Raw genomic sequence first — 102777 nt, 5'->3', positions numbered from 1 at the left:
TGCCAGTTGCCAGTTGCCAGTTGCCAGTTGCCAGTTGCCAGTTGCCAGTTGCCAGTTGCCAGTTGCCAGTTGCCAGTCCGTTCAACTCAGTACCCTTTTGTCTACCGGCTTCACATGCAGGGCCACACATCGGCCTGAACTCATGATGCACCCATCCCTCGTTACTGATTACAGTGAATCTTTTGCTGACTATAGTGAATCTTTCAGTTTAGCGATCTTACCGCTGCCAACCGGCATGAATCTGTGATCCAGATATGCGGTGAAATCAGCATATTGGCCTGGCCCTCCTGCTTACGGTTAACACGTATTGGAACTGAATTGACCTCCATCAGGTCTGCAAAAATTCGAATGCATTCATTCACTGATTACAGTGAACGTTCGACACTGTTATTGATGCCTTTTCTTACCAGCTTTTACAGGAGATAGAATTTGTCAGCCTTATCGTGTGCTGGATCAAGCGTCAAGGTTAAGGCTGTGAAGATGAATGGGCGGTATTTCATGTGCGCGAGCTCGAGATGTGTCCCGCTCATCACAGTGAATTGCGCGAACAAAGTCACAGAAATCAGGAGTCCTACATTTAACACAGTATTGCGTTGATATGATAACTTGTTGCCTTGTGTGCAGGATTTAGGTATAAATTCATAAATCCTACATATTTGGAGTAAGTATGGCTAACGATGATAGTCAGGTCATGAAAGTTGCTCAGCGTTCCGAACGCATGTTATTGAGCCTTACTGAACAAATTCAGGCACAAAAGCTTGAGTTGCAGGAAAACAGCTACTACCAAATTTATGCCAAGGCGGCTCTGGCTAAACTGCCAAAACTGACCCGCGCCAGCGTTGATTATGCCGTAAACGAAATGGAAGAGAGTGGTTATCAGTTCGATAAGCGCGCTGCCGGTAGCTCGGTGAAGTACGCCATGTCCATTCAGAACATTATTGATATCTATCATCATCGCGGCGTGCCGAAATATCGCGATCGTCACACTGAAGCCTTTACTTTATTTGTGGGGAATCTTAAAGGCGGCGTTTCCAAGACGGTTTCTACTGTTTCTCTGGCTCACGCTCTTCGGGCTCACCCTCACCTTTTATATGAAGACCTGCGCATCCTTGTGATTGATCTCGACCCACAGTCTTCTGCCACGATGTTTTTGAATCACGAGCGTTCTGTCGGGCTCGTGGAGGCGACTGCCGCTCAGGCGATGCTACAAAACGTCACACGGGATGAGCTGGTAAGTGAATTTATCGTTTCATCCATTATTCCCGGTGTGGACGTATTACCTGCATCAATAGATGACGCATTTATTGCATCAAGTTGGGATCAGCTGTGTGCCACTCATTTGCCAGGGCAAAACATTCATTCGGTGTTATACGATAATGTCGTGTCTAAACTTAAAAAAGATTACGACTTCATCTTCATCGACAGTGGCCCACATCTGGATGCATTTTTAAAGAATGCGATCGCTGCATCCGATCTCCTGATGACTCCAGTCCCACCGGCACAGGTAGATTTCCACTCTACCCTCAAATACCTGACTCGTTTACCAGAGCTGATTGGCATTATTGAAGAGTCGGGAGCCGTATGCCGTCTCCAGGGCAATATCGGGTTTATGTCAAAGCTCTCTAACAAAGCAGACCATAAACTTTGCCACAGCCTTGCTAAAGAAATTTTCGGCGGCGACATGCTGGACGCAACCCTGCCCCGTCTGGATGGTTTTGAGCGTTGCGGTGAGTCGTTTGACACGGTTATATCGGCTAACCCGTCAACCTATGTAGGTAGCAGTGAGGCGCTGAAAAACGCTCGTTCTGCCGCCGAAGACTTCGCTAAAGCGGTTTTTGACCGCATTGAATTTATCCGCCTGAACTGAGGTTTTTATGAGTGCGAAAAGAATAACGATCGGCAGAACCTTCAGCCAGACACCGTTAAACACAGAAAAACTCTCTGATAACCCTTCGCAGACGTTTGTTCTTGCCACAGGAAAACGTGCCGTATTCCGTTTTGAACACATTCCTGCGAATGAGATAGAAAGCAAAACCTTTGTGACCATGGAAACGAATGGTCGCGATCAGTCTGGTCTTACGCCTGACTCACTGCGGGATATTATCCGCACGATTAAGCTTCAGCAGTTCTTCCCTGCCATTGGTGTGATGCAAGGCGAACGTATAGAGATACTGGACGGCTCACGACGTCGCGCGGCAGCACTTTATTGTAAAACCGGTCTGGATATTCTTGTGACCGATGCGGTCATCACTCCGGATGAGGCACGCAGGCTTGCGCAGGATATTCAGACGGCTCGTGAGCATAATTTGCGTGAAGTCGGGATGCGATTACTGGCGCTCAAAGACGGCGGCTTATCCCAAAAAGAGATTGCTGAAAATCAGGGCCTTTCGCAAGCCAAGGTCACCCGTGCTTTACAAGCTGCCAGCGTTCCCGCTGATTTGATCTCTCTTTTTCCTAATCAGTCAGAGCTGACTTATCCTGATTATAAAGCTTTGCTTCAGGCTGCGGATAAACTGAGTGAGACCGGGCAAACCGTCGAGGCATTGATAAACGCTATCTCGGCTGAAATCGATGTTGTCAGGGCTCGTGATGGTTTGGCTGAGGACGAGTTAAAAAACACAATTCTGAGATTGATTCGTCAGGGCAGCCAGACGCTCGTTAAAGAACCTGAGAAAGATAAAACCACAGCGGTGGCTCTCTGGTCCTTTGCTGATAAGGATCGATTTGCGCGCAAAAAAACGCGAGGAAGAATGTTTAGCTATGAGTTTAACCGCCAGTCCAAAGAACTCCAGGACGAACTAGATAAGGTCATTGCTGAGACATTGAAGAAGTATATGACCCGATGAAACACATCAAACCAGGCAAATCGATTGTCTGGTTTTTTATTTCCTCATATTTCCTTTATCCCTGTAATATTCGATATCGCTATAGCGAATTTCAGGCTGAAATCGCCAAATAAATAGCCTGAAATTTATCTCTAAGATACTGTTTTTAAAATGTTTTAATTTACTTTCCCAAAATGAAATTCGCTATATTTCCCGCCTGCCGCCTGCCGCCTGCCGCCTGCCGCCTGTGGTTTTAATGTGGTTGTCTGCCTCGGTGCTAAAAGATTTTTGATTCGACTGATCTGCTCCCCGTTGCTGGCCACAACATGATGTTATAGCAACGCAAGGACATCCCAATGAAGACAGTTTTCGTACGAACAGATCATCAGTATCGCTTGCATAGCCGAGGCTGGCATTTCCTCCCGTAAGCATATTATTTCTGACGCAAACTTTTGCGCCTGGCGTAAGACATTTAATGGCTTTGCACTCCCTGAAGTAAAACGTCTGAAGAAGAGAGAGCCCGTCTCAGGAAGTGACTTGCAGAAGTGATGCCTGAGTGAAGATGCATTACAGGTGGTTGAGCCGATAATACTGACGACAGATCGCAAGCGGGAAGCGGTTGCAGTGAGGTGTAAAGTGATGAGTCTGTCACGACCTCGTGCGTGCACGTATGCTGATTTGTTCCTGTCGACTTGCTGCCATGAGAAGCAGCCTCCGGTGGCTGATGCGCATTTTTCAGGGCGCTCGATTGCGCTGCCACCTGAGCGACGGCGTTTCGGTTAGCGCCGTATAGCGGGAAACTACGGCAACGAGAAGGCCTGCATGTTAATCACAAGTACTTGTGATGCCTTTACCATCTCAGCGGCTCGGGTGTTAATTGCAGGCGAGGTCGTAGAGTACGGGTTACAGAACGCCTTCCTCTGCTCCGTCTTGCTGCTCCTGGTCTGTCGTGGTCACCGTATTTCGTCATGGACGCCACAGGCATCCTGACGCAGAATAAAGTGTTATATCTGCGTTGATGATTTTACCAATGAATACCTGTCAGTTTCTCTTACCTCAGGTATATCTGGCATGCAGGTCACACGTATTCTGGACAGTATTGTGCTATTTCATGGCTATCCGGTAACGTTAAGACCAGACCAGACTCTGCACCAGCGTTTACCTGGCGGGCACTGAACCAGTGGACCTTTGCGCATGGCGTTAAGCTTCGGCTTATTCAGCCGGGCGATCAAATACCTATGGGGTTATCGAAAGCTTAAATGGTAGTTTTCTAAAGGCGTGTCAGATTAAGCCCGGGTTAAGCGAAAGTGTTCACCCAAAAAAAACATTAACGACTGGCGGAAGGACTATAAGCGTTTCAGCCTCATTCCTGAGTGATTTATCTGACGTCAGCGAGGTTAGCAGTGGGCTGGCAAAATGCTAACAGAGAAGGTAACCCAATCGACGTGGCTAACGGTCTATTGTGCTCAATGCTGTGGGGGCAAATCACGTCGATGATTTTTATTGGATGCAGTCTGCGCGATATTTACACAAACAGAGACGGATACAGCAATTTTTCGACGGCATCTCAATTAGCGGTGTTGCTGTGATTGCAATAAGAGATTTAGCAGTGTGTGGATTATCGGTGTCAGGGCGAAAGCGACGCTTTTTTCAACCCTATCTTCATGAAAAATATTGTTTTTATGATGGCGATTTCAGCCTGAAATTCAGTCAGAGATAAAAAGTAATCCCTCGGTTTCTGAGAGAAGTCAATGCGTCAGGGTTTTGCTTTGTTATTTTTTTGAAGACGAACGTCCCGGTCAAACTCTGGTTAAATTGATATACAGAAAATATCCCTTAGTTATCCACAGAAAAAGTGGATAAGTTGAGAAAGCCTTAATGACAGAGACATGCGCCAATCTTTCGCCTTACTGATAGGCGTTTCAGGAGTAAGTAAGTTAAGCACATGGAGTTGGTTTCATGCCCCGATGCTAAAAAACATGTCGCAGTTTGCATCGTGACTCTGGCCTTTCGCTTAAGCGGAACAGATTCACGCCTGGCAATCGGCCTCACGTTGATAACATAACGATTTAGTGAAAACGAGCGCTGACGCGACGACAGAATGCACAGCGACAAGCTGAAATCGGTGCAGTCATCATCCAAAACCCGTTTCAGCCCAGGTATTATTCGAATCAGTAAGAGACAAGGCTGGAGAGCGAAAGCGTTCTGTTAGGCGCTAATGAAAGTAAAAGCCTGATGCTGTACAGCATTTTATCAAATTCGCATCAGTGCCTGCAGGAGGAGAAAAACGCTATTCCTTACAGAACCGTGATGCCCGGGCGAAAGCTAACGGCTTATGGCTTTGGCATGATGTTTTTACTAAATACTATAAGCTGCATTCAGGCCAACCCGACGTTCACTGTAATCTGTAAACGTAGGTCATAGGCTTGATTCTACTATGTGTGGCACTGTCACATTCCCATCCATGATGAAAAACTGATTACAGTGAATCGGCAACGAGATCCTTTTGAGATTAACTGTTCTGGTCTTCACTCATAACATGCTCATGTTGGCTGAGTTTTGTTTATTTCATCCTGCTGAGGCTACATCCCGCGTCAATCACGGGAACGACTTTCGATACTGATTACAGCGAATTACAACCACTGTAATCAGCAATCGCAGATGACCTGTTTGGCGATTTCAGGCTGAAATTCATACTTATCAATGGGTTTGCTGCATGAAATTGTTGAATGCAGTCATTATCAAAACAGGCAAGCCTCGCTGGCGAGTGGCCGTTTAGACAGGGTTTTTTGATCGCATCATCCAGGCTTAACTTAGGTACCTGGGTTGCAGTGTACAGTGAACGGTTAAGATGCATTGCTCACTCTGGTTAAAAGTAATGTTCACATGATGGTGGGTTGGGGACAACTGTCTTTAACAGGCTTAAAATCGCTTTAACGCAGATAAATGACGACTCGCCACGAAGGGAAATCCACGTGGCGGTATTAACGTGTTTTAGCCAAATCAAAGTAAAAATACGTCGCTGTCTTCTCAGGACGTCAAAGATTCCAGGCGCGTAAATCTGCGACAGTGCCTGCTTATTTAACATAATATACAGGTTTGTCTGTGTTTTTGACGTTAAAAAAAATCATTTATCCTCTGGCTGGTTATTATTTCCTCTTTTACTGATTACAGTGAATGCCACTTAAACGTTCACTGTAATCAGTAACACCTAAATGTTGGCGATTTCAGGCTGAAATTTTCCTTATGCACCTAATGGCAATTTGCGCCACGTATATCAGCCTTGTGTAAATGGGAGTCTTACACGATTTCTATTTATGAGCAGATAGCCACTGGTTCAGCATTCAAGCCGAAAAGCGCGCAGCCTTCCTAGTTAACTGAAACTGCTCAGCCCGGCGTGGAGTGCGACTGGCGTAAGCGTTCACGAAGACAAGGCACAAGCGGCGATTCGACAACATACGTATCTCTCAAGACGAAAATGTCTTTGCCAGCGTGACCGCAGAGTGAAAGCGGTAATGGGTGAAGATGGAGAGATGAGAGTTCAGTGACAATTCATGTGTCATGCGCGTTTCAAGGCAATAATGGTCAGTGGCTATTAGCCAGCACTGAGCTTCAGGTAAGTAAAGGGTAGGGCAGGGGGCTTTGTTACTCAACGATTCCAGAACTTCCACCAGATTACTCAGCATCACTAACGTCAGGGGCATTTATAGCCTTTCAGCACTGTGCCACTTACGCATAAACCTGTTCGTTCAATGCCATCTGACGGTGCGGCAACTGAAGTATAAAACGTTGGGTCAAGGATGAGAGAAGGGAAAGACGATCATAATCAGATGTTAATCATGCCCTATGATCAGAATTTGTTGTGTCTTTTTTGCCGGAATAGATGCCAGGCCTGAAAACATCTGTCGTCATCTGATATATCTGTCGATAACAGCCAGCGAAGGTTCAGGTCGCTCTGCGTGGTTTGAACGGCTTTGCGCGAAATGAAACTTTGCTCCCATTGCCAGTGAGTTGCACTGGATTAAGTACTTTCTCGAACATCATTGCGTTACCTCAATTTCTGGCCTTTTCATAACCCAGAAAATGAGGTTTATAAATGTTCAAAGACCCAGGATTGCGTCGATCTCAATCAGCAAGTCAGGTGAGAACAGAGCACTAACCTGTACCAATGCGCTCGCAGGTAAATAATCACCATAACGTTTAAACAGCACGTTGCGGAGTGCATCAATATCTTTAAAAGAGGTTACAAAGAGGGTGACCTTAATGAGTTGCTGCAGAGAGGTGTTTTCAGCCGCCGCTATGCTTTCCAGCTGATCAAAAATCACTTCAGCCTGCGCCGCGATATCCCCCTGGTTTGCAGGCGTGCCAAACGCCGTTAAGCCTGAGACATAGAGTGTTTGATTGTGGCTGACGGCATGGACATAGGGGGCAGTGACTTCCCCAAGCGAAGCATAGTTTTTCCGTACAGGCATCATAGTGCTTAACTCCCAATATATTACTTGTTGGTCATTAGCAGCTGCGAGCACGCATGATTGCTAAGTGCTGCCTGCTGCTGCTGTTCTTGAGTCAGACTTTTCCAGTTGTCGATCACCCGAGCGGCCAGGCCAGGAACAAAATGTATTTTTTGCAACGCATAGTCTGAATTACTGCCTTCTATAACGTTTTTCATGTCTTTCTGCAGCTGTTGCTCATTTTGCTGAGGTACGGCGCAGAGCACAGAAATGTAGTAGTTTTCATCTTCAGCGTCATAATGAGGTGTCAGCCACCACCCCAGGAACCCAACGACAAGGGCGGCAGGGATAAGAAAAGCGGGTTTTAGTACTGTCATCTATCCATCCAGAGTCATTCTTCTCACTGGCCAACAGGGGCATCAGTCCGGTCGCATATCCTGCCATAAATAGCGCTATTAGTTAAATCCTCTGCCTGGATTAGGCTATCGGGTTACACCAGGCACCAGCCCTGGCCATAAGCAGCATAAAAAATATGACCGGCATTGACGTTTTATGAAATCAGTCAATGAAACTATAAAAATCAATACAATTAACAGGTTACAGACCCAGACTTATCTGTATTCACCGCTGAGTTTTTAAAAGCATACTACTATTAGTTGTCTGGAGCCTCAGGATCCAGACTGATATTTATGCACATTTATAGGGGAACCGCGTGCTGATAAAGAAGAAGAAAATACGGTCACATACCGAGGATAGATATCTGGCACTGGCACTGGCAACGACTGCCGGGATACTCAACGCAATGGCTTTAGGCGCGTTTGGTTTTTTTCCGTCACACATGAGCGGTAATACTTCTCAGATTTCTAACGAAGTTTTCACTTCTGACTTTGATAGTCTGGTTTTCCTTGCGGGTCTGATTTCTGCGTTTGTGATCGGTTGTACCACCGCGAGATTGTTCATTATTGCCGGCGAAAGACGGAAAATCAGAACCATCTTCTGCCTGATCATTCTGGCTGAAGGGTTTGCACTGACGGCAGCGTCACTCTTCGAAAAATGGTTTTATTCACCCAGCTACAACGGTGAGGTATTGTTGATGCTGGGCTTCCTGATGGGCTTACATAATGCGACTTCTACGCAACTGTCGAACGGCCGTGTCAGATCAACCCATATTACCGGTACGCTAACTGACGCAGGCATCGCCTTAGGTTCCTATTTATCATCTTTTATATCCCGAGCAGAACCTTGCGACAGACGATTTGCCCAGAAGCAGCTCTATACACATTTAACCACGGTATTATCTTTTTTAACGGGGTGCATTGTCGGGCTATTACTTTTTAAAACCTATGCATTTAACGCTATGATTGGACTGGGGATTTTCCTCATCGCCCTTGCAGCTGGCGCGATTGTTATTACATTGTATAATGCAAAAAAGCTTTACTAGTTGATTTTTATAAATGGCGGTTTCGTGAGATTTTATTTCAGGTGCCGCCATTATTAGCAGGAATAATTAATTTAAGACTGTATTTTAAAAGTGGTATAGCAAATTAAATAGAGGGATTAACTTCCAGAATATGACCGGTGAACAAGTCCATAAAACTGACAAAAAGTAATAGAAATTTACGTTTTATCCGATTTAGAAAAGAATTACCATTTCACTAGATTGGTCGTGGAAAAATAAAATTATTGTATAACTAAATCAATAATATAAGTAGATTCTACCGCTTCGCTTAAGGTTTATTTCCTCTGCTGGCTTTGTTTTCCTGACCACAAAAGTGTTAGTCTGTATATACATACACCGGTTGGAGGTTATGTGAATAACCATGAAGACAACGACATTCGTGCGCTGATTGGGGCGGTGGTGAGTGAACTTCTGAAGGTAGGTGAGCCCGTGCAGTTTCACCAGATCACAGATGCATTGTTTCGTTTAAGTCAGGACAGCCGAGACAAAAGATTTAAAGTACTTTGCCAGCGCGCAATCCATTTTTTCTCACGCAAAATGCATTAAGAGTGGCCTGCAATCTGGCTGCGTTGCAGGTCAACAAACTCACGCTGACTTAGGATAAACGCCCTCACCACAGATGTCAGATGCGAAACTACACACCTGCATCGTCTGGCGTACGTCCTACCACGATTTCAAGAGTTCTGCGTAACAGTTCGATGTGGAACTCATCATCCGTCGATTCGAGTTCTGCAATGAGGTACAGGATGATCGCTTTATTGGTTACGCGTTTTTCGTCACTGACAATATTTCTGATAACTCTGCCAAGCAGCTCAGTCTCCTGAGCAAGATGCTCTCCCTCACTGCGAAAAAACTCGATGATGGCTAAATCTGATGTGCTCTGTTGCATAGTTATCATTCTCTAAGAATCGTCAGTTGCGTCTTAAGGAGTCAGCCGACAAGGTCATTAAGTAGTAAGGGTTACCAGGCATAACACACTTTGATGCCCATCTTTTCTCTCGCTGGCACAGCTTAAATCTTAGACGCCAGCGTCAGTGTTTTTTAGAGCCTTCTGGTGGGCCGTCGTTGTTCAAACGGTGTTTATCGCGCTCGGGAAGATCCACCCGGCGGCGACTGTTCGCTGTGGCCATGCCTTTTTGTACTTCAACAATCGCAACTTTGATGGCTTTCAGCCTGGTTGCGTCCTCGGTTTCACTTGCCATTGCTTCAAGTTGAGCAATAAGTGCATTGCTGGATATCGGACTTTCTGATTTCAGTAAGATCAGAACGGCCTCACCAATCATGACATCCGTTATTTTTTCTTCTTCACTTCTGTACATACTGGCTTCTCTGATTACGAATTTGTAGCCACGCTCCGGCTACGATGACGGGGGACAGCTAACCTTCCCGCGTCAGCTGTGGGCAGTACTATCCCTGTGAGTAAACATGGTACTGCCCGATCAGAAATTACTTCAGGTAACGAATTAATTTTAAAGCATTAAATTTATATTAGCTTTCGCGACTAAACAGTAATCCAATTAGCTCCTGGTAATGACGTTGCTGCTCTGTGGCATCACAACCGTCAAGACGATGGAGCAATTTACTGCAAATTGCTTTGCGTGAAAGTGTTTGGCCTGCGCGCAGTAGCTCAACAACAATCTCACCCAGCGTTTCCTGCTGAGAGGGCAAATTTGCCTGGCTGAAGTAACGGGCGATGTCGCTGGTATTATCCGGTGCATGTCCGTTCTGACGCATACGATTATCCTCAGGTGGTTAAAATGTACTTTGCCATAGAGCGAAAGTTATACATCTTTCAAAAACTTGTACAGAATTTTGATGGTCTTAACGGGAGTTTTTTGTGCAAAAAATGCTAATTGATTAAAAACAGAGAGTTACAGAGGTGTGAAGTAGGGCGGATGTTATCAAGCATTGTGCCAAAATTAAGCTTAAAAGTTAACACAATGCGTAAAATATGAGCATAGAACTATTTTATGACAATGTCATCGCCGTCGTTGTCTGAAGATCCTGAAAACGCTGATTTGCGTGCAGACCAGCCTCTGCCTGAAGTCAGGCGCGAACCAATTTGCCTGAAACCCATCAGCCATTTGGTTGCATCATCGAGCTGTGACAGCCTGGCTTCATCCACTTCAGACCGGGTCATTACTTTAAGCTCATCGACAAGAGACTCCACACTGACGTCCTGATTGATGGCGATCAGGTTCAGAGCGGCTTCTCCGATGATCGTGTTTGTCAGGTGCTGCTGGGAAAGTAACAAAATGACCTCCTTTGCCTTTCATACGACAAGTTTATTTTAGCAAAGCATAGCGTTCCTGTTTTACCCTGCGCGCGCTCAGCGTTGATCCATCCACTTTATGGACCTGCATCAGGACGGTTTCTTCATTATTCGATGGCGCTACACTGCTGGACTTTTACTTTCAGAATAACTAGTTAGCCACTCTGCATTACAAAACTTAAAACTTCCATTCATTTCATTAAAAAACTTCACAAAGTGTTTCTGTGTGAATTTTATAGCCTGTGCTATAAAATTTAGCACGGGCTAAATTATTGGCGCTTTCTTCATTAATCTCAGGATGACGAACATGGTGAGTAAATTATCGGTTTCAACACTTGGCATGATGTTGAGTGTTTTTATTAGCCTCAACAGCTATGCGGCTGATAAATTTAAGGTTGTCACGACCTTCACCGTTATTGCTGACATGGCAAAAAATGTGGCGGGGGAGGCGGCTGAGGTGACGTCAATCACCAAACCTGGTGCCGAAATTCATGAGTATCAACCGACCCCTGGCGATATTAAACGTGCACAGGGTGCACAGTTGGTGATGGCTAATGGTTTGAATCTGGAATTGTGGTTTCAACGTTTTTATCAACATCTCAAAGGCGTTCCTGAAGTTGTTGTTTCAACGGGCGTCTCTCCAATAGGAATAGGGGAAGGACCTTATAATGGCAAACCCAATCCTCACGCATGGATGTCTCCGGATAACGCACTGATCTATGTGGATAATATTCGTGATGCGCTTGTAAAGCACGATCCGGCCAATGCCAGCACCTATCAGCAGAACGCAGCCGCCTATAAGCAAAAGATCGTTGCAGCACTCGAACCTGTTCGTAAGCAACTCGCCGCCATACCAGAAAACAAACGCTGGATAGTGACCAGCGAAGGCGCTTTTTCCTATCTGGCACGTGATTTAGGGCTTAAAGAACTTTATCTCTGGCCAATCAATGCCGATCAGCAGGGAACGCCACAGCAGGTTCGGAACGTCATCGATCAGATGAAAAAGAATGCCATTCCCGTCATCTTCAGTGAAAGCACCGTCTCCGATAAACCTGCACGCCAGGTCGCGCGCGAAACGCACGCACATTATGGCGGTGTGTTATACGTTGACTCATTAAGCGCGGCCAACGGGCCTGTGCCAACGTATCTTGACCTGTTGAAAGTTACCACCCAGACGCTGGTAAACGGCATTCAGGACGGGATGAAAACACCATGAACCCCACAATTGTCGTTTCGGACCTCTCGGTAACCTACCGTAACGGGCATACAGCGTTGCACAACGCCAGCTTTAGCGTGCCAGCCGGGTCAATTGCTGCACTCGTCGGGGTAAATGGTTCGGGTAAATCTACGCTTTTCAAAGCGCTTATGGGATTTGTGCCTGCGCGATCGGGCCATATCAGCGTACTGGGATTGCCAACGCGTAAGGCGCTTCGCCGTAGCCTGGTCGCCTATGTGCCGCAGGCCGAGGAGGTTGACTGGTCTTTTCCGGTTCTGGTGGATGATGTGGTTATGATGGGGCGCTATGGACATATGGGCCTGATGCGTATCCCTAAACGGCAGGATCGCGATCGGGTGACTGACGCGCTGGCACGCGTTGACATGCTGGATTTTCGCCATCGCCAAATCGGTGAGCTTTCCGGCGGCCAGAAAAAACGCGTTTTCCTTGCGCGGGCCATTGCGCAACAGGGCGAGGTGATTTTACTGGATGAACCCTTCACCGGCGTTGATGTTCATACCGAGGCCAAAATCATCAGCTTGTTGCGTGAGCTAAAGGAGGAAGGAAAAACTATGCTGGTTTCGACCCATAACCTTGGCTCCGTGACCGAGTTTTGTGATTACACCGTCATGGTTAAAGGCACGGTTCTTGCCAGCGGCCCCACGGCGACGACGTTTACGCAGCAGAATCTGGAGCGCACATTCAGTGGCGTACTGCGCCATGTCATGACTGAGGGCGGTATCACGCAGGTTATCGCCGATCATGAACGGCCGGTTATTGCATCCACGGACACGCATTCATCATGGGGTAAACGATGACCGCGCTCCTTGAACCTTTTGGTTATCAATATATGTTGAACGCCATGTGGATTTCAGCCATGGTCGGCGGGCTGTGCGCCTTTCTGTCCTGTTATCTGATGTTAAAGGGCTGGTCGCTTATTGGTGATGCGCTGTCACACTCTATTGTTCCCGGTGTCGCGGGCGCTTACATGCTCGGATTGCCGTTTGCGTTGGGCGCTTTTTTATCAGGGGGCTTAGCGGCAGGGAGCATGCTGTTGCTCAACCAGCGCACGCGGCTGAAAGAAGATACCATCATCGGCCTGATTTTTTCTTCGTTCTTCGGCCTTGGGCTGTTTATGGTTTCCCTCAATCCCACTTCGGTAAATATTCAGACTATCGTGCTGGGCAATATTCTGGCTATTGCGCCTTCCGATATCATTCAGCTGCTTATTATCGGACTGACTTCTGTCGCCATTTTGTTTTTCAAATGGAAAGATTTAATGGTCACCTTTTTCGATGAAAACCATGCTCGCGCCGTTGGTTTAAATCCGGTGCGTCTTAAGATCTTATTTTTCACTTTGTTGGCCGTTTCGACCGTGGCTGCGTTACAAACTGTGGGCGCGTTTCTGGTTATCTGTCTGGTTGTCACGCCAGGCGCAACGGCCTGGTTGCTGACCGATCGCTTTCCCCGGCTACTTGCCATCGCGGTTGCCATTGGCAGCATCACGAGCTTTATGGGCGCGTGGGCAAGTTATTATCTCGATGGCGCAACGGGCGGCATTATTGTCGTTGCGCAAACGTTACTGTTTTTACTGGCCTTCATCTTTGCGCCTAAGCACGGTGTGCTGGCGAATCGTCGTCGTGCCCAGGCGCATGCTGTGCGGGAGACAAGATGATGTGGCTGGAACCTTTTCAGTTTGGTTTTATGAATCATGCTTTACTCATCGCGGCGGTGGTTGCCGTGCCTTGTGCGCTGCTGTCAGTCTTTTTGGTCCTGAAGGGCTGGGCGTTGATGGGTGATGCGATGAGTCATGCTGTCTTTCCAGGCATAGTGCTGGCGTGGATGATGGCATTACCTCTGGCAGTGGGCGCATTCAGTGCCGGTTTGTTTTGTGCTGTCGCCAGTGGCTACCTTAAAGAGAACAGCAGAATCAAGCAGGACACGGTTCTGGGTATTGTTTTTTCCGGGATGTTTGCGGTTGGCCTGATTTTGTACATCGCCCTGAAACCGGAGATCCACCTCGACCATATTTTATTCGGCGATATGCTGGGGATCAGCCAAAGCGATATTTTTCAGACGTTAGGCATTGCCGCTGTGATTGTCGCTGTCGTCGGTCTGAAATGGCGCGATTTCATGCTGTTCAGCTTTGATCCTCAACAGGCTCAGGTGTGCGGGCTTTCGGTGCGCTGGCTGCATTATAGCCTGTTGTGTATGGTCTCTCTGACCATTGTGGCAACGCTTAAGGCAGTAGGGATTATTTTATCGATTTCATTGCTTATTGCACCCGGAGCGATTGCCGTTTTGCTGACGGATCGGTTTTCCCATGCGTTGATACTGGCGACGTTTGTTTCGCTGGTTGTCTCACTCTGCGGCGTTTATCTCTCATTTTTTATTGACAGTGCTCCCGCACCAACTATTGTGGTGCTTTTCGCTCTGGTCTTTATCGTCAGCTTTATCACCACTCACTATAAACTTTCTCGCCTGTCTAAATCCTCCTGCTGATTACTGTGCTGGTCGCCTGAATGAACAGGGCGACCAGCCGTGTTAATTAACGCAATCGTCGTCTTTTTACCTCTTACCCTGAAAATAAGTGCTAAACCTAATGACGTACATACGCATGTAAACATCAGGGTTATCCGGCTTTCCCCGTTCTTATCTCGCCCGTTATGTATAAGTAACCGATCACCTAACCGGCCCTGCAACCATGGGAAAAAGACAATGTCAGAAACAATACCGTTAACGATGCAGGTCAATGGTCAGACCCAACAGATCAGCATCGATCCTCGCGTAACCTTATTAGATGCGCTGCGCGATCATCTTAACCTGACCGGTACCAAGAAAGGGTGCGATCAGGGGCAGTGCGGTGCCTGTACCGTACTGGTAAACGAGCAGCGGGTACTGAGTTGTCTGACACTGGCCGTGCAGACGCAAGGTAAAGCCGTGACCACAATTGAAGGTCTGGAACAGTCCTCGGGTGAACTGCACCCGGTGCAACGCTGTTTTATTGAGCATGATGGTTTCCAGTGCGGCTACTGTACGCCAGGTCAGATTATGTCTGCGGTGGCCTGTATCAAAGAAGGCCATACCGGTTCTGACGACGAAATTCGGGAATATATGAGTGGCAACCTCTGCCGCTGTGGTGCTTATCCTTTCATTCTTGATGCCATTAAACAGGCCGCGGCGGAAATGGCGGAGGAGGCACGATGAATGAATTTCACTGGCAGGTTGCGCAGTCCGTTGAGGATGCTGCTGGCGCCAAACAACATCCCCAAAATCATCTTATCGCGGGTGGGACGACACAACTCGATTTAATGAAATGTGGTGTCTTTACGCCGTCCCGGCTCACTGATATCGCTGGATTACCCAACTTGTCTGCGATTGATTTTGGTCAGGATAACATCACCATTGGCGCTCTGGTCACTATGAGTGAGCTGGCGAATCATCCGGCCTGTGAACGCGAGGCGCCGGCTTTGTACGGCAGCTTATGGCAGGCGGCGTCGCCTCAGATTCGCAACATGGCTACCATCGGCGGCAATTTATGCCAGCGCACACGCTGCGCGTATTATCGCGATCCGGCCACCTTCTCTGCGTGCAATAAACGCGTGCCTGGCTCCGGCTGCGCTGCGCGGCATGGTGTGAATACCAACCACGCTATTCTGGGAAACAGCGACCACTGTGTGGCGGTTTATCCCGGCGACCTGGCGGTCGCTCTGACGGCATTCGATGCAACGGTTGTGGTGCAAAACAGCCAGCAGCAGAGCCGACGCATTCAGATTGAAGATTTCTTTCTTCTGCCAGGTGATACACCCCATCATGAACATGCGTTGCTGGCGGATGAAATCATCGTAGCCATTGAGATCCCATGCTCCCCGGCGCTTAAGCAGTCTCACTATTTAAAAGTCCGCGATCGCACCTCCTACGAATTCGCCAGCGCCAGTGCAGCCGTTGGACTCACGCTTAATCAGGGAATGATCGAAACGGTCCATATTGCTTTAGGTGGTGTGGCAACAAAACCCTGGCGCGCGCGCCGCATTGAACAGGCACTGACAGGACAGCCTTTTGAGCACCAAACGCTGTATGAGGCTGCAGAGCTGATTAACCAGGAAACACAGGCGCTCTCCGGGAATGCGCATAAAATACAGCTTACACCGCGGGTAATCGCACGCGCCTTGATGGCGGCAGGAGAAATCGTATGACCCATGACCAAAACGACCTGCTTCACAGTGGGAACGCCGTGGATTCCACAGGCGATCACAACGAACGCTATCGCCGCGCACCCGCAAGCCTGTCAGGACTGGGAACGCCGCGCACCCGGGGTGATGGTGAGGTTAAAGTGACAGGAAAAGCGCGTTACGCGATCGAACATACACCCGAGAATGCTGTGCACGGCGTGGTCATCCAGTCCACCGTCGCCAGCGGTCGCATCAGACACATGGATACCACTAAAGCAGAAAGCGCAGCGGGTGTTATTGCCGTTTATACGCATCTCAATTCACTGAAAATTCATCAGCCGACGGCAATCGCTGACGGGGGCGCCGCGCAGACAACCTACACGCCGATCCAGGATGACGTGATTATTCACAACGGTCAGAACATTGGCCTGGTGGTGGCCGAAACCTTCGAACAGGCAACTTACGCAGCTTCGCTGGTAGAGATTGACTATGACACCACGCCTGCGCTGATATCACCGACAGATGAAGGGGTGGAACCCAAGCCGCTCCCACCTCAGGATATTGAGATGGGTGATGCGCAGAGCGCCATGAACCAGTCTGAAGTCCGCATCAATCAGCGCTACACGACCCCGCGTGAATACAATATGCCCATGGAACCCCATGGCTGTATTGCACAATGGGAGAACGATCATATGACCGTCTGGGAACCCAGCCAGTGGGTGATGGGCGCCCAGGTCGAAATTGCGGAATGGATGGGCATCTCACCCAAACAGGTGCGTATCATTTCGCCCTATGTGGGGGGCGGCTTCGGTTCTAAGCCCGTGCCTTACACACATGTTGCGCTGGCCTGTGTGGCCTCGCGCGCGCTCAATCGTCCGGTTCGTGTGTCACTGACGCGACCGCAAACCTTCACGGGTTTGGGCGGACGTCCGGCAACCTCACAACAGCTGGAAATGGGGGCGACGCGGGAAGGAAAGATTCAGTCCGTTATCCTGCGCAGTTTTAGTGAGACATCACTTATTGACGTGTTCGCCGAAAACTGCAGCAAGGTCACTGGCCGCATGTATGCCATCGAAAACCTCTCTGCCCAACATCAGGTCAGACCTATTAATACGGTGACGCCTGGCTGGATGCGCGCACCGGGTGAAAACCCCAGCGCGTTCGGTCTTGAAGTGGCGATGGATGAGATGGCTTACGCACTGGATCTTGATCCCCTGGCTTTTCGGCTACTTAACTGGGCCGATCGTGATTACCAAAAAGATCTTCCCTGGAGTTCACGTCGGCTTAAAGAGGCCTACCAAAAAGGGGCTGAGGCGTTTGGTTGGGATAAACGCGTCATGGCGCCCCGATCGATGCGTGAAGGACGCGAACTGATTGGCTGGGGAATGGCCTCGGGGACCTATCCGGTCAACACCATGCCTGCGGAAGCTAAAATCCTGCTTTCTCCGCAAGGTCAGTTCGTTGTGCAGTGCGCAGGAGCGGATATTGGTACCGGTACTTACACCATACTTGCGCAAACCGCCGCAGACATTCTGGGCGTTGATTCACAGCACATTGATGTTGAATTAGGCGATACGCAACTGCCCCGGGCTGGCGTTGCGGGCGGCTCCCAGCTGGCAGGGAATCTGACCGCTGCCGTAGACGTTACCGCGAAAAAGCTGCGCGCCCGTTTACTGGCGTTGGCCAGTCAGACCTCAGGTTCCCCTCTTGCCGGCATTTCGCATGACCAACTCACTCTGGCCCTGGGTGGCATCCATCTCACGGCTAAACCGTCTCAGGCCATTGATTTGGGGGCGCTGCTTAAGCTGGCTAACCTTAATGGGCTCAGCGTTGAAGGCGGCACGTTTTCACCGGACATGTCTGCGCAGGAACGGGACAGCGTTACCGGTAGCCTGAATGAAATGAGCCGACCGGATACGGTCTCGGCCCACAGCTGGAGCGCACAGTTTGTTGAGGTGCGGGTGGACGAAGACTTTGGCACCATACGGTTGAAACGTATGGTCGCGGCCTTCGACAGTGGCCGACTTTATAATCCTAAACTCGCCCGAAGTCAGTGGGTGGGCGGCATGATCATGGGGGTAGGTCAGGCATTACTCGAAGGCGGCATTATCGATCCGCGTAATGGTCGGGTGATTAACAATAATCTTGCCGATTATCTGATTCCAGTGAATGCGGATATTCCCGAGATCACCACCATTGATGTCGGCGAGCCTGATTATCAGGCCACCAGCATGGGCGGAAAAACGGTCGGTGAACTGGGCATCGTGGGCGTGGCTGCGGCTATCAGCAATGCGGTTTATCACGCGACCGGTAAGCGCGTCAGGGATTTACCCATCACGCTGGATAAAATCCTTTAAATATGGGCAGCGAGGTTGCCGGGAAGGCGGATGTGAAGACGGCGATTGTGCTCACGGCGGCGGGGATGAGCCGCCGGTTTCGACAGGCAAGCGGCCAGCATAAACTGCTGGCGGTACTGCAAGGAAAAGCCGTCCTCCGGCATTCGCTGGAACAGGCAAGGGCAAGCGGTATGGATATCATTGTTGTGACGCGCCCGGAAGATAAGGCTATTCATGTGCTGCTGGACAACGTGCGTGCTGTTTTCTGTGTCAGTCAGGGGCTGGGAGATTCCATAGCAGCAGGCGTCAGCGCCTGCCTGGACTATGATGCCGTCATTATCGCGCTCGGCGATATGCCTTTTGTCACGACTGACAGCTATCAGGCGGTGGAGCAGGCGTTGCATGCTTCACCGCTTGTACGCCCGTGGGTCAAAGGACAGCCAGGCCATCCGGTTGGCTTCCAGCGAGCATTTTTTCCCGCGCTGCAACAGCTTTCAGGCGATACGGGGGCACAACATTTGCTGTTAAACCAGCAAATCCGCTATGTGCCGCTCAGCGATCGGGGATGCCTGGAGGATATTGATTACCCGGAAGACCTACTGCGAGTAAGGAGCAGCTCATGATTACGCTGGATCAGCGGGTTATCGAAACGGCCTTGAACTGGCATCAGGCGGGACAGGCGATTTGGCTGTGCACCGTGCTTCGCACCTGGGGTTCGTCCCCACGCGCGCCGGGGACAATGATGGCGATTAACGCCTGCGGTGATTGCTGTGGCTCGCTTTCTGGCGGCTGCATCGAAGAAGATTTCCTGGCACGTCTGGCGGAAGGGCATTACCGGATAAGCAGCCAGGTTGTCCGATATGGTGATGGCGGACGGCAAACCCGGGTGCAGTTGCCTTGTGGCGGCCGTCTGGACGTGCTGGTGGAACATCTGCTTCCTGACATGCTCAGCGGCGCGTTGTTAAGTGCGATGCATCAGGCGCTTATCGGCCAAACCCGGATGATCAAAAAGTTGTCCGTGGGCGAGCGCGCATCGTGGGAGAGGGTTGCAACGTCGGCCGCCTTACCCGTGCTTAGCTATCAGGACCCCGACATCGTGTTGCCAGTCGGCGCGATTCCTGAACTGTTGGTGGCAGGGTATTCCACGGTTGCGTTTGAATGCATTCGTCTTGGGCAACTTCTGGGTTTTCATGTGCGCGTCTGTGAGCACCGTTCGGCAATGTTAAGTGAACTGGAGCGTCATTTTTCGGGTGAAGACAACGTGACGATTGTGCCGCAGCATCCTGCGCGCTGGCTGGAGTTAAACGGTGCCCATGCTGCTGTTGCCATTGTGTCGTTAACACACGATCCCCGTATTGATGAGTTAACCATGATGGAAGCGGTCAATACGCACGCTTTTTATATCGGCATCATGGGATCGGTAAAAAACAGCGCTAAGCGTAAGGCACGCTTAACGACGTTAGCCGGATTGGCTGAGGATGAGCTGGCCAGGATTCAGGCACCGATAGGTTTGGCCATTGGCAGTAAAACGCCTGCGGAGATAGCGTTATCAGTGATGGCCGATATCGTAAGGGTCAAAAACCAACACTGATATTATACCAGCCGGTTCTGGCGGCGCGATGTTCAGTCTGCCGCCAGACCGCGCTTTAAGGCGATGCTTTCTCCAGCGAATAAAAGTAGGTTCCTGAATAGGGAACAGGCAGGAACGTGGTGAATATCTGCTGCAGGGTGTGTTCCGGATCAACGTCTTTAAACCGATCCGGATAAAGGGTTTTAGCAAAAAATTCCGCTGCCGCAACGTGCCACGGGCTGAGATAAAAGTTGTGCCACAGCGCGGCAGCATGACCGTTATGAAGGGCCCGAAGCTGCTTAAGGCCATTTTGTTGCGCAGTCAGCTGGATCAGGGACGCGCGTGTTTCAGCCGAACTGATGGCGGGACCGATCTTCAGATCCGATGAATCGCCGCTGTCTCCGCTACCTGTCGCAAAATAAAAATCCGGATGCGCGACAATCACGGCTTCTTCATTCAGTCGGCCAAAAACGCCAGCCAGGGTTTTACCGGCAATGTTATCTCCCCCTGCCAGCGACAACACCTCGCCGAGACTGCCATTCACAGCGGTGACGCAACATTCATTGCGGCGGCCCAGGTGGAGCTGTAACAGCACGGTAGGTTTAGAGCCTTGATAACGGGCAAGGCGCTGCTGAATAACCTGCATATGTTGCTGATAAAACTGGTTGAACGCCGATGCACGCTGTGGCTGATCCAGTACATCCCCAAGGATGGCAACACTCCGCATGGTGTTTTGCAGTAAATGGACCCGCAAATCGATTTTAACCACGGGAATGTTTGCCGCTTTCAACGCCTTTTCCAGCCGTTGCCCGGCATCACTGCTGCGGGCGAGCTCGGGCAGGATCACCACGTCTGGTTTTAACGCAATCACCTGTTCAGGATTAATATCATTTATTCCATCAAAACCTAACGACGGTATGCTGAGCATCTCTGGAAATTTGTGCGCAAAAATATTCCATGTTTGCCGGTCATACTTCTTCAGATCCTGTGGCCAGCCGACCAGCCTTTTGAACGGATTGCCGGGTTCCAGCATGGCGAAGGTGTACAACATTCTGCTTTCGCCGAGAACAATACGCTGAGGACGATCGGGAATATCAACCCGATCGCCATTAATATCAGTAATCGTCTTGCCCCAGGCGACGCTGCTGACTGTCATGGAGAGCAGCAGGAGCAGGAGCCGCCAGATTGTTTTGCAGGGATTAGAATTCAACACGGGCTTGCACCATCAGGTTACGGGTTTCACCTTCACGTACGCGCAGGTTACCGCCGCTCGACGTGTAGTAGTGTTTGTTAAACAGGTTATTAAGATTCAGTCTTAACTGCGTTTTTTTACCCAGTAGCTGATTGTTCCAGGCAATAAAGCCGTCAGCGACAACGTAATCCGGCAAAGAGAAGCTGTTATCCGGATCGCCGGCGCGACTGCCAACATAGCGTGCGCCACCACCTACACGAAAATCACCGGGTAAACTGCGTATCACCAGGTTGTGACTCAGGTAAAGCGCCCCGGCATGTTCAGGTGCATTCTGAAGGCGATGGCCGTTGTTGGCCGGATTAATTCTGTCATCGACGATTTCGGCATTGTCATAACTGTAATTGGCACTGATGTCCCAGTCGGGCGCCACTTCACCATTAACCTCAAGCTCAACCCCTTGAGACCGCGCCTTGTTAATAGGGCGGGTGGTGCCGTTAATGCTCAACGACATCTGCCTTTCATCAATGTTGTAGAAGGCGACCGAGGCGAAAAGGCGAGGGGTGATTTGCCATTTGCTCCCTGCTTCCCATGTCGTTCCCTGTTCGGGTTGACTGACATTGCCCGCATCATCAACATCGGTTGACGGGGTAAAGGATTTACTTATGCTGGTGTAGAGCGAAATATCTGGCGTGATTTTATAAATCAGCCCGGCCTGTGGCAGGAATTTATTCCCTTCATCATCCAGTGTCTGAACGACCGGGTTAAAACCTTTTGAAGCTCGTTGCTCATAATGTTGGTAACGCCCGCCCACGACGGCGATCCAGTCGGACGTCAGCGAAATACTGTCTTTGACATAAACCGAGCGGCTGTGGATACGGTTTAAGTTGTTGGCATTCGCCGTATTCTCTGTCGTGCTGTCGGTGACGGGAGAAAACATGTCATAAACCGGATTGAAATAGTTGAAGCGCCTGTCATTCTTGCCCTGATACTGATGCGCCCGATAGGTTTGGTTCATTTCATAATCGGTGCCAAACACCAGCGCATGCGTCATGCCAAAAAGTTCCGGATTGCCCAGAACATCCCAGGAGACGTATTTGGTTTTTTGATTAAAGCCGCGATTGGCATCCGCGCGCCGGGTGACAACGCCGCTGGCAGGATCAATGGCCGTTACCCGCACCTCATTATTGTCATAACGGCGCTGATTCCAGCCAAGCGTCAGGCGCGTGCTCCAGCTGTCGTTGAACTGCCAGTCATAATGGGCGTTCAGCGCCTGATTGCGTCCCCAGGCATGATTGGCTTTATCGTCCAGCCGCTGTTTGTAGGGCAGTGAGAGGGGTGAGCCGTTGATAAACGCTGTGCCGCGATCGTAGGGAATATCATAACGATAATCGCTGTAACTGATTAACAGGCTGGCCTTCTCCCCATACCACTGAAGAGAGGGAGCCAGCAGCGAGTGTTCATCACTGCCAAAGTTACGCCAGTAATCCTGGCGTTGTTTTTCCGCGATGAGCCTGAAGGCAACGCCGTTGCCCAGTGGGCCCGTAACATCCAGCGTACCTGCACCGCCGCCTTCGCTTGCGTAGCGGCCACTGACCGCTGAGTGCCAGGAATATTGCGGCTTTTTGCTGATCACGTTGATGATCCCACCGGGATTCTGAATACCGTAGAGTAACGAAGCCGAACCCTTTAGCACCTCGACGCGTTCCGTGGTGGCATCCAGATTGAGTCCCTGGCTGCTGCGGATGCCGTCGCGATAAACAGACCCATCAGAATTACTCCCAAAACCGCGCCGCACAAAGCCATCTTCCGTGCCTGCCAGGGTGTTTGCTTCAGATACGCCACTGACAAAACGCATTGCATCACTCAGGCTGCTGGCCTGGTAGTCATCAAGCTGTTGTTGTGTCACGGTACTGACAGACTGTGCCTCATCCAGACGCGCCACCGGGGCTTTGCTGGCCACGCTGGTGGTGGGGATGGTGTAGCCATCGTGACGATCTGCGTCACTGGTTACCGTCACCGTATTATCACTGACCGCCGCCAGGCCTTTACCCGAGGCAAGCAACGCGCCAGAACACATCGCCAGCATGACTGCCTGCTGGATCCCCAGGTTTTTAATCTCGTTGGAACGTTTTTTCATTATTTTTTCGCTGATCATCAATGACAGAAATAAAGGGAATAACCCTGTGTATTGCGTGTATTTATTCAGCGACGGGCAGATAACCTCATCATCTCGCCCTCGCTTTTTTGTAATTGATAATCATTCAATCATTGGCTGATGTAGTAGTAAACAGAAAAGAGAGGGTTTTCACTACATTCTGAAATGTTACCTGGCATGCAGTAAAAACGGTGCGTGAAGGACTTTATATATTGAATTTAAAGGTTTTTTTAATTCATGCTGGGCGAGTGAACGCGTAAGCTGTCCCAGGAGGAGTTTCTGCGGGCGATAAAATTGCTTGCTGACTACATTGTGCAGGGCCATTATCTGCAGACGGGAAATGAGAAACATTATCCTTTATGCGGCTTATTGGAGCCTTCTGCATTCAGGTTTCCGGCACTCATGTCGCTTCAGGATCAATACGTGCGGGAATAACATCACATGTTTACTAGTGAAAATGACAAGGCGGACGATCATCGCAATGCAGACTAAAAGCCGCGTTGATATCGTGGGTGAGCGTATCCGGTCACGTGAGCATCAACTCTCTCCACGCCTTCTGGCTGTCGCGCATTACATCAATAGCAACCGGGAAACGGTGCTTGACAGCACGGCGATGGATATTGCTGACGCCAATCATACCTCTGACGCCACCGTTATCCGCGCAATCCAGGCGCTGGGGTTTTCGGGCTTACGCGATCTGAAAAAAGTGCTGCAGGCCTGGTTCGGCCCTGGCATGTCGTCAGAGGAGAAGATGACAACCACGGTCAACGACGTAACGCGTGATGTCACCTCGTCCATAGACTTTGTTTTGCAGGGGCATCTTCATGCCTGCCATGTTTTATCCTCTGAGCAAAACCGTCAGGCGCTGGCCGAGGCTACCGGATTGATGATCGAAGCCCGTCAGGTTGCCATTTTTGGCATCAATGCCTCAGGCATCCTTGCGGACTACAGCGCCCGCCTGTTAAACCGAATCGGCCTGGCGTCATTCTCACTTAATCGGGCAGGAATAGCGCTGGCGGAGCAAATGCTGGCCTTGCAGCGCGGCGATGTGCTGATCATGATGGCGCAGAAGTCTGCCCACCGTGAGGGAAGCACCGTGGTGCGTGAAGCCAAAAGACTCGGCGTGCCCATTATTTTACTCACGAATGCCACTGACTCCTTTTTTGCCCGCGAAGCGGATGTGGTAATCAATGTTCCACGCGGTGGAGAGAAGGGGCGAATTCCGCTCCATGGCACCGTAATGGTTTGCCTGGAGATGATGATTTTGTCGGTTGCCTCCTCCCTGCCTGACCGCACCGTGAAGACCATGAAAAGACTGCAGGACCTTTACCGCGGGCTTAAGCCTGCGGCTAAAAAATAGCGCCTTTGTTGGGTGTCACACAGCTCCAACCTGATGAGGCCTGTCCACGGCCGCCAGGGTTGACGACATTGCCTCCGTCCTGGCCTCGCCGGGCACGTTTTTCGCGCTCCGGGCTCAGGTGCAGGTGCGGCTGGCACTTTTCGGAATTATAAAAAAAGTTTTCGTTTTTGCGAGCGCACCCCAGCTTTCACCTGGAGCCTTTTACTCTCAACGGCTATTACTGAGCCGTGATGTTATTTGCTGTTCTTCGATTTATCCATCCTTGTTACATCCCTGAGCGGAGCAAATGATGAAGAGAGCGCGTGTGTGGTTTCCTGTATCCTTAGTGGCGCTGGCCACGGTGAGTGCCCTGACAACACCGCTGCCGGCCATGGCATGGGACAGTCTTACCGTATTCGGTGACAGCCTGAGCGATACCGGAAATGTGGGTCGGTTTACCTATAATTCTGCAACCAATCCGCTGTATGACGAAATCCTTGCGCGGCAGGCAGGGCTTACGCTCCAGCCTTCTTCCCAGGGCGGCAGCAACTACGCGGCAGGCGGGGCCGTTGCCGTACCCGCTATTAATCCGCAGTTTAATACTCAGGATCAGGTGGCGCGTTACCTCGCATCGAACAACGGTCGGGCCGATCCCAACGGATTATATATTCACTGGATAGGCGGTAACGACCTGGCCGCAGCCGTTGCGCTTCCTCCGCTGGCAACCACCCTCATTGACAACAGTGCCGGTGCGGCCGCCAGTCAGGTGAAAGCGCTGCTCAATGCTGGCGCTGGCACCGTGATTGTGCCGACAGTCCCTAACGTAGGTGCCACGCCCGCGCTGATCGAGGCGATTCTTCAGCCGTTTAGTGCCGCAGCCGTGTCCGCTGCCTTTCAGTCACTGGATGCTGCCGCAACGCCCAACAGTGCCGCCAGACAGCAGGCTATTGAGGCTGCGTTCAATCAGGCAGCCGGACAACTCTCCGGTGTCCCGGCGGTTCGCGATCTGATTGCACAGCAGTTATTCGCCGCCTGGCAACAGCTGAGCGCTCAGGCGGCAGCCTTGACGGCGCGGTACAATCAGCTGGAGGAAAACGCGCTGGCAAATACCCAGGGAAATATCGTCCGGGTTGATATTAATGGGCTCTTTAGTGAAGTCATCGACAACCCCGCGGTTTATGGATTGAGTAATACCGCAGGCATGGCCTGTCCGCCCGGAACCTCCTCCGTTGACTGTACCTCATCAACAGCAGGTTTTTCGTCCCAGCAAAATTATCTGTTCGCCGATCGCCTTCATCCCAGTCCGGCGGTACATGCCATCATTGCCGACTACATTCAGTCGATTCTGGATGCACCCGCGCAGGTTGCGGTGCTGACGCAGGCCCCGCTGGCCATGCTGCATGACATGCACAACACACTGGATGGTCATCTTCAGCAGCAGCGCAAGCAACCCGCTGAGGCCGGTCAGTTCACCGTATTTGGCGGTTATGCCGGTCAGCATGCCCGCAATAAAAACGATGTTTTCAATGATGGCGACACCGATACCGCCAACCTGTCTGTGGGCATCGGTTATCAACTGAGCGATAACTGGCAGGCCGGTGCGTTGCTGTCGACCGCCAGTCAACGCCAGCATCCCTCTGATCGGTATGATTACCGACTGCGTGGCAATATGGTTGCGCTCTGGAGCCAGCTGCAGCTGATGGATCGGCTCTGGCTTAACGCCGACGTCCACTATGCGGATCTGGATTACGACGCAATAGAACGGCGGATAAAACTTGGACCTGCAACGCGAACGGAGCAGGGAAGCAGCGGGGGTAAACTGATGGGGCTGCGCGTCCAGACAGGCTGGGATTTACCGTTAGGCGAGGTCATCACTACCGGTCCGGTAGCCAGCTATGCACTGGACTACGTGCAGGCAGATGCTTATCAGGAACGGGGCGACAGCAGCAGCGCCATGCGTTTCTCCGATCAAACGCGGCACTCACAGATTGGCGCAGCGGGCTGGCGTATCGACACCCAAGGATTATGGATAAACCCCTGGGCACAGGTCAGCTATAACCACCAGTTTGGCGACACCGACTCAGCCGTGAGCGCGGGGTTAAAATCTACCCGCACCACCTTCCGGCGCACCAGCGCCGGCCAGGATAAAGACTGGGTGGATATGGCCGTTGGCGCCAATGTGCCCTTGGGCGAGGCGGTGACCGCATTTGCCGCTGTTTCGACGGTGGTGGGTGACCGTGATTATCGCGACGTCACATGGAACCTGGGCCTGAGCGCTCGTTTTTAAGAGGATGTTGTCGCAGGGACGCGATAAAAGTTTGCTTGCCCATGAACCCGGGCGCTGGACTGACGGATACCCCGGCCTGTGTCCTGAGGTCACCGCCACGAGATAAATCGTTACCTGGCTGAGGGAGGGTGAACGGCTCAGAAAGTTTGACGGATCCCGCTTCGCAAGCGGGTTTCGGTAAGGTATAGTGCGCGTTTTTGGAGGAACCATGCTGACCCAATCATCTACACGGCTCAATAAATACATCAGTGAGAGCGGAATATGCTCCCGCCGCGATGCCGATCGCTTTATCGAACAAGGCAACGTTTTCATCAATGGCAAGCGCGCGGCGGTAGGTGCCCAGGTCTTTGCAGGCGATGTCGTAAAAGTGAATGGTCAGTTAATTGAGCCACGTGATGAAGATGATTTGGTGCTGATTGCGCTGAACAAGCCAACCGGCATTATTACCACTATGGAAGAAGGCGAGCGCGATAACATCAGTGATTTTGTCAATCACAGCAAGCGCGTTTTCCCTATTGGTCGGCTTGATAAAGATTCTCAGGGCTTAATTTTCCTGACCAACCATGGCGATCTGGTCAATAAAATTTTGCGTGCCGGCAACAATCACGAAAAGGAATATGTGGTGACCGTCGATAAGCCTGTCACCGACGAATTCATCGCGGGCATGGCGTCAGGTGTTCCCATGTTGGGTACGGTAACCAAAAAATGCAAAGTAAAGAAAGAAGCGCCTTACGTGTTTCGTATTACGCTGGTTCAAGGGCTTAACCGGCAAATCCGTCGCATGTGCAAACACTTTGGCTATGAAGTGACTAAGCTTGAACGCACGCGCATCATGAACGTCAATCTTAAAGGGATCCCTTTAGGAGAATGGCGCGATCTCACGGATGATGAACGGGTTGAACTGTTTAAGTTACTCGAAAATTCCTCTTCAGAAGACAAGCCAGCGAAGAAAACACCACAGAAGAGTCCGGCGGCAAAGAAACCGGCAAAAAATGCCGTTAAACAGGGCGAAAAGTCAGAGGATAAACCGGCGTCACGCAAGCGCTTTACCCAGCCGGGTCGTAAGAAAAAAGGGCGCTAGAACGGATGCGCATCAATGAATCGTTTCCCTTTGATTATCCGTGAATACCGGCCCGAATGGGCGGATCACTTTTCTACCGAAGCTGCCGTTATCGCGGCGGCATTGGGTGAGCATCTTGTGGCTGTCCACCACATTGGCAGTACGGCTGTTGAAGGGTTATCAGCCAAACCTGTCATCGATATTCTGGCAGAAGTGATGAATCCTGATGCGCCAACAGCAGAGTCTGGGCTAATACAGGCAGGCTATCAACCGCGCGGAGAAAACGGTATTCCGGGAAGACGCTATTTTACTAAAGGTGTTCAGGCGCGGACCCACCAGATTCATGCTTTTCTCCCGGGGAGTCCGCATATCATACGGCACCTGGCGTTTCGGGATTATTTGCGACACTTTCCCGCGATTCGCCATGAATATGCTGCGGTCAAATACGCCGCACAACGTGCCTGCCAGGGCGATATGAAGATCTATTGCGCATTAAAACATGATTTTATTCAGTTTCATCAGCAACGCGCACTGGCGCTCTTTCCCTTCTGATTTCTTCCACAGCCTCGCTCTCCATTACCCGCAACTTTTCTGAAATTGTGTTTCTGCCCTCTACACTTTTTCATTCAGCAGCAAGCGCGTACTGGCGTTTGGCGAAAGTGCCTGAAACGATGAGATAAAGCATGTGGGAACAGCCAATGCGTGCGAGAAAGCGTCAGGCCAGTGCCTCAGGCAGCATAATCAGAAGACGCCACCTTTTCAGGATGAAAACGACATGGCAGGATAAGCCAAATTACTAAGGAGTGGGCCTGATGTTACTGAAAGGTATGAATGATCCGTTACTTAAAGCGTATCAGCATCCAAAATCAAGGTTGATGATCAGTCGTTTCAGAGGGTTAGCGGGGGATCGTCGTCTCAGTGACTGGCAGGTTTTTTGTATTCTGGTCAACGGATTTACTAATTACTGGTACGTATTATCCGGTAATTTCAACATCCATGTTGAATATACTAAAACGCGGCAGTTCGATTTCATGCAGGATTTTTTGCATTTTTCTGTCACGCTCGATGGCTTATTAAGCGACGCGCACTTTCGCTGCCCCGATTTTATTTTGCCGCATTATGATGTTCCTTATGAATTTTGCCGCTGGCGCAGCAAACGCGGTTATGATTCTCCGGTGACGTATGTTGGCAACCACGGTGTTAAATCCCATAAAGGTCTGTTTATTGCCAGCCACGATGCGACGCGAGATGAGTACCTGATGAAATGGGAAGGAACAGTCACGGTTTTTGATAAAGCCTTTTTTAAAATGGGAAGTTTTCAGACTACCTGTGACTTTTTAGTGAATGATATGACAAAAACCATTCGTGAAGGCGTGATCAAGCATTTGAGCCTGTATCGTGACCTGTATAATTATATTTTTCCCTCGCCCGTGGAAGCGCGTATTCAGGCGCGTGACAATAAACGTTATTTGGCAAAGAAATAAACAATCGGCCAGACCTCTCCTCGCAATCCGTTCAGAAGGGTAAACTGTTAGTGTCCGGAAGGCTCGCCAGGTAACTTCCAACGCAGCCAGGCATCCAGTTCAGTTTCGGCCATGGGCTTGATATTGAAATATTCATATGCGACATCATTATCTTGCGGGGGAGCGGCAAGGGGTGACGTCGCAGCGTGAAAGCCGGTTTCATCCGCTAAGACGATCGTATTAAACTCTTTTAAGGTGCTAAAAATACTGTGCGCTATCAGACGTGAAGTGATTTTTGCATTGATCGCGTTTGCCAGGACGTTATTAAGCTTGATGATGACAGGCGGGCTTTGGCGAAGGTAGCGTATTTTGCTATAGCCTTTAGCGGCATCCTCCCACGACATACTGAATCCCAGACGTCTGAGCATTTCCAGCCCCAGCATGGCGGCCGGACTGTCAATGATATGCTCCGTTTTCACTATCTTGATGATGAGCAGTGAGACCGGCAGCCCTGCCTTTAGCATTTTCTCCGCCAGCTTTTCTGCAAAAGCGACGTCAGCAACATCTCGCTCGTGAAGACTTATCGTTACAGGTAACTGAATAGGGTGATGCCGGAGACGCTTAAGGCGGCAAATAGCGCGGTCGACCAGCCAGGCTGTGAGCTGTTTGTCCAGCTCTGTTCCCTCAGCCAGCGTGGCAAAATTATCTGCCGGCAGGTCGCCGCGCAACGGATGGTGCCAGCGCATCTGTGCTTCAAGGCCCACAGGTTTGCCGCTTTTCAGGCATACCTTGGGCTGGAAAACTAAATATAAACCGTGATTGTGTCGTAAGGCTTCTGCCAGTTCGCTCATCAGGGTAAAATCTGGCGCACAGCCTGAATCGCTTAATTCATCAAGACGAAACGGCGAGACCTTTTGGTCACTCTCATATTCCAGCGCATTGACTGCTCGTCGGAGAACCTCATGGGCGGGGGCATCACCGGCAACAAAATCTGTTTGCCCGACGCAGGTGGTCAGGGCCATAGTCAGACCATCACCGACATCAGCACTGATTCCATTAAGACGCTCGACCACCCAGCGCGCACTGATGTGGCTGTCAGTATGGGTTAAAATCGCAAAACGCCCGGTGGCGATAGTATAAAGCAGGCCGCCACTGATTGGTCGAAGGCGTAAAGGCAGAAGCGTCGCCACATCTTTAAGCAACGACTCCAGCGATGCCATACCTAACGATCGGGATAATTCGAACGCGCGTGACATATCGATACAGTCAATCAGCACCAGACGGCGAGAAGCCGTGTCGTTCAGATTAGCAAGGAGCTGTATATCACGAACAAGACGTTCCCGATTCGCCAGGCCAGTAACCGGTTCGACAAAAGCCGCAGAGTGCCAGGCGTCAAGGAATGCGATAACTAACGCTGCCAGGGATTCAAAGATATTTTTTTGCTGGTTGTCGAAAGGGCGCGGTACCGTATCCGTTACGCACAGCGTCCCCAGCATCAGGCCATTTTTGTTTTTTAGCGGCGTGCCGACATAAAAGCGGATGAAAGGCGCATGCGTTATTAACGGATGATGAGCAAAACGTGCATCACGGCAGGTATCCGTGACAACGACCGTTGCGCCGCCTTCGACCACGTGCCGGCACAAGGCCTGCTCGCGAGATGAATCTTGCAGCTCAATATTATAACTGGCGCGAACAATATGCTGTTCATCGGTCAGAACGGTAATATAACTTCCATGGGTGCCCAGCAGCTGGCTGGCCAGACGCAGAAATTTCTTCAGACCTTCATCCCGGCCGCGATCGGAAATGCTGAGTGCATTTTTTTCACTGGTGCGGTGAGGTTCCTTTTTAGTGTATTCCATAGACATTCCCGCTCCTGCCCGTTTGCTGAATAGAACTGCAAAAAAAGAGTGTACGACAAATGCTGGAAATAAAACCCAATCAATATAAAAGGCAAAAGCAATTAATTTATTTCTTGTGGAGAGTGAGTGTAGGAATTATAAAGTTTTCATGTCTTTTTACTTAATGCAAATTGTATCCGTATTTTGGCGTTGTTTTTTGGTTAAAAAGTTTGACGCTGAAATATTATAAATAATAGTGCGGCCATTTTAATCAAACGATTCACTTTTATTTTATCATTCAGCCTTAAATTAAATTTCAGGTATTGTTCGTTTTTTTTAATGTATACATGCCGGGTCTTATGTCATTTATGCGTTGTGCATTACCCCGCCTGACGGGATGGCACTCAATGGTTACGTCTGCAATGTCAGCTAATACAAGGCATTATCTTGTCTCAATGGCGGGCGGTAACGAGGCGTTAAAGTCAACCAATAAGCCATGTCGGGATCTTTACGGTGAATAGGCATTTTTAAATAAATAACCTTAATGAATAGGTTTCACGACGCCACAAGATTAATCCGGATCGTGCCGCGATGAAGCGTCGTCACCGTAGTATATTAATGTAAATTATTGTGCCTGTTCGCGAACCGATACCTGCATGTTTGGACAATAACTGATAAGCTATCTTCTACAATCACGACGACGTTGGAGCTGCCCTTTGCTGACCACCATTATTTATCGCAGCCACATTTCGGATGACGTTCCTGTTAAGACGCTTCCAGGAATGGTGGATGATGCCAGCATACTTAATGCTTCCCATGAAGTGACAGGCATTTTGTTGTTTAATGGCACACATTTCTTCCAGTTGCTGGAAGGCCCGGAAGAGGGCGTTCTTGCTATTTACCAACGTATCTGTGCCGATCGCCGACATCACAACGTGGTAGAACTGATGCGTGACTACGCGCCATCCCGTCGCTTCGGTAACGCCGGAATGGAGTTGTTCGATTTGCGTGAACACGATCGTTCAACCGTGCTTCAGGCGGTTCTCGATAAAGGCACCTCCAAATATCAGCTGACCTATGCTGACAGAGCGCTGCAGTTCCTGCGTACCTTCGTAGAAGCGCGTGAAAAAGAAAACTACTACGAGGTATTACCGTCAGAATACTGGGAATTCATTCCTGAAGCGCCTGCCTCAAGCGCGGCAAAATCCTCTCCTTCGGGTATCACCTTCCGACCGGTTGTTGATCCCCTTGCCAGGCAGGTGACGGCTATTGAGGCGATTACGGATACGCGCCACAGCGGCAGCGATCCCAATGGGTCGGATAAAAAGTTACATGATGCCGACCTTGATGCCGTGATTAAAGCTTTCGAGATGGCAGGCAGGGCCTGTCCGGATGAAATGACCCTGTATGTCAGCCTGCTTCCTATGACGCTGGTGGTCGTGCCGGACGCCGTTGCCAAAATTGTTGCAACCATCAACGCCTCAGGTCTGGTGCCGGAGCAGGTGGTCATTGGCGTCAGTGAAACCGAAGTTATTTCACGGCTGGAAGCATTTTCCGTGGCTGTCAGGGAGCTTAAAGCCGCCGGTATCAGCCTGTCCGTTGATAACTTCGGTGCGGGATCGGCGGGATTGTCATTACTGACCCACATTCAGCCCGATCGCATTCGTATTGATTCCAGTATCACCACGGATGTTCATCGAAGCGGCCCGAAACAGGCAGTTGTTCAGGCGATCATCAAATGCTGTTCAGCATTAGAAATCACGGTAATTGCCGCAGGCATCGTGAAAGCGGAAGAGTGGATGTGGCTGGAAGCCGCGGGCGTGATCAACTTTCAGGGTAGTCTGTTTGCGTCGCCAGATTCGGGGCAGTCCGATGCGGTTGCCTGGCCAGAATATCGTGACGCCATGTAAGTATGCTCATGCCGTTATAACGGCATAGTCTGAACGTTTATCGGGAATCTATTCCTGGCAGCACGGAACGCTGCTGTTATTCCACTTATGCTCTACGTACCCGCCCTGTATTATCCTTCTCTCCTGCTACGCATTTTGAATTCAGCCTGAATATCGCCATTTTTACCCATCCGCTATCTTCTATCGCGAGTCATTGTTAATCGTCAGGCAGCCAGCAAGAGTGCGGGTGTGGTGTTGCGAAAGGGACGAATAACGATTCCTCGTACTCCGCGACAATATTTAATGTCTCCACTTTTCGTCAGAGAAATTAAAACGATTTTACCTGAACAGTCTGAGCAGGGTGGTCAGGAGGCGGGCGCATAAAGCGGTATTACTCACCAGTGAGCTGAGTTAATCACCTTTCCAGAGATTACCTGGACACAAAAAGCACAGTTTGCGATCATGGCAGCATTACGGAAAATAAAAACCTGTTCAGGTACACATAACATGAAAGAAAACAGTCGCTTAGAATCGATCATGAATTATCTTAAAGGCAACAATCTGGTCACGGTTGAACAGCTTGTTACGGTGACCGGTGCGTCACCTGCGACCATAAGACGCGATCTGATTAAACTCGATCACGAAGGTGTCGTCAGTCGCACGCATGGCGGCGTTACCCTGAACCGGTTTATCCCTTCTCAGCCCACGACGCTGGAAAAGTCGTCGCGCAATCTGGCTGAGAAACACGCGATTGCCCGCGTTGCGGCCAGTTTTATCAAAGCCGGTGATGCGGTGATACTGGACGCCGGTACTACCATGTTTGAGCTGGCGCGACAGATTACCCATATGCCTTTGCGTGTGATCACCAACGATCTCCATATCGCGCTGTTTTTGTCTGAGTTCAAACAGATTGAAGTGACAATTATTGGCGGTCGCATTGATGAAAGCAGCCAGTCCTGCATTGGTGACCACGGGCGAAAACTGCTTAATAATATTCATCCGGACATTGCCTTCCTGAGCGGTAACGGATGGGATGGGGTTAAGGGCGTGACGTCGCCTACAGAAGAAAAGGCCGCGCTCAAACGGGACCTGATCAGGAACGCCCAGCGCCGAATTTTACTGGCAGACAGCTCAAAATACGGCGCATGGTCGCTGTTCAACGTGGTGCATTTGAAGGAGCTTACGGATATTGTCACCGATGCCAACCTGGATAATGAGATCCGGCAAAGGTTGCTGTCAAACCCACTCCCTGCGCTGACGATCGCGGAACCCGTGTAACACGCCGTTGCCTATGGCGGTGTTGCAGACCCATCGGGTGCGGATGAGTGCGTGACGGAACAGCGCGTTAACCGCGTGGCACAGATTATTGCCCGGGCATGGCATCAAGATTTGCCCAGAGGAGCGCGCGGCTGAGAAAGGGTTAAGGGTTTGCGACAGGATAAATGCGTCAGGCAGGTACCAGGGTTGGCGCCAGAACACGACATCGCTGAACCGGCTGATAAAATACGCGCCTGGGTCACGCAACCGTTATCCCGCCAGCGAGCGTTACTCGTCTATCAGGGGTTTGAGATACAAGCGTGTATCGCCGTCTTCACCATGTTTTGGGTGCCAGACCATGGCTGCATTTTCATCGCCGATGTAGGTCATCCCCAAAGGTTCTATGACTGCATAGGGCCGCGCGAAAGCGGCCCGGTAGGCCAGTAACTCTTTTGCCATTGCCACAACCTGATGAGAAACGTCGTCGGGGTGGGTGACAATGTGATTCAACTGTTCTTCAGTCAGCATACTTCCATTCCTGAACACCCAGCCCATAAACGAAGCCATCTGGCAGGGGTTTTAAATCTGTTAATTATAGTCAAACGGGTTACCGTCAGCTTTCGTCATTGCTCAACGCTCAACGCTCAACGCTCAACGCTCAATGGACATGACCCATATTGGCTGTAGGGCGTAGCTTACTACGGGAAGGACAGATTTCGAAGGCCTGTTGACAGCGGTGCAGAAGAAAGGAAAGGGCAGCAGGACAGGCGTTACCTTATGCGTCGATAAATCAGACAGAAAAGACGCGACAGGTGGCCTGCGACATCTTGACTATTTATAGCCATATGATCGCGGTTGGTGTTGTTGGCTTCAGCAACAGGGTAGCGCGCGTTTTATGCTTGTGCATGAGCCGCCATTTTCGCTTCCGCCCCGTCAGGCTCAGAGAATGAGGCGGTAACGCGTTACACAAAACGATCTGAAGAGATCGCTGACAGAGCGGTAAGCGCAACAGCTGAACGCATTTTCATGTTATAGCCTGAGGTTATTCAGGCAGGCAGCTGCGCTTTTGATGAGGTGAATGATAAATATGCCCTGAATAATCAGGTCGTTTATTCGATTGCTTCACTTTGGCTTGCAGTCATGTGTGATATCGACATAGCTGAAAACGCCAGGCGCGAGGCTGACGGCGCGGTTTCTCGTTAAAAATCTTAGAAAAAAGTTCCGGTCATGTTATACAGTCTCGCATAGCCCTTGTTTGCGATAAATCGTCCTTTAACAGGGCGCTAAATATTTAAATTTAGGCTAAATTAGTTTCTGCGTTTTTGCACCCGCACAAGGGGAGGCTGTTGTGCACAATAATCAAAGTGGCAATGACGAAAATCGTCTCAAAGCGGTTAAAGCACTTTTGTCACCTGATGTTACCAGGGATGAGGTGCTGGAAAAGTTTGTTCATCTTGCCGCGCAGGTACTGGGCATTTCAGGCAGTTTTATTTCTATTATTGATGATAAAAATCAATATATTAAGGTTTCCCGTAATTTCAATCTTAAAGAATCCGCACGAGAAGTTTCCCTTTGTCGTCACGTGATTGACGGTGACGGACAGCTCGTTGTGCAGGACACATTACAGGATAACCGCTTTACCTTTCATCCACTTGTTGAGGGTGAGCCGCACATTCGGTTTTATGCAGGCGTGTCGTTATCTAATCTGGAAGGGCTGGTTTTAGGCACGCTTTGCGTGACTGACACAAAGCCTCATACGTTTAGTGATGAGCAACTGGACACCTTAAAGTCGCTGGCAAAACTGGTTAGTTCTTTTCTGGATGCCTGGAATCTTGCCAGTTTCACGGACCTGATCACGCTTTTACCCAACCGGCCCCGACTTATTCGCGACATGCAGCAGTTGGCCGTCAATAATCCCGATCGTCGTTTTCGCCTGATCCTCATCGACTGCCTTGATATTCCACAGGCGTATGAGTTATCCCGTACTTTTGGCATTGCGCCGGTAGAAAACCTGCTCAGACAAATTGCCGGACTGGTCGGTGTTCGTCTTCAACTGCAGTCAGATGACATGCTGTATTCATTTGCGCCCGGCCGGTTTGCGTTAATACAACCTTATCTTGGTGGTTATAATGCGCAAAGCACCGTTGAGGTATTAACCAGCCTTAAAGCAGATTTAGCGGATAACATTACGATTGATATTGATGTTTATACGGGTGAGACAGAGTTTGTTTCCCGCGACATCGATGCGAATGAAGTGGTGCGCCAGGCGGTCAGTGCATTACACGAATGTATCCATCAAAACATGGGCGCCATGACGTTCGATCATGCTTATGATTCGCGTCGCACTGAAGATTTTTTGATTATGAACGATCTGGCTCAGGCGCTTAAAAAAGATGAAGGCCTGTACCTCGCTTATCAGCCAAAGGTCTGTTTAAAAACGGGAAAAACCGTAGGGCTTGAGGCTTTGATCCGCTGGCACCACCCAGAGAGAGGCGAACTGTTTCCGGCCGACTTTATACCGCTGGCCATTAAAACCAACCTGATTTCTGTCCTCACTGACTGGGTTATCGATCGCGTCATTATTCAGCTTAAGCAATGGAACAACGAGTTTGAACTTATCCCGGTATCCGTGAACGTCAGCGAGCGTGACTTTTCCAGACCAGAGTTTGCTTCTGGCTTAGCCAGTAAAATGCAGGCGGCAGCCTTGCCGACAGCACTACTGGGCATTGAGTGTCTGGAAAACGAGCTCATTACGGAGAGTGATATCGCCATTAACGGGCTGGAGGCGCTTAAAGCTCAGGGATTTGTTATTTCACTGGACGACTTCGGTACGGGCTACAGTAATATCAGTTATCTGCAGGAAATACCGCTAGATGTCATTAAGGTCGATATGTCTTTAATTGGCCGAATGGATGGCGATCATGCGTCAAGAATCATCGTGCGGAGTATTATCATGATGTTGAAAGAGCTGAACTATACGGTACTGGCAGAAGGCGTTGAAACTGAAGCCACGTTGAGTTTGCTGAAGCAATACGGTTGTGACCAGATACAGGGTTACTTCTTTTCGAAGCCGCTCCCGGCCAGCGATATCGAACACTGGTTGCTGCAGAAGTAAATGCCCTGAAGGCGACAGTCAGTGTCGCCTGAAAAGCAGGACAGCCTGCTTCAGGGGGTTTTGCCAGCAGCGCTTCAGTCGGTTAAGAGGCTGAAGCGCGCTGTACGATTAATCCAAATCCCTGCCGTTACTTGCTATCACCTTTTTATACCACCAGAAGGACTTTTTCCGCCGCCGGGCCAGCGTGCCTTCTCCACGATCGTCACGATCCACATAAACGAACCCGTAACGTTTGCTCATTTCGCCGGTTGATGCGGCAATCAGATCGATACAGCCCCATGTGGTATAGCCGATAACAGGAATACCGTCTCCGATCGCATCGGCCATCGCCCGGATATGTTCGCGCAGGTAGCTGATACGATAATCGTCAATAATTTCGCCTTTCTCCGTTAACTCATCGCGTGCGCCCAGGCCATTCTCGACCAGGAAAAGCGGCTTCTGATAACGGTCATACATCATATTCATGGTGATGCGCAGGCCAAGCGGATCGATGCCCCAGCCCCATTCACTCCGCTGAATATGCGGGTTGGTGAGGGATTTCACCACGTTTGCCGCGCTGCTATTGTTGTCATTCATCTCGGCCGAAGCACATCGGGATGCATAATAGCTGAACGACACGAAATCGACGGTATGCCTGAGTATATCCGCATCACCGTCTGCCATTTCAATCTGAATCCCTTTTTCGCGGAAAAGGCGCGCAGCGTAGGCGGGATAAGCACCTCGCGCCTGAATATCAATGAAAAACAGGTTTTCACGATCTTTTTGTAGCGCCGCCCAGACATCGTCAGGTTTGCTCGACCAGGGATAAAAATTGCCACCTGCCAGCATGCATCCCACCTGATTATCAGGGTTGATTTCATGCGCGATTTTTGTCACCAAGGCGCTCGCGACCAGTTCGTGGTGAGCTGCCTGATATTTAACCTGCTCACTGTTTTCACCGGGTTCAAACACCAATCCGGCACCCGAAAATGGGCTGTGCAGCATGATGTTAATTTCGTTAAAGGTCAGCCAGTACTTCACTAACCCATCAAATGCGTCAAAACAGGTGCGGGCATAGCGGGCAAAAAACTCAATCATTTTACGATTACGCCACGAACCGTATTGCGTAACCAAATGCATGGGAACGTCAAAATGGCAGAGCGTCACTAAAGGTTCAATGCCATGTTTACGACACTCGGTGAACATATCACGATAAAAAGCCAGGCCCTGTTCATTCGGCGTGCTTTCATCGCCACGCGGAAAGATACGGCTCCACGCAATTGAGGTGCGAAAGACGGTAAAGCCCATTTCTGCCATCAAGGCAATATCTTCCCGATAACGATGATAAAAATCGATCGCAGTATGGCTGGGATAGAATTCGTCATCGCGCAACTCAACGCGTTTTTCCTGCCCCAGCTTTACTGGCATACGCGTGGGGCCAATGGGGATCATGTCAACGGTAGTGAGTCCTTTCCCGCCTTCAAGAAAAGCGCCTTCTGACTGATTGGCGGATAAGGCACCGCCCCATAAAAAGCCTTCAGGGAATGTTGCTTCAGACATGAAATCCTCTTTAACAGGGTCATTAATGATCAGCTGGCGTTAGCCGCTTTCGTTTGTTCGGGGGATGCGCCAGGTTGTGATGGCGCCGGAGGGGTGGTTTCTGGAATATCGTCAAAACCCAGAATCAGGGTAAGAATGAACGACAGCACCACGGAAAGTACCATTACCGCGACAACCCAGACAATCGACAGGGGATTGGTCGGGTCAAAAAACTGGACGCTGGTAAATAAACCCGGAGAAGCCATTGAATGGCTGGCCAGACCGCCTATGCCGGCCACGGCACCGCAAATGAATCCACTGATCAAACTGGCAATTAAGGGGCGTTTTAATCGCACTGCCACGCCGTATAGAGCAGGTTCGGAAATGCCAGCCACAATAGCGGAGGCCGCCGCCGCCAGCGCGGTTTGACGTAATTCGCGGTTTTTTGTTTTAAAGGCCACCGCCAGCGACGAGCCGCCAAGCGATAAATTGGCGCCAATCTCAGAAGGCATCACCATGCCTTCTTTACCCGTTTCGGCAATGGTCTGGATGATGGTGGGAGTAAAAACCCGATGCATACCTGTCATGACCAGCAACGGCCACAGCCCACCCATAATGGCCACAGAAAGCCAGCCCAGATAACCGTGAATGGTGTAAACCAGAGCGGAAATCCCGCTGCCGATCCAGATACCAATCGGGCCTATCAATACAATGGCGATCGGCGCGGCGATCAACACGATCAACATAGGCTTAAGGAAGTTTTTTGTCACTGCAGGGGTGATACGATCCACTCCGCGTTCAATGTGAGACAAAATCCAGGTCATCACCAGCGCCGGTATCACCGTATAGGTATACTTCACCGCCGTGACCGGGATAAAAGCAAAGTCGACGTGTTGTCCCTGTGCGGCTTTAGCCATGAGGTCAATAAAGTTGGGATGCACCAGCACGCCAGCAATGGCGATAGCCAGTGACATATTGGTTTTGAATTTCAGCGCGGCAGACGCAGCCACCATAATGGGCAAAAAGAAGAAGGCACCATCACCTATCACGTTAAGTATGATTAGGGTTGATGAGCCTTTCTCAAATACGCCAGCCATATCCAGTATCATGGCCAGGAGCTTGACCATTGAACCGCCGATAATAGCCGGAATCAGCTGTGACATAGTGCCAACCAGCGCATCCAGAATGCCGGCGCCTACGCTTTTAAGCGTCATTTTGCGTTTCACGGGCGCGGCGCCGTCTGACTGCGGTTCGCCTAATGCCAGCACGGCCTGATAAGCCTTTGCTACCTCATTACCAATAATCACCTGTAACTGAGTATCGGTATGAACAACGCCCATGATGCCGTTAATGGCTTTCAGGCCGGCAAGGTCAACCAGATGGTCGTCCTTCACCACAAAACGCAGGCGGGTCATGCAATGGGTTACCGCACTGATATTAGTCAGGCCACCCAGCTTACTGACGATAGCCTGTGAAATCTCTGCATAATTTCCTGGCATGATTTTATCTCGTAGGGAAGAGGAAAGTGCGCTCGGGTTTCCGCTCTGGCCGTCGTGTTGTTGTTTTACTTCGCCAGTCAGCCTGCCTTACTCTGCATCTGACCCACGGTGCGGCTAAATAGGAAACCGGTTTCACAAAATCATGAAGAGATTTCGCCCTTTAAACAAGAGTGTAAAATAGGCTGATGTTATTTTTGTGATGATAATCACTTTGAGTGGCGAAGCACGCGGCACGACATTAAGGCTAAATATTTCAAATAATGAAAGGCTTAGGTAAACTCCATTTACTCAGAAGATTCTGGCAGCGATAACATGACAACCATTTCACAAGTAGCAAAACGCGCCGGCGTCTCAAAAGCGACAGTTTCGCGGGTGTTGTCAGGTAAGGGTTATGTAGGGCAGGAGAAGCGGGAACGGGTTTTGCTGGCCATTGCGGAGACAGGCTATCGACCTAATCTGCTGGCACGTAATCTGGCAAATAAAAGTACCCAAACCATCGGGCTGGTTGTAACCAACACACTGTACAGTGGCAACATTTTCAGTGAGTTAATGTCTTACTCAGCCAAAATTATGGAGCAGCAAAATCGGCAGTTGATCCTGGCCGATGGCAAACATACCGCTGAGCAGGAGCGCGCTGCCATCCAGTTTCTGCTCGATTTACGTTGCGATGGCGTTATCATCTATCCGCGTTTTCTCAGCATCGACGAGCTGGATGCGATTATTTCGCAGCACAAGCAGCCTGTGCTGGTCATTAATCGTCGTCTGCGAATTAATGACAGCTTCTGTATTTACAGCGATCAGCAGGCAACCAGCCAGAGGGCCGTCAGTTACCTGATTGAACAGGGCCATCGTAATATTGCATTTATTACGGGATCACTGGATTCGCCGACCAGTCAGGAGCGACTTGCGGGCTATAAAACCGCGCTTCACACCCAGGGAATCGCAGTTAATCAGCAGCTAATTGTGCAGGGCAAATGGACGGCGCAAAGTGGGATGCTGGCGGTGAAAACATTGCTGGCGAGCGGACAGCCCTTTAGTGCTATCGTCGCCAGCAATGATGAAATGGCTATCGGGGCGATCAAACAGCTTACAGAAAATAATATTGCTGTACCTGGAACCGTCTCGGTCATTGGCTTTGATGACATTCCGCTGGCCCCTTATATAACGCCTGCGCTCTCCAGTGTTAAATTTCCCGTTACCGATATGATCAATGACACCATTAATCGACTGGTCTTTATGCTGGATGGCGGTGAATTAACGCCGTTTACTCCCTATCAGGGCAGCCTCGTTGTGCGTGATTCCATTACCGGCATCATCTGATGCCTTTACTGTGCTGAGTCGATCGCGACCTGTATTAACCCGATACCTTGTGCCGTGAGTCCGGCCACCACGTCCTGAGAAAGCCCCTTTTCCGTAATGACGTGACCGGGCTGAAAACCGGGAGACAGGGGATAAGGGTGGATCTGCCCGAATTTAGAACTATCGGTCAGAACGTAGCTTTCTGCACCTTTAGCCAGCACGGCATCCACGACATCACATCGCAGCATATCCCGCCCGGTGAAGCCGGTTTCCGGGTGCCAGCCATCTGCACCAATAAAGGCCTTATGGAAGTGCATTTGCTGTACGCAATACCGGGTTAAGGGCCCCGTCATTGATTCGCTGCGCTTTTGCAACATGCCGCCCAGAATAATGACTTCACAGGCCGCGTCTTTAAGCAGATGGCCGATATAATGGCTTACGGTGATTAACGTCAAATTTTTGCGGCTGGCCAGCATACGTGCCAGCAGGGCGTTGGTGCTGCCGCCTTCGATCAATACAGATTCGCCATCGTTAATCCGCCCGGCTGCATAACGGGCGAGCGCCAGTTTTATCCCATAGCGGGTATGCATTCGCACGCCAACGTCGTCGCTGTCTAATGCCTGAGCCGCACCGTGAACCCGACGTAAAACCCGCTCTTCTTCCAGCAGGTTGAGGTCCTGGCGAATGGTAACCTCCGACACACCGGCCAGCTCAGCCAGTTCGCTGACGGCGACGTTGCCTCGGGTATTAACCAGTTCAATAATTTTCTGCTGACGCGTATTCATCATGGTTCTCTGCTCTGACGTTGAGTCTCACTGGTTTCAGGCTAAACCCAGTCCACGTTTACCCACCGAATTGAGATCGGCGAGGGTAAACCGGTTCTTCCAGCCGGCCTCGTAATGTTCAGGCGGAAAATCAGCAGGGGAATGACCCTGCTCAAGTGCACTCGCCACCTGATGCGCATAAGCGCGGTTTTTATCACACATTGGCGCCGCGGGAATATACATAACGTTTCCCCATCCCTGTTGATTTTCAACCGGTGCGACCGCATGAATCAGGTCACAGTGCCACCATACCGAATCGCCTGCGGTGATCGCCGGTACGGAGCATAATCCTTTTACCAAATGCGGGTGCCATTTTTCACTAATCGGGAGTACGCGCCCCGGTTTAACACCACATAATTCATCGTCAGCGACATCCGATAACAATGGGCGCAGCAGCACATATGCAATGGCCTCCGGTACGGGAACCACGTGCAGTAAGCCCTGACCCGGCATCATATCGGACAGCGCCGTCCATCCCTGAAACGTCCGGAAAGCCGAGCATTTTGTGGTATCAGGAACATCGAACTCATCCACTTCGCTGCGATGTGCAGCATGCCACGGGTCGTAATGCTCAAGATTGCCGTCGAAAATCGATCGAAAAACGCGTTGGTAAGCGGGCAACAGCCAGCGTTCCAGCGCGCCGGAGTCAGTGTGTGCGCCCAACCCTTTCGAGGTTGTTCCTGGCGGTCGCCGACGAATGCGATCCGGATAGATAAGATTCACGTCCGGATCGAACCATTGCTGGCCCCCGGATTCAAACGTCCACAGGCGATTTAAACATGACTGCACCTGGGCCATTTCAGGACTCTGGCGCGCCTCCATTTGTGCGTGAGACCAGTAAATGGGATAGATTTCAGGGCGGGATGCTTCCAGGCTGCCGAAGAAATTATCGCCCGGGCCGCGGTACTGTGCATCAAACTGATTTTCGTCCAGGTAACGCAGCATGGAGGTATCCCATGCCAGCGCCTGTTCCCGTGGGAAATGCTGCTTAACCACCACACAGCCACGGCGCTTGATGCTTTCTCGGGTTTCAGGCGTCAGCCCTTGTGTGATCTCCTCGGGTGAAATAACCGGCCAGGCGCTGCCGTTTAGCCGCTCTTCCGCTTTTGCGTCGCTTATCGCCTGCTCGGTTCTCTGGCAAACCTGCCTGAATAAGCCTTCAACATCGCCAATCTGCTGACGGATCTGCTGTTTAAACTGGCGGATGGCGGCTGAAATATCCGTGGGTAATGCTGTGTGCTGAAGCTTTACATTCATGACTGCGCCCTTAACAGTGTTTTCATTTTACATATGAAGGTTTATTTCATTTCATTCGAAAGTCAGCACTATGTTTAACAGATTGCTGTTGGTGAAAACCGGAACTGGCGCACAATGTGAGCGAACAGAAGGATTTTTGATGACTGGAATTCTCATTATCCCCTTCAACGAGTAAGCTTAAAAATGAGTGAGCCTGTTCAGGCCGGGAAAAAGGGGGATGACAATGGCAGTAAGGATGATTGCAGTGGATATGGATGGGACGTTTCTGGACGAAAACAAGCAGTACAACGTCCAGCGCTTTTCACGCCAGTACGCCCTGCTAAAGCAAAAAGGTATTCACTTTGTTGTCGCCAGTGGCAATCAATATTATCAGCTACAGCGCTACTTTCCTGACATCAAAAACGACATTGCGTTTGTTGCCGAAAATGGTGCGTGGGTATCAGAAGGCGATGATGAAATTTTTTGTGGTGAGCTGGCAAAGAAAAGCGTGCACCGCGTGTTGGATATCCTGGCAAAAGAGCCGGATATCAGCACTGTCGTTTGTGGACGCAAAGGCGCTTATGTCCATTCTTCAATGCCAGACAGCGTTGTTCAGATGCTTAACAATCATTATTACCGACTTGAAAAGCGCGATAATCTTTATGATATCGATGACACCATTTTTAAGTTTTCGCTTAACCTGGCCAACGAAGGCATAGACAGCCTGATGGATCGTCTGCATAACCAGCTCGGTGAAATCGATCATATTATGCACCCCGTGTCGAGCGGCTATGGCTTTATTGACCTGATTATTCCAGGCTGTCACAAGGCACATGGTATTGCTTTGCTGCAACAAAAATGGGGCATCAGCGATTGTGAGGTGGTGGCCATCGGCGACAGTGCAAACGATATCGAAATGTTGCGCCAGGCCTGTTTCAGTTTTGCAATGGCCAATGCTGTTGAGTCGGTCTCAACCGTTGCGCGGTTTAAAACGGAAAGCAATCAGGATGAAGGGGCGCTAAACGTCATTGCCAGAGTGCTGGCGCGCGAATTCCCTTTTGATTAACGCCGCAATGGCGGCTTTTCAATCATGAGCGCGGAAGGGGAGCCTCTTCAAAAACAAACTTAACGTGACGCTGTCACTTATTTTGCCTGCTTTTGATCTTTTCGGACTGTATAAGGTGCTGGCAGGGGATGTCAGTACCGCGCAAAGAAACCGCATGCAAAGACAGGTTAATGGGAATAGTTACAACATACTTTAAATGATTTTCTTAACACCGTTCGGTTAGATCGACGTCGTCTTTGTCTGGGCAAGAAAATCACGAAAAGCCCGGTCCAGGCCGGGCGGGCAGGCATTATTTATCCGCTTTCTTCTCATCCTCAGTGCCTGACGGCTCCGCTTCAGCAACGGACAGCCAGGGCTTGAGGAGTTGAATATCCAGAATGACGTAAACCATCGTGCTAATAAATAACGAAATCACGCTACCGAATACGCCGCTGGTGGTGAAGGTCAGATAGTTATAGATAATCAACCAGGTCAGGCAAATGAACAGGGAAAGGGCAAGCATAATCGATGAGAGTGAATAGTTGCTGGTGCCGGTACCTTGTTGGTGCGTCAGTTTAAACAGGTTCCCGAGGGTGTATTTTTCCAGCATCAAAATCGTTTTTTGCCAGTTACGGCGTTGCCGTGAACCGGCGCGAACAATAAACAGATACAGTACGGAGATAAAAAAGCCTGAAAAGGCAATCAGTACCGGAACAGCCTCCAGAGCATACTCAATGCTTTTGTGGCTTGCGCCAGCCGGGCTCAGGTCCAGCGTTAATGAGGCGCCCAGTGCGGCATACAGAAAAACGAATAGCGCCAAAAAGGTTATCGTGCGCTTCCAGTCCGCCTCTGCTTCGCGGTTCTGTTGCTGGAGGGCGACGGTAAAGGCGCGTTCGATATGTTCAGCCTGAGGTGAGTGCATTTCAATCGCCTCTACCGTTTCATCCAGCAGGGCAGTGATAAAAGGTTTGTGGTCGTTGTGCAGGGGAATTTTCATGACGTCGATTCTCGTTGAAATTTCCGCTTATTTTAGTCTGCCTGAAGGGAAATGATACCTGCTTAACGTGATTAACCTTGTCAGACTGAGCCACTTAACTCGCAGGTAATGCGCTTTGCGAGCACGGCATGATGTACACTGCTTATGAACTCACCACGAGGAAAGCGATTATGAATGACAAGAAAATGATTTCCATCGATCAGTTCAGTGATGAAGAGCGACTCGCCGTTAATGAAGTTCTTCAAAACCTGATGCAGAAGCACCGTCAACGCACCGGCAAAGAACCTGATGCAAAAAAAGAGAAAGAGTTAAACAGCGAAGCTCGTCAGCAGGTCATGGCCGATAAACTTCTTAATGAAAAGTTAAAAGCAGAAAAAGAAAGTAAAAAACCGCTCAGGAAAAAGAAACCCTCTTCGCTAACGGCCAGTGAAGTCGGCGATTTCAACTGGTCCGCCTCAGTGGCTAAAGGCCGCAGAAGATAAAGTAACGCCCAGTCGCGCTAAGGCCTGACGATATAACATGGATCGTTGGGCCATGTGGACCCGGCCAAATCATCGGCATAAGTCATCATAACGGCAATAACAAATAAAGGGTAAAAGTCTTAAAAATTAAAGCGCAGGGCGTTTTTTGTGGATAAACTGCGCTAAATATATTGTCAATTACGCGTGCGAATGACCTATTACTCACCTGATGATCATCATCTTAAAATGCGATCCACGCGATTTGTCCGTCGCATGTTTGCCATGCGCCAGCTTGGCACGCTTTTATGTTTTTTGCCGATTGCATCCGTTCTCCTGGAACTGGGGAAAGAACCAGCGATATTGGTATTACTGATTAGCAACGTTCTTATCTGGCCTTATCTGGCATACCGCCTTGCCGTAAAATCACGGGACTCCACCGCGCGGGAGCGTTCAAATTTAACGCTGGATGCCGCATTTGGCGGTATCTGGATTGCGCTGATGGCCGTGAGTCCTATGCCGTCCTTTGTCATCATCGCGGTTTTGATGGCCGACCGTTACGCCGCAGGAGGCTGGCCTCAGCTGCTCTCTGCTGCGCAGGCATTTCTGTTTGCCTTTATTCTGGTATGGACGATTGAAGGCGCGCCGGTTTTGATGGAGTTTAGTACGCGCACAGCATGGCTTACCCTTCCACTGGCCACATTCTATATGTTGGCACTCAGCGTTGTATCACACAATTTGACGTTGAGCCTGCGTCAGAAGAACCGTGAGCTGGAGAGAATTGCGCTGATGGATCCCGGTCTGGAAATCCCTAATCGTCGTTTGTTCGAACGCCGGCTTGAAAGCGAGCTTTTGCGCACCTTGCGGGGTGATACCAGAGCGTATCTGATACTGATAGATGTCGACCATTTTAAAAACGTTAACGATACGTTCGGTCACGAAGCCGGGGATTTTTTGCTGGCTGAAATTTCCGGCCTGTTACGTGACAGCGTAGGTATGAAAGACATTCCGGCACGGTTTGGCGGAGATGAACTTGGCGTTATCATTCGTGATTCGAATGACGTTGACATCATCAGCCTGGCCGAATCGCTTCAAAGAAACATTGGGCAATTACGCCTGCCTGCTTCTGTAACGTTCAGGTGTTCAGTCAGTATTGGCATTGCCAGTGCTGATAAAGCCGACTCAATACATGAGTGGCTGCGGCGCGCTGATAAAGCGTTATATGAAGTGAAACGATCAGGGCGGAATGGCCTGAAATTATGGCGGGCCTGATCCCCAGCGGAACAACGCATCGCGGGGGTTTGATAACGTCCATCCGTAGTACATCACCAGACCGTCATCAATGCCGCCTCCTCTGAGGCGGCATAAGTATCAGATAGCCGGATAGTCGCCAGTGCCATCAGGCCAGGGCGTGAGCAGGTCAAAGCCCGTCTCGGTGACGGCGACGGTATGCTCCCACTGGGCAGACAGCGAGCGATCTTTTGTAACCACCGTCCAGCCATCAGAAAGCACACTGGTCCCTGCTTTTCCAGCATTGATCATGGGTTCGATGGTAAAAATCATCCCTGCCTGTAAAGGCATTCCTTCGCCCGGCGTGCCGTAGTGAAGAATTTGAGGTTCGGTATGATAAATCTCGCCGACGCCATGACCGCAATATTCCCTGACCACGGAAAAACCCGCGCTCTCAGCAAGGCGCTGAATAGCGGCGCCAATATCGCCCAGTGTCGCGCCCGGGCGAACCGTTTTAATGCCTGCAACCATGGACTGATAGGTAATATCCACCAGCCGTTTTGCACGCACGGATGGCGTCCCCACAAAATACATTCGGCTGGTATCGCCATACCAGCCATCTTTAATAATGGCGACATCGATATTCACAATATCACCTTCTTTTAATGTTTTGGCCGCCGGGATCCCGTGGCAAACAACATGGTTAACGGAAGTACAGGTGGTACGGGTGTAACCGTGATAACCGATATTGGCGGGCGTAACGTTGAGTTCATTGACAATAAAATCATGACAGATATCGTCCAGTTGCTCTGTCGTGATCCCCGGGCGTACATGAGGGGTGATCATCGCCAGCACCTGGGCGGCAGCGTGCCCGGCAGCACGGGCTTTTTCAATCTCTTCTGCAGAATGGATCTTAACGTTCCCCATTACACTTCTCCTTGTGGGGTTAAATCGGCATGATGTAGTACCTGGCGAATATCGGCACCGCCGTTCATTTCGATGCGGATTAATGTTTGAGCAAGCTCGTGTTGTGTCAGCTGGGGATACAGCTCGGCCAGCATGCCCAGTTTTAACCAGTGCTCAGCCTGCGCATTTATTGAGCGGCTCATCGCCTGGCTGGCGATGCGTAAGTTTTCATGCATCAGATCGGATATTTTTACAATGCCCATGTGAAGCCTATATGTAATGTATACGTTTTATATATAGGTTACGCTTATTGGGGTGACAGTGAAAGCTGAATTAACCGGTCATAAAATGCCTAAAGCGCCATTCTTCCGGTAGCGCGATGAATTTCTAACTTCATGGCACAGTCTGAGTGCGTATTTAATCTGTTCTGATCCCGCGCCTTTTATTGGCGTGCCGGGCAGAGTTAGTCTTTGATGTGACCGATCAGCAAAGTCAAACACCATTCTCTGACCGGGTTAAACTTCATAAACCTATGCGGCATTACCCAGGTTAACTTTTCATGTTACTTAGCAGATCATGAACCATAATCTACTGTTGAAAATCTGCGATATTGACGCATCACGCCTGTTCCGTCCTGGCCATCGCGCTGAGGTCTGCAATTCATGGGTTGGGTACAATCAGACAGAGATTTGTTTTTGTCTGATTGTTGCTCCTGCTTCAGTTACAGGCCGGTTGCGGATGTCCGTTGCCAAGACGCGGTGTGGATTGTGCAGAGTGGCGGTAATGTGCGGGAGGTTTAACGCAGGCGGTGGTATTTTATCCGGGGCTCTTACGCCTTAAAACAGCATCATAAAAGGATTACGCGTGTTCACGTTGCACTTAACCACCGGGATTAAACTTATGAGAGCACTCTTCGTCACAGGCCTGATCTTTGCGCTAGCCGCATGCTCCAGCTCAGTGGGTCGCAATGTTGATACAGCAACCGTTCAGAAAATCAGGCCAGGCCTGACAACCCGAGCGGATCTGATCGCGATGTTTGGCCCGCCTGATACGGAATCCCCGTATCCCAACGGACAACAGTTACTGATGTGGAAATACAGTAAAGCCCGAGCGCTGGCTACCTCGGCAGGTGAAACGCTTACGGTACAGACAAAAAATGGCAAAGTGTTTAACTACACCTTCAGTAAAAGCTGACGTTTTATCCCGATATCTCTGCGCACAATAAAAAACGTGATTGTATTGCCAGGTTAACACAATTGCGGATCTGTGCAGGGAGTTAACGTATTCCTCTTCGTTCAGGAGGGATGTGATGAATAAGCCCATCGTGGCAACCGGCACCGGAAAACGTATTCTGAGAATTGTCGGTATGGCCGGTGAGCTGGCCGATGCCATGGATAATATTTCGCTGTCCTCATCAACACAGGCAGGACATTTTTCAGGTCAGTGTTGCCGGTTAGCCAGATGGATGCTGCCACGCAAACGCACGCTGTGTTTGTAGAAGACTCCTCTCCTGTCTCGTAATCTTAATCTGAGCAGATGTACGCTATGGTGAAAACCTCCGCTTAGCGCGCCCGCCCCGCGTCATTAACGTGTTTCCCGTTGTCTCGTCAGCGATGACGGGGCAACGCCATGTTGCGCTTGCTGCACAGCGCCGGTAAAGCCCGCCCACATCCTTCGGCGTGTTAAGTGCCGGGCAGTGAACACCTCATTCCCCTCTGAAAATCCCGACGGCAATGCCGGCGTGAAGAAAAACGTCTCTCCTGGCGAATGTCACGGGGAAGGGCAGTGTCTCTGCGTAGCGTCGAGGCGTTAACCCAGTCATTGCCGTTTTGCATCTTTGCCTTGATTCCTTTTCAGAATCAGCGTAGCGACGTCTTTGTGACTCCAGACTTAACAGGTCTGGAGTCACAGTCGGCAGAAAGGTAGAATCTGCAATACGGCTTTATTATCTGGGAAGGGCAGTGGCTGAAATCAGCATAAATACAAGGTCGCCGCATGTCGGCCATCACGTCATGGTATGGCTGGAGCAGATCAGAAAGGCTTCGCTGTCTGAAGTCGATAATTTTGGTGACGAGGGCACGGTCGAGCAGGTCATTAAGGTCTGGGTAAAGCTGTCATTACTCGTTACGCGTCGCCGTCCTGAAATCGCGATTTCATCCCTTCTCCGGCATGTCTTACCGAATATTGGCTCACTCCCGCTGAAGAATCTGACGCGATTACGACTAAACAGACTATATAACATACTGATTTCAGAGGGTAAAAAGGAAGAGGCGCGGCGCGTATTCGCGTTGACAAAACAGTTTTTATCCTGGGCAGAAATGCAGGGTTATCTTGAGCATTCCCCTGTTGCTTCAATGAAAAAACGTGACATTGCAGGCCGTGCGGCCTCACCGCGCAGTCGACAGTTGTCGGATGCTGAGATTTGGGTGTTCTGGCATGGGCTGGACAACTGGGCACTTTCTGAACAGGCCCGTTGGGCACTGCGGCTTTGCCTGGTGAGCGCGCGACGACCAGACGAGATCGTTCAGGCTCGTAAAGCAGAATTTAATTTACAGTCAGGGCTGTGGAAACAAGGTACGCGAAACAAATCGCAACGTGAACATACGTTGCCGGTCTCTTCCCTGATGCGCCTGTGTATCGAGTCATTGTTAAAGGCCAGCGATCCTGCTTCGCCCTGGCTGGTACCGGCACCACGCGATGTGATGCAACCGCTGTCAAAAGGTGCGCTTAATCAGGCTCTGCGACGCATGTTGCGCGCACCGCGCGGCCTGGGACTGGAACATTTTACACCACGTGACCTGCGGCGAACGGCACGCTCAAAGTTATCTGCACTGGACACGCCCAACGACGTGGCAAGAAAAATCATGAATCATGCATTAGAAGGGATAGATCGTGTTTACGATACGCACGACTATGTCGTGCAGATGCGCGCTGCACTGGAAAAGTATTCGGAATCATTACAGGTAATTATCAACAGTGATAGTTACCATTTTCTACATCATCGTTATGAAGGTGAAAGGCTGAAATTAGACAGTTCCTCTGTCATGGTCATGAGCCTTTAACGGGACAGTCAGGCTGTTTCCAATAAAAAAGCGGTGTCCTCATCGACACCGCTTAATTATGTCAGATCAGGAAGTCATCGAGAGAACCGCCTGCATCCAGGGCCTTTTTAATAGGCGATGGTGTACGGCCCTGACCTGTCCATGATTTCTTTTCACCGTTTTCGTCGGTATATTGATATTTAGCCGGGCGCGGGGCACGTTTAGCTTTTGTTTTAGTTTCTGTAGGTAAATCCATCAGCTCAGAAATATCGATGCCGTCATTCATCAGCATTTCTTTATATTTAGCCAGCTTGTCTGCTTTTTCACGCAGCAGGGCTTGCTCAGCTTCTTCTTCTTCACGGCGTTCAGCGACAACGACAGAAAGCTTTTCGAGCATCTCATTTAACACATCAAGCTCAATTTCCCGGGCTTGTGCGCGTAAAATACGAAGGTTATTTAATGCTTTGAGCGCATCCATTGATTAATCCTTAAATTACAGCGAATATTTTAAACAGAGCCATTCTACGAAAAATATTCCCAGAAGGAAATATCTCTTCAGGCCGAAATGTACAAATTTGTTACTGTAAAGATTATTACTGACTTTCAGAACCTGAGAAACGGCATAAAGTTTAAGAATACATTGATGTTTTAAACATATTTAAACCGCCTCATGCCAATGAAAGGCGAGCAGGTTCTACACAACATGAATTATAGAATCTCTTTTTTAAGTTAAAAAATCAATGAAAATCAAAACCTAATACCTGGCTATCTTGATTTGTCGTCAGGTTGCAAACCTGGAATGATGTGATTTGTCTCGTCAGAGAGAAATGATAACGTATAGTTAATAATAGCCACCCTTAAATAAAAGCTGGTCTGAGCGGACGAAATGCCTTACTAAAAAAACCGCTATTGAGGATAACGTTTTGTTATGTGTAAATCCTGATTTTGATGCCAGACATCCCTCAAACCTTCCTTAACCCGACCGTTGCAGCTGTTGGCTGCTTTGCGAAGGTGAGAAACGGCTTTACCCGATCTGAGAAAAATAGCATTCCGGATTTCGCAATTACAAAAACCCGATAAAGCAACCTGTAACCTGTGGCAGGCTTCATGCCAGACGGAACGTTTTCTCTGTCAACCCAACGGCCATAAGTCTGTATTATCTGAACATAAGCGAAGCGTCAATAAGGGCAATAACGTTCACATCACCGTTGTTAATAACAGCCTTTACCCATTTTTTCCATATTGTTTAAACCTGCAGTCCACCTGTCTCAGATAATGACCGCATTATATATAAGGAAAAAAGACATAAGCGAGTGTGAGAAATAATTCTGTTCACACAGGGGTAAAACGGATGGCTCAAAAATATCCAGGCCAGCTAATTTCAGCGTTACGTCACGCGCTCGGGTTCAGAAGTACTGTGCCCGACTTGCGCTAAAACATCTGCATTATCAACAGAATACACACATCGGCTTTTCTGACGCTTTTAAAGATAAATGTTAACAATAACTTGCAATGATAATCTAAATGAGTATATTTCTCATTTGTTTTTACATGTTATTGTTTTTGTCCTTATTCCTGATGGCCAGCCCGCACGGTAGTTAACTGGGACTGATGCAGGGCAGTGGCAGCTAAAAAAAAGAAAACGAGGCGTTAGAATGTTTCTGAATATCCCCCTCCTGAACAGGGATCGCGTGAAGGCCACTTTTCCTCTGGTTCCCTCACGCTTATCACTTTTGGCAACCCTTGTGGCAGGCGTATCTTCACATAATGCGTTTGCAGAGACGCCATCGGATGTGAATACGAGCAACCCGACGCTTACCGTTACTGCGGCTGAACAGCCGGTTTCCGAAAATACTTCCTCGGACTACAGCGTACCTGTTACCCGCGCGGGCAATAAGTTACTTTCGACCGTGCGCGATATTCCTCAGTCTGTAAGCATCATCAGCGCGCAGCGCATGAAAGACCAACAGCTACAGTCGTTAAATGATGTTCTCGACAACACCACGGCTATTCAGACGAGCACAGCGGATATGGATCGTAAGACCTATTATTCTCGCGGGTTTTTAATCGACAATTACCTGATTGACGGTATTCCTACTGTATTCGAAGAACGCTGGAATTTGGGTGATGCACAGACGGATAGCGCATTATATGAACGCATTGAAGTGGTCAGGGGTGCAAACGGGTTATTGACCGGTGCCGGTAATCCTTCCGCTGCCGTTAACATGGTACGTAAACATGCCGACAGTCATCAGCCAGAAGGCGAGATATCCGCCAGCTATGGCAGCTGGAATAAACAGCGTTACGTTATGGATGTGCAGTCCCCGTTGAATGCTGCAGGAAATGTTCGAGGCAGAGTGATTGCGGGTTATCAGGATAATAATAGCTTTATTGAGCGTTATGGTGCTGAAAAGAAATTTGTTTATGGGGTGATTGATGCCGATCTCAATGACGCCACCACATTATCTGCAGGCTATGAATTTCAGCAGCTGAATACTGACAGCCCAATGTGGGGCGGTTTACCGCGTTGGTACACAGACGGTAGTAAAACCCATTTTCGTCGCGGCTTTAATACCGCCCCTGACTGGACTTATAACGATAAAGAGAGCAGAAAACTCTTTGCCCGGCTTAAACACACTTTTGCAAGTGGATGGCAATGGACCCTTAACGGCACCCATGATCAGTCAACGCTTAACAGCAAAATGATGTATATCGCCGGCTATTTTGACAAAAATACGGGTGCAGGCGTTTCTCCCTATGCGGATTATCCTGTCGTTGCGGGCACGGGATATAATGCAGCCAAACGTCAAGTCGATGCTGTGGATACCTTCGCCAGTGGCCCTTATCAACTCTTCGGACGCACCCATGAATTAATGGTCGGTGTTAGCTACAGCAAACAAAAAAACACTTACTACGGTACTTTTGCGAATATCTCGCCAGAAGAATTGGGGAATTTTAACCTTTTTGACGGCCAGTTCCCGGAAACGGATTGGGCGGCGCGCACCCTGTCCCAGCAGGATATTACCCGACAAACCTCGGGCTACCTTGCCACCCGTATTTCACTGGCGGATCCGTTAAATCTGATACTGGGCGCTCGTTACACCCGTTGGAGCAAAAATACGCTGACCAACGATATGGAAAAAAATAACATCACGCCTTATGCGGGTCTGATTTATGACATTGATGAGAACTGGTCAACGTACGCCAGCTATACTTCCGTGTTTCAACCGCAGTCATATCGTGATCTCTCAGGTGCCTATCTGGCGCCAGTTATTGGTAAGAACTACGAAGCCGGCGTTAAATCTGACTGGTTCGACAGCCGCTTGACCACATCACTCTCGGTCTTTCGGGCTGAGCTGGATAATGTGGCACAGACCACCGGTCGCATTATTCCGGGTACCACCGAGTCAGCGTATGAAGGCAAAAATGGCACGGTAAGCCGAGGAATTGAATTCGAAATTAACGGCGCAATCACAGATAACTGGCAGATGACCCTGGGAGGCACGCGTTATATTGCCGAACAGCGTGATGGCACGGCGGTAAAACCCGACTTACCGCGAACGCAGTTAAACGTCTTTACGCGCTACCGTTTACCCATGTTCCCTGATCTGACTGTGGGTGGCGGAGTGAAATGGCAAACGCACGTCTGGAGCGATAATTCGGCACCGGAAGGAAACGGAACGTGGCGTGCTGAGCAGGGCAGCTATGCGTTAGTCAATTTATTTAGCCGCTACCAGGTGACGAAAAATTTTGCTGTTCAGGGGAATATTAATAATCTCTTTGATAAAACCTATGACACGAATGTTGCGGGGGACATCGTTTACGGTGAACCCCGCAACGTCTCTGTGACTGCCAGCTACCGTTTCTGAAGACGCGGACTTTCACCAGTGAGCGCCTCACCCGGGGCGCTTGCTTCCCCTGCTTTTTCCCCTTCGGCCCGGCGCAAATCGCTGATCCATCACGTTTTGACGTAATTGCCAGGCCAGAAAGTCAGGGATTTGCGCTACACTGACCAGCGTTAATCCTCCATTCTGCCGCTATGATAGCGCTGTCTGAGGCAAACTAATTCACCTGGAAGAAGTATGAAAATCAGATTCCTTTCGGCTAATGAGCAAAAACTGGCGGAGGTGCGTGAAATCCTGGAGCCAGTGGGCGTCGAAGTCTTGCCGATCGCTCGTCGTATTGAAGAAATTCAAACAGAGAATGAGCTGGATTTGGTGCGGGACAAACTCACAAAAGCCTTCTCAATTATTGGGCGTCCTCTCTTCGTTGAGCATACCGGACTTTATCTCGATGGGCTGAATGGCCTGCCTGCGGGGCTGACGCGCATATTCTGGAACCGGCTGGATGCCGATCGTTTTGCCTCCCTCGTTAATGGCCTCGATAGCCAGGGCGTCACGGCCAAAACCGTACTGGGCTATTGTGACGGGCGCAAAATGTATCAGTTTTACGGCGAATTACGTGGCACTATTGCTTCAAAACCGGCGGGCCCGCGTGGTTTTCAGTGGGACTGCGTGTTTATTCCTGAAGGCTACGATCAAACCTTCGCTGAGATGGGCGACAAGAAAAATGAAATCTCAAACCGTCGCATTGCACTGGACCGCTTCGCGTCCTTCTTAAAAACAGCACGAGGCGTGGCATGAAACCTGAACTGAAGCGGGCTTATGACTCCGGTAAGCTGATACTCTTTGCCGGTGCAGGCCTGTCCCGCAATCTTGGCCTGCCAGAATGGCATGAGCTCATTGCCCATCTGGCCAACGAGCTGGGGTACGATCCCAAAATTTTTAATACCTATGGTACGCACCTTTCCCTGGCCGAATACTATAAGCAAAAAAAAGGATCGCTAGGGCCGTTGAGAAGCTGGATGGATCGCGAATGGCATCGGCCGGATATTGATGTTCGTAGCTCTGAAATTCACACCATGATCACGCAGGGCAATTTTTCGCGTATCTATACCACCAATTATGACCGCTGGCTGGAAGCGGCACATGAGGCGCACGGTGTGCCTTACTCAAAAGTCGCGAATGCGGCCGATCTGGTGTCATTAACTGAAGACAAGCGCCACATCATTAAACTGCACGGCGACTTTGATGATGATACCTCCATCGTTTTAGATGAAAGCAGTTACTTTGAGCGCCTCTATTTTGATTCGCCGCTGGATATCAAACTGACCCATGATGTCATGGGGAATTCGGTGTTGTTCGTGGGCTACAGCATCAGTGACTTTAATATTCGTCTGCTGTTTTATCGCTTGACCAAAATGTGGGGGCGCACGGGCCTGGCCACTGCGCGCCCCAAGTCGTACCTTTTCACTAACCGCAATAACCCGGTGGCAAAAGAAGTGCTGGGTCAGTGGGGCATTGAAATGATCGTCTCTGAAGAAGACGATCCTCGAAAAGCCCTGGCCGATTTTATGCAAGCGCTTCTGGCGTGATGCGCGGGGCGGGGCTGACCACGTCGGTGTAAAATCTGAACCGCATGTCAGGTTTATCGGGCGTGGTGATTCTTCTCTGGAAAATGCGGATTACTGTGGTATGCTGTATAAATACACAGTACCTGAGGGCAAAACTATGGCTGTTGAGACAAAATTTGTAGTGGTCAGAAAAGGTGAAGAGAAGATGACATTTGCCAACAAAAAAGAGGCTGATGCCTACGACAAAATGCTGGATATGGCGGAAGCGTTCACCGACTGGTTGCTGACTCATCAGGCGGAGATGGATGAATCTCAGGCTGAAACACTCGGCCTGTTGCTGGCAGAACAAAAAGACGCCGTGCAGCACATTCTTCGCACCAGTAAACTGCCTCAGTCAACCTCAGGCGGTAGCGCCCCTGAAGCGACGGATGCTGATCATGCGCCGCAAAGTGACAAGAAAGTCCGCGCCGTCAAAGCCGCCTGACCGGGTTATGCTGGAAGCCTGCTTCCAGCATAACCACTCTCGTTTCCTGTCTTTTATCCGTCAATGACCGACTCAGCGTGGGTCTTTTGATCCCTCTCAGCGAATCAAATGCGTCACGGCAAAAGCATAGTGATGAAGGTATCTGGCCATGCACGTCATGCAAAGTACATAACCATGAAACCAGCCTGATTTGTTTAGCATGAATGGGTTCCCGGTTCAGTTATGCCTGGTTAGAAGAGGGCACAGACTGCCATTTAATCCCCGTCTATGTATTGTTTCATATCAATACTATTCAGATCTGTAACGGATTCCTGCGTATTATTATGGCCATGTTCAGGTCAGATCGGTCCGATCGCCTCGGGTCGTCGGATGGGAAATAACTAAAAAAGTGACACTGTCATTTCCGTCGTTACGTGCCTGATGTTTAGCACCCGGTGAGATCTCAATGCCTTGCTGCGCCTGCAGGAGATGGACGATGCCCTCAATTTCCATCGTCAGCTCTCCCTCTAAAACGAAAAAGAACTGGCGAGACTGAACGTGAAAGTGTCGGGTTTCAGCAGTCGCAGGCGGCATATGTTCATGAATAATGCTTAAATCCTGGCGTTTCAGCAGATGCCAGCCATCACAGTTATTTCCCCAAACATAATGTTCTGCGTTGTCTTTCGAAATCATAAATCCTCTTTTTGCCCGCAACGGATAATGTGAGCCGATTCTGGCTTTGATTCATCTTATTAAAGTTAAATTCTGGCGCGCCGATAGTTATTCCAGGGACATGAAAGATTGTATCTGACAGGGTGGTCAATTTAGCCGGTGTATTCCAGGGGAATCAATATGACCACTCAACCCATTAAAAAAACCATGAGTACCCGCACGCAGATGCTTCTTGCGGGCGGCCTGACGATTACGCTTGGGTTTACCGTGACGATTGGTGTTCTGAGCTGGCAGTCGGCAAAAGAACAAAAAACGCTGGCCGAACATTATCTGCAGCAGATCGCTCAAAGTCGCGGGCTGCAAATTCAACAAGAGCTGAGTTATGCCCTTAATATGGCGCACAGCTTAGGCCAAAGTCTGATTGCTCTACCCAAAGCGGGCATTAACGATCGTAAAGTCGCTGACAGAATCATGGAATATTCACTCAGAGCCAATCCTGATTATCTCTCGATGTCTGTGATTTTTGAACCCAACGCGTTTGATGGTCGTGATGCTGAATTTGCAGGTCAGAGCGGACAGCCGCCACAGGGCCGTTATGCCTGGTTTGTTGACCGCGATCAGGCCGGTAATTACGCCATGCATCCGTTACTGTCCTTTTTAACGCCGGGTCAGGGTGATTATTATCTGGTTCCCCAGCAGACAAGAAAAGATACGCTGATTGAGCCCTACAGTTATGCCTACAATGGTATACCAACGTTATTGACCTCTGTAGCCTCACCCATTATCGATCAGGGTAAACTTTACGGCGTGGTGACTTCCGATATCTCCCTTGCCTCACTACAAAAGAAAGTTAACCAGATAAAACCCTGGCAGGACACCGGTTATGCCCTGTTGCTCTCTAACACAGGCAAAGTCGTTTCCTCGCCAGATAAAGATGAGGCGGGCAAAGCGTGGAAGGGGGAAAAAGACAATTTCACCCAGCAAATTGTTGAACATGACGACCCGGTGCTGGGCGGAAAAGCCATGTATACCTGGTATCCGGTCACGGTAGGCAATAGCGATAAGCCCTGGTACGTTGGGATTGTCGCACCGGTCAGCCAGGTGATGGCTGCGGCGAATCGCCAACTCTACTGGGCTATCGGACTGATGCTGGTAAGCATCCTGCTGGTCGGCGCGGTGCTGGGGCTCTTGTTCAATCGCAAAGTCATGCGTCCGCTCGGCGGCGAGCCTGCAGAGGCAGCCAGAATAGCGCTGGCGGTTGCGGAAGGTAAGCTCAGTAACCGCTTTCACGTTGCACCGGGCGACAACAGCAGCCTGTTTTATGCGCTGCATACCATGCAAAGCCAGCTGCAATCTATTGTGGGCCAAATCAAAGATGCCAGCGCGTCGGTGCGAGAAGGGGCTAGCGAGATTGCCAGTGGTAACCTCGATCTGGCATCGCGTACCGAACAGCAGGCGGCTGCGCTGGAGGAGACTGCAGCCAGCATGGAGCAAATCAGCGCAACGGTTCGCCTGAATGCCGATAATGCTCAACAGGCCACGAATCTGACCGAAAATGCCACCTCAATCGCCAGCCGGGGCGAAGCGCTGGTTGGGCAGGTGGTGCAGACCATGTCACAGATTGATGACAGCTCGAAGAAAATTGGTGACATTACTACGATGATCAACAGCATCGCCTTCCAGACGAATATTCTGGCCCTTAACGCTGCGGTTGAGGCGGCGCGCGCTGGCGAGCAGGGACGAGGCTTTGCTGTCGTGGCCTCTGAGGTGCGTAATCTTGCGCAGCGAAGTGCGGGCGCGGTGAAAGATATCGCTGCCCTGATTGAAGAATCGAGCGTTCGGGTTCAAAGCGGCGTGAAACTGGTTAACGAAGCAGGCAAAACGATGCATGAGATGACGCAGGCCGTATCGTCAGTGCAGAGCATCATTGATGAAATCGTCTCTGCCTCTGATGAACAGGCGCGCGGTATCGGTCAGGTCACTGTCGCAGTTAACGAGATGGACGGTACGACACAACAAAACGCCGCACTGGTGCAGCAAATGTCGGCGGCCGCCAGCTCGCTGGAAGATCAGGCGCAGCAGTTGGCGCAAACGGTGGAGCAGTTCCGCTAACGCGCGGTAAACCGCTAAAACACAACCCGCACGGTGCGGGTTGTGTTTTCAGTCATTAACCCGGATAGATACCGCGATCTTTACGTGCCATCAGGATACGTTCGCAGGCCACGATATAGGCTGCGGTACGCAACGAGCACGCTTTCTCTTTGGCTTTTTCCCATACGTGAACCATGGCTTCCGTCATGATCTTGTCTGAGCGTTTATTAATTTCGTCTTCGCTCCAGAAGAAGCTGGCCATATCCTGCACCCATTCGAAGTAACTGACTGTCACACCTCCGGCGTTACAAATCACGTCGGGTACAACAATCACACCGCGGTTTGCCAGAACATCATCAGCATCCGGATAGGTCGGACCGTTAGCGCCTTCGAGCACCAGCTTACAGCTCAGGATCTCAGCACGCTCCCGCGTGATTTGTCCTTCCAGCGCGGCAGGGATCAGAATATCCATTTCCGTATGCCAGAAACGCTCTTTCTCGATGTTTTGTGCACCAGGGAAGCCTGCGATCTGCTTGTTTTCAGTCTGCCATTGTGTCAACGCATCCATATCCATGCCGTCAGCGTTGAACAGCGTTGCAGTGTGATCCTGAATCGCCACAACGCGCGCGCCTGCCTGACTAAACAACCGGGCGGCTTCACTGCCTACGTTACCAAATCCCTGTACAGCGACACGTGCGCCTTCAATCTGGATACCGGCTCGGCCAGCAACCTCACGGCCAGTGACGAACACACCACGGCCGGTCGCTTTTTCACGGCCGAGGGAGCCGCCAAGGTGAATAGGTTTACCTGTCACCACACCCGTCACCGTGGTGCCCAGATTCATGGAGTAGGTATCCATCATCCAGGCCATCACTTTGCCATTGGTGCCGACATCGGGGGCCGGGATATCTTTTTGCGGTCCAATGATGATACCGATCTCGCTGGTATAGCGGCGCGTCAGACGTTCGAGTTCGCCTTCAGACAGTTTAAAAGGATCGACCCGAATCCCACCTTTTGCCCCGCCATAGGGCAGATTGACAGCGGCACACTTGATGGTCATCCAGGCTGAAAGGGCCATGACCTCATTTAAATCGACATCGGGATGATAGCGAATCCCGCCTTTACCCGGACCGCGTGAAAGGTTGTGCTGAACACGATAACCCTCAAAATGACGAATGGAGCCGTCATCCATTTGCAGAGGAATATCAACAATTAATGCACGCTTAGGATGACGTAAAGTATCAATCCAGCGCGTAAGGTCGCCCAGGTAAGGCGCAACGCGATCGATTTGTTGTAGGTAGGTGGACCAGGCTGAAGTACTACTGTCAGACGCGTAAGATAACTTATCCATACAAAACCTTTCTTATCGAAGTTATTTATTGTGTTGAGCCGTGGAATGACGCGCGCTTAAGCGCGCCGACATAATTTATCATTACCAGAGAAAATATGATGTCGACCAGGCGGTCATTATCCCCATGCTATTTCGATTAACGGTGAATAAGAGTGAATAATATTTCGACTTATCTGCCCCGGATGCGGCTGTTTAGTGCATAAATAAGGCATTGTTAGTGCATAAACCAAAAATTTTATGATTTATCAGTTCTTTGAAGGGGGTCAAAAAGTTAATGAATTGTTTCAAAGGATATTGACTTTGTTGCACCCCCATGGTGCATAAATATAAGTAATGCGAAGGTTACTTTCACTTATGCGAAGAGGCTAATGGACAATATCTCACGCTTTTTTCACCGACGGCAGGGCAGAAAATAAGACGTGCCAGCAAAATGCGTTTATTAAAACGGGATGGAACTCAACCGCTAAATTTTTACCCTGAATAAGGAAGACGGCCGTGAGCGGATGAAAAATGCTGCGAACAGCAGTGCATCAGTTTACGCTTTGACCTTCTGAAATCAGCGACAACAGATGGTTAACCGCTTTAGACGCATTATTCCGCCGCCAGGCAAAAGCCACATCGGTAAAAAGCGTATTGTTGGCGATTTCCCGGAAGCAAATCTGCGGATTCTGCACGCACACCATCGATTCCGGTATAAGGGCTATACCGCAACCTGCGCCGACCATACCAAGAGAAGAACTGATTTGCGGAGCCTGCTGAAAAGACGATGAGGAGAAACCCGCGCGCAAACAGGCACTGACAATAAGCTCATACAGGCTGGGTGAAACGTCTCGCGGAAAAATAATTAAGGTCTCCTGCACCAGTTCGCTCAGCGCGATGCTGGGTTTTTGTTGCAGAGGATGCGCAGCAGGCAAAGCCAGCAGCATCCGTTCGGTAGAAATGACGCGCAAATTAAACGATTTGCTGCTTTCGCAGGGAAGACGAAGAAATGCCGCGTCCAGCAATCCCTCCTGGAGATCCTGAATAAGCAATGACATGTTCTCTTCCCGCGTCATCAGTTCCAGGGCGGGATAGCGATCTTTAAATCGCCGAATAATCTCAAAGACGTTGGGATCAAATGCCACCGAACTGGCAAAGCCCAGCGACATTTTGCCCGAGATCCCCCGGGCAACACCTTTCGCCTTTTCCAGCGCATGATCGGCGAGTTGAATGATTTCAATCGCATCCGCCAGAAATGTTTTTCCTGCATCCGTCAGTTCCACACCGCGCGTCAGTCGTTTTAACAGCGGCGTACCGATTTCATGCTCCAGTCGCTGAATTTGCTGACTGAGTGGCGGCTGCGAAATGCCAAGCAGTTCGGCCGCTCGGGTAAAGTGCTGCGTTTGAGCGACAGCAACGAAATAACGTAGATGGCGCAGTTCCATATTAAAAACGTCTCAAAGTTTACAGGTTTTGCTATTGGATTCTGTCCGCAAACAGGGTCACCATTATGTTAACACGGCTTAACAGTTAACCTACGAGGCATCCGATGAGCAATTTTGTAACTGATTGTTCCTGTGAGGATCAACTAAAAGATACCGTCCAAAAGCTGCGAAAAAACATGCCAGAAAGTGTTATGTATCAAACCTCTTTGATGAGTGCGCTGCTGAGTGGTGTTTATGACGGTGAAACCAGGATTGCTGACTTACTGCGCAAAGGTGACTTTGGTCTGGGAACCTTCAATCAGCTGGATGGTGAACTCATTGCGTTCGACAGCAATGTGTATCAGCTGCGCGCCGATGGCAGTGCCCGGCCTGCTGATCCTGACCAGAAAACGCCATTTGCGGTAATGACCTTTTTTCAACCCCAGCATAAACACGTTTTTGAACGCGCGGTTCAGCGCGATGCGCTGCATCAGCTTATCGACAGCGAAATCACCTCCGACAACCAGTTTTGTGCACTGCGTGTAAGCGGACATTTTTCATCCGTCCAGACGCGTACCGTTCCGTGCCAGTGCCGGCCTTACCGATCGATGCCTGAAGTTCTGGGAAACCAGCCCATATTTGAATTCACGCACCGCCATGGCGAGCTTATTGGCTTCCGCACGCCGCAGTACATGCAGGGTATCAACGTCGCGGGATATCACGAACATTTCATCACAGACGACAGAACCGGCGGTGGGCATATCCTGGATTATGTGCTGGAGCAGGGCACGCTGACTTTTGGTGCCATCAGCAAGCTGGTGATCGATTTACCAGAAAACGCCGACTTTCTTAATGCCAACCTGACGCCGGAAAATCTGGATGATGCCATCCGTTCTGTCGAAAGCTAATCACGAGGCCTGAAATATGAAAACTCTCTCTGATACGACGCTCTGGCACTGCGGTGCAGACCTGGTTGTCGCGCAACTTGAAGCGCAAGGCGTCAGCCATGTGTTTGGCATCCCTGGCGCAAAAATTGATAAGGTATTTGATTCCCTACTCGATTCTTCCATTCAGACGATTCCCGTGCGGCATGAGGCGAATGCCGCCTTTATGGCCGCGGCAGTAGGCCGTCTGACGGGTAACGCTGGCGTGGCGCTGGTCACATCCGGCCCGGGCTGCTCAAACCTGGTGACCGGTATGGCTACCGCAACCAGTGAGGGCGACCCGGTGGTGGCTATTGGGGGCGCGGTCAAACGCTCCGACAGCGCCAAGCAGGTTCACCAGAGTCTTGATACCGTATCCATGTTCCGCCCGGTGACAAAATATGCGGTTGAAGTCACCGACTCGTCGGCACTGGCGGAATGTGTATCAAACGCGTTTCGTCACGCTGAACACGGTCGCGGCGGCGGTGCGTTTGTCAGCCTGCCACAGGATATCGTTGATCAGCCGGTCACGGGTAAGGTGCTGAGCCATCACGGCCGCATCACGCTGGGTGCGGCACCGGATGTGATGATTGATGCGGTCAGCCGTGAGATCGCCCACGCAAAAAATCCCGTGATCTTGCTGGGCCTGATGGCAAGCCAGCCTGAGAATAGCGAAGCCATTCACGATCTGTTAAACCGCAGCCATATCCCGGTAACCAGCACGTATCAGGCTGCGGGTGCCGTTCGCCAGGAGCACTTTTCCCGTTTTGCCGGTCGCGTTGGACTTTTCAACAATCAGGCAGGCGACAAGCTGCTGCAACAGGCCGACCTGATTATTACCATCGGCTACAGCCCGGTTGAGTATGAACCTGCCATGTGGAACAGCGGGAATGCCACCTTAATCCACATTGACGTTGTGCCAGCGGAAACGGACAACCGCTATTTGCCAGATGCGGAGCTGGTCGGCAACATCGCCGCCACGCTGCGTAAACTGGCACAAAAGGTCAGCCAGCCGTTACAGCTCAGCAAGGAGGCTGCCAGTATCCTTGAGGACCGTCAGCAGCAGCGGCAGTTACTTGCATTACAGGGCGCGAGCCTGAATCAGTTTGCTCTTCATCCGCTGCGCATCGTGCGTGCGATGCAGGACATTATCAACAGCGACGTCAGCCTCACCGTTGATATGGGCAGCTTCCATATCTGGATTGCCCGCTATCTCTACAGCTTCCGCGCACGCCAAATCATGATTTCTAACGGGCAGCAAACCATGGGCGTGGCCTTGCCTTGGGCGATTGGTGCCTGGCTGGTCGATCCACAGCGTAAAGTCGTCTCGGTTTCAGGAGATGGCGGCTTCCTGCAGTCAAGCATGGAGCTGGAAACCGCCGTCAGGCTCAACGCCAACATTTTGCACATTGTCTGGGTCGATAATGCTTACAACATGGTGGCGATGCAGGAAGAGAAAAAATATCAGCGTGTTTCAGGCGTGAACTTTGGGCCCATTGATTTTAAAGCCTATGCGGAAGCATTCGGTGCGGCGGGATTCGCGGTGAACAGTGCCTCCGAACTGGAACCCACGCTGCGCAAAGCGATGGATGTTCAGGGGCCTGCTGTTGTGGCAGTGCCAGTGGATTACGCCGATAACCACTTGCTGATGGGGCAGCTTCACCTCAGCCAGATACTTTAATTTCAACGGAATAAGGAAACGATGATGAAAATGCGGGTTGCGCTTGTGACAGGTGCGGGTCAGGGCATTGGTGAGGCGATAGCCTTACGTCTGGCAAAAGACGGATTTGCCGTGGCCGTGGCTGATTATAATATTGAAACCGCGTCGCAGGTTGCGGAAAAGATTAAGAATGATGGCGGCCGTGCGTTGGCCATCAAGGTGGATGTAACAAAACGGGATCAGGTATTTAATGCCGTAGAAGAAGCGCGCAGCGTATTGGGTGATTTTAACGTCATTGTGAATAACGCAGGTGTCGCGCCCTCAACGCCCATTGATGAAATCACCGAAGAGGTCATCAACAAGGTTTACGACGTTAATGTCAAAGGCGTGATCTGGGGCATGCAGGCCGCGATAAAAGCATTCGCGTCTGAAGGCCATGGCGGAAAAATTATTAACGCCTGCTCTCAGGCCGGGCATGTCGGCAATCCCGAGCTGGCAGTTTACAGCTCAAGCAAGTTTGCTGTTCGGGGCCTGACACAAACTGCCGCACGGGATCTGGCACCGGCGGGGATCACCGTAAATGGCTTTTGTCCTGGTATTGTTAAAACACCGATGTGGGCGGAGATCGACAGGCAGATTTCCGAAGCGGCAGGCAAACCCGTGGGTTATGGTACTCAGGAGTTTGCGAAAAGAATCACGCTTGGTCGGTTATCAGAACCCGAAGATGTCGCAGCCTGTGTCGCCTTTCTTGCCGGCCCGGATTCTGATTACATCACCGGACAGTCGTTACTGGTAGACGGTGGCATGGTGTTTAGCTAACCGGAAAAATGTCTGGCGCTACGGCGCCAGACTGCCCGGTATTCTGTCACCTCGCATGAGGTAGGCTGAGATCCTGCATGACGTTCTGTGAAAAAATAACGCTGCTTACTTTTTCCCTCATTTCCTGACAATTTTAAGAGCATACCGAGCGTTTCCGGGCTTCCATCGTTCAGTGAAACGGCTAAAATAATGCGTTCATTTGCCAGGGAGTAAGACAGCTATAATGCGTTATCGTAATCTTTTTACCGCACTTGCGGTCGCCACAACATTAGCCGGATGCGCCCGGCATCCCGCCGCCAATCCCCCCGCTGCGGCAGCGGATGATTTTACGACCGGACAGACCCAGATCGATGTTTCACACGTGATTACGCGTGCGGATGACGGTTCACATATTTATCTGACGGTAGATGGTAAAGATGCAGGCGAACTGCCCAATGGTGAAAGCAAAATCCTTCATGTTCCCGCGGGTAAACATGAAGTCGGCGGTTATGTGCGCACGTTGTTTGGCCTGGGGCGGGTAACTATTGATCCCCTTGAAGTGACAACGTCACCTGAAGACGTTAAAAAAGTGGCTTATACCGTGACTCGTAATAAGGCGACCTTTGTTGAACAACCTAAACAGAGCGAACCCCAGCCAGCACAGACGCAGGAACAGGGCTAATCTGTCCTGCTAACGCCAGGTCGTGAATTTCACTGCCTGGCGATCGTTCAGATAGCGTTACGACGGCAGCAGGTTATCTCTCTGCTGACGTCGATCTGCCGTGTAGTGCCCGTGACCTCAGTGCTTTATGGCGTTAATCTCGCCCTTGACGACAGCCGTTGTGCTTTTGATGACACATGAGGCACGATGGCAATTTGGATCACCCATAGCGCCTGTTAATGAATGCCTATAGCCCCAGTTCACTGAGAGAGGGATGATCGTCCGGTCGGCGGCCCTGAGGCCAGTGAAACAGTCGCTGACTGTCGGTAATGGCCACGTCGTTAATGCTGGCATGGCGTTTCACCATGTAGCCATTCTCATCAAATTCCCAGTTCTCATTGCCGTAGGAACGGAACCAGTTTGCCTGGCTGTCATGCCACTCATAGGCAAAGCGCACGGCGATACGATTTGAATGAAAACTCCACAACTCTTTGATCAACCGATACTCTGCTTCCCTTTGCCATTTGTCTCGTAAAAACGCCACAATTTCGGCCCGGCCCGTAATAAACCTATCGCGATTTCGCCATGCGCTGTCGGGAGAATAGGCCAGAGAAACACGTTCGGGATCCCGGCTGTTCCAGGCATCCTCTGCCAGGCGCACTTTCTTTATCGCATCCTGTACATCGTTAAACGGGGGTAAAGGCTGACGTGGTGATTCCATAAGGTCTCCTGAAACGCTGGCAGACTCAGCGGCACTTGAGCATTGGAGTGCCGGCTGATGACATTCATAAACGGGCAGGTTTTAGAGCGAAATGGCGTGAACCTGACAAACGGCGCGAGCCGCTTCTTTACCTTTTTTCACAAAATGCTCGGTATAAAAACGCACGAATTCGTCGGCAGGCTGAAAATTATGCGGCGTCAGTGAAACAGAAAACACGGGAACATTGGTAGCCAGCTGAGCCTGCATGAGTCCACTGACCACGGCCTGGGCCACGAAGTCGTGGCGGTAAATGCCACCATCAACGACCAGGGCCGCACAAACAATGGCGTCAAACTGACCTGTCTGCGCCAGGCGCTGCGCCAGTAAAGGCATCTCAAAGGCACCAGGCACGTCCCAGGTTTTAATTTCGTAAGGCGTGCCGCTGTTTTCCATTTCCTGATTAAAGCCAGCCAGGGTTTGAGAAACAATGTCGCTGTGCCAGTTTGCCTTGATAAAGGCGACTCTTAACGGTTGCATAACTTACTCCAGTAAACGTGACATCCGGTGCACGTGAAATCGCAAAACGATCGCATTCTTCCGAATCAAAAATAAAGCTGTCTGATGAGCAGCACAGTAAATTCGCTCAGCACTTCTTGAATCACCTGGCTACCTGAGCGCCGGAGCCGGATGACGTCTCTTGCTTATGGCCGACATTATAAACTGATGTCAATAATCCGTGCTTATCTTTAATCCGCTTTTACCGCCATCCACCGTTACGGACGGCACCGATCTTGCGCGGATCATCCGCCAGAGCGCTGTCGTGTTTTATCCGTCTGGCCAATGCTCGCTTTTTGCGTAACGCTTTCCATTAATGTATCAGCTTAAAAATAGTACTGGATATTTAAACAGGTAATTGTATAATTATTCCACTGCCCGTTGGGTGTTGTCTGGAATGATTAGGGGGTAAAGCCCATGATGATATCGACAGAAATCTTCAAAGCAACGGATCATGCCATTACGATGACAAGCCGTGAAGTTGCCCAAATGACCGGCAATACGCACGGCGAAGTTAAACGCTTAATTAAAAGTCTTGAAACGGCGCAGCGCCTTTCTCAGCCACTTTCAGTCAATCTCTATGAGCGCGAAGGCCAGACGCGTGAGGAGTTCTGCCTGAATAAACGCGACTCTCTGCTGGCTGTCGCCCGACTTTCGCCGGGTTTTACGGCCGATGCGCTCGATCGCTGGCAGGCCCTTGAAGAGCGTGTTCATCTGCCTGATTTTACGAATCCTGCTGAAGCCGCTCGTGCCTGGGCTGAACAGTTTGAACAGCGACGCGCAGCAGAGAAACAACTGGCCGAATCGGCACCAAAAGCCGCTTTTTTTGACCACTTTGTCAACGTTGAAACGTCTCTGGGTTTCCGCCAGTTGTGCAAAATGCTGAAAGCCAAAGAGCCAGATTTTCGCCAGTTCCTGCTGGAGCGCAATATTATGTTCCGTGACAAGGGAGCCTTGAGGCCCCAGCATTACCATCTGCAGACGGGTTACTTTACACTGCATTCAGGTACGGCGGACAATCAGCATGCTTTCTCGCAGGCTCGCTTTACCGCCAATGGTGTCAGATGGATTGCCAGCCTGTGGGCCGGACATCTGTCTGCTCAACTCAAAGGTGCGGCGGCTTAGCCTCACTTTTAGCGTGAAACAGGCCGCTGACGATGCGGCCTGTTTCAGCCAGCCTTTACCAGCCTTTGATCGCATCACCTTTGTAGACTTCTTCTGCTTTGGCCGCGACTTCCGGAGACTGTAACGCAGACTTCAGCTTTTGGATTTTATCGCTGTCTTTGTTGTCCTGACGTGATACCAAGGCATTGACGTAAGGCGATGAGGCGCTTTCCATAAACAACCCATTGCGACGCGCCGACAGGCCAGCCTGGGCAGAGAAGTTGGTATTTATGATTGAAAGCGTGACATTTGGATCGTCAAGAGTACGGGTTAACTGCGGCGTATCCACCTCAACCAGCTTCAGATGCTTAGGGTTTTCGATGATATCCAGCGAGGTCGGCAAATAGCCCACGCCGTCTTTGAGCTTAATTAAGCCCTGAGCCTGCAACAGTAACAGACTGCGGCCCAGCGTTGTGGCCTCATTAGAAAGGGTAATCGTATCGCCATCTTTGAGTTCGCTGATGTTTTTAATCTTGTGAGAATAGGCAGCGATAGGGAAAACAAAGGTTTTACCGACAACCGCAAATTTGTAGCCACGCTCTTTAGACTGTTCTTCCAAATAGGGGAGGCTCTGAAAGGCGTTGGCATCAACTTCTTTATTGTTCAGCGCTTCGTTTGGCAGTACGTAATCGTTGAAGTTAAGCACTTCAACATCCAGCTGATACTTGTCTTTGGCAATTTTCTGAACTTCCTGCCAGATAGCTTCGTCGGGACCGGTGTTGATCGCCACTTTAACTTTATGATCGTTATCAGGTGAGCAGGCGGACAACAGTAATACGGAACTGGCGATTAGCGCCGTAAATAAACCTTTCATTAGTAGCGATTCCCATCAGTAAAAGATGTCAAAAGCCTAATACAATTTATCCGCCTTGCGTACTGACGCGGCGATATAAGATATAACCATTACTGCATGATTTGTCTAAAAATTCACCGCATGGTCATCAGGCGCTATCCTGGCGTTTTTAACCGCTGGCAGGGTAATTGACGTCGTCGAACACGATCATAGGCTACGTTTAAACACGTTATTCATTTCAGTATTGCCGACGCGAGTCAGGAGAAACCATGTCAGGGAATCATTCAGATAAATCATCAGAGAAAAAAATCGTTGCCGTACAGGTGTTAAAAAGTAGTGAAGCATGGAACGGTCAACACATTGACGCTTATCCGCAGGGTGAACCCGAACTGACCGTGATGCGCCTGACCATTCCGGCTAATTCTTCGTTACCCTGGCATACGCATCCCATGCCGAATGCGTGTTTTATCCTGTCAGGTACGCTTGTAGTTGAGGATAAAGAAACGAGTGAGCAGCAAACCTTTCAGGCTGGCGAAGCGTTAAATGAAACGGTGAACAGCGCACATCGCGGCTTTACGCTGAACACGCCTGCCGAGTTGGTGATTACCTATGCGGGGGTGAAAGGGATGGAGCTGACCGACCCGCTTCCCGGCGAACCTGAGGAGTTCTAGCGTGAGAATGCCTACCGGTACAGTTTCGGGTTAAACACTCGCTGGAGCCAGTCCTTTGCAGATCGCGTGAACGGGGCAGAAAACCTGATTCAGGGTGCGCATTTGGCATCTGGAATACTGTGTAGGGTCATGGCGCCAAAAAAACCAGCCGGTGAAGGCTGGTTTACGTTTGTATGCAACTCTCATTACGCTTTCAGCGAGGCGCCGCCGCAGATAACCAGTTCCTGGCCCGTAATGGCTGCGGCGGGTTCGCTGAGTAGATAACCCACTAGCGAGGCGACTTCTTCTGGTTGAATGAGCCGGCCAATCGGCGGAACCATAGGGGCCGACGACGTACGTTCAGGTCGGGTGAGCATGGGGGTTTCGGTCGCACCAGGCGCAACAACGTTAACAGTGATGTTACGCGGTGCCAGCTCCATTCCCCACGAGCGAACCATGCCAACCAGCGCCGCTTTGGTTGCAGCGTACTGCGAGCGGTTGGCGGCACCTCGCGACGTGCGGCTACCTATAATGACAATCCTGCTGCCAGGCTGCATCATCGGCACAAAGTGGTTCACCAGGACTTCCGCCGCCTGAACGTGCAACGACCACAGGCGCGCGCCGGCAGCGCTATCAAGTTCGCCTAACGGGGCGGCCACCATCATCCCTGCTGCATGTATCAACGCATCCGGGGTACCGAGTGTGCTGATAACCGACTTAAGCTGTTCCGCATCCGTTAAATCCACGGCAACCCAGTTAAGGTTCGGTGAGGCCATCTCTCCCTGGTTTCTGCTAAGTCCCGTCACTTTCCAGCCGTTATTCAGCAGATGATGGGTGATGGCCTGGCCGATACCGGAACTGTATCCCGTGACGATAGCGTGACGCATCTCAGTCTCCTAACATAGATTTTGGCACTTTAAACACCGCTTTGCGGACCGTCATCGGTTCGTTGACCGCGCACAGCGCCTGATGAGGCTCACCGGGCAGAAATACCGCAAAGTCCCCTTTGCGTAGCGTTATGCTCACGGGCCATTCGCGGGGGCGGGTGATGAACAGATCGGGTTTCTTCTCTTCATCATCCGTCTTCGCGACGGACTGCGTACCGGCGTTGATAATCTCTTCGCCTTCCAGCATCACCTGAATATCCGCCCAAAGATGGTGATATTCGGTGTGCCGTAACGCGGCATCTTCGGTAGTGGCCTGCTGAATATTACAAAACCACGCAACATTTTCTGGCTGCCATTTACCGATATCTTTTGCTGCCAGTGCCTCAAACGTGCATGAGGGTAAACGGAGCAGGGCCAGTAAGGGTTCAGGTAATCCTGCCAGGGCCAGGTTGTTCAGGTTTCCAACAATCATCAGATTACTCCTTCACCCACTCAGGCGTGACGCGCGCGTATTTAATTGCCTGACGAAAATAGGTATAAGCGATATGCAAAGTCCCCCCAGCATCCTGCTTGATGCTGGGATAGGAAAATTCACGGTTGCGTTTTTCCTGAGAGTTATTGGTCATACAGTATCCATCGCCTTCATCGAGGTTTTTCTGCCATGGCCAGGTCTTGCCCCCATCCGCTGAAATAGCCACGGTCATGGGCGCGCGCGGTGCCCCCCAGAATGCGGTACGTCCTGTCGTTTCCGGCTCTTTTCTGCCATCACCGTCATCGATCTCATCATATAGAGAGGCACGACGTTCTGTGGCCCCGGCCGCACTCATATTGTTAAATACCAGCGCCAGCTCGCCGCTGTGCAGCGTCGTCACCTGAATAGAAGAGTTGTTGTTAGGTAAAACAGTGGCCTCGGGCGATGACCAGGTTTCTCCGCCATCGGTGGAGCGGCTCAGATAGATATGATCCGCCCAGCGGCTGCGGTAAAGGGCAACCAGCGAACCATCCTGCAAGGCGGTGATATTCATGTGTACACACCCCAGGCTGTCTGGCACGACCACATCTCGCCAGCTTTTGCCCTGATCAGACGAAATTTTCACCGCGCTGATATCATCATTACCTACCCATTTTTCACCTGGCTGGGTACGGCAGTAGAACACGGGCAGTAACCAGTTACCGTTATCCAGAACGGTAATGGGCTGACGGATAAAGGTGCCTGGCTTATCTAACAGCGTATCGATCGGGCCCCAGGTTTGGCCAAGATCGCTGGACTGGCGGTATCGGACAATCGCCGTATCCTGATTGCCGGAGATCTGCGCCGTCCACAATAGCCAGAGAACATTATTGGGCGCGAGAAACAGCACAGGGTTTTGCTCAGACCGCGTGGGATCGTCAGACAGTTTGACGGCTTCGCTCCAGGTGTCAGCGCCTGCCGGCAAGCGAGAGCACCAGACGGAGATATCGGCAATCCCTTCCTGTGTTCCGCCAAACCAGACGCAGAGCAGGGAACCATCCTGCAGTGGCAAAATATTGGCGGCGTGGTTTTGCGGGCATGACGAAGGCAACATTGCCGTCATTACTCGACCATCTTTTTCCCATGGCTTCAGATGGCCATCACGAATTACGGTTACGGTCATTTTATTCTCCTTTGCTTGCTGCATTTTTTGCCTCTTCAGCGGCCTGGGTCCGGGCTTTACTTGGGATCATATGGTCAATAGCCATAATCAATGCCGGTGTCAGTAGCGCGATATACATGTTGTTGATACCAAAAGGATCGCCTAACAGGTACCAGATGGAAGTCACCACACAGGCGCCCACCAGGCCCGCATTTGCCCCACGCGTACTTCTGTAGAACGGCGCGTAGAAGGCAATCACCGCAACAACGGTAATAGACAGACGAATAGCACGTGTAAAGAAAGAGAGTTTTAAGACTTCAGGCACGAACAGAACAAAAATCAACGGCAGGAAACCAATCAACAGTGATAACCAGCGCGTTGTTTTAAATTCCTGATCGGGCGTCGGTTTGAAATAAGGCACATAGAAATCTTTCACTACCAGTGAGGCGATCGCCAGAGCGACGGTACTGACGCTGACAAAGATGGAGGCCACCAGCGAGGTCGTTACCAGACCAGCCAGCCAGGGGTTCATGTCCTGCAAAAACACCGGCATGGCGTACAGGCTGTTAATTTCTGGATGCAGGTACTTTGCGGCCACACCGATCACCGCAATCGCCAGCGCAATCGGCATACAGAACAGGAAAGCAATCCACGTGGAGCGCTGGGCAGATTTCACGTCTTTAGTTGAGGAGATAGCCTGAATAACAAACTGTGTGCAGAAAATCGAACCAATAGTACCGATGAGCCAGGCAACGATGGTTGATACGCCGATATTACCATCCCAGGTCCAGTAATAGGCGGGCATTTCGTCGATCATGGGTTTGAAGCCGCCCGTTTGCGACAGTGCAAACCACAAAATAGCCAGAATACCAAAATACTTCAGCGCGCTGTGCAGCATGGTGACCCAGGCAATTCCCTTTAAACCACCAAACGCAAAGTAGAAGGTACTGACGATAGCGGTGATAAACGCAGCAATGGGCAGGGTAACGTGTAAGACCGTCGCGATAGCTGCGGCACCACTCACATAATTACCCACGTTTACCAGCAGCAGGGCATAAATCATAATCAGTGAAATGATATTCTTGGTACTGCTACCGTATTTTTCAGCGATGGCGCCCGAAATGGTAATTTTGCCGGTGTTATAAATACGTTTAACCAGAATCATACCAAATAACGGAAAACCGATTGCCGCACCAATAACAGACCATGACGCGGCAATACCGCCTTCAAAAGCGGCCTGCGCGGTGCCGATGGTCGACTTTGCCCCTATATATTCTGACATCAGCAGAATACCAACAATAAAGGCGGGCATGGCGCGTGAGCCTTCCATAAAATCGCCAGAGTTTTTACTGCGTAAGCGAAACGTTAGCCAGGTGGTAAATAAAATATAAGCCACCACGATGCCAATAATTATCAGGGTGTCCTGAGCGTTGAAAGTTTTCATTATAGCCTCAGATATAACAAGATAAATTCGGGGAGCACAGCGACTCCCTGTCTTTACGTTTTATTACTTCTTATTATCATTTCAGGTACAGGTTGATGATTCTGCGGATTTCATCTTCCTGTGCGGTATCAAAGTGAACGGCATAACGGCTTTCGCCCACGTTATAACCTAAAATCTGCAACGCTTTTTTAACTGCTGCGGGTGAAAATGCCACTTTATAAAGGTCTGTGCGTAAGCCCGTGACCTGCTCTTGCGCCAGCCGCGATCCTTCACGATCTCCGGCATGGAAGCGAGACCAGATAGCATTGATTTGACGCGGCGCGACGTTAGCCAGGCCTGAAATACAGGCTGAGCATCCCTCGACATAGCCCTGGTGAATCAGTGAGTCCGGACCGTTCAGCACATCGAAGTCTTTACTGTCTTTAACGGCATCCAGATAACCTTTCAGGCTTTCATAGCTTCCCGCGCTGTCTTTCACGCCAATAATATTCGGGTGTTCAGCAAGTGTGCGGGCCGTTTGTGGCTCGATCGTATTACCCGTCCTGGCCGGAATGTTATATAAAAACACCGGAACGGAAAGGGCATCCGCAATGGCCGTGTAATGATGAATAAGTTCGCGCTGATTAAGCGGCACAAAATAAGGCGTAATCACCGAAACTGCGTCCACGCCCAGTTTTTCGATTTGTTTGCCCAGCCGAATGGTTTCGCGGGTGGAAATCTCACCAATATGCGCCACAACGTTTCCGCGCCCCGATACTTCATTAACACAGGTTTCAGTAACAGTGAGTTTCTCTTTCTCATTAAGGACAAAAAACTCACCGTTAGTGCCGCCACAGAAAATACCGTTGCCCGCATTAAGTTGGCGAATAACCTGACGCTTAAGTTCATCAAGGTTAAGTCCGCCTTCTTTATCAAAAGGGGTAACAATAGCTGTTAACACACCTTCAATTTTCTTACGCATTACCCACTCCTTTTTTAAATTAAATCCTGGGGAAAAGTGTCCGGTAAATTGCAGCCACATCCTGATGGCTGACTACGCAAGGCGAATTGTTCATCAATCGCTTCACGTTCAGAGCCGCTTCACTGAGGGAATCGATATCATCGGATGGCACACCCAGGGCTTCCAGGTTATCAGGCAGGTTGAGGCGTTTGACTAATTTGGCCAGATAGTCAACCAGCGCATGTGATTTCTCTTCCTGACTCAGCGTGGTATCGGCTTCCGGGATCAGATCCCAGACGTTGGCAAATTTCTCCACCGCAAAGGGCCGCACTACTTTCATGCAGGGCGCCAGCAGAATGGCGTTAGCGACACCGTGAGGCAGATGCCAGGTACCGCCTAAGGGATAGGACAGGGCATGAACAAGATGGGTACCGGCATGGGCAATGGCTGCACCGCCATAATAAGAGGCCCACAGCATTTCCAGCTTGGCTGTCAGGTTATGCGGTTCATTAACGGAGGTTTCCAGATGACGGAATAATTTATACAACCCCATGAGTGCAACATTGTCACCGACAGGATTCGAAATCGTCGCGGTGTAGCACTCAAGTAAATGGCACAGCGCATCAATTCCCGTTGAGGAGGCGATATGCGCGGGCATGCTGGTTGTCAGCTCAGGTATCAGGGCAACATAATCTGGCAGCATGACAGGCGAAATAATACCGACTTTGGTATTTTGCTCGGGAATGGCCAGAATGGCATTTGGGGTCGATTCCGATCCTGTGCCCGCGGTAGAAGGAATGAGCAGCGACGGCAAGCGCGCTTCAATTTTCTGACCGTCCAGCAGAGCCTTGAGCGAAGGACGGGACGCATGGCATAAAACCGAGAGGAGCTTCGCCACATCCAACACGCTTCCGCCACCAACACCCACGACCAAATCATAGGCCTTACCTGCCGTGCGCGTCAGCACTGTTTCAACGTCAGTATGCGTCGGCTCTGCCGGAACATCGTCAATGAGCTCTACCTGACGAGCATCCTGCCCCAGTAGTGTGAGGATCTGCGCTGTTGCCGGCAAATTCACAATGTTTTTATCTGTTAAAACCAGCAGTCGTTTTCTGCCCGCCACGACGGGCGCCAGTGCGTTTATCGCATGAGAACCGCTTAATATCGTGCTGTTAATTATGGCCACATTCTTCTCCCCGTTTATGACTGAAATTCATCATGCTGCTGTAGCGCAATCACTCAGCGACTAAATTTATAAATAAAATAGCGCTTTATTAAATTGATCTTGCTCACATATAATCGATTGTGATTGAATATAATCAAATGATCGAGCGGATGATTTGCACACCTGGTCGCTGTGTGTAAACGCGCCTTTAGCTGAAGCCGTCAGTGAGCAGCACGCGATTTGCTGCCTGGTGCGTGTTCCGTTGGTGATGCGCAGCGCACCGTCAAATGCGGTATTACTCAGGTGCGGAGATTGCGACGGCATCGTGCGCGACGGGATTCAGAATTGAGGGCCGGGCGGGTGATTGTGCGCCATACAGATACTTTCCCGGTCGCGGCCGGAGTCTGACTGTATTGATTAAAGTCGGTGTTTTCGGAGATGAAACCACCCTTTCAGAAATATTGAGCTTCGTTGAGGAGAAAACAGGTGACGAATACTGTTGCTATAACAATGGGAGATCCTGCCGGGATCGGTCCTGAAATCATTATTAAAGCGTTAGCCGAAGGTGCATTGAATGGTTCACCCGCGGTTGTTATCGGCTGCGCTGAGACTTTCCGCCGCATACTGGCCATGAACATCACACCTCAGGTTGAACTCCGGGTGATCGACCAGGTTTCTGAGGCACGGTTCACGCCCGGCATCCTTCATATTATTGATGAGAAGGTGGCGCATCCCGAAGCGTTGCAATGTGGTGTGGTTCAGCCAGAAGCCGGTGACGTGGCCTACCGTTGCATCAAGCGCGCGACAGAAATGGCGCTGCGTGGTGAGGTAAAGGCGATTGCGACTGCGCCGCTGAATAAAGAAGCGCTGCATCTGGCAGGGCATCATTATCCGGGCCATACCGAATTACTCGCGAAGCTAACGGACACCAAAGATTATTCGATGGTGCTCTACACCGATAAACTGAAAGTCATTCATGTCACCACACATATTTCCCTGCGCAAGTTTCTGGATACGCTGAGTCAGGCGCGGGTGGAAACGGTGGTCAGGATTGCCGATACCTTTTTACGCCGGGTCGGTTTCACCCAACCGCGTATTGCGGTGGCAGGAGTAAACCCACATGCGGGTGAAAATGGTCTGTTTGGCGATGAAGAGATCCGTATTCTGACGCCCGCTGTCGAAGCGATGAAAGCGCAGGGCATGGATGTGTACGGCCCCTGTCCACCGGACACCGTTTTCATGCAGTGTAACGAAGACATGTACGACATTGTTGTCGCCATGTATCACGATCAGGGGCATATTCCGCTTAAGCTGCTTGGCTTTTACGACGGGGTGAACATCACGGCAGGATTGCCTTTCCTGCGTACTTCAGCCGATCACGGTACGGCATTTAACATCGCCTGGACAGGTAAGGCTAATCCGGAGAGTATGGCGATATCAATTGATATGGCCATGAAGATTACCCGGGAGTAATAATTTATCGAAAGCTAATGCTTTCTGGTCACTCAGGCGATGGCAAGACATCGCCTTTTCTCCACCGGGCTGAAGCGTCATCGCTGTCCACAACCCATCCACCTCAACACGTTACCTCCACTTCGCTTGCAAATGACTACGAGCAGATAGTCATGCTCTATTACATAAGTTCTCTTTATTTAAGTTTTGATCGGCAGCGACCTGCCTCAGTGGGATAATATGAATGGATTGTCTCAGTGCTGTAGCGACTTTCTTATTTCAACGTCATTAACATTCGCCGCTCAGTTAATAACTCGGAGATGTACATTGAAGTTTACGGATTTTAAGCAACCGCTGTGATTATTCATTTTTTAGGTGATCGCTGCCTCATATTATCTGGTTAAAAATGTCACATTTATTACCTATAAAGAAAATGGAAAGATAAGTTTTCATTGTTATCAACCTTAACCGACTTTTCTGTTTCTGTATGACCGACGGCCGTTACGCTAACGCTATGAATATTCAGCATACATGGCCGATCTTTTTTGATGTTTAATCATTTTTACGTTTTATACATTGTCAGAAAGGCGCGCATAGTGACGCGGCTATTTTCATCGCATGATAAATCCCGCATGATGGTGTCGTATTATTTCCACCTCAATTCTGAGGTTATTGTTATATCTTCCTGTGCATTTCATCTATGCACCAGACTTATTCGACGCGCATTTTTCTGCGTATGAAAATGGATAACTGGAGAAATAAACATGAACTATCCTGCCGAGCCTTTCCGCATTAAAAGTGTTGAAACCGTATCAATGATCTCACGCGATGAGCGTGTTAAAAAAATGCAAGAAGCGGGCTATAACACGTTTTTACTGAATTCAAAGGATATCTACATCGATCTGCTGACAGACAGCGGTACAAATGCCATGAGTGACAAGCAGTGGGCAGGGATGATGATTGGTGATGAAGCCTACGCAGGCAGTGAAAACTTCTACCATCTCGAAAAAACGGTGAAAGAGTTGTTTGGTTTCAAACACATCGTTCCAACCCACCAGGGACGCGGGGCGGAAAACCTGCTCTCGCAGCTGGCCATTAAGCCCGGTCAATATGTCGCAGGAAATATGTACTTTACAACAACCCGCTTCCATCAGGAAAAAAATGGCGCAACCTTTGTGGATATTGTCCGCGATGAAGCACATGACGCCAGCCTGAATCTCCCCTTTAAAGGTAATATTGACCTGAATAAATTAGCGACGCTCATTAAAGAAAAAGGCGCCGAGAACATCGCCTATATCTGCCTTGCGGTCACCGTGAATCTGGCGGGTGGGCAGCCCGTTTCAATGGCGAATATGCGTGCCGTACATGAAATGGCCAGCACGTATGGCATTAAGATCTATTACGATGCTACCCGTTGCGTTGAAAATGCCTATTTTATCAAAGAGCAGGAGGCGGGCTACGAGAACGTCAGTATCAAAGATATCGTGCATGAAATGTTCAGCTATGCCGATGGGTGCACCATGAGCGGTAAAAAAGATTGTCTGGTGAATATCGGCGGCTTCTTGTGTATGAACGATGAGGAGATGTTCTCAGCGGCAAAAGAGTTGGTTGTCGTTTATGAAGGTATGCCGTCATACGGCGGGCTGGCCGGTCGGGATATGGAAGCGATGGCTATTGGGCTACGTGAAGCCATGCAGTATGAATATATTGAACATCGGGTCAAACAGGTGCGCTATCTGGGCGATAAACTCCGTGAAGCCGGCGTACCCATTGTTGAACCGACGGGCGGACATGCGGTATTTCTTGATGCTCGTCGTTTCTGTCCACACCTGACGCAGGATCAGTTCCCTGCGCAGAGCCTGGCAGCCAGCATCTATATGGAAACCGGCGTGCGAAGTATGGAACGTGGAATTGTTTCCGCCGGTCGCAGCAAGGAAACGGGGGAGAACCATCGCCCCAAACTGGAGACGGTACGTCTCACTATTCCACGCCGTGTTTACACTTACGCGCACATGGATGTTGTTGCCGATGGCATCATTAAACTGTACCAGCATAAAGAAGATATTCGTGGTCTGACGTTTGTTTATGAACCTAAACAACTTCGCTTCTTTACTGCGCGTTTTGACTTTATTTAATACAACCCTGGCCCCGCAGGGGCCCTGTTTCTCTCCTATCACCCTTCCTTTATTTCAGACCTGCCGCCATGGCAGGTCTGCAGTAGAACCGTTATTATCCAGCGGATTCAGAATGACGCCAAAATGATAATAAAGAGTCAACAGGAGAATTTCTCATGGTTATTAAGAAAACAACACCCGGTTTAATGAGTGGAACGATGCTTATCATTGCCACCGTCATAGGTGGCGGAATGTTCTCACTGCCGATTGCTATGGCTGGCATATGGTTCCCAGGCGCATCAATTATTTTAACGCTCATTGCCATAATGATGCTGTTAACCGGACTGATGCTGGTTGAAGTCAATCTCCATTATGGCGGTGGTGCGAGTTTTAACACCTTCACAAAGGATTTATTAGGTCATAAATGGAATGTTGTGGTGGGTATCGCATTTGGCTTTGTCTTGTATATTTTAACTTATGCTTATATTTCTGGCTCTTCTGCTGTCATCTCTCAGACGGTAGAAAAATACAGCGGATTTTATCTTCCAGCCCGCTTATCTGTGATCATCGTAAGCGTGTTGGTCGGTGGCATCGCATGGTACAGCTCGCTTTTGGTTGGCCGTATTACAACGGTGTTAATTATCGGGAAGTTTGTTGCCTTTTTTGCTACCTTCTCTGGCCTGATATGGCATGTCGAAGGCGCTAAACTTATTGACAGTGCCGCCTGGGCGCTGCCTGACACGTAATATCTGCCTTATATTTTAATGACGCTACCTTTCTGCATCATCTCTTACGGTTTCCACGGCAACGTGCCCAGTCTGGTGAAGCTGTATGGCACTCAGGGGGTTGAGAATATCACCCGGTCGATTTTTATTGGCACGGCTTTCGCTCTGCTGCTTTACATATTCTGGTTGGTCGTCACCATGGGCAATATCAGCCGCGCCGATTTTTCGCCCATTATCGCCAAAGGGGGGAATATTGATGTATTTGTCGAGGCAATAGGGGGCTTATTTACCAGCACGTCTATGGATCTGATCCTCACTTTCTTTGGTAATTTTGCGGTAGCCAGTTCATTGCTAGCCGCGACGCTGGGGCTTTTCGATTATATTGCCGATCTGTTTCATTTTTCAGACGACCGTTCTGGCCGGTTTAAGACGGCCCTGGTAACGTATTTGCCACCCGCTGTCGTTTGTTTCATCCTGCCCGGTGGCTTTGTCTATGCAATTGGCTATGCCGGTCTGGCCTTTACGATCTGGAGCGTTATTCTGCCGCCTTTTCTTGTGAAAGCGGCCCGCAAGCGTTTTCCCACTGCAGTCTATACCGCACCCTGTAATAACATGATCCTTAATCTGGTTATCGTGGTGGGGGGATTCGTTTACCTGACGGTGGTACTTGATGTATTCCGGCTGCTGCCTTCGTTTAGCTAAAGTGAAGCGAGCGCGATGTGTGCACCTTATCACCATCACCATCCTGTGCTCTCGTGCTGCCTGATTAGCCCAGTGTCCCTTGCCGGGGGCTGAGCGACTCACGTCTTCAACACTTCTCAGGCTTCAGCCGCGATGCCCCCACGGACAAGCTGGCTGAAGCTCAGTGTCGGGGCTCAGTAAGCCCCGATCGACAAAGCGTATAACGACCTGTTATTCAAGGTGTGATGACAGGCAGCAGGCTAAAGGGTAATACCCTGCTGCTGCAGTCGCGTTGCGCGGAATCTTACCTGAAGGCAAACATGCATCTCTTCATGGCAACATCCTGAGATAAGGTCTGAGCAATGTGAATTGGGGTTTTAACAAGAGCGGCCCTCATTAAAACCAGTCAGAGGGCCAGGAGAGATCGGGACAGTGGTATTTATTTTGCTGATTTATTATTGATTTTTACTCGTTCAGTTAACAGACTGGTTTCAAGATCAGAAAAATTCAGGGTTCTCAAGAAGGCAGGATTAATATTCTTACAGGGTAACAGTCGGGTATCACCAAGGTTATTGACAAGAATGAGGTAAGGGTTTGTTCCTTGCATATCAATCACAGAGTTCAATTTCCACATAATTTCCTCCTTGGTTCATGGATGTCATGAACACAGCTGGAATTATGCGTGGTAATCCGCCGGAAAAATGAGGAATCAGTGCTACCTGATGCTCTGTTTCCCTCATGGTAAGCATTAAATTATAAATACTTGATGTACATCTATGTCATTAAATTGTCACAATGAAAGCCATCGCGAATCGCGTAAGAAATAACTAACTCAAACTTGATCGGACCGACGATGAAACAGTGTTGTCATAATGGAGCTAGTTATGAAGGGTTCATTTTCCTGCATCACACGTTTTGAATAAATTTGAATTTATTTTACATAACGCCCTGTCAGGCATTACGCCTTTTTCCGGATATAAGAATTTTTCGCCAGAGACGGTGCTGTCTCTGATTACTTATGTCTTAAAATATTAATAACATAAAAACCACCAATTTAACCTCATGGAAACAGGCTTGTGAGGTGTATTCCTTAAATGCGTGTTATTTATTTCGCTATCTCATCCCAGCACATGTCACAATTCAGGTGTTGCTTCTGGTATGGTAGTGGACTTGCATATTTTCATAGCGATAATCTTGGTTTTGACGAAAAAATTGTTCAACGCACAATCTGCAATCCACTAATTGATCATTTTGTCGCGGCGGTCATTTAATTTTAATTACCCTTTTTTCATCAATGCTGTTATGTCACGCAAGGACACAGCGAATCATGCCGGAAATAACCAAATAATAACTTTAATTAACAGTGAGATTACAATGCCAAATAAATTACTCAGTGCTAACGCCACCGTTCCACAGTGGGATCGCCATAATCTGGTTCCGAGAATCGTTCATCTCGGATTTGGTGCGTTTCACCGTGCCCATCAGGCTGTCTATGCAGACGTTCTTGCTGCTGAACACAGCAGCAACTGGGGTTATATTGAAGTCAATCTTATCGGCGGTGAGCAACAGATTGCCGATCTCAAGCGTCAGGATTTTCTCTATACCGTGGCAGAAATGTCCGCCAGTGCGTGGTCAGGCAGGGTGGTTGGCGTCGTCAGGCAGGCGCTTCATGCGCAGGTTGATGGCACTGAAGCCGTGCTGGAGGCGCTATGCCAGCCGCAGGTTGCCATTGTGTCGTTAACGATTACCGAAAAGGGCTACTGCCACGCGCCCGCGACAGGCGAACTGATGCGTGACCATCCCCTCATCGTAGCTGACTTAGCACAGCCCCATCAGCCCCATTCCGCCCCAGGCATCATCGTTGAAGCGCTGGCCCGCCGCAGAGCGGCGGGGTTAGCCGCCTTCAGCGTCATGTCCTGCGATAACATTCCTGAAAATGGCAGGGTGATTGCCGGGGTCGTTTGCGCCTATGCGCGGCAATGCGATCGCGAACTGGCAAGCTGGATCGAACAGCACGTCACCTTTCCCTCTACCATGGTGGATCGTATCGTACCCGCCGTCACCCAGGAAAGCCTGAATAAAATTGCGCAGGTAACAGGGGTGCAGGATGCTCTGGCGGTGGCCTGTGAACCCTTCAGGCAATGGGTGATAGAGGATAACTTCGTAGCCGGACGTCCTGAGTGGGAAAAGGCCGGCGCAGAACTCGTTAACGATGTTGTCCCGTACGAAGAAATGAAGTTGCGCATGTTAAACGGCAGTCACTCATTTCTGGCCTATCTTGGTTATCTGGCGGGCTATGAACATATTTGTGACTGCATGGAGGATCCCGATTTCAGTCGGGCAGCACGAACGTTGATGCTGCAGGAGCAGGCACCGACATTGCAAGTTAAGGGCGTGGATCTGACGCGTTATGCTGACCTGCTGATCGCGCGCTTTGAAAACCATGCGTTAAAGCACCGTGCCTGGCAGATAGCCATGGATGGCAGCCAGAAACTTCCTCAGCGCTGGCTGGACTCGGTTCGTTGGCATCTCAGATACGAAAGTGATTTTGACCTGCTCGCCCTGGGCATTGCCGGTTGGATGCGCTATGTCTCAGGCGTAGACGAGCAGGGAAATCCGATTGAAGTGATCGACCCGTTATTACCCACTTTGAACGCTGCTGTGGGATCCAGTGCTGATGGCGAGGCGAGGGTGAAAGCATTATTAGGTGTCGATGCCATTTTTGGTGAGGAGCTGGCAAATAATGCGTACTTTGTGGAGCAGGTAACCCGTGCCTATCAGCTTCTGCTTGATAAAGGGGCGAAAGGCGCGGTAGCCGCTGCCGTTGCGCATTAATCTTCAGTGAGGCAAGCCACGGGCAGTGGCTTGCCTGGCGATTACAGGTTATCGTTTGGACGGCCAGATTGGTCGGCAACGACGCCCGTATCTGGTTTGAGTTCGCGCGTAAACCAGCTTACGACTTCCTGGATCACTTCCGGCTGGTACCAGGTGAGGTCGGCATGCTCTGCCCCTTTTACCACAACGTAGTCCACTTTCTCACCGGCTTTCCTGAGGGCATCAAACAGCTGCGCACTTTGATGGGGCGATACCAGAGAATCTTTATCACCGTGCATAATCAGGAAAGGCGGCTTGCTGTTACGTAAATGTCCCATAGGGCTGGCATGCCGTGCTTTTGCCGTGTCGTCCATGATGCTTGCGCCAGCAAACTCACGAAAGGCTGGACCGTGCACCAGCAATGCCTCGGTTACCGCAGGTGACTGATGAACTTTTTGAATTTCATTGGCATAACCTTCGCCAATGTTAAGGAGGTCGGATATGCCATATAGCGTTGCCACTGCCTGCACATCTGAGGATTTATCGGTGAAATCACCGCGATCAAACGCCGTTTCCCCCTGTGTGGTGCCGAGCATTTGCACAAGCCATCCCCCAGCCGAATCGCCGAGTACACCAATGCGCGCGGGATCAATGCCGTATGTCTCGGCATGTTGTCGCAAATAGCGCACTGCCGCTTTACCATCATTTACCGGAGCCGGGAAGGTATCCGGTACAACGCGATATTCCGCAGCGGCCACAACAAAGCCAGCCTCTGCCAGCGCCATACGCATCTGGATGTACTTATCGTGATTGGCACTGGTAAAACCGCCACCGGGAAAATAAATGATGGCGGGTTTAGGCGCGTCGGTGCGGGGCACTAACAGCGACATATGGAGCGGCCTGGTCTCTCGTGCCGTCGTGATTTGTGAATAAACGATGCCACTAATGGCATCTATCTGATTGCGTGTTGGTTTGACCTGAATAACCTTTGCACCCTCACGATAACCCGTCAGATCGTTATGCTCTGTCGCCATCGCGCTCCCCATTGTCATCATTGCTGCTAACCCACCAATTAAAAAATTGTGGCATAGATTCATAATTTTTCCCCAGACGTTGAGAGAAATGCTCTCAATTGAACAAAAAAAAACTGCATTAAGGCTGTCATTTTCAGCAATCAGACGGTAATGCATAAACGGCAAAGAGAAGTTGAGCGAGATTATGAAAGCCGGATTTTGGGGGAAAGATTGCGGAGTGATGAGGCGCGGGCCAAACCTTGTGGCGGTCTGGCCCGATGAGATTAGCGAATGACGATGGTAAGCAGGATAAAAACGACTGCGATAGCTACCACCTGAATAAAAATCCGATCAAGCGTGAATTTACGCATAGCGTCACCTCACGGCGTCAGTATTTGCCAGATACCCAATCCTGTCAGGATCAGGCCGGTTAAAAGAAAAATGAACGAAATCGCGCTTTCAGATGAAAACTTCATGATGTGCTTCCTTGTCATTATGATGACGGTTAATCGCATCCGATGATGTGAACATTAACGTCACCCGGTGAGACAGCGTCCGGCTTCTGCCTGTCAGAAACCCATGCCGTTATCCCGGCCCGAGTGCGCTGATGTTTCGGCGGCAGGCACCTCTTTATTACGCCGCTCGATATCAATGTTGCATCAGGTGATAAGTCTGACGGTTTAACGATAGGCGGTAAGCCTCTTTATCGGCTGATTTTGGCGTCATGTTCCTGTGCGGCTATCCGCATGCATGGCGACAAAAAAGGGATGATCCAGCCTGCTGTTAACGCTGCTCGTGTAGGAATAACTGCTGCGACAGCAAGACATCGCGTCAATAAGGCTTACAGCGATTGCACTCGCTTTGCGGGAGGAGGGAATAGCGCGTTTTTGAACAGTAACATGACCACAGTCCTCATTCGTTAACTGCTGGCTGACCAGAATGGCGATTGTCATGCGGGTAATCATGGTCGGCTTTGCGAAACAGCCATCCGAACCTTCAATCACGCCGATACCATGAAGCCTGAATGAATGCGTGCCTAGTATAATCAGGATGCAACGTGAGTAAAGCCAATACCTGTGGGTGAGTGAGGATAGGTTTAAGTTACTCAGACATGAAATTATCGTTGCTGATTTCCGGTCACGGTTATCAGCCCTTACCAGTGCCTCTGATTCAGGGCGCTTTCACGCCATTCGCCATTCGCAGTTGCGAAGGGGTCAAGCCTGTCACCTGTTTGAAGCGGTGGCTGAAATGACTTAGCGAACTAAAGCCAGTATCCAGTGCGATTTGCGTCAACGGCAGCGAGGTTGACTGCACCATCTGCTGTGCTTTTTCCATGCGGCGCTGCATGACGTACTGATGCGGCGCAATACCGAGCGACTGGCGAAACATCCTGGCAAAATGGTACTCACTCAGGTTTGCCTGAGTGGCCAGTGCATCAAGCGTGAGGGGCAATGCCAGGTGCGCATCAATAAAAGCCAGCGTATTGCGTAATACAAAGGGGGCCAGTCCACCCGTTACCGCCGGAGGCCGCCACTGAACGCTGGAATAGTGCTGGATCAGATGAGTTAATAACAGGGTGCTGGCAGTGCTCAACATGAGGTGATTTGCGGGCTGCTGCCAGTCACAGCTGAGTAAGAACTGGCGATACAACGTGGTGATACTGGCATCACTGCAAAATATTTTCTCATCCAGTGCAATCGACAGCGGGCTGCGATCCCATATTTTCTCGCCCACATCGCGTAAATGCTCATCTGTGCAATAGAGATGCACAAAAGAGAGGTTATTACGTACGTCCCATGTGGATTCGCTCTGCTGCGGCATCAGGCAGAATTTATCTGGTCCACCGCCGTTTCGCCAGCCGGAAGCGGTTTTGTGGTAACTCTCATAGCCATCGGCAACATACAGGCTTAGCGTGTGATGGTTACTGTTTACGGTAATCCTGTCTTGCTTGTTGTGCCATGCTGCCAGCCGGATGCCGGAGTTAAGCATGACCGATTCGCGCAACACAGCTTTATTTTGACGCAGTATTTCAAACGTGTCGTAAACGCGAGACATAACTCTTTTCCGCCCGTTCATCAGAGGCTCAGTCTAGGGCGAGAGCCAGCAGGTAGCCAGATCTGTATCGTTAAAATGCGCAAGATTTTGCAAATCAGACGCAGGTTCATAGAAGCGTGCGTCCTCATCAGTTGGGACACTGTGTTCTGCTTCGTTTAAAGGAAAAAGTATGAACGCATTACTCTATGCTGTGGTCGTGGTTATCTGGGGTACAACCTGGATTGCCATCTTTTTGCAACAAGGGCCCGTTGATGTCACGGTGTCCGTTTTCTGGCGCTTCGCCATAGCCAGTATTTTATTGCTGACGCTCCTGCAGATAATGGGGCGCCTGCGCAGATTATCGCCGCGCGATCATCTGTTTTGCGCTTTGCAGGGCTGCTGTGTATTTTGCTTTAATTTTTGGTGCTTTTACACCGCCGCCGGTTATATCAATACCGGTTTAGAGTCCGTGATTTTTTCCATGGCGGTGCTGTATAACGCAGTAAACAGTTATCTGTTTTTTGGGCAGCGCCCCCAGCCGCGTTTCTGGTTTGCGGTCACGCTGGGATTAACGGGCATGATCCTGTTGTTTTGGGACGATCTGCACATCAGCGGCGCAAGCGGTGGACTGTGGCGAGGCATCGGCCTGTCGGCGTTGGGCACGTTTGGCTTTTCTCTGGGCAACATGATCAGCCTGCGGCATCAGCGCAGACAGCTGGAAACCATGACCACTAACGCCTGGGCTATGTTATACGGCGCAATGGTCATGGGCATTATCGCTCTACTTCGTGGCGTGAGTTTCTCACCGCTCTGGACACTGAGCTACCTCAGTGCCTTGCTTTATTTGTCCATATTCGGTTCGGTCATTGCGTTTTGGGCGTATTTCACCCTGGTCAGACGTACGGGCGCCGCTAAAGCCGCATACACAACACTGATGTTTCCGTTGGTTGCCCTCACCTTATCGACGGTTTATGAAGGCTATCACTGGCAAAGCCACAGCGTGGTGGGATTGCTGATGATCCTGGGCGGTAACCTGGTGATGTTCGGACGTCCCTTGCGCTGGCCAAAACCGAAACCCATGCCGGGCACGCTATAAAGCAGTGATCAGATAAGGCGTTATTCACTGTCTTGCGGAATGCTCTGCGGCTGAAGTTGATATATCCATGCGGTGACACTGTCACCGTTTTCCAGGGCCACCTTAACGCTGATCCGGTCATAACCCTCCTCAAATTCATCCAGCATCGGCCAGTGTAGGTACAGATTGTCCGAGGAAAAAAGAAAGCCCTGCACTTGTGGCCCGCGATCGTCCACAACAATACCGGGGAAGCCTGCAGCCGCGCCGCGCCCTTCAGTAAAAAAAACGCCCCGGACAACTCCGGCCTGCCAGGCGCCACCGATGTTCTCCAGAAGAGAGGCGTTACTGCGGCCCGGACACAGGGTGCCATAAACAAACAACCTTTCCATATTCGTCTCTGTCACAAAAAATGCCACCTTACCTGTCTGGAATGTCGTTGTCATCAGGCAGGGGCGATCAGGTCACGAGTCTGTATATCAGGCTGATAAACAACAACCTTATGCAAGGCAACGCGCAAATAGAACAGGGTTTAATCGCTAAAGGCTGAGGCAAGTCATTATTTTTTATTCCCGTCAGCGGTTGAGTGACTTAGTCTTTATTTTCTATTTATCAAGTTTTAGAAATTAAATATATCTCTGATTAACAGGTAAAGCTGGTTTGTACTGTGCCGATAAGAATGCATTGCGATAACCTTTTTTCAATTTCACACTCAGGGGCTTTTATGACTATTACCCAGCGTTTGGTGCTGGCATTTTCATTGCTGGCGTTATCACTTTGTGCGCTCGTTGCTGTTTCATTATCCGTGATATCCGGTTTCCAGTCGCGCTTTGAATATGTTCAGGTGAATGCGATACCCAGCATTAAAGATCTGAACAAGTCAATCAGTGCAACTAACCAGCTCGGGCTGGCATTGTATCGTCATCAGTCGATGGCCGACAGCGCGAAACAGTCCGCAGCTGAAGATAAAATCAATGGCATTCTTGATAATATTAAATCGCTGAATGACTACTATATGGCGAATGATATTTCCAGTGATGAAGATAAAGCGATGACGGTACAGGCGCAACGTAACCTTGACGCGGTTCGTAGCACGCTTCCGGCATTTCTTGCAGCTTCGCGCAGTCACGATAATGCCCTGTCGCTAGAACAGCTTCAGGGCGAAAACGGCATTGGCGCCGCTGCCCGCAAAATGGAGTCTGACTTCACCAAACAAATCGATTTGAATATTAAAATTGGTGATGGATTAAGAGCAGAGAATAACCGTATTTATTCACAGACGTTTTGGATGATGACAAGTGCATCCGTGCTGGTTATTGTGTTACTCGGCCTGTTCTCTGTCAGTATTATTCTGGGAATTAAAAGAAGCCTGACCAGCATTAAAGATACGATGTCGACCGTCAGTAATAACCTTGATTTAACCTGTTCAGCGCCTGTCCTCAGAAACGATGAAATAGGCCAGACCGCATCAGCGTTTAATGATTTGTTGAAACGTGTATCCACCACTCTGATGTCTGTGAACCATTCAGCGCAATCTGTCAGTACGGGCGCGACGCAAATCGCAGCGGGCAATGAAGACCTGTCATCGCGTACGGAACAACAGGCGGCTTCACTGGAAGAAACGTCAGTCAGTATGGCGACGCTGAGCGATACCGTGCGTCAGAATGCGGAAGGTGCGGTACAGGCCAGCAATCTGGCAAATAATGCCAATACGCTGTCCAAACAAAACGGCTCAGCAGTCAGTCAAATGTTGACGACGATGGGCGACATTCGCGGCAGTTCTGCCAAAATTTCTGAAATCACCGGGCTTATTGAGGGGATTGCTTTCCAGACCAATATCCTGGCGCTTAATGCCGCGGTAGAAGCGGCACGTGCCGGTGAACACGGTAGGGGGTTCGCGGTCGTCGCCTCTGAGGTCCGTAATCTGGCACAGCGCTCTTCGTCCGCAGCCCGGGAGATTAAAGATCTTATCAACGTGTCAGTTTCACAAGTTGAGCAGGGCCTTGAGCAGGCAACAAGCGTGGGCAGCAATTCAGACAACGTCAGCAATGCTATTCAACAGGTCGCTGATTTAGTCAATGAAATTGCGGCCGCTACGGCCGAGCAGAGTAAAGGCATTGAGCAGGTTCATCTGGCCATCGGGCAAATGGATGAAGTGACGCAGCAAAACGCCTCACTGGTTGAAGAAGCGTCTTCGGCGTCTAAATCTCTGCAGGAGCAGGCAGAAACGCTATCGAGACTGGTTTCAACCTTTAAGGTTAATGACAGTGTCACCCAGGTTGCTTCACCAGCCAGTGTGCCGGTGAGCCCGTCAGTACCCGCACTGAAAAGGCCGGATTTGAAAGCAGTCAACGTCGATAAGGTTAACTGGGAAAGTTTCTGATGCCTTCTTTAGGGATCTAAGCCCGCCGGTGCCTGCTGGCGACAAAAAGCGCTGTGTACGACAGCGCTTTTTTATTGCCCGATGCACGTCTTTTCTGCCAGTAAAGCGGGTGAGCGTGTCGCTTGTTGTCCTGGGTAACAGGCAGGCCTGATCAGGCCCCCTGTTACTGCCGGTTATCACTCACTGATCTTGCACCTGATTCTGACGGCGTCCTTCTCTTTGCATGACCAGGCTGAGCGAGGCCGGTAACAGCGTTAACGTGACCAGCGTTCCGGTGACCAGACCGCCGATAATGGCGTACGCCATTGGCCCCCAGAACACCTGCCGGGAGATGGGCAACATGCCGAATATCGCCGCACAAGCCGTCAGTAATATTGGTCGGGCGCGATGAATAGCCGCGTGATAAATCGCCTCGTTGTGCATCATGCCTGCCTGAGTATTACTGTCCACCTCACTGATCATGATCACCGCGTTACGGATGATCATGCCTGCCAGCGCGATAATCCCTAACAGCGCAACAAATCCCATTGGCGTTCCACTCGGCAACATGGCGATAACGATGCCGGGTAAGCCGAAAGGGGCCATCAGCAGCGCCAGCAACATTCTTGAGAAGCGTTTCAACTGCAGCATCAACAGGATAAGCATCACACTCAGCGTGACCGGCAACACCGCAAACACCGATCGGTTACCTTTATCCGATTCGGCGACGGTACCGCCTTCTTCAATATGATAGCCGGCAGGCAAGGACGCGCGGAATGTATCCAGTTCGGGCTTCAGCTGATCTGAAACGTTTTCAGCACGCGCCGTAGGGGCAATATCGGTTTGCACCGTAATGTAAGGCTGGCGCTGACGTCGCCAGATAACCGGATCCTCAAGCTGCCATTTCAATGTCGCAACCTGACCCAGTGGGATTTTCTGTCCAGAGGCGGTATCCAGCATCAGACCGTTGAGGATATCGGTATTTTGCCGTTCCTCATCGTTTCCCCTGAGCACCACATCAATCAGTCGGTTACGGTCACGGATCGTGGTTACTGTACTGCCTGACGTCACAGTATTCAGCATGGAGGCGATGCTTTCAGAAGAGACACCAACCGCACGCGCTGCCGTCTGATTGACATCAAGTCTGATAACCCGCTCGGGTTCACCTGCTGTCATATTTACCTCACGCGTATTTGGCGATCGTGACAGCTGTAAGGCCAGTTTTTCCGCAATTTCACGAACCTGCCTGTAGTCGGGGCCTGTAACGCGGTACTTTAGCGGCCAGCCAATCGGTGGCCCCAGTTCAAGGGGCGAAACGCGCGAGGTGATATCACTAAAGTCACGTGCCAGGATGTGATCCAGCTTGTTGCGTACTCTGTCACGAGCGTCAAGGCTCTTCGCAACCACCACCAGCTGGGCAGTATTTTCATTGTCCAGCAAGACCTCCATCGGCAAATAGAAACGTACCGCGCCAGAGCCGACATAACTGGAGAAATGATCGATGTCGTTATCGCTGCGTATCAGGTTTTCCAGTTGTCCGGTTCGCCGGGTGGTTTCGGTTTGAGAGGCATTCGCGGGCAATGTCAGGTTCACTAACAGCTCAGGGCGGTCTGAAGCGGGGAAAAATTCCCCCTGCATCAGCGTTGTGCCGAAGATCCCCATGCCCAGCAGCAGGAGGGCGAGAGTGACCGTCGTCCAGCGATACCTAAGCGTTTGATCGAGCAGGCGGCGATAAAATCGGCCCATCAGCCCCGGCTGTTTGTGCGTTGCGTGGGCGCTATCTGTCAGCAGCCAGGTGCCTGTCACGGGTGAAAACAGAATAGCCACCACCCAGGAGCAGAGCAGAGAAATCAAGACAACCGCAAAAAGCGAGTAACAATATTCGCCCGCGCTGGAGGCGGCAAAGCCCACTGGGATAAAACCGGCTATCATCACCAGCGTGCCCGTCAGCATAGGGAAGGCCGTGGTTTTAAACGCAAATGTTGCCGCCTGCCATTTGCTGTCGCCTGCTTCAATGCGTGACACCATGGTTTCCACCGTGATCATCGCATCATCAACCAGCAGCCCGAGTGCAATAATTAAGGCGCCCAGTGAAATACGTTGCAAACCTATCCCTGCAAACGTCATTCCAACAAACGTCATAGCCAGCACCAACGGGATCGCCGCCGCGACCACCAGCCCCGCCCGAAAACCCAGCGAAAAAAAGGATATCGCCAGGACAATGATGACGGCTTCCGCCAGCACCTGAACAAATCCGCTAACCGCCGTTTTGACGACGGTGGATTGATCGGCGACTTTTATCATATTGATACCATGCGGTAACTGGCTGGCGATAATTGCCATCCGCTGATTGAGTGCCTGGCCAAATCTGAGCATGTTGCCAGAAGGGGCCATGGAAACCGCCAGCCCAATGGCGGGCTCACCATTGACACGAAAGGTGGAAGAGGGTGGCTGTGAGGGCTGAAGCGAGATCGTCGCAATATCCGACAGCGGGATAAAGCGCTGACCAATGCGCAGTGTAACCGCCTCCAGGTTTGCCACCGTCGTCAGCGCACCGCTGACACGAAGCGCAATATTCTCTTTATCGGTGCGTATTTCCCCCGCGGGCGCCACGGCATTCTGCGCCGTTAATGCATCGCTGACTTGCTGAAGCGTAAGGCCCATACCATCCAGCTTCCTGGGTGAGAAGGCGATAACAATCTGCTCCTCCTGTTCACCCAACAGGGTAATTTTGCCCGTGTCAGGCACATCCATCAGGTCACGACGAATATTATCGACCTTATCGCGCAGTTCACGTGGGCTGAAGCCATCGGCGGTAAAACCATAAATGGTGCCAAACGTATCACCAAACTCATCATTGACGCCTGGGCCCTGAACGCCTTGCGGCAGGCTTGGGGCGATATCCTGCATTTTTTTCCGGATCTGGTACCAGATGGTTGGAACCTGTGCCGGGGGCGTATCATCGCGCAGATTAACAAATATCACCGTCTTGCCAGCCCGCGTTTCACTTTCAATAAAATCCAGCGAAGGCGTTTCCTGAAGCTTTTTTTCCAACGTATCGGTGACCAACTGCATGGTGTCTTCGACCGTGGCGCCAGGCCACTGTGCCGACACCACCGCCGTTTTAATCGTAAAGGCGGGATCTTCATTACGCGGCAGATCGATGTAGCTGAGAACACCCGTCGTCATCACTAACAGCATAAAGAAGATCACCAGCTGCTGGTGCGCTAGCGCCCAGGCGGACAGGTTAACGCCGTGCAGAGTGCTGTCCGGTTTCATTTGTCGTTCTCCTCAAGCCTGACGCGCTCGCCTGGCAGCAATGTTTTTACGCCTGCGGTGACCACGCGCTCGCCCGGCTGCACGCCAGCGCTGAGATAGATCTGCTGTGCATCAAACCGCGTCAGTTGGATGGGCCTGACCTGAATCTGCTGGGTTTTGCTGTTAACGACGAAGACGGCAGGCCGCTCCCCGGCTCGCGTGAGTGCACTGGCTGGCAGCGCAATGACCTGGTCCACTTTTCCGGGAAAAGTGCCCAGTACCGTTGAACCCAGTGCCATATCGGCTGGCGGATTGGTCAGCGTCACGCGAAGCCGCCAGGTGCGGGTTTGTGAATCGGCCTGCGGGCTGATATCACGAAACTGCCCGTCCGCCTTCAGCGCAGGATTGGATAACAGCGCGATCCGGATCGGCGTGGTTGTCGCCTTTTCTGTGAGTGTAGGTTCGGCGAGGTCAAACACGGCATCGCGCTTGCCGTCGGCTGCCAGCGTCATGACCGTCTGCGCCGCACTCACCACCTGCCCGGGCTGAACGTTTATCGAGGTGATCACGCCGTCACGCGGTGCGGTGAGCTGTGTCCAGGCCATATTATCGCGCGCATTTTTAAGCGCAGCCTCACTGCTTTGACGGCGGGAAACGGCGACCTGCCAGTCACCTTGCGCGCTATCTAACTGCGCGCGGGAGATGGCACCGCCCGGCATGAGCAGCTTCATACGGTGAAGCGTGAGAGCGGCAACGCGCTCCGATGCCCGTGCACTGTTGAGATCGGCCGTCGCGCTGCTGAGCTGATTTTGGGCAGCATTACTCTCTAATGTCGCAAGCACCTGACCTGCGGTAACGTGCTGACCCATATCGGTCGTTCGGGCGGTTACCCGACCCTCCAGTCTGAACGCTAATGCTATTTCTTCGTGCGCCCGGATCTCACCCGTTTGCGTCATAAGACCGCCACTGGAAAAGGGCGGTACCGTCAGGGTACGGACGGGACGTAGCGTGTCCCGCTGGGCAGGCTTTTCATCTCTACACCCTGCAAGTATCAAGATGCCCACCACGAACAGTGGCGGTACAGCAGCGTTGAAGAGGGTGAGGTGGCGCAGCGCCTGGCGAGCAAAACAAGGAATAAAATCTGTCATAGCCGGATTCCTTAAATGAGACAGCCTCATTTAACGTGGCTTATGTCCAGAATCCTTTTATGAATCATCAAGAAATGGTCAAGGTCAGCAAAAATGCCTGGCGCAGGGCGCGCAGGCTTCACTTTTGCCGGTCCTACTCTGCTGGCAGGCTTTCTATTATGGGCAGCGTAATCATGATGTGTAATCCTCCTTCAGGCGGCAGGCTGGCACGGATAGCACCGCCGTGAGCCTCAACGATGGCTTTCGCAATAGACAATCCCAAACCGCTCCCGCCAGAATGACGGGCCCGGGAGGAGTCTGCCCGAGTGAAACGGTCAAAGATAACGCTTAAGAACTGAGGATCGACACCCGGACCATAATCACGAAACTGCAGGGTGATGGCGGAGTCTGAGGCGTGCGCATCAATGGAAATTCGCTTGCCTTCGGCCGCATAGCGCAATGCATTCTCCATTAAAATCGTGATCACCTGACCGAAGCGGAAAGCATCGCCCGTATAAGGCAGCGATGTTGGTGACTGAACATCTATTTCCACCTGCTCAGCCTCCGCCTGTAGCGCCAGCCAGGAAGCCCTTTCCCGCACCAGGTCAGCAAGATTAAACCGGGACAGATTCAGGCTCAGCTGACCGGCATCGGCTAGCGACAGCAGATGGAGCTCGTCTGTCAGCCGGCTCAGTTGCGTCAGCTGCTTCATAATCATGGAAAACTGCCGAGGTTCGGGTTCAAACACGCCGTCCACAATGCCCTGTAGTCGCCCCATGGCCGCGGTTAAGGGCGAGCGGAGTTCATGGGCAATCGCAACATGTGAGGCTTTAAGTTCACGCTCATAGCGCGCCAGCTGCTGGGTCATCAGGTTAAAGTCATCGGTGAACCGCACTAACTCCTGCGGCGCGCCTTTTACCTGACCGACCGAGGTGCTGAATTTTCCCCGTGCGACATCACGCGCCGCGTGCGCCAACTGGCTGAATTGTTTTGCCAGCGGCAAGGCAAAGCGCAATCCCATCACCACAAAAAAGGGAATAATGAAAGCGACCAGCACGGCTACGGTAATCCAGTCCGAAGACGCAATAGAAGGGTCGGAAAAGCCAACGCCCCACCATTGATCGACGATCTGATGAAAGCGAGCCGGATCCTGCTCCGGATGCAGGCGCAGTTGGGAAAACTCTGCCCAGAGTGCGGCGGGCATACGGTAGTAAACCCAGAGTATTTGCAGGGCAAATCTCAGCCACATGCAAAAGGCGATAAGAATCACGCCGCCTAAGCCGAGAATCAGTATGCGGATACAGATCCAGCGCCACATTGAATCGTTGCTGTCTGGCTTCATGGTTGTCTGAACCTGTAACCCACGCTGCGCACTGCGGGTAAAATCTCCGTCATCCCTGCGGCCTCAAGCTTGCGGCGGAGATTGTAGACGTGAGTATCAACGACGCGTTCAAGCGCATCACTCTCTGGCAGACAGTTCTCGAGCAAAAACAGTCGGCTGAACGGGCGAGTGGGTGCGCGCATTAAGGTCACCAGAATGGAAAATTCCGTCGGTGTCAGATCGAGTCGGTGAGTGCCTTGTGCATTGTTAACCACCGCGGTCAGGGAGTCAGGATCGACCTCCAGCCCTGCCCAGCAGAGCTTATCATCCGCCACTTTCGCTTGACGCGCGCGGCGCAGTACGGCCTGAACGCGCGCGACCACCTCGCCGGGATGGTAGGGTTTAACGACATAGTCATCTGCGCCGTAGCGCAACGCGCCGATTCTGTCTGGCGCGTCTCCCATCGCGGTTACCATAATAACGGGCGTGTCACCGCTGCGTCTGATCGCGGCCAGCACTTCAGTGCCATTCATCACCGGCAGCATGACGTCCAGCAATATCAGGTCAGGTTGCCAACGCCCGACCTGTTCCAGCCCCGTCATGCCGTTACTGGCGACCATCACGTCGTAGCCATCACGTTTCAGATAGGCTTCCAGTACGCTGGCGGCATCGGCGTCATCTTCAATAATCAGTACGCGTTTTGTTTTCATTTGGGCCACCTTGACCGTTTCTCCATCGTTTCCTGGGCTTTTGTTGACATGCTGTTTTTATACTCCAGCCTGGTCGCGACAATGTCGCCTTTACGACACCACCTGATGAGATCAAGCAAAGTGATAATAACCGGAAAACATGCGCTTCACATGGTCAGTTTAATGCTGACGCTAAGTGTTCTGAATGCCAGGGCAGATGACAGTTCTGCGCCGGAAAACAGCCTGACAGTGGGTTTGGCGGCAAACAATACACCACGTTACAGCGGGGCGAAACAGCATCACTGGCAAGCCGTTCCGGTTATTCAGTGGCGCGAGGGGCCGATATTTTTTGATTCTCAGAAAGGGATAGGTTACGACTTACAGGCTGAAAACGGCCTTTACCTGGAGCATACACTGGGATTAAGTCTGGGTCGCTCAGACCGTGATTCGTCGTGGCGAGCAGGGGACGACAGCCTGAAAGGCATGGGGAATATCGATCCGGTTGTCAATACCGCCCTGGCTCTCGGCTGGTCGGTAACGCCCTGGTTTATCGTGGAAGGAAAAGCGACGCTTCCGCTAAGCGACAGCCAGGGTGTTCAGTATCAGACATCGGTCACCCTCATTCCATGGCAGACGAAAAGTGACACTGTAGCATTGCAGATAGCAGGACTGTTTGGGGATGCGCGCTATATCAACACGTTTTACGGGGTAAGCAGGGAGCAGCATGTCCGAAGCGGGTACGCCGATTACACCACCCATGGCGGCTTCTATGGGACGGATGCCAGTGTGACATGGAGCCATCAGTTTGCTTCAGGATGGGGAACCAGTTTAATCGGCGATTACAGCTGGCTGGATAAAAACGCGGCGGACAGTCCAATTGTCTTCCGCCGCGGGGGGGCCTCCGTGACGGCGGCAATCACCTACTCATTCTGACAGGCCAGACCAACAGGATTGTCTGGCGGCTACGGGCGCTGAGTTCCTGTGAGGGTTAAGCAAACCCCCAAAACAGGTCTGTCAGCGCTTAGCCTTTATGGCATGCAATCCGGTCATAGCCTGTTGGCGATTTCTTTGCGGCTGCTTTGCGCTTTTTGCTGTTGATCTTAGGCAGCCAAATCCTGAACTGCTCAGCCAGCAGTCTCGCCTGTTGTTCATCAACCGTCCGGCAAATAAACAGCTTACTCTTGGTCTGATGCGTCACATCAGTGGCATAAATTTCGTAGCTGCTGCCGCGCTGATCGTATTCGATGTCGGTGAAATGCATGTGTGGCCACAGGCCAGTTCTGACCTCAAATTTGCTCAATTCCATGTTTGTTACCGTTAAGTTATTGCTGTGATTAATGTCGTTATCCCTGGTCGGGCCAGTAAATGTAGAACAAATTAGGATTTGTGCCAGTGCGAGGCAAAATTTTTCCGTATTTTTCAAGAGTGATGTGTAAAATCAAGGTATTACCCTCTAATGCAGACTGGTCTTAAGGAGAAAAAATGATTGTCAGGACATGGCACGGATGCGTTCCGCGAGAACATGCCGAAGGGTTTGCCCGCCATCTACAAAAGACGGGTGTTGAGCACGCCCTGGCGACGCCAGGGAATAAAGCCGCTTTCGTGCATCAGGAAACGCAGGGAGAGTGGCAGCATTTTTTTCTGGCGACGTACTGGGAGGATTTAACTGCAGTGAAAAAGTTTGCGGGTGAAAATTACCACGTCGCCGTGACCTGGCCGGATGATAAGGCCTTTGCCTTAGTCTCTGACCCCTATGTTTTCCAGCATCAGGTGAGCGAAATCGTGCCGCTGTAAATGCTCAATATCGGTGCGCCTGCCGGTTGATGAAATCAGCCGACAGGCTGACAAAAGCGGAGAAGATAGCCGTCGGGGTCCTGAACCAGGAACTCTTTTTGACATTCGACGCGTTCCCCCGTGTCGTAACAATTTTCGCGTAGCGGCCGAAAGAGGGGCGTACTCAATCTGAGCAGACGACTGTAGAGCGTCTCGATGTCCGGAACGTCAATCTGTAAGTTTATTCCTCGTCCCAGAGGATAGGCCATTTCAGCGGTGAGCCAACCGCCTTCGTGTACCTGTTCAATCATTAGCTGTACTTGACCATAACAGAGATAGGCAAAGTCAGGATTCTCGCGCCTGATTCTCACCTTAAAACCGATCGCCTCCACGTAAAAAGCCCAGGATGCCGCAAAATCCGTCACGGCAAGTTCAGGCACCATCGGGTTCCAGTATTGAGTGGCTGAGGTTTCATTGGGACGCATGGTTACGGGTAACACCCTGAATTTCAATAAAATTGTGGTTAAGCGAAATTTTCTGTCGAATAAAGCGGGCCAGACGACTAATAAATAACGCGATTCACCTCTGTGACTTTCCCCGATCGTAGCGATTCTGTCAATTTTGTCCTCAGCTTTTTTGAACGCCAAACTGTCTTTTTAGTACCTTCACGCAACTGTCAAACATATCTGTTTATTTAATGTGATTAGTCTGGTAAAAGTGAGAAATATCATGTCAATTTGTTAATTTCTCAAGGTGTTTAATGTTTGGTTAAGGTTCCGGGCGTATGATTTGAGACCGGTGTGAAATAAATATTTTTCTAATGTTTTATTTCTCTTGCCAGATTTTTGTGATTTTGCCTGTTTTTTGCCGATTTTGACGACGTTTGATGAACGTTCAATTGCATTTTTCTCACTTTTGCATTTCAAAATTCATCTCAGTTTTTAGAAAAACGGCAAAACAGTTTAAGGATATTACTTGATGGCGTTTCTTCCGTTTTCCCGCCCATCTCTGGGTGAAACTGAACTGTCTGCAGTACGTGATGTGTTTGCATCGGGATGGATTACTACTGGGCCAAAATGTGCAGAACTTGAGCGTGCATTCTGCCAGCTGACCGGAAATCAACACGCTATCGCCGTGACTTCCGCCACCGCCGGTATGCACGTCATGTTGATGGCGCTGGGCATTAAGGCAGGGGATGAGGTTATTACCCCTTCACTGACCTGGGTTTCCACACTCAACATCATCACTTTACTGGGTGCCACACCGGTCATGATCGATATTGACGTCGATAACCTGATGGTCACGCCTGAAGCCATTGAAGCGGCAATCACCCCAAATACCAAAGCGATCATCCCTGTCCACTACGCTGGCGCACCCGCCGATATCGATGCCATTTATGCTATTGGCAAACGCCATGGCATTCCGGTCATCGAAGATGCGGCACATGCGGCCGGCACGTATTACAAGGGCAAGCATGTTGGCGGGCATGGAAATGCTATTTTTTCATTCCACGCTATCAAAAATATGACCTGCGCCGAGGGTGGTCTGGTCGTGACCGACGATGCTGCCCTTGCCGATCGCATCCGTAGCCTCAAATTTCATGGCCTTGGCGTCGATGCCTTTGACAGACAAACCCATGGCCGTCAGCCGCAGGCGGAAGTCATCATGCCCGGCTTTAAATACAACCTGCCTGATATCAGCGCGGCCATTGCGCTGGTCCAACTTGAAAAGTTGCCTGAAATCAACCAGCGCCGCGCGGCCATTGCGCAACGCTATCTGGAGGCGCTGAAAGATACGCCCTTCAAGCCGCTGGTTCCGCCCGCCTGGTCGCACCAGCATGCGTGGCATCTCTTCATCATCCGTGTGGATGAGCAGGCATGTGGTTTCTCTCGCGATGCGCTGATGCAGAAGCTTAAAGAGCAGGATATCGGAACCGGCCTGCATTTCCGCGCGGCCCACACACACAAATATTACCGCGAGCACTATCCGCAATTATCGTTGCCCGCGACTGAGTGGAACAGCGAACGCATTTGTTCGATTCCGCTGTTTCCCGACATGACAGATGATGACGTTGAACGCGTTATCAGCGCACTACGTGAACTGACTGGGGTTTAAATGTTCGACGATAAAGAGATTGAAAAAGTATCGGTAGTGATCCCGGTCTATAACGAGCAGGAAAGTTTACCGGCATTAATTCAGCGCACGAATGATGCCTGTAAAAGTCTTAATCTGGACTATGAGATCCTGTTGGTTGACGACGGGAGCCAGGATGCATCAGCCGTAATGATTGCTGACGCCGCCTCGCTGCCGGACAGCCATATTGTGGCTGTGCTACTTAACCGTAATTATGGCCAGCACTCCGCGATCATGGCGGGCTTCAGTCACGTCAGCGGAGATTTGATTATCACGCTGGATGCAGACTTGCAAAATCCACCTGAAGAGATCCCGCGTCTGGTGGCTGCCGCCCAGGAAGGCTATGACGTTGTGGGCACCGTTCGCCAGAATCGCCAGGACAGCTGGTTCCGCCGTCAGGCATCACGCACCATCAACCAGATGATTCAGCGCGTGACCGGAAAATCGATGGGTGATTATGGTTGCATGCTGCGGGCTTACCGTCGCCACATCATTGATGCCATGCTGAACTGCCACGAGCGCAGCACGTTTATCCCTATTCTGGCGAATACCTTTGCACGACGCACGATCGAATTGCCCGTCACTCATGCTGAACGTGAGCACGGCAGTTCAAAATACAGCTTCATGCGCTTAATCAACCTGATGTATGACCTGGTGACCTGCCTGACCACGACCCCGTTACGCATGCTGAGCGTGCTCGGCAGCCTTATTGCGCTGACTGGTTTTGCCTTCTCCGTGGTGTTGATTCTTCTGCGACTGTGTTTCGGAGCAGCCTGGGCCGGTGATGGCGTCTTCGTGTTATTTGCCGTGCTGTTTATTTTCATCGGCGCGCAGTTTATTGGTATGGGGCTGCTTGGCGAGTATATCGGCCGTATTTACAACGATGTTCGTGCCAGACCTCGCTATTTTATTCA

The 102777-nt window shown here is 50.6% G+C and carries 91 protein-coding genes and 2 pseudogenes (1 of these 93 running past the window's edge); 50 read left to right on the top strand and 43 right to left on the bottom strand.

Going from position 1 to position 102777, the window contains the following annotated elements; translation table 11 throughout:
* Window positions 1-667 precede the first annotated feature (667 nt).
* The 3 genes and pseudogenes from NXS97_RS01845 to NXS97_RS01835 all read left to right on the top strand — a co-directional run.
* Window positions 668-1867, top strand: a complete 1200-nt coding sequence (locus NXS97_RS01845) for an AAA family ATPase (RefSeq protein WP_013028020.1) — start codon at window positions 668-670, stop codon at window positions 1865-1867.
* A gap of 7 nt (window positions 1868-1874) precedes the next feature.
* The gene (locus tag NXS97_RS01840; protein ID WP_013028021.1) at window positions 1875-2846 is read left to right on the top strand and encodes a ParB family protein; all 972 of its coding nucleotides are present in this window, start codon (window positions 1875-1877) and stop codon (window positions 2844-2846) included.
* A gap of 360 nt (window positions 2847-3206) precedes the next feature.
* A pseudogene (locus tag NXS97_RS01835) lies at window positions 3207-4279 on the top strand (integrase core domain-containing protein); the annotation flags it as partial.
* Window positions 4280-6292: 2013 nt separating this feature from the next.
* On the opposite strand, the gene NXS97_RS01830 reads toward NXS97_RS01835, so the two are convergent.
* From NXS97_RS01830 to NXS97_RS01820, 3 genes are all read right to left on the bottom strand, one after another.
* Window positions 6293-6529: a hypothetical protein gene (locus NXS97_RS01830; RefSeq protein ID WP_013028024.1), complete on the bottom strand. Its 237-nt coding sequence runs from the start codon at window positions 6527-6529 to the stop codon at window positions 6293-6295.
* Between the two features lie 396 nt (window positions 6530-6925).
* Complete coding sequence (locus NXS97_RS01825) at window positions 6926-7300, bottom strand: RidA family protein (protein WP_014604569.1); 375 nt, start codon at window positions 7298-7300, stop codon at window positions 6926-6928.
* 20 nt (window positions 7301-7320) lie between these two features.
* Window positions 7321-7653 (bottom strand): hypothetical protein, encoded by a 333-nt coding sequence (locus tag NXS97_RS01820; protein ID WP_013028026.1) that lies wholly within the window; start codon window positions 7651-7653, stop codon window positions 7321-7323.
* Between the two features lie 335 nt (window positions 7654-7988).
* On the opposite strand from NXS97_RS01820, the gene NXS97_RS01815 reads away from it, so the two are divergent.
* Together NXS97_RS01815 and NXS97_RS01810 are read left to right on the top strand one after the other, a co-directional pair.
* Window positions 7989-8717, top strand: a complete 729-nt coding sequence (locus tag NXS97_RS01815) for a YoaK family protein (RefSeq protein WP_014598206.1) — start codon at window positions 7989-7991, stop codon at window positions 8715-8717.
* Window positions 8718-9086: 369 nt separating this feature from the next.
* The gene (locus NXS97_RS01810) at window positions 9087-9281 is read left to right on the top strand and encodes a hypothetical protein (protein ID WP_013028028.1); all 195 of its coding nucleotides are present in this window, start codon (window positions 9087-9089) and stop codon (window positions 9279-9281) included.
* 88 nt (window positions 9282-9369) lie between these two features.
* Here NXS97_RS01810 and NXS97_RS01805 read toward each other — a convergent pair whose 3' ends face one another.
* The 4 genes from NXS97_RS01805 to NXS97_RS01790 form a co-directional block, all read right to left on the bottom strand.
* On the bottom strand, window positions 9370-9624 hold the full coding sequence (locus NXS97_RS01805) for a biofilm/acid-resistance regulator YmgB/AriR (RefSeq protein WP_014604571.1): 255 nt from the start codon (window positions 9622-9624) through the stop codon (window positions 9370-9372).
* A 142-nt stretch (window positions 9625-9766) separates the two neighbouring features.
* Complete coding sequence (locus tag NXS97_RS01800) at window positions 9767-10054, bottom strand: hypothetical protein (RefSeq protein WP_013028030.1); 288 nt, start codon at window positions 10052-10054, stop codon at window positions 9767-9769.
* A gap of 169 nt (window positions 10055-10223) precedes the next feature.
* Window positions 10224-10469: a regulatory protein YcgZ gene (ycgZ, locus tag NXS97_RS01795; RefSeq protein WP_013028031.1), complete on the bottom strand. Its 246-nt coding sequence runs from the start codon at window positions 10467-10469 to the stop codon at window positions 10224-10226.
* A gap of 229 nt (window positions 10470-10698) precedes the next feature.
* On the bottom strand, window positions 10699-10989 hold the full coding sequence (locus NXS97_RS01790; RefSeq protein ID WP_013028032.1) for a hypothetical protein: 291 nt from the start codon (window positions 10987-10989) through the stop codon (window positions 10699-10701).
* 358 nt (window positions 10990-11347) lie between these two features.
* Between NXS97_RS01790 and NXS97_RS01785 the strand changes: the two genes are divergently transcribed.
* From NXS97_RS01785 to NXS97_RS01745, 9 genes are all read left to right on the top strand, one after another.
* Entirely contained in the window at window positions 11348-12223 is an 876-nt protein-coding gene (locus NXS97_RS01785; protein ID WP_233266582.1) for a metal ABC transporter substrate-binding protein, read from the top strand.
* Entirely contained in the window at window positions 12220-13041 is an 822-nt protein-coding gene (locus NXS97_RS01780) for a manganese/iron ABC transporter ATP-binding protein (RefSeq protein ID WP_072139191.1), read from the top strand. Before NXS97_RS01785 ends, NXS97_RS01780 begins: the two co-directional genes overlap by 4 nt.
* Window positions 13038-13898, top strand: a complete 861-nt coding sequence (sitC, locus tag NXS97_RS01775; protein WP_014333020.1) for an iron/manganese ABC transporter permease subunit SitC — start codon at window positions 13038-13040, stop codon at window positions 13896-13898. Before NXS97_RS01780 ends, sitC begins: the two co-directional genes overlap by 4 nt.
* On the top strand, window positions 13898-14725 hold the full coding sequence (locus tag NXS97_RS01770; protein ID WP_019106861.1) for a metal ABC transporter permease: 828 nt from the start codon (window positions 13898-13900) through the stop codon (window positions 14723-14725). The genes sitC and NXS97_RS01770 overlap by 1 nt, the downstream gene beginning before the upstream one ends.
* A 216-nt stretch (window positions 14726-14941) precedes the next feature.
* On the top strand, window positions 14942-15430 hold the full coding sequence (locus NXS97_RS01765; protein ID WP_014333021.1) for a (2Fe-2S)-binding protein: 489 nt from the start codon (window positions 14942-14944) through the stop codon (window positions 15428-15430).
* Window positions 15427-16419: a xanthine dehydrogenase family protein subunit M gene (locus tag NXS97_RS01760; protein ID WP_013028038.1), complete on the top strand. Its 993-nt coding sequence runs from the start codon at window positions 15427-15429 to the stop codon at window positions 16417-16419. The genes NXS97_RS01765 and NXS97_RS01760 overlap by 4 nt, the downstream gene beginning before the upstream one ends.
* Window positions 16416-18752 (top strand): xanthine dehydrogenase family protein molybdopterin-binding subunit, encoded by a 2337-nt coding sequence (locus NXS97_RS01755; protein WP_105078519.1) that lies wholly within the window; start codon window positions 16416-16418, stop codon window positions 18750-18752. The genes NXS97_RS01760 and NXS97_RS01755 overlap by 4 nt, the downstream gene beginning before the upstream one ends.
* Window positions 18753-18754: 2 nt before the next feature.
* Window positions 18755-19354 carry an NTP transferase domain-containing protein gene (locus tag NXS97_RS01750; RefSeq protein WP_013028040.1) on the top strand — a complete coding sequence of 200 codons (600 nt, stop codon included), beginning with the start codon at window positions 18755-18757 and terminating at the stop codon, window positions 19352-19354.
* Window positions 19351-20322, top strand: a complete 972-nt coding sequence (locus NXS97_RS01745) for an XdhC family protein (RefSeq protein ID WP_116220091.1) — start codon at window positions 19351-19353, stop codon at window positions 20320-20322. Before NXS97_RS01750 ends, NXS97_RS01745 begins: the two co-directional genes overlap by 4 nt.
* 55 nt (window positions 20323-20377) lie before the next feature.
* On the opposite strand, the gene NXS97_RS01740 is transcribed toward NXS97_RS01745, so the two are convergent.
* Together NXS97_RS01740 and NXS97_RS01735 are read right to left on the bottom strand one after the other, a co-directional pair.
* The gene (locus NXS97_RS01740) at window positions 20378-21514 is read right to left on the bottom strand and encodes an ABC transporter substrate-binding protein (RefSeq protein ID WP_116220092.1); all 1137 of its coding nucleotides are present in this window, start codon (window positions 21512-21514) and stop codon (window positions 20378-20380) included.
* The gene (locus NXS97_RS01735) at window positions 21501-23630 is read right to left on the bottom strand and encodes a TonB-dependent siderophore receptor (protein WP_044035655.1); all 2130 of its coding nucleotides are present in this window, start codon (window positions 23628-23630) and stop codon (window positions 21501-21503) included. The genes NXS97_RS01740 and NXS97_RS01735 overlap by 14 nt, the downstream gene beginning before the upstream one ends.
* 499 nt (window positions 23631-24129) lie before the next feature.
* Here NXS97_RS01735 and NXS97_RS01730 point away from each other — a divergent pair, with 499 nt between their 5' ends.
* The 5 genes from NXS97_RS01730 (at window position 24130) to NXS97_RS01710 (ending at window position 29818) form a co-directional block, all read left to right on the top strand.
* Entirely contained in the window at window positions 24130-25008 is an 879-nt protein-coding gene (locus NXS97_RS01730) for a MurR/RpiR family transcriptional regulator (RefSeq protein ID WP_014598196.1), read from the top strand.
* Window positions 25009-25297: 289 nt separating this feature from the next.
* Window positions 25298-27274, top strand: a complete 1977-nt coding sequence (locus tag NXS97_RS01725) for an autotransporter outer membrane beta-barrel domain-containing protein (RefSeq protein ID WP_116220093.1) — start codon at window positions 25298-25300, stop codon at window positions 27272-27274.
* 208 nt (window positions 27275-27482) lie between these two features.
* Entirely contained in the window at window positions 27483-28355 is an 873-nt protein-coding gene (rluF, locus tag NXS97_RS01720) for a 23S rRNA pseudouridine(2604) synthase RluF (protein ID WP_014598194.1), read from the top strand.
* A gap of 15 nt (window positions 28356-28370) precedes the next feature.
* Entirely contained in the window at window positions 28371-28886 is a 516-nt protein-coding gene (locus NXS97_RS01715) for a GrpB family protein (RefSeq protein ID WP_116220094.1), read from the top strand.
* A 260-nt stretch (window positions 28887-29146) separates the two neighbouring features.
* The gene (locus NXS97_RS01710; protein WP_014333033.1) at window positions 29147-29818 is read left to right on the top strand and encodes a hypothetical protein; all 672 of its coding nucleotides are present in this window, start codon (window positions 29147-29149) and stop codon (window positions 29816-29818) included.
* Between the two features lie 47 nt (window positions 29819-29865).
* On the opposite strand, the gene NXS97_RS01705 is transcribed toward NXS97_RS01710, so the two are convergent.
* Window positions 29866-31662, bottom strand: coding sequence for an EAL domain-containing protein (locus NXS97_RS01705; RefSeq protein ID WP_116220095.1), 1797 nt, complete (start codon window positions 31660-31662; stop codon window positions 29866-29868).
* 689 nt (window positions 31663-32351) lie between these two features.
* Between NXS97_RS01705 and NXS97_RS01700 the strand changes: the two genes are divergently transcribed.
* Window positions 32352-33545 carry a diguanylate phosphodiesterase gene (locus tag NXS97_RS01700; RefSeq protein WP_014333035.1) on the top strand — a complete coding sequence of 398 codons (1194 nt, stop codon included), beginning with the start codon at window positions 32352-32354 and terminating at the stop codon, window positions 33543-33545.
* A 486-nt stretch (window positions 33546-34031) separates the two neighbouring features.
* Window positions 34032-34802 (top strand): DeoR/GlpR family DNA-binding transcription regulator, encoded by a 771-nt coding sequence (locus tag NXS97_RS01695; protein ID WP_014333036.1) that lies wholly within the window; start codon window positions 34032-34034, stop codon window positions 34800-34802.
* A 267-nt stretch (window positions 34803-35069) separates the two neighbouring features.
* On the opposite strand, the gene NXS97_RS01690 is transcribed toward NXS97_RS01695, so the two are convergent.
* Window positions 35070-35309: a hypothetical protein gene (locus tag NXS97_RS01690; protein ID WP_014598192.1), complete on the bottom strand. Its 240-nt coding sequence runs from the start codon at window positions 35307-35309 to the stop codon at window positions 35070-35072.
* 820 nt (window positions 35310-36129) lie between these two features.
* On the opposite strand from NXS97_RS01690, the gene NXS97_RS01685 reads away from it, so the two are divergent.
* The gene (locus NXS97_RS01685; protein ID WP_013028054.1) at window positions 36130-37896 is read left to right on the top strand and encodes a sensor domain-containing phosphodiesterase; all 1767 of its coding nucleotides are present in this window, start codon (window positions 36130-36132) and stop codon (window positions 37894-37896) included.
* A gap of 108 nt (window positions 37897-38004) precedes the next feature.
* On the opposite strand, the gene NXS97_RS01680 is transcribed toward NXS97_RS01685, so the two are convergent.
* A complete protein-coding gene (locus NXS97_RS01680) occupies window positions 38005-39435 on the bottom strand; it encodes a 6-phospho-beta-glucosidase (protein ID WP_014333039.1) in 1431 nt (476 codons plus the stop codon).
* A gap of 29 nt (window positions 39436-39464) precedes the next feature.
* A complete protein-coding gene (gene ascF, locus NXS97_RS01675; RefSeq protein ID WP_116220096.1) occupies window positions 39465-40913 on the bottom strand; it encodes a PTS cellobiose/arbutin/salicin transporter subunit IIBC in 1449 nt (482 codons plus the stop codon).
* Between the two features lie 312 nt (window positions 40914-41225).
* On the opposite strand from ascF, the gene NXS97_RS01670 reads away from it, so the two are divergent.
* Entirely contained in the window at window positions 41226-42233 is a 1008-nt protein-coding gene (locus tag NXS97_RS01670; RefSeq protein ID WP_116220097.1) for a LacI family DNA-binding transcriptional regulator, read from the top strand.
* A gap of 5 nt (window positions 42234-42238) precedes the next feature.
* Here the strand turns inward: NXS97_RS01670 and NXS97_RS01665 are convergent, their stop codons facing one another.
* Entirely contained in the window at window positions 42239-42997 is a 759-nt protein-coding gene (locus tag NXS97_RS01665) for a DNA-binding transcriptional regulator YciT (RefSeq protein ID WP_246872913.1), read from the bottom strand.
* Between the two features lie 36 nt (window positions 42998-43033).
* Entirely contained in the window at window positions 43034-44293 is a 1260-nt protein-coding gene (locus NXS97_RS01660; RefSeq protein WP_014604585.1) for a DUF1479 domain-containing protein, read from the bottom strand.
* Between the two features lie 223 nt (window positions 44294-44516).
* On the opposite strand from NXS97_RS01660, the gene NXS97_RS01655 reads away from it, so the two are divergent.
* Complete coding sequence (locus NXS97_RS01655; protein WP_116220099.1) at window positions 44517-45338, top strand: Cof-type HAD-IIB family hydrolase; 822 nt, start codon at window positions 44517-44519, stop codon at window positions 45336-45338.
* Window positions 45339-45627: 289 nt separating this feature from the next.
* On the opposite strand, the gene NXS97_RS01650 is transcribed toward NXS97_RS01655, so the two are convergent.
* Window positions 45628-46314: a hypothetical protein gene (locus NXS97_RS01650; RefSeq protein WP_116220100.1), complete on the bottom strand. Its 687-nt coding sequence runs from the start codon at window positions 46312-46314 to the stop codon at window positions 45628-45630.
* A gap of 170 nt (window positions 46315-46484) precedes the next feature.
* On the opposite strand from NXS97_RS01650, the gene NXS97_RS01645 reads away from it, so the two are divergent.
* Together NXS97_RS01645 and NXS97_RS01640 are read left to right on the top strand one after the other, a co-directional pair.
* The gene (locus NXS97_RS01645) at window positions 46485-46796 is read left to right on the top strand and encodes a hypothetical protein (RefSeq protein WP_014333049.1); all 312 of its coding nucleotides are present in this window, start codon (window positions 46485-46487) and stop codon (window positions 46794-46796) included.
* Window positions 46797-46985: 189 nt separating this feature from the next.
* On the top strand, window positions 46986-48044 hold the full coding sequence (locus tag NXS97_RS01640; RefSeq protein ID WP_041457924.1) for a diguanylate cyclase: 1059 nt from the start codon (window positions 46986-46988) through the stop codon (window positions 48042-48044).
* A gap of 99 nt (window positions 48045-48143) precedes the next feature.
* On the opposite strand, the gene map is transcribed toward NXS97_RS01640, so the two are convergent.
* Window positions 48144-48929: a type I methionyl aminopeptidase gene (map, locus tag NXS97_RS01635; protein ID WP_105087836.1), complete on the bottom strand. Its 786-nt coding sequence runs from the start codon at window positions 48927-48929 to the stop codon at window positions 48144-48146.
* Entirely contained in the window at window positions 48929-49171 is a 243-nt protein-coding gene (locus tag NXS97_RS01630; protein ID WP_013028065.1) for a ParD-like family protein, read from the bottom strand. The genes map and NXS97_RS01630 overlap by 1 nt, the downstream gene beginning before the upstream one ends.
* 637 nt (window positions 49172-49808) lie before the next feature.
* Between NXS97_RS01630 and NXS97_RS01625 the strand changes: the two genes are divergently transcribed.
* The 3 genes from NXS97_RS01625 (at window position 49809) to NXS97_RS01615 (ending at window position 51970) form a co-directional block, all read left to right on the top strand.
* On the top strand, window positions 49809-50102 hold the full coding sequence (locus NXS97_RS01625; RefSeq protein WP_033766331.1) for a hypothetical protein: 294 nt from the start codon (window positions 49809-49811) through the stop codon (window positions 50100-50102).
* 115 nt (window positions 50103-50217) lie between these two features.
* Entirely contained in the window at window positions 50218-50406 is a 189-nt protein-coding gene (locus NXS97_RS01620) for a hypothetical protein (RefSeq protein ID WP_246874140.1), read from the top strand.
* Between the two features lie 463 nt (window positions 50407-50869).
* On the top strand, window positions 50870-51970 hold the full coding sequence (locus tag NXS97_RS01615) for a site-specific integrase (protein WP_013028068.1): 1101 nt from the start codon (window positions 50870-50872) through the stop codon (window positions 51968-51970).
* A gap of 61 nt (window positions 51971-52031) precedes the next feature.
* On the opposite strand, the gene NXS97_RS01610 is transcribed toward NXS97_RS01615, so the two are convergent.
* Complete coding sequence (locus NXS97_RS01610) at window positions 52032-52427, bottom strand: H-NS family nucleoid-associated regulatory protein (RefSeq protein ID WP_013028069.1); 396 nt, start codon at window positions 52425-52427, stop codon at window positions 52032-52034.
* A gap of 1177 nt (window positions 52428-53604) precedes the next feature.
* On the opposite strand from NXS97_RS01610, the gene fhuE reads away from it, so the two are divergent.
* The 4 genes from fhuE (at window position 53605) to NXS97_RS01590 (ending at window position 57846) form a co-directional block, all read left to right on the top strand.
* Entirely contained in the window at window positions 53605-55818 is a 2214-nt protein-coding gene (gene fhuE, locus NXS97_RS01605; protein ID WP_116220103.1) for a ferric-rhodotorulic acid/ferric-coprogen receptor FhuE, read from the top strand.
* A 213-nt stretch (window positions 55819-56031) separates the two neighbouring features.
* A complete protein-coding gene (locus NXS97_RS01600) occupies window positions 56032-56592 on the top strand; it encodes a non-canonical purine NTP pyrophosphatase (protein WP_013027794.1) in 561 nt (186 codons plus the stop codon).
* Window positions 56589-57383, top strand: a complete 795-nt coding sequence (locus NXS97_RS01595; RefSeq protein ID WP_013027795.1) for an SIR2 family protein — start codon at window positions 56589-56591, stop codon at window positions 57381-57383. The genes NXS97_RS01600 and NXS97_RS01595 overlap by 4 nt, the downstream gene beginning before the upstream one ends.
* A gap of 136 nt (window positions 57384-57519) precedes the next feature.
* Window positions 57520-57846 carry a YebG family protein gene (locus tag NXS97_RS01590; RefSeq protein WP_014333057.1) on the top strand — a complete coding sequence of 109 codons (327 nt, stop codon included), beginning with the start codon at window positions 57520-57522 and terminating at the stop codon, window positions 57844-57846.
* 333 nt (window positions 57847-58179) lie between these two features.
* Here the strand turns inward: NXS97_RS01590 and NXS97_RS01585 are convergent, their stop codons facing one another.
* Window positions 58180-58518, bottom strand: a complete 339-nt coding sequence (locus NXS97_RS01585) for a cupin domain-containing protein (RefSeq protein ID WP_019105854.1) — start codon at window positions 58516-58518, stop codon at window positions 58180-58182.
* 159 nt (window positions 58519-58677) lie between these two features.
* Between NXS97_RS01585 and NXS97_RS01580 the strand changes: the two genes are divergently transcribed.
* Window positions 58678-60609: a methyl-accepting chemotaxis protein gene (locus NXS97_RS01580; protein WP_116220104.1), complete on the top strand. Its 1932-nt coding sequence runs from the start codon at window positions 58678-58680 to the stop codon at window positions 60607-60609.
* Between the two features lie 55 nt (window positions 60610-60664).
* Here the strand turns inward: NXS97_RS01580 and NXS97_RS01575 are convergent, their stop codons facing one another.
* Window positions 60665-61939, bottom strand: coding sequence for a Glu/Leu/Phe/Val dehydrogenase (locus tag NXS97_RS01575; RefSeq protein ID WP_013027799.1), 1275 nt, complete (start codon window positions 61937-61939; stop codon window positions 60665-60667).
* Window positions 61940-62469: 530 nt separating this feature from the next.
* Window positions 62470-63363 (bottom strand): LysR family transcriptional regulator, encoded by an 894-nt coding sequence (locus NXS97_RS01570; protein ID WP_014333059.1) that lies wholly within the window; start codon window positions 63361-63363, stop codon window positions 62470-62472.
* A 104-nt stretch (window positions 63364-63467) separates the two neighbouring features.
* On the opposite strand from NXS97_RS01570, the gene budA reads away from it, so the two are divergent.
* From budA to NXS97_RS01550, 4 genes are all read left to right on the top strand, one after another.
* Window positions 63468-64250, top strand: a complete 783-nt coding sequence (gene budA / locus NXS97_RS01565; protein WP_013027801.1) for an acetolactate decarboxylase — start codon at window positions 63468-63470, stop codon at window positions 64248-64250.
* A gap of 16 nt (window positions 64251-64266) precedes the next feature.
* Window positions 64267-65946, top strand: a complete 1680-nt coding sequence (gene alsS, locus NXS97_RS01560; protein WP_116220105.1) for an acetolactate synthase AlsS — start codon at window positions 64267-64269, stop codon at window positions 65944-65946.
* Window positions 65947-65970: 24 nt separating this feature from the next.
* On the top strand, window positions 65971-66744 hold the full coding sequence (locus NXS97_RS01555) for a (S)-acetoin forming diacetyl reductase (protein ID WP_116220106.1): 774 nt from the start codon (window positions 65971-65973) through the stop codon (window positions 66742-66744).
* A 223-nt stretch (window positions 66745-66967) separates the two neighbouring features.
* A complete protein-coding gene (locus NXS97_RS01550; RefSeq protein WP_014333063.1) occupies window positions 66968-67405 on the top strand; it encodes a hypothetical protein in 438 nt (145 codons plus the stop codon).
* Between the two features lie 226 nt (window positions 67406-67631).
* Here the strand turns inward: NXS97_RS01550 and NXS97_RS01545 are convergent, their stop codons facing one another.
* On the bottom strand, window positions 67632-68105 hold the full coding sequence (locus tag NXS97_RS01545; protein ID WP_014333065.1) for a nuclear transport factor 2 family protein: 474 nt from the start codon (window positions 68103-68105) through the stop codon (window positions 67632-67634).
* Window positions 68106-68186: 81 nt separating this feature from the next.
* A complete protein-coding gene (locus NXS97_RS01540; protein WP_013027806.1) occupies window positions 68187-68621 on the bottom strand; it encodes a 6,7-dimethyl-8-ribityllumazine synthase in 435 nt (144 codons plus the stop codon).
* Window positions 68622-69056: 435 nt separating this feature from the next.
* Here NXS97_RS01540 and NXS97_RS01535 point away from each other — a divergent pair, with 435 nt between their 5' ends.
* The gene (locus tag NXS97_RS01535; RefSeq protein WP_116220107.1) at window positions 69057-69764 is read left to right on the top strand and encodes a phage antirepressor KilAC domain-containing protein; all 708 of its coding nucleotides are present in this window, start codon (window positions 69057-69059) and stop codon (window positions 69762-69764) included.
* A gap of 55 nt (window positions 69765-69819) precedes the next feature.
* On the opposite strand, the gene NXS97_RS01530 is transcribed toward NXS97_RS01535, so the two are convergent.
* Entirely contained in the window at window positions 69820-70617 is a 798-nt protein-coding gene (locus tag NXS97_RS01530) for a MetQ/NlpA family ABC transporter substrate-binding protein (RefSeq protein ID WP_116220108.1), read from the bottom strand.
* 248 nt (window positions 70618-70865) lie between these two features.
* Here NXS97_RS01530 and NXS97_RS01525 point away from each other — a divergent pair, with 248 nt between their 5' ends.
* Window positions 70866-71267 carry a cupin domain-containing protein gene (locus NXS97_RS01525; protein WP_013027809.1) on the top strand — a complete coding sequence of 134 codons (402 nt, stop codon included), beginning with the start codon at window positions 70866-70868 and terminating at the stop codon, window positions 71265-71267.
* Window positions 71268-71452: 185 nt separating this feature from the next.
* Here the strand turns inward: NXS97_RS01525 and NXS97_RS01520 are convergent, their stop codons facing one another.
* The 6 genes from NXS97_RS01520 to NXS97_RS01495 form a co-directional block, all read right to left on the bottom strand.
* The gene (locus NXS97_RS01520) at window positions 71453-72133 is read right to left on the bottom strand and encodes an SDR family NAD(P)-dependent oxidoreductase (RefSeq protein WP_013027810.1); all 681 of its coding nucleotides are present in this window, start codon (window positions 72131-72133) and stop codon (window positions 71453-71455) included.
* A 1-nt stretch (window position 72134) separates the two neighbouring features.
* Entirely contained in the window at window positions 72135-72605 is a 471-nt protein-coding gene (locus NXS97_RS01515; protein ID WP_013027811.1) for a YhcH/YjgK/YiaL family protein, read from the bottom strand.
* A 4-nt stretch (window positions 72606-72609) separates the two neighbouring features.
* The gene (locus tag NXS97_RS01510) at window positions 72610-73767 is read right to left on the bottom strand and encodes an exo-alpha-sialidase (RefSeq protein WP_014598171.1); all 1158 of its coding nucleotides are present in this window, start codon (window positions 73765-73767) and stop codon (window positions 72610-72612) included.
* A 1-nt stretch (window position 73768) separates the two neighbouring features.
* Window positions 73769-75190, bottom strand: a complete 1422-nt coding sequence (locus NXS97_RS01505) for a sodium:solute symporter family protein (protein WP_013027813.1) — start codon at window positions 75188-75190, stop codon at window positions 73769-73771.
* 76 nt (window positions 75191-75266) lie between these two features.
* Window positions 75267-76151: a dihydrodipicolinate synthase family protein gene (locus NXS97_RS01500; protein ID WP_013027814.1), complete on the bottom strand. Its 885-nt coding sequence runs from the start codon at window positions 76149-76151 to the stop codon at window positions 75267-75269.
* A gap of 19 nt (window positions 76152-76170) precedes the next feature.
* Complete coding sequence (locus NXS97_RS01495; RefSeq protein WP_013027815.1) at window positions 76171-77316, bottom strand: iron-containing alcohol dehydrogenase; 1146 nt, start codon at window positions 77314-77316, stop codon at window positions 76171-76173.
* 465 nt (window positions 77317-77781) lie between these two features.
* On the opposite strand from NXS97_RS01495, the gene NXS97_RS01490 reads away from it, so the two are divergent.
* The 3 genes and pseudogenes from NXS97_RS01490 (at window position 77782) to NXS97_RS01480 (ending at window position 82288) form a co-directional block, all read left to right on the top strand.
* Window positions 77782-78768 (top strand): D-threonate 4-phosphate dehydrogenase, encoded by a 987-nt coding sequence (locus NXS97_RS01490; RefSeq protein WP_014598170.1) that lies wholly within the window; start codon window positions 77782-77784, stop codon window positions 78766-78768.
* Between the two features lie 743 nt (window positions 78769-79511).
* The gene (locus NXS97_RS01485; RefSeq protein WP_022622990.1) at window positions 79512-80882 is read left to right on the top strand and encodes a tyrosine phenol-lyase; all 1371 of its coding nucleotides are present in this window, start codon (window positions 79512-79514) and stop codon (window positions 80880-80882) included.
* Between the two features lie 155 nt (window positions 80883-81037).
* Window positions 81038-82288 (top strand): annotated as a pseudogene (locus tag NXS97_RS01480) (aromatic amino acid transporter).
* Between the two features lie 418 nt (window positions 82289-82706).
* Here NXS97_RS01480 and NXS97_RS01475 read toward each other — a convergent pair.
* On the bottom strand, window positions 82707-82901 hold the full coding sequence (locus NXS97_RS01475; RefSeq protein ID WP_013027819.1) for a hypothetical protein: 195 nt from the start codon (window positions 82899-82901) through the stop codon (window positions 82707-82709).
* A gap of 740 nt (window positions 82902-83641) precedes the next feature.
* On the opposite strand from NXS97_RS01475, the gene NXS97_RS01470 reads away from it, so the two are divergent.
* Entirely contained in the window at window positions 83642-85102 is a 1461-nt protein-coding gene (locus NXS97_RS01470) for a mannitol dehydrogenase family protein (RefSeq protein ID WP_105077579.1), read from the top strand.
* A gap of 41 nt (window positions 85103-85143) precedes the next feature.
* On the opposite strand, the gene NXS97_RS01465 is transcribed toward NXS97_RS01470, so the two are convergent.
* The 4 genes from NXS97_RS01465 to NXS97_RS01450 form a co-directional block, all read right to left on the bottom strand.
* Window positions 85144-86178 (bottom strand): alpha/beta hydrolase, encoded by a 1035-nt coding sequence (locus tag NXS97_RS01465; RefSeq protein WP_064374365.1) that lies wholly within the window; start codon window positions 86176-86178, stop codon window positions 85144-85146.
* Window positions 86179-86378: 200 nt separating this feature from the next.
* Window positions 86379-86465, bottom strand: coding sequence for a magnesium transporter protection protein MgtU (gene mgtU, locus NXS97_RS23275; protein ID WP_353938854.1), 87 nt, complete (start codon window positions 86463-86465; stop codon window positions 86379-86381).
* Window positions 86466-86816: 351 nt separating this feature from the next.
* A complete protein-coding gene (locus tag NXS97_RS01455) occupies window positions 86817-87098 on the bottom strand; it encodes a hypothetical protein (RefSeq protein WP_013027822.1) in 282 nt (93 codons plus the stop codon).
* Between the two features lie 166 nt (window positions 87099-87264).
* Window positions 87265-88149 (bottom strand): helix-turn-helix domain-containing protein, encoded by an 885-nt coding sequence (locus NXS97_RS01450; protein WP_014598165.1) that lies wholly within the window; start codon window positions 88147-88149, stop codon window positions 87265-87267.
* 169 nt (window positions 88150-88318) lie between these two features.
* On the opposite strand from NXS97_RS01450, the gene NXS97_RS01445 reads away from it, so the two are divergent.
* A complete protein-coding gene (locus NXS97_RS01445; RefSeq protein WP_013027824.1) occupies window positions 88319-89224 on the top strand; it encodes a DMT family transporter in 906 nt (301 codons plus the stop codon).
* A 20-nt stretch (window positions 89225-89244) separates the two neighbouring features.
* On the opposite strand, the gene NXS97_RS01440 is transcribed toward NXS97_RS01445, so the two are convergent.
* Entirely contained in the window at window positions 89245-89592 is a 348-nt protein-coding gene (locus NXS97_RS01440; RefSeq protein WP_259231649.1) for a gamma-glutamylcyclotransferase family protein, read from the bottom strand.
* Between the two features lie 332 nt (window positions 89593-89924).
* Here NXS97_RS01440 and NXS97_RS01435 point away from each other — a divergent pair, with 332 nt between their 5' ends.
* On the top strand, window positions 89925-91583 hold the full coding sequence (locus tag NXS97_RS01435) for a methyl-accepting chemotaxis protein (protein WP_014333091.1): 1659 nt from the start codon (window positions 89925-89927) through the stop codon (window positions 91581-91583).
* A 180-nt stretch (window positions 91584-91763) separates the two neighbouring features.
* On the opposite strand, the gene NXS97_RS01430 is transcribed toward NXS97_RS01435, so the two are convergent.
* The 4 genes from NXS97_RS01430 to NXS97_RS01415 form a co-directional block, all read right to left on the bottom strand.
* Window positions 91764-94841: an efflux RND transporter permease subunit gene (locus NXS97_RS01430; RefSeq protein ID WP_105088706.1), complete on the bottom strand. Its 3078-nt coding sequence runs from the start codon at window positions 94839-94841 to the stop codon at window positions 91764-91766.
* Window positions 94838-95968, bottom strand: a complete 1131-nt coding sequence (locus tag NXS97_RS01425) for an efflux RND transporter periplasmic adaptor subunit (RefSeq protein WP_014604610.1) — start codon at window positions 95966-95968, stop codon at window positions 94838-94840. The genes NXS97_RS01430 and NXS97_RS01425 overlap by 4 nt, the downstream gene beginning before the upstream one ends.
* Before the next feature lie 133 nt (window positions 95969-96101).
* On the bottom strand, window positions 96102-97289 hold the full coding sequence (locus NXS97_RS01420; protein ID WP_029569546.1) for a cell wall metabolism sensor histidine kinase WalK: 1188 nt from the start codon (window positions 97287-97289) through the stop codon (window positions 96102-96104).
* Entirely contained in the window at window positions 97286-97978 is a 693-nt protein-coding gene (locus NXS97_RS01415) for a response regulator (RefSeq protein ID WP_014604612.1), read from the bottom strand. Before NXS97_RS01415 ends, NXS97_RS01420 begins: the two co-directional genes overlap by 4 nt.
* Before the next feature lie 105 nt (window positions 97979-98083).
* Here NXS97_RS01415 and NXS97_RS01410 point away from each other — a divergent pair, with 105 nt between their 5' ends.
* The gene (locus NXS97_RS01410) at window positions 98084-98890 is read left to right on the top strand and encodes a MipA/OmpV family protein (RefSeq protein ID WP_105077577.1); all 807 of its coding nucleotides are present in this window, start codon (window positions 98084-98086) and stop codon (window positions 98888-98890) included.
* Between the two features lie 88 nt (window positions 98891-98978).
* Here NXS97_RS01410 and NXS97_RS01405 read toward each other — a convergent pair whose 3' ends face one another.
* Window positions 98979-99263 (bottom strand): hypothetical protein, encoded by a 285-nt coding sequence (locus NXS97_RS01405; protein WP_014604614.1) that lies wholly within the window; start codon window positions 99261-99263, stop codon window positions 98979-98981.
* 176 nt (window positions 99264-99439) lie between these two features.
* On the opposite strand from NXS97_RS01405, the gene NXS97_RS01400 reads away from it, so the two are divergent.
* Window positions 99440-99751 (top strand): hypothetical protein, encoded by a 312-nt coding sequence (locus NXS97_RS01400; protein ID WP_014333098.1) that lies wholly within the window; start codon window positions 99440-99442, stop codon window positions 99749-99751.
* Between the two features lie 35 nt (window positions 99752-99786).
* Here the strand turns inward: NXS97_RS01400 and NXS97_RS01395 are convergent, their stop codons facing one another.
* Entirely contained in the window at window positions 99787-100173 is a 387-nt protein-coding gene (locus NXS97_RS01395) for a VOC family protein (RefSeq protein WP_014604616.1), read from the bottom strand.
* A 535-nt stretch (window positions 100174-100708) separates the two neighbouring features.
* Here NXS97_RS01395 and arnB point away from each other — a divergent pair.
* Both arnB and arnC read left to right on the top strand, forming a co-directional pair.
* On the top strand, window positions 100709-101845 hold the full coding sequence (arnB, locus tag NXS97_RS01390) for a UDP-4-amino-4-deoxy-L-arabinose aminotransferase (RefSeq protein WP_014333101.1): 1137 nt from the start codon (window positions 100709-100711) through the stop codon (window positions 101843-101845).
* A protein-coding gene (gene arnC, locus NXS97_RS01385; protein ID WP_013027836.1) for an undecaprenyl-phosphate 4-deoxy-4-formamido-L-arabinose transferase crosses the window boundary here: on the top strand, window positions 101846-102777 show its 5' portion. Its footprint extends 49 nt past the window's final position; 932 of the gene's 981 nt are visible here — the first part of the coding sequence; its start codon is at window positions 101846-101848; its stop codon lies off the right edge, out of view.

It is taken from the genome of Pantoea sp. B623 (genome assembly GCF_024814475.1).
Classification (GTDB): domain Bacteria; phylum Pseudomonadota; class Gammaproteobacteria; order Enterobacterales; family Enterobacteriaceae; genus Pantoea; species Pantoea ananatis.
This window is presented reverse-complemented; position numbering and strand designations above follow the sequence as displayed.

Bases quoted from the DNA above. Each gene is read 5' to 3' on its own strand.
- NXS97_RS01475 (WP_013027819.1), bottom strand. From the start codon at position 82,901: ATGTGGAAATTGAACTCTGTGATTGATATGCAAGGAACAAACCCTTAC.
- NXS97_RS01400 (WP_014333098.1), top strand. From the start codon at position 99,440: ATGATTGTCAGGACATGGCACGGATGCGTTCCGCGAGAACATGCCGAA.
- NXS97_RS01485 (WP_022622990.1), top strand. From the start codon at position 79,512: ATGAACTATCCTGCCGAGCCTTTCCGCATTAAAAGTGTTGAAACCGTA.
- fhuE (WP_116220103.1), top strand. From the start codon at position 53,605: ATGTTTCTGAATATCCCCCTCCTGAACAGGGATCGCGTGAAGGCCACT.
- mgtU (WP_353938854.1), bottom strand. From the start codon at position 86,465: ATGCGTAAATTCACGCTTGATCGGATTTTTATTCAGGTGGTAGCTATC.
- NXS97_RS01420 (WP_029569546.1), bottom strand. From the start codon at position 97,289: ATGAAGCCAGACAGCAACGATTCAATGTGGCGCTGGATCTGTATCCGC.
- ascF (WP_116220096.1), bottom strand. From the start codon at position 40,913: ATGCCAGGAAATTATGCAGAGATTTCACAGGCTATCGTCAGTAAGCTG.
- NXS97_RS01425 (WP_014604610.1), bottom strand. From the start codon at position 95,968: ATGACAGATTTTATTCCTTGTTTTGCTCGCCAGGCGCTGCGCCACCTC.
- NXS97_RS01760 (WP_013028038.1), top strand. From the start codon at position 15,427: ATGAATGAATTTCACTGGCAGGTTGCGCAGTCCGTTGAGGATGCTGCT.
- NXS97_RS01535 (WP_116220107.1), top strand. From the start codon at position 69,057: ATGATGATATCGACAGAAATCTTCAAAGCAACGGATCATGCCATTACG.
- budA (WP_013027801.1), top strand. From the start codon at position 63,468: ATGAGCAATTTTGTAACTGATTGTTCCTGTGAGGATCAACTAAAAGAT.
- map (WP_105087836.1), bottom strand. From the start codon at position 48,929: ATGGGGAACGTTAAGATCCATTCTGCAGAAGAGATTGAAAAAGCCCGT.
- NXS97_RS01820 (WP_013028026.1), bottom strand. From the start codon at position 7,653: ATGACAGTACTAAAACCCGCTTTTCTTATCCCTGCCGCCCTTGTCGTT.
- NXS97_RS01595 (WP_013027795.1), top strand. From the start codon at position 56,589: ATGAAACCTGAACTGAAGCGGGCTTATGACTCCGGTAAGCTGATACTC.
- NXS97_RS01415 (WP_014604612.1), bottom strand. From the start codon at position 97,978: ATGAAAACAAAACGCGTACTGATTATTGAAGATGACGCCGATGCCGCC.
- rluF (WP_014598194.1), top strand. From the start codon at position 27,483: ATGCTGACCCAATCATCTACACGGCTCAATAAATACATCAGTGAGAGC.
- NXS97_RS01830 (WP_013028024.1), bottom strand. From the start codon at position 6,529: ATGCCCCTGACGTTAGTGATGCTGAGTAATCTGGTGGAAGTTCTGGAA.
- NXS97_RS01525 (WP_013027809.1), top strand. From the start codon at position 70,866: ATGTCAGGGAATCATTCAGATAAATCATCAGAGAAAAAAATCGTTGCC.
- NXS97_RS01745 (WP_116220091.1), top strand. From the start codon at position 19,351: ATGATTACGCTGGATCAGCGGGTTATCGAAACGGCCTTGAACTGGCAT.
- NXS97_RS01520 (WP_013027810.1), bottom strand. From the start codon at position 72,133: ATGCGTCACGCTATCGTCACGGGATACAGTTCCGGTATCGGCCAGGCC.
- NXS97_RS01625 (WP_033766331.1), top strand. From the start codon at position 49,809: ATGAGAGCACTCTTCGTCACAGGCCTGATCTTTGCGCTAGCCGCATGC.
- NXS97_RS01570 (WP_014333059.1), bottom strand. From the start codon at position 63,363: ATGGAACTGCGCCATCTACGTTATTTCGTTGCTGTCGCTCAAACGCAG.
- NXS97_RS01515 (WP_013027811.1), bottom strand. From the start codon at position 72,605: ATGATTGTTGGAAACCTGAACAACCTGGCCCTGGCAGGATTACCTGAA.
- NXS97_RS01640 (WP_041457924.1), top strand. From the start codon at position 46,986: ATGACCTATTACTCACCTGATGATCATCATCTTAAAATGCGATCCACG.
- NXS97_RS01730 (WP_014598196.1), top strand. From the start codon at position 24,130: ATGCAGACTAAAAGCCGCGTTGATATCGTGGGTGAGCGTATCCGGTCA.
- NXS97_RS01590 (WP_014333057.1), top strand. From the start codon at position 57,520: ATGGCTGTTGAGACAAAATTTGTAGTGGTCAGAAAAGGTGAAGAGAAG.
- NXS97_RS01690 (WP_014598192.1), bottom strand. From the start codon at position 35,309: ATGCTGACTGAAGAACAGTTGAATCACATTGTCACCCACCCCGACGAC.
- NXS97_RS01715 (WP_116220094.1), top strand. From the start codon at position 28,371: ATGAATCGTTTCCCTTTGATTATCCGTGAATACCGGCCCGAATGGGCG.
- ycgZ (WP_013028031.1), bottom strand. From the start codon at position 10,469: ATGCGTCAGAACGGACATGCACCGGATAATACCAGCGACATCGCCCGT.
- NXS97_RS01805 (WP_014604571.1), bottom strand. From the start codon at position 9,624: ATGCAACAGAGCACATCAGATTTAGCCATCATCGAGTTTTTTCGCAGT.
- NXS97_RS01530 (WP_116220108.1), bottom strand. From the start codon at position 70,617: ATGAAAGGTTTATTTACGGCGCTAATCGCCAGTTCCGTATTACTGTTG.
- alsS (WP_116220105.1), top strand. From the start codon at position 64,267: ATGAAAACTCTCTCTGATACGACGCTCTGGCACTGCGGTGCAGACCTG.
- NXS97_RS01395 (WP_014604616.1), bottom strand. From the start codon at position 100,173: ATGGTGCCTGAACTTGCCGTGACGGATTTTGCGGCATCCTGGGCTTTT.
- NXS97_RS01580 (WP_116220104.1), top strand. From the start codon at position 58,678: ATGACCACTCAACCCATTAAAAAAACCATGAGTACCCGCACGCAGATG.
- NXS97_RS01585 (WP_019105854.1), bottom strand. From the start codon at position 58,518: ATGATTTCGAAAGACAACGCAGAACATTATGTTTGGGGAAATAACTGT.
- arnB (WP_014333101.1), top strand. From the start codon at position 100,709: ATGGCGTTTCTTCCGTTTTCCCGCCCATCTCTGGGTGAAACTGAACTG.
- NXS97_RS01445 (WP_013027824.1), top strand. From the start codon at position 88,319: ATGAACGCATTACTCTATGCTGTGGTCGTGGTTATCTGGGGTACAACC.
- NXS97_RS01695 (WP_014333036.1), top strand. From the start codon at position 34,032: ATGAAAGAAAACAGTCGCTTAGAATCGATCATGAATTATCTTAAAGGC.
- NXS97_RS01620 (WP_246874140.1), top strand. From the start codon at position 50,218: ATGAATAAGCCCATCGTGGCAACCGGCACCGGAAAACGTATTCTGAGA.
- NXS97_RS01430 (WP_105088706.1), bottom strand. From the start codon at position 94,841: ATGAAACCGGACAGCACTCTGCACGGCGTTAACCTGTCCGCCTGGGCG.
- NXS97_RS01470 (WP_105077579.1), top strand. From the start codon at position 83,642: ATGCCAAATAAATTACTCAGTGCTAACGCCACCGTTCCACAGTGGGAT.
- NXS97_RS01435 (WP_014333091.1), top strand. From the start codon at position 89,925: ATGACTATTACCCAGCGTTTGGTGCTGGCATTTTCATTGCTGGCGTTA.
- NXS97_RS01725 (WP_116220093.1), top strand. From the start codon at position 25,298: ATGAAGAGAGCGCGTGTGTGGTTTCCTGTATCCTTAGTGGCGCTGGCC.
- NXS97_RS01450 (WP_014598165.1), bottom strand. From the start codon at position 88,149: ATGTCTCGCGTTTACGACACGTTTGAAATACTGCGTCAAAATAAAGCT.
- NXS97_RS01650 (WP_116220100.1), bottom strand. From the start codon at position 46,314: ATGAAAATTCCCCTGCACAACGACCACAAACCTTTTATCACTGCCCTG.
- NXS97_RS01800 (WP_013028030.1), bottom strand. From the start codon at position 10,054: ATGTACAGAAGTGAAGAAGAAAAAATAACGGATGTCATGATTGGTGAG.
- NXS97_RS01575 (WP_013027799.1), bottom strand. From the start codon at position 61,939: ATGGATAAGTTATCTTACGCGTCTGACAGTAGTACTTCAGCCTGGTCC.
- NXS97_RS01655 (WP_116220099.1), top strand. From the start codon at position 44,517: ATGGCAGTAAGGATGATTGCAGTGGATATGGATGGGACGTTTCTGGAC.
- NXS97_RS01845 (WP_013028020.1), top strand. From the start codon at position 668: ATGGCTAACGATGATAGTCAGGTCATGAAAGTTGCTCAGCGTTCCGAA.
- NXS97_RS01510 (WP_014598171.1), bottom strand. From the start codon at position 73,767: ATGACCGTAACCGTAATTCGTGATGGCCATCTGAAGCCATGGGAAAAA.
- NXS97_RS01670 (WP_116220097.1), top strand. From the start codon at position 41,226: ATGACAACCATTTCACAAGTAGCAAAACGCGCCGGCGTCTCAAAAGCG.
- NXS97_RS01405 (WP_014604614.1), bottom strand. From the start codon at position 99,263: ATGGAATTGAGCAAATTTGAGGTCAGAACTGGCCTGTGGCCACACATG.
- NXS97_RS01550 (WP_014333063.1), top strand. From the start codon at position 66,968: ATGCGTTATCGTAATCTTTTTACCGCACTTGCGGTCGCCACAACATTA.
- NXS97_RS01540 (WP_013027806.1), bottom strand. From the start codon at position 68,621: ATGCAACCGTTAAGAGTCGCCTTTATCAAGGCAAACTGGCACAGCGAC.
- NXS97_RS01500 (WP_013027814.1), bottom strand. From the start codon at position 76,151: ATGCGTAAGAAAATTGAAGGTGTGTTAACAGCTATTGTTACCCCTTTT.
- NXS97_RS01770 (WP_019106861.1), top strand. From the start codon at position 13,898: ATGTGGCTGGAACCTTTTCAGTTTGGTTTTATGAATCATGCTTTACTC.
- NXS97_RS01840 (WP_013028021.1), top strand. From the start codon at position 1,875: ATGAGTGCGAAAAGAATAACGATCGGCAGAACCTTCAGCCAGACACCG.
- sitC (WP_014333020.1), top strand. From the start codon at position 13,038: ATGACCGCGCTCCTTGAACCTTTTGGTTATCAATATATGTTGAACGCC.
- NXS97_RS01410 (WP_105077577.1), top strand. From the start codon at position 98,084: ATGAGATCAAGCAAAGTGATAATAACCGGAAAACATGCGCTTCACATG.
- NXS97_RS01665 (WP_246872913.1), bottom strand. From the start codon at position 42,997: ATGAATACGCGTCAGCAGAAAATTATTGAACTGGTTAATACCCGAGGC.
- NXS97_RS01705 (WP_116220095.1), bottom strand. From the start codon at position 31,662: ATGTCTATGGAATACACTAAAAAGGAACCTCACCGCACCAGTGAAAAA.
- NXS97_RS01750 (WP_013028040.1), top strand. From the start codon at position 18,755: ATGGGCAGCGAGGTTGCCGGGAAGGCGGATGTGAAGACGGCGATTGTG.
- NXS97_RS01780 (WP_072139191.1), top strand. From the start codon at position 12,220: ATGAACCCCACAATTGTCGTTTCGGACCTCTCGGTAACCTACCGTAAC.
- NXS97_RS01600 (WP_013027794.1), top strand. From the start codon at position 56,032: ATGAAAATCAGATTCCTTTCGGCTAATGAGCAAAAACTGGCGGAGGTG.
- NXS97_RS01440 (WP_259231649.1), bottom strand. From the start codon at position 89,592: ATGGAAAGGTTGTTTGTTTATGGCACCCTGTGTCCGGGCCGCAGTAAC.
- NXS97_RS01680 (WP_014333039.1), bottom strand. From the start codon at position 39,435: ATGTCTGAAGCAACATTCCCTGAAGGCTTTTTATGGGGCGGTGCCTTA.
- NXS97_RS01555 (WP_116220106.1), top strand. From the start codon at position 65,971: ATGAAAATGCGGGTTGCGCTTGTGACAGGTGCGGGTCAGGGCATTGGT.
- NXS97_RS01785 (WP_233266582.1), top strand. From the start codon at position 11,348: ATGATGTTGAGTGTTTTTATTAGCCTCAACAGCTATGCGGCTGATAAA.
- NXS97_RS01645 (WP_014333049.1), top strand. From the start codon at position 46,485: ATGAATGACAAGAAAATGATTTCCATCGATCAGTTCAGTGATGAAGAG.
- NXS97_RS01710 (WP_014333033.1), top strand. From the start codon at position 29,147: ATGTTACTGAAAGGTATGAATGATCCGTTACTTAAAGCGTATCAGCAT.
- NXS97_RS01465 (WP_064374365.1), bottom strand. From the start codon at position 86,178: ATGAATCTATGCCACAATTTTTTAATTGGTGGGTTAGCAGCAATGATG.
- NXS97_RS01545 (WP_014333065.1), bottom strand. From the start codon at position 68,105: ATGGAATCACCACGTCAGCCTTTACCCCCGTTTAACGATGTACAGGAT.
- NXS97_RS01660 (WP_014604585.1), bottom strand. From the start codon at position 44,293: ATGAATGTAAAGCTTCAGCACACAGCATTACCCACGGATATTTCAGCC.
- NXS97_RS01825 (WP_014604569.1), bottom strand. From the start codon at position 7,300: ATGATGCCTGTACGGAAAAACTATGCTTCGCTTGGGGAAGTCACTGCC.
- NXS97_RS01755 (WP_105078519.1), top strand. From the start codon at position 16,416: ATGACCCATGACCAAAACGACCTGCTTCACAGTGGGAACGCCGTGGAT.
- NXS97_RS01735 (WP_044035655.1), bottom strand. From the start codon at position 23,630: ATGAAAAAACGTTCCAACGAGATTAAAAACCTGGGGATCCAGCAGGCA.
- NXS97_RS01505 (WP_013027813.1), bottom strand. From the start codon at position 75,190: ATGAAAACTTTCAACGCTCAGGACACCCTGATAATTATTGGCATCGTG.
- NXS97_RS01610 (WP_013028069.1), bottom strand. From the start codon at position 52,427: ATGGATGCGCTCAAAGCATTAAATAACCTTCGTATTTTACGCGCACAA.
- NXS97_RS01765 (WP_014333021.1), top strand. From the start codon at position 14,942: ATGTCAGAAACAATACCGTTAACGATGCAGGTCAATGGTCAGACCCAA.
- NXS97_RS01630 (WP_013028065.1), bottom strand. From the start codon at position 49,171: ATGGGCATTGTAAAAATATCCGATCTGATGCATGAAAACTTACGCATC.